A 110,475-nucleotide genomic window follows, 5' to 3' on the forward strand; every position below is an offset into this window, starting at 1 on the left:
ACGAGGCGCTCGGGCAGCGGATCGTCATGCGCTACCACCTGCCCGGCCTCTCGCGCGACGAGCTGCCGCAGTACCTCGCTCACCTGCTGCGGCTTGCCGGCTGCGAGTTGCCGCTCTTCGAGCCGGCGGCCATCGAGGCGATCTTCCAGGCGACCAACGGGCTGCCGCGGAAGGTGAACCTCCTCTGCCACCACGCGCTGATCGCGGCGACGTTCGCCAAGGAGCGGACCGTCACCATCGAGCACCTGCAGGGGGCGGTGGCGGAGGTGTCATGAACGGCGGGACGTGCGGGCTGTGGATGGGGCCGCGCGCGCTCGTCGCTGCGGTCGTCGGCAGCGACGGGCGCGTCCACACCGTGAAGGTGCCGCGCACCGACGACGCACGGGAGGGCCTTGTCGCCTGGCTCGTTGCCGGCGGTGTCGCCGACATGATCCTGCCGGATACGCTGCTCCGCGAGGACTCGATCGGTCGAGTCGCAATCGCGAGCGGCCTCACCGTCTGGACGGTTTCGCGCGCGCTCGTCGAGCCGCTGCGTCTCGCCGCGGGGATCTCCGCCGGGCGCTCTTCGGCAATTGCTGCGCTGCTGGCTCGGATGCAGCGGATTCCGAGCTATCGTGCGCAGCTCCGCCGGATGGTACCGCCCGATCCAGGCAGGCAACTCCGCCTGCTCTGATGATGCTCAGCCTGCCTCGGGGGCAGTCGCGCGGCCTATGCCGCCGGCGTGCCCCCGATTCCGTTCTCACTGCACGCCCCCAACATCGGGCGATTCACCGGAGCCTCGATTGTGAGAACTGCTCCATCCATGTCGGTGGGCTCGATCGAGAAATTGCCGATGGGAGAGCGCGGGAACCAACACCGCGGACGGGCCGCGATTGACACTTTGCGAGGCGCGCGCCCAAACTTTCGGCGGCCTCTAGGCTAGATGCCTTAGAGAATTGGGGAGGGGACATGACGTCATTTTTTTCACGCAGTACGACTGCAATGATTGCGCTTTGCGCTGCGTGTCATGGAGAAGGCACGACAGGAGACGAACAGCGAGACTGTACGCTGATTGCTTCCCACTCGGTTTCACTCGATGCGCCGACGGTCGCAGGTTTCTCTGCCAATGATGTACTGCTGTACGCCACTGCAGTAGCCGGAACCATCGAGTGGTCCGATGGAAGTTCAACGCGGCTCTCGATCGCACTTTCGCCTACGGGCCAGGCGAGTTGGCTTGAACGCGACTACGTTGGTCCGCGAGATTCAGAACTCGATGTCCTCTGCGCGGATGCACTACGAATCCCCGTTCGAGCAAGTCTTCGTACAGACGACGGAAATCTCAATGAGACCTTCGACACGCACCTCGTCGCGCGAAGCGATGATGGCGCAGTATGGTCTGCAACGGTTATGGCGCCGAGTTTCGGCGGAAATTTGCTTCGTTTTGTTCCTCCGCCCAGCCCCTCGTCGAAGTGGGAGTCCGTACAAATCTCGGGGTTTCATTCGCCTGCCCGGTCGAGCGGCGATATCAGCGGATCCTCATCCGCGGCAGACAGCTTGACCACCGCGCCTCTCGCGAAGTGGCAGATCGAGATCGATTAGTGGGTCCGGGGTCCGGGGGGAATTCAGGCCGCCGACGCCCCTAGTTCATTCTGCAAAAGAGATACATTCTCGCCATGCGAAAATACTGTATGCTGATCGCTGGGCTTCTCGTTGGACTGTCGACATCTGCTGCTGCGCAGACGCCTCCTCCTGAGGAGATGGAAGACGAGTACGGAAATTTCTGGGTGCGTATCGGCCCGTCTGAATTCGCTTCGGAGGAAAGCGCGGAAGATCCCGATGCCGATGCCGCGGGCGCGCCGGTCGACGAGAGAAGCGACGAAGAGCTGAGTGACGAAGAGCTTGCAAGCCTCCTGCGGCCATTCACAACAATTGAAGGCTGGGACTACGAGCTTCGAGAGCCGCCGTACGAGTGGGTGCAACGAATCCGTGCCGCCAACTACGAGGAGTGGACTGCTGAGGGGAGTCTCGGTGAGCTCGGCGGCAGCTACGAGGAGCCTGAGGAGGAAGGCGACAGTACGTTTGGCTCCGAGGGCTCGCCGACGTCAAGTGGCGTCGATTCGCTTGCTGCTTTTACGACGCTCGAGGGCGGCGGAGGCTCCACTTGCGGAATATTCAATGCTGACAATAGAACCGAGCGGCGTGACAATCTGAGTTATCCGCAGCGCACCGTCGTGGCTCTCTCGGGAAATGGACGTTGCACTGGCGTTTTGATCGGCCGCAATACGATCCTCACTGCGGCCCATTGTGTTTGGGACAAGAGTCGCGGCGTCTGGAAGAACGAGTTTTGGGCGCCGGCACCAGACGCTAAGACCGGGATCGAAAGCGGAGCCAATGGCTGGAATGACATGCGCTATCACAGCACTGACCCTCGTCCGCATATCCACGCAGGCGGCAGCAAGCCGCATCGAGGGCTCCCATGGGATCCCTCGACCGGCTCGCTGAGCGGCGCAGGGCTGGCGCAAAAGAAGTGCTGGAAGGTTACCGTGCCTCGCGGTTACAAGGATACCAGCCAAACGAAATGGGACTTCGCCGTCATCGATGTGCAATGCGGTCTCCGCCCGGGAGACGCACTCGGATGGATGTCTTGGGGCTTCAGTTCAAAGAGCTCGATTGAATCGAAGCACTACTGGGGCATTGGATTTCCTGCCAATATTGGTCATCACTGGCCGGTCGCGTGGGGGATGAAACACACCAACATGTGCCACGTTGGAGAACATCAAGTCCAGACGCACATGGACTTCTGTGCAGGCCAGAGCGGGACGCCCATCCATCACTGGACCAACGGAAAGCCGAAGGTTTTTGCAATTTGGACGCAATACGACAGCTGGAGCTTCAACTGCGGCACTCATAATCTCGGACGAAAGATCACGTCGACCGTGATCGAGTACGTCCGTGGAACGTCGCCAAGTGCAGTGCCTGGAACGTAAGCGCTGCCCTAGGCAGCCTGGCCGCCATTCTGTTGTTCCAGTGGCGATAGAACGCCTCCGCTAGGGCACCGCTTGCGCGGCGGAGGCGTTCATTATTCCCTCTGTCCCTCGGCGACCGATGTTGGGAACAACTCCTGCATCTCGAGATTGTGGGCCGAAGCCTGAATCCCCTCATTTGAGCCCCAGGACGTAGGCCATCGCCGGCTCCCCGCGGAGCAAATTGGCGTAGGCTTCAATGAGTCGAGCCAGGTCTTCGTCGCGATGTTCGAGATCGCTCCGTAGTAATACAAGCCCTGGCGGAGCGATGTATTGGTTCGCTTCTTCGCCGCATTGACCTTGAGCGTACGGTCCATTCCGATGCGTCACCGGTGGCCCCCAGCAGGCTGATGAGTGTGCTTGCGATAGCACTCAGCAGAAGCAGCCGATCGCGGCGCTCGGGATCACGTACATGGTTGAGCACGGCCCCATCCCGAAACGCAGGTCCTTGGTGTCGCGGAAGTTCTCCTGGATGGTGAACCGCTTGCCGTAGACTTTGACGATCGCACTCGCCGGGAGGTCGCTCCGGCTCGTCGCCTGGCACCAGGCGTCCTTCATCCCTTTCGCCTGCGTACAGACGACGGCTGCGACCGGCCGCTCATCGGTGGTGACGCCGGCTCCCTTCAGCGGTCGCGGGCGTCCGCTCTCCGACACCCAGTCGCCGGTGGGCCGCGCTTCCCCCTTGGCGTTCGTTAGGTCGATGCAGCTGCGGTAGCGGGTGGTACTCGAAGCCGAGCTGCTCGAGGAAGTCGTAGAGCTTGCTCTCGCCAAAGCCGCGATCGCGCCAGCACAGTCGCCTTGATGGCCACGTGAAGGGGATGTCGAGAGAATCGGAAGATCGCGGATGCGGAGAGCAGACGCTGCCTGATCACCGCTGGGAGGTCGAGGACCTGCGCGAGGCCGTGAACAAGATGCCGTCGTCCCCGTTCTCAACCGCGCTGGTGGAGCAGGGCGGGGGCGAAGCATCGCCCGCCGAAGCCCAGCCCAACGACACCGATTGCACCACGACCGAGCTTCCGCCGTTTGGTGCATCCTCGATGCAGCACGCTCGGACCAAAAAGAGAAAGGCCCGGACCCGCTCGAAAAACGAAGCGAATCCGGGCCTTTGCTTGGAGCGGGAAACGGGATTCGAACCCGCGACCCTCAGCTTGGGAATCCGTGAGCGCTGCTCCGGACAAGCCTGACCAACATTGAGTAGGGGGCCGCTTACAAGCTCGGAATTACTCGACAAAGTGCGTGGAGAGGTCGCCAAGGACGTCCGATCGCGTCCTTCGGCCCGACGCTCGTTTCGTGGCCGGTCCGTGCTCGGCCACGGCCCCGGACCGACCACAGTCGAGGAGTCCAGGAATGCAGGCGAAGATCAACCAGGTCCTCGTGGACCGGGCCCCCGTGCCGCCGCAGGGCAAGCAGCTCATGTACGCCGACCCCGAGCTACGGGGCTTCTACTTCATCCGCACGCCCACCAAGCGGTGCTTCTACGTCCAGTCGCAGGTGAACGGCCGCCAGGTCCGCGCGAAGATCGGCGAGGCCCCGGCGCTCGACGCCAAGGAGGCCCGCGCCCTCGCGGCCAAGACCCTCGTGTCCATGAGGTCCGGCACCAACCCCAACGTCGAGAGGCGGCAGGCCCGTGCCCGCGGCACCACGCTCCGCGAGGCGCTCGACCTCCACCTCAAGGCCCGCGCCCTGTCCGCCAGGACCGCCGAGGCCTACCGCTACTCCATCGAGCACTACCTGCCCGACTGGCTGGACCGCACGCTCGCCGAGCTCGGGCAGGACCGGCGCGGGGTGCGCGAGCGTCACGTCCGCCTGACCGCCGAGTGCGGCAGGACCACCGCCGACAACACGATGCGGGTGTTCCGCTCGGTCTACAACCGCGCCCTGCGGGAATACCCGGAGCTGCCGGCCAACCCTACCGCCAACGTCGACTTCCACGGCATGAGGCGGCGCAAGGTGGACGCCGACGGCGGCCTGCTCATCGAGTGGGGGCGGGCCGTCCTGGCCCTCGAGAACGACGTGCGCAGGGATCTCCACCTGTTCATGATCCTCACGGGCATGCGCAGGACCGCCGCCTGCGAGGCGAGGGTGGCCGACCTCCGGCAGGGAGCGCTCCACGTCCCGCGGCCGAAGGGCGGAGCCGCACGCGCCTTCGACCTTCCACTCTCGAGGGCACTGCAGGAACTCCTCGACCGCAGGGCCAAGGTCAGCAGGGCCCTCGGCAGCCCGTGGCTGTTCCCTGCGGACAGCGAGAGCGGCCACGTGGAGGAGGTGAAGGAGCGGGGGCTCAGGCGGCTGACCGGCCACGCCCTCCGGCACGCCTACGCGACCCTTGCCCTCGAGGCGGGCGTGCCGCTGGCCGAGCTCCGGTTCCTGCTGAACCACTCGGGCGGACCGGTGACGTTCGGATACCTGCACCCGAGCCTCGAGCACCTCCGTGGGCACCAGGAGACGGCCACGGCGCGCATCCTCGATGCCCTCGGACTCGACTGGCAGGAGGGCTCCTGGCCGCCGAGGGTCAAGGAGTAGGGATCAGGGCAGGTCCCACGGCTCCTCGACGACGAGGGTCTGGACGCGCGGCTCGAGGCGGGGCACATCCTCACGCTCACCCACGAGGATGTCGTACGTGAACTCGAGGGTGCTGCCTCGGACGACGACCGCCTTTGCGTAGACCGCGAACATCGTGGGGTCGTGCCCTATCCACATCGGGTTGCAGTGACGCCCCTGCTGGACACGCACGGGATAGCTCTTTGGCGAGCGCTTGAAGTCCAGTCGCCCTGCGAGCGAGGCCATCGTGTCGACGTACCTCTGGGTCAAGTAGTCCTCGATCCAGCTCGTTGAGCGGCGGGGCGGAATGATCGAGACGAGGCGCCGCTGCTTCTTGTGGTAGCTCTCCTCGTACAGCACCCAAGCCGGTCCATGCCGCTTCCTCATGGTCCCCCTCCTCTGCGCAGAGGCCAGGGGATCATACCCTGCAGGGACGGCATTCGCCCTCACGGCACCGAGGACACGCCGTGGCCGAGTTCAGGAACGGGCCTGGGCGCCTCCCGGTCGGCCCGTATCCCGTCCGGAGGCCTCGGCCCAGGTGCAGACCAGGGCCCCGGTCTCCGTGCGTGTCCTGGGCCGACCTGGGAGTCTGCCGGAACGTTGGTTCGAATTTTGAGCCGCCTGGCATAGAGTTCGAAAAGTTGCATCGCTATGGCGAACCCGCGCATGCCGAGCGGGACCTCGCACCTTCGTCCCGACGCACAGGGAGCGGCACCGCAGCCCGAACGAGATGACCCGCCGAGCGGCAGGGGTCTCGGGCAGCGGTGACCCCTGCCCAACGGGACGTGCCAGATGCAGATCAAGAACCCCCTCGGCCTGCGTGACGACGAGCTCCTCCTCACGACCGAGCAGGTCGCCGAGCTCCTTCAGCTCGCGGTCGGAACCCTCCACACCTACCGCTGCCGCGGGACCCGCGGGCCGCGCTTCCTCAAGGTGGGCGGCCGGGTGCGTTACCGCCTGTCGGACATCAAGGAGTACGTCGCCAGCGGTGGCGTCTCCCAGATCGGCGGTGGCCGGTGAGCCTGCCGCCGGAAAAGGAGAAGGCCCCGGCGTGTGTCCAGCACGCCGAGGCCCAGTCGACCGACTGTCCCCCGACCCAGGGAAACGACCGCAATCGTAGCGCGCCGGGCGCGACCCGCGAGCCATCGCTCCTGCGGACCAACCTGGAGCGCTACCTGGGAACGGGACTGCCGCTGATTCCCCTGGAGGTCAGGGGCAAGCTGCCGGTCGGGAGGGGCTGGCAGAGGGCCGAGACCCACCCCGCGCCGGAAGAGGTGATCGAGCGCGCCCTGGCGAGCGGCTCGAACGTCGGCGTGCTGCTGCCGCCCACCGTGGTCGTTGTGGACGTTGATCCGCGGAACGGCGGCGCCGTGGGCCTCTTCGACCTCGACATCGAGACGGGCCTCGACCTGTCGAAGGCGCCGCACGTCCTCACGGGCGGCGGAGGGGACCACTACTACTTCCGCAAGCCCGCGGACCTCGAGATCCTCGACTCGCTGAAGCGGTTCCCCGGCGTCGAGTTCAAGTCCATCGGCCGGCAGGTCGTGGCGGCGGGCTGCATCCACCCCTCGGGCGCCAACTACCGCTGGGCCGACGGCTCGCCCGGCCTCGACGCCATGCCCGAGCTGCCTGAGCGCCTGGCGGAGCTGATCCGCCGCCCCGCGAACGGCGGCTACAGGGAGGGCTCGGAGGCGGGCATCTGGACGCCCGAACAGCTCGCGGCAGCGCTGTCCCGCCTGCCCGCGGAGGACTACGGCAACGACCCCGGCGAGGAGAGCAGGCACGAGGCCTGGCTCAAGGTCCCGATGGGCTCGCACCACGCGACCGGCGGCCTCGGCCGCGAGGAGTTCCTGGACTGGTGCTGCTCCGACGCCAGGTACGCCGACCGCCGCGACAAAAACGGCTACCGCTGGGACAGCCTGCACCTCGACCGCCCCCGTGGGCGCCCGGCGACCTACAAGGCCGTCATGCAGGAGGTCCTGAAGTACGACCCGACGTTCGACTTCCGCGACGAGCCCGAGGACGACTTCGGCGAGGTGGAGAGCCAGGGCAAGCGCCCCGAGATGCCCGAGGCCGTCGCCCGCCTGAACGAGGACCACTTCACCGTCCTGCACGCGGGGAAGTACCTGGCGGCCCGCGAAGTCCGGAACGAGCTCGGCCACCTGGTGGTCGAGTGGTTCGCGCCCGATGCCCTCAGGCGGCACTACGACTTCCCGCAGGTGGAGCACAACGGGAAGATGAAGGGCCCCGGCGAGCTCTGGCTCGGCCACGCGAAGCGCCGGAGGTACGAGCGCGTGGTCTTCAACCCGAGCACCGTGACGCCCGCCCCGCCGGAGCATTACAACCTCTGGAAGGGCTGGGCCGTCGAGCCGAGGGCAGGAGGCGACTGGTCGCTCATGAGGCGGCTCCTGCGGGACGTGCTCTGCGCCGGCGACGAGGCCTCGTTCCGGTACGTGCTGCGGTGGTCGGCCTTCATGGTCCAGCGCCCCGAGGTGCCGGCGGAGGTCGCCGTCGTCTTCCGCGGCGGGAAGGGCATCGGCAAGGGAACCTTCTGCCGCCAGCTGGTCGAGTTCGCCGGGCAGCATGGCAGGCAGATCGCCAACCCCGAGCACCTGGTGGGCCGGTTCAATGCGCACCTGCGGGACTGCATCTGCCTGTTCGTCGACGAGGGCTTCTGGGCCGGCGACAAGAAGGTCGAGGGCGTGCTGAAGAACCTGGTCACCGAGCGGACGCTCACGTTCGAGCAGAAGGGCGAGCCGCTCGTCACGGGCCTGAACCTCCTGCACATCGTCATGGCCAGCAACGAGGAGTGGGTCGTGCCCGCCTCGGAGGACGAGCGGCGCTTCGCCGTGCTGGATGCCTCGGCCGAGGCCCACGCGGCCCTGCCGCCGGGCTTCTTCCGGGACCTCGACGCCCAGATGCTCGACGGCGGCAAGGAGGCCATGCTCCACGAGCTCCGCACGATGGACCTGGGCGACTGGCACCCCAGGCAGGGCGTGCCGCAGACGCGGGCGCTCGCCGAGCAGAAGCTCCAGAGCCTCTCGCGGGACCCGCTCAAGGCCTGGTGGTACGGCCTGCTCGACCGCGGCACGCTGCCCGGGCACAACGCCCTCGACGACTGGCGGGCCGGCCCGGTCTACGTGATCCCCGAGGGCAAGGACGCGCTGCTCGACGACCTGAACGCCTCGCACCGGCGGGCCGCGTACAGCAAGCGGGGCGTCGCGCAGTTCCTGGCGCTCGTGGGCGCCCGGACGGACCCCACGGCGAAGGACAGGCGGGGCAACCGCGCCTGGATCCTGCCCCGCCTCGACGAGGCGCGCTCCGCCTTCGCCGAGTGGGCGCGCTGCGAGGTGGAGTGGGACGACTGAGGGGAGTGGCCCTGGTCAGTTCGGTCGCTACCGGCCAGGGCTGCGACAGAGCGAAAGGCGTTGATTTTCTTGGCCTTTGTCGCAAGTTCGGTCGCTTGTCACTTGCCTGGTCGAGTCGCCGTACGAAAACCTAAAAACAAAATAGTAAATCGCCAAATGCCCTCCCCTCATCGGCGGAGGGCATTTTCATTTATCGTTTAGCTGCTACTCGGCTTGCTGACCTACTAAGTGACAGAAGTGACCAGGCGACAAAAGACCAAGAAAAACAAGCTCTTTTGGCCTGTCGCTTCCCGGTCGCTTCTGTCACTTCGGCCCATTCCGAACCTCACCCTGGCCGACCGAGTCGCCCCGTGGCCGAGTCGATGGGCCGGACCGCCTGTGTGCCCGACGGAGCCGAAACGCGCCCGACGTCGCGCCCTGTCCTCCTCGCGCGCGAGCCGTCCGGGCCTTCAGTAGCGCTCCCCGATTACGATCCTCGCGACCAGGAAGCACGGGGCGCAGAAGGGGAGCGGCTCGTCGGTCTCCCGCCCGTGCAGCCACTTCCATCCGAAGGGCAGCTCGTCCGGCCCGGAGGTGTAGATCGGCCCGATCCCGCAGGTGCCACAGGTCCATGCCTTCATCCCCGCGAGCGTATCGGCGGCGAACCGCGAGTCAACCGGGCAGGCCGTCTGATCCTCCATCAGAGGGCCGCATCCCCGTAACGCCATGGAAGCACTGGCGTTCTTCGTGCTGGTCCCGCGGCAACATCGGATCCGAAGCACGCCCGGGAAACCATCCGGGCACGGAGGAGCCGATGGGCAAGCCGCTGAAGTTCACCGCCAAGGCGCGCGAGGCGTTCCTGGCCGAGCTGGCCGAGAGCGCCAGCCCGCGTCTCGCCGCCGCCAGGGCAGGCATCGAGCGCCGTACCGCCTACAGGCACCGCGAGGACGACCCCGAGTTCGCCGCCGCCTGGGACAGGGCATTGGACCTGGGCCTGGACCAGCTCCTCGAGGAGGCGTTCCGGCGGTCGGTCCAGGGCGTCGAGGAGCCGGTCGTGCACCAGGGCCAGATCTCCCAGGACGTCGACGGCAACCCGGTCACGGTCCGGCGCTACTCGGACCGCCTGCTCGAGGTCCTACTGAAGTGGCGCTACCCGGAGAAGATGGCGGACCGCCTGAAGGCCGAGGTGGACGTCTCCGGCACGCTCGGCGAGGGCGTCGACGTGAACCGGCTCTCCCGGGAGGAGAGGACGGCGCTCAAGGAGCTCCTGCTCCGGGCCAAGGCCGGGGGCACGCCGTGAGCCGGCGGCAGCCGCAGGAGGCGTCGCACGGCCTCGGCCTGCTGGAGCGCATCGAGCTGGCAGAGGCCGCCGAGGAGTCCTGGGGAGGCGGCTTCCGCGCCCTGGCCGTGGGCTCCGGCCCGATGGCCCTGGTGACCCCGGAGGTCGCCGACGAGGAGACCTGGCACCGCCTCGCCGCGGACCAGCAGGATCGGTACGCCGGGAGCGGCGGCGCGGGCAGGACCGCGGGCGAGACCCTCGAGCAGTACGGCGAGGCCCTCTCGCGGGCCGCCGAGCCCGTCAGGCGGGTGCTGCGCGGCGAGGTGTTCCGTGGCTGACCTGGGCATCGGCGACCTCATCGTGCGGATGTACCGAGAGGACCCGACGACGTGCCTTGAGCAGTACGTCCAGGCCGTCCGCGAGAACATCCCGGGCGCGAAGGGATCGCTGCAGTCCGTCCGCATGATGCTCAACACCCTCCGCAACAAGGGCAGGCTGCCGCGGATCGAGCGTCCTGCCCGCGCCTCGCCCAGAGACAGGCGGCGCGGTGAGCGGGAAGCGCGCGCCCCGTGGCCGCTCGACGGCGGGCGCCGCCGCGAGGTCCAGCGCGGTCCCAAGGGCGTCGTCGTCGGCATCGCCGGCTGGGTCCGCTGCCTGGGCGAGTGCGAGGACTGGCACTTCTCGGAGCACGTCCGTCGGGTGCGCTTCTGCCCCGACTGCCGGCCGTTCACGCCCGAGGAGTAGGCCCACCGATGCGGGAACGGCGGGCCGGGGCGGCGTAACCACCTGGAACGGCTGCGCCTCTGGGCCGCGACCGCCGTGGCCGAGCACGCCCGGGATAGCGAGGCCTGTCCGCGCTGGCTCGCGCGGCCAGCGGTGCGGCGCACGATTCTGGTCAGACGGCGGGCTCCGGGTGGAGTCGCTACCAGGGCGCGGAGGGTTCCGCGTCGGTCTTCGTTCGGCCGGGCCTCCCGTCTACCCCACCCACGGGAAGGACGCCCGCCATGAAGATCAAGCTCGAACCCAGCCTCAAGATGCTCCAGCCCGCCGAGGTCCGCGAGCTGGCCATGAGCGCCCACGCGAACCTCGAGCGCTGCTCGAAGGTCCTGGAGCGCCTCCGCAAGGACGAGGAGGCCCAGCGCGCACGCATCGCGTCCTTCTGGAAGGAGCGCCGCTCGCGCTCGCAGGACGCCGTCCGCCTCGAGCGCGAGGAGCTCGCCGAGGCCCTCTGGAAGATCCGCGAGAACGCGAAGGCGGAGCTCGACGGCCTCGTCGCCCGCGCCGGGGAGCTGACGCGGCAGGCGGAGGCGCAGGCGCCGTTCTACGAGTCGCCCCTCCAGCTCCTCGACCGTGCGGCACTCGGCGAATCCCGGCGCTCCGAGTACATGCTCCAGCTCCGTGACGTCGGGCCCCTCGCCCTCGGCCGGTACGGCCAGGTGGCCGTGGGCACGGCGACCGTCGCCCTGGGCGCCGCCGTGGCGGCCTGCGTGGACCGCCTCCCGGCGGCGGACCGGCCCTTCACCTCCGGCGACCTGGCCCGCGCCCTCCTCGGCGAGGCCTGGGAGGAGATCGACGAGGCGATCCGGGTGACCCGCCACCGCGGCCAGGCGGTCATCAACGCCGTCCGGACGTTCCGCGTCATGAAGGGCGGCGCGCTCAGCCGCAACCTGGCGGACGCCCTCAACCGGCTCTCGGAGGACCCGAAGCTCGTCGAGCGGATCCTCGACGGCGGGGACGAGGAGCAGGCCAAGTGAACCAGCGGTCCTACCGCCAGGCAATGGACCTGGCCTCCGCGGTGATCTCGGAGGCCAGGACCCTCAACGTCGAGCTCGACCTCCGGTACGCCTACGCCAGCCTGCGGAGGAAGGCACTAGCCGAAGGGGTCTCCCGCCAGAGCCACTGCTACGGATGGGCAGAGCAGGCGCTGCGGCGTGCCGTCCTCTCGGGTTCGTGGCGCACCGCCTGAGGGAGCAAGAGACACGGGACACCAGACTCCCCATCGGCGGGCCGGACCGCGTCAACGCCCTGGAAGGACTGCCGTTCCTGGGCCTTGTCGATCCCCGGGACACGGCGTGGAAGTTAGAACTACGCGCCCCGCGTAGTTCGTGCAGCGCCCGGTGGTCGGAAGCGGCGGGCGGAACCCCAGGGGAAATACCGCGTGCCCCCGGGCTCCCGCGGTCTGCAAACCCCGACATGATGCTCCTCAGTTCGACACCAACCCCGCTAACCCCGCGTGAACTGAGCAGAAAGAGCGATGCCCAGCAAGAAGAAGAGCAAGAACTCCCGGCAGCAGGTCGAGCACGACGCAGCCGAATCCTTCCTGGCGGCAGCGGTCGTCGAGGAGGCGCCCGCCGTCGAGACGGAAGTGCTGACCGATGCCGCCGAGCCGGCGGAAGACTTGACGGAGGCGGCCATGGAGCAGCCCACGCCAGAGAAGAAGGTCAAAGCCAAGAGCGCGAAGGCGCAGAAGGAGCCCAAGCCCAAGGGAATCGGGGTCGGGGCGAGGGCCAAGGAACTCATCCTCGCGAGGCCCGAGCTCTCATTCCAGCAGATCGCCGACCTAGTGCGGGAGGAACTGCCGGCGGCGAAGATCACCGCCAACAGCGCCCGTTGGTACGCGATGGACATGCGCAAGAAGGGAATCGAGGTCCCCGACCGCGCAAGCCCGGCACTCGGCCCTAGGACTTCCTATCGCACCTGACGACGTGGTGCTGGCTTGAGTACCCAGCACACGTTTGCTACGGTGTCGAACGCTCGTACATCGTGATACGCATCTCCACTGCAGACCAGAAGGAGGGAGCTGTATGTTCGGGAAGACTCCCCACCACCCCCGCGTACTGGCTGGCGCCGCCTCGCTGTTCCTCATCGCTGGACCTTCGGTAGCTGTGGCCGAGGACATCGAGCTCGAGGAAGAAGAGGCGGCGTACATCTTCGGCTCGCCCGGCGAGTTGACGATCGACGCAGGGGACGGTTCCGCCCTCCTGCTCATCCCCGAAACGACGCTCGAATTCAATGATTGGAGTGAGTTCGGGCTATTCATGCAGACTCACTTCAATGCCAACGTGGAGGAGATTGCCGGAGTTGCGGTTCCCGACATCGAGCTCTCGGTCGGTATCATCGGTACTCCGTTTGCCTGGGATAGCGCCACCAACGCCGTCATCGAGGTGGACAGTCCTATCATCGAGTTTCTCGGCGGGCCGACGGGCGAGATCAAGATCGAGGGCGAGACGTACTGCATCAACACTGCGCGATGCTCCGGAGCAATCCCTCTCGGCGCACCTGCGTTGCAGCCCGCATCTGCGGCTCAGGCAGCGGTCGCGACCTCGGGCACTGCCGCTCCTCCTGCATCGGGACTCGCCCTGACCCCGACGTTCACCATCGCCGGCGAGTCGAATCACTACTCGGCTTACATCTTCTCGGCGACTGGGGTGTTCGGATACCTCCGCGATTTTTCCTCGACCACCACCCAGGTCGAGGGCGGATACAAGCGCTGGTTTCTCAGCGTGGAGCGCGGCGAACGCAGGTGCATCTCCTTCCTCGGGCGCATTCTCTATTGCGGGTATCTCCCGCGAATCGTCAGTGCCCGGCGTGGTCACAACGAGCTGAAGGCGACCGTGTCCACGATCAAGTCGAATCCGACGTGCGATCACAGGATCTCCAGCCGGACGGAATTCGATTCTGACGTGCCCAAGGTCACGGCGGCGTTCATTTCGATCGTCGATGATACCCGGAGAGATCCGAGCATCGACGCGGATGGCATTCGCGGCGCACACTATGGTTTCGATCCGGATACTGGCCTTTCGGACGATGCCCTTTCTGAATGGGGCAATGCCGACTGGTCGTTCCCGCTCTGCAACTGATCTCGCGAAGGCGGACTCCTTCTCCAGCCGAAGCGATAGCCCCCGGGGAGGGCCGGTTCCTGTCAGTTCCGGCCCTTCCGCTCATGGGCGGCGGCTGCGCTTTTGCTAGGAGCCGTCGATCGGAACCGGGCAATCCATGCTGTCTGTACGGTGGGGAATCGGATTCCTGACTCCCGCATGCCTTCTCGCGGCGTGCGGCGGCGAAGCTCCGGAGCGGGGGGGCGCCATCGCGGCGGCGGTCGACAGGCCGGCGCTTTACGGTGCTGTGAAATACCAGATCGCGGGCGGACCACGAGAATGGTCCGTCAGCGCCGATGCCGCTCCCTGCAGCGACATGACGGCCATCGTCAATGGTCTGCAACCCCGCCCCACCACCATTCAGGGCAGCAGCGAACGCGGCTTTCGCTGGGAACTGGATGTCGACATTCGCCGGGACGAGTGCTTCGCGGCCCGATTCGACACGCGTTCGCTCGTTAGCCAACTTCTTCTCGTGGTCCACCATCGGAGCTGGGATCTCCCGGCGGAGGTTTTCGTCGACGGAACCCACGTGGCCACGATCGACGCGCCTCTCCTCGACGATCCAGTTGAATTTCGGGAAGCATTCGATCGGCAGGCATTTCAAGGTGCGGTCGAGGTGCGCGAACACACGATTGAACTCTATCTCGCCGGCGCAGGTGCACTCATCGCGCGCCCGGAAGGCATCTATGAAATCGAGGTTCGGCACGCGGATGGAGGCACCGATGCGAAAATGGTTCGCTTCTGGCGCGGCGGTAGTGCGTACTTGCAATTCGAATGAGCACATGGGTGCTCACGCGCGCGGCGCGGTTGTGCTAGCGGTCACCTTGGCAGGCTTCGGTGCGCTTCTTTCTGCTTGCGGCGATGCCAACGGGGTGGATTCGGGCGGAACGACCCCGACCCCGACCCCGACCCCGACCCCGACCGCGTCCTCGGTCGGCGTAAGAGCAGATTACGCGGACATCTATGGACCGCTCACCATCGCGTTCGCGGAGTTGGAGGACGAAGCGACGATCGCGCCGTCCGACGTCCTCGGATGCGCCGAACCGTTGATCGGAGTCGACGCGGGATCGTTGACTTGGACGGCTGCCAGTGAGTCAGGATTCGACTGGTCGGGAACGCTCGAAGTCGCGCACGGCGCCTGCACCGAGCTGGATTTTCGTGCCGAGGAGTCGCCGGCTCTGCTCGTCGCGGTTTACGTGCAGGATAGCGAGAAGCTGCCCGCGGTGGTTTCCCGCGACGGTGAGGCGGTCGGAACTCTCAACCAAGCTTGGACGCCGCGCCCCGATCTCGAACTGGAGGACCTCTCCTGCCCGCGCGTGCGGGCCTACTTCCTGGACGCGGCGCGCGCCGGGAAGGCGATGGTGTTCGGGGTGAGCGAGAGCGCAAGCTGGGTCGACTTCCTTGTCGAGTACGCCGGCAGTGGCGGAACCGGCTTCGGCACATCGTGGCAACCCGAAACCTGCGTGATCTACTGAGCTACCGAAAAGACGAAGGGGCAGATCCTCACGGACCTGCCCCTTCGTCTTACCGTTGCTCGGTCCGTGTCCAAGATCGAGCTGCCTAGGCTCAGAGCGTCCGTCGGCGTAATACAAGGCCTTGTTTTTCAAGGCCTTTTCTGGAGCGGGAAACGGGATTCGAACCCGCGACCCTCAGCTTGGGAAGCTGATGCTCTACCAACTGAGCTATTCCCGCACAGCGATGGCGAAGATGCAGCGGCGCCCGAACGGTGTCAAGGCTGGCGTGCAGCTCTCCTCAACGAAAAGCTGCCCTCATACCGCCTCCCTCCCGCCGTCCCCCGCCTCGGCGAAACGCAGCCGATCCCCGACCCGCACCACCCCCGGCACGACCACCCGGGCATAGACGCCGAAACACGCCTCCCGCGCCGCGGCGAGCTTGCGCAGCAGCCCGGGCGCAGCCGGCAGCTCCGCCTGGGGAAACCCCACCATCACGCAGCGCTCGGTCCTTCCGGCGATCTCCACGACCACCTCCTCGCCCACCCGGATCCGCCTGCCGATCCACCCCTCCTCCACGAACCCCGCGCCCGCACTCCGCACCACCAGGTTGGGCCGGAAGCGCTGCTCGTCCCGGCCCTCGAGTCCGAGGGCCTCGAGGCCCGAGGTCGTCACCAGGTGGAGCGGACCCGCGTCGAGGTGCGAGACCGCCTCCTCCCTGGCCAGCGTCACCGGCAGCCCGAGCTCCCGGGAGAGCGCCTCGTGGATGCGGGGATCGTCACCGGCGACGAGGCGCCCGTCGGGGAAGCCGACGACGGGAACCTCGCCCTCGTAGCGGGCGCGGAAGCGGAAGAGCCCATCGATGCGCCGGAAGCGCCGCGTGTCCTTGCCGCTGCCGAATTTGCCCGCCTCGTCCCGCACCGCGTGGAGCCGGTCACCGACGGCGCCGCGGCCATCGATCGGCAGGCGCTCCACGCACTCGCCCTGCATGGACTTCACCGGATAGCGCCAGAGCCTCTCGAGCACGCCGATCATGTGAGGTTGCATACCCCGAACGATCGCTCCCCCGCCAGATGCGCAGCTCGCCGGACTACTCGCAGCCCACCGCCGGGTTCCACGGCGCGAAGAGGCCCGCCGGGTTCTCCACGAAGAGCCACACGTGCTGGTCGAAATGCCACGGCATCCCCGGCTCGTGCCCCGGCATCGGGCCGTCGAAGGGCTTGCCCTCGAAGAGCTCCGGCGCCTGCGCTGCCACCTCCGCCGGCGGCGGCTCGGTCTCCGGCCCCGTGTAGGGCTGGCCGTCGACGATCACCGGCTGGAAGTACTCGACCCCGCCGAGGACCAGCTCGCCGTCCTGCAGCACGTAGAGCAGCATCGACGGATCGTCCCACCGCGGCGCAGCCATCGACTTCTCGGGGTGGACGTAGTGCACGCCCATGCCGCCCTCGGGCGACTCGACGCACTCGCCCATCGCCACGAAGCCCGCAGCCTCCGCTGCAGCAGGCTCCCGGTACTTCGCCATCGCGTCCTTCAGCTCGGCCAGGCGCTGCTCGGTCTCGCTCGCGAGCGGCTCGCCCCCGCCGTCGTCCTCGCTCCCGCACGCAGCCAGCGCCAGCATCCCCACCAGAATCGCCTTCTTCATCTCGTTCCCCCGTCGCGGCAGAAGCGCCGCTCGTGGGGCGGGAACGTAGGGCGTACGGGCGCGCGCGTGTTGCTACGAACTTGCTACCGGATCCTCAAAATTCGCTAAGAGGCGGGCCCGAAGGACAGCCCGGCGGAGCCCACCGCGGCGACGCTGGCCACGAGGCCGTCGGCAGCAGCCACCACCGAGAGCGGCTCCAGCCGATCGAGCTGCCCCCGCAGCTGCACGCCGGGTGCGATCTCCCGCACCAGCTCCCTGGTGGCGATCGCCCGCGCGTCCTCGATCCTGTCGCCGAGCTTCCACCGCGCCTCGGCGCGCAGCGCCTCGAGGATGTCGGGGTGGAGGAGGTACTCCGCTGCCTGGGCCATCGCGTCCTGGGTGGCGAGGGTGTAGTCGAGGTGCTCCAGCGCCAGCGTGCCGGTCTCCGGATCCCACGTGGGCCGCGCCACCACGTCGACGGTGCCGCGGACCTTGCGGAAGAAGCCGCGCTTCGCCTCGACGTCGAGGCGGAGCCGCACCCCGTCGGCGCTGCCGAAGACCTCCACGTCGTGGATCACGGTCCGGTGGCCGCCAGCGTCGATGTGCTTGCCCACGACCTGCTCCCGCAGGTGCCGCGTCGCCTCGTCGTAGGGAAGCTGCGCCTGGACGAAAATCGAGAAGCCCTCGCCCTCCGCCACGCGCTGCAGGGCGGGCAGGGGGCGCTGCTCCACCTCCGGGCGCGTGCCACCGACGAGGCGCGGCTTCGCGGTCATGCCGAGCGAGAAGCGCACGTGCCGGCCCTTGCCCCGGGCCGGCGTGAGCCGCACCGCCTCTGGCGCGAGCACGAGCCACGTCCCGTCGTGCAGCTCGATCGGCCGCTGCACTTTCTCCCACGCTTCCTGGGCACGCTCGCGCACCTTCGCCCGTTTGGCGAGCTCGGCATCCAGCGCCTTCGTCACCTCGGGCAGCTTCTTCTCGAGGGTGCGGTCGAGCTGCTTGCGGATGTCCACGCGCAGGAAGGTGATCTTGCAGGGATCGACGAAGCGGTGGCTCGCCTCGGTCTTCGTCTGCAGGTTCCAGTTCGGGCTGATCGAGAGCGGCGTGGAGAGGGTGAGCTCGGCCCGGCGCATGCCGTCCTTGCCGTAGCCGCAGGAGGCGACCTTCTGGCACCAGCGGCCCACGCCGACGCAGGCCCTGGCCCGGTAGCGGAGCTCGGCGCCGACGTGGAGCTTGCCCTCCCGGAAGCCCACCTCGATCGGCCCGCGCTCGACCCGGTAGCGCAGCCCCTTGCTGCCGCTGCGCTCCCAGCTCTTCTCGTGGTCGATCTCCTTCGGCACTTCGCGCTCGAGGCGCTGGCGAAGGAGCTCGAGGTCGACGTCGATGGGCACGTCCACCAGCGAGACGGGAAGCGCCGGCGGCGCCGTGGTGGAGGGCGGGGGAGGGGACGGGGGCGGAGGGACGGACTGCGTGCAGCCCGCGGCGAAGAGCAGGGCGAGCGCCAGGGCTCCGATGTTCCAAACGCTCCGCCGCATCCACACTCCTCGCCGGCTTGAACTCCCCCGAACGGCCGCCAGCGCGGCGACCATTCCCCGAGAGCCCGCTTCTCAATCGGCCGGCGATGCGGCAGCCTGCTCGGCCATGCAGCCACTCCACGAAGAGTTCCGGGGCCCGGCGCTCCATCCAGCGCTTCGTTGGCGCGCTCCGCCGGCGGCCTTTCGCCTCGAGAACGGGCGCCTCGTCGTCGAGCCGGACGAGAAGACCGACTACTGGCAGCAGACCCACTACGGCTTCCGCGTGGACAACGGTCCCTTCCTCCACCTGCAGGCGCAGGGCGATCTCGTCCTCACCACCCGGGTCCGCTCCCTGCCGGTGCACCGCTACGACCAGGCGGGGCTCCTCGTCCGCTTCTCCCCGACCTGCTGGCTCAAGACCTCGGTGGAGTTCATCCCGGGCGGGCCCAACCGGCTCGGCGCGGTGGTGACCAACCACGGCTTCTCCGACTGGTCGACCCAGCCCTTCGGCGACGGCCCGAGCGATCTCTACCTCCGCATCCGCCGCGAATCCGGCGACTACCTGGTGGAGTGGCTCGCCGCAGCGACGGAGGAATCGCTCGATCCGGCAGCGCTGCGGGCGCAGCCCTGGACGCAGCTGCGGATGGCCCACCTCGCGGAGGACGAGGGTGATCCCTCCTTCACCTGCGGCCTCTACGCCTGCAGCCCGCAGGGGCGCGGCTACCGGGCGCTCTTCGACTTCCTCCTCGTCGAGCCGGGGCGGCTGTGAAGCGCCGCCTCGTCCTGCTCCTCGCCGCAACGCTCCTCGCCTGCGAGTCCTGCAAGGCGGAAGGAACCGAGCCCTTCGTGCGCGTCCGCGGCGAGGCTCCCGCGGCGCTCCAGCAGGACGGCGCCGTGTTGGTGAGCTTCTGGGGATCCTGGTGCCCGCCCTGCGTAGAGGAGACCGAGGGCCTCGCCGCCCTTGCCGCGGATCCGCCGGGGGACCTGCGCGTGATCGTGGTCGCGGTGAACGAGGAGGCGGACGCAGCCCGCCGGGCCTTTCCCGGCGTGCAGGTGATCCCCGATCCCCGAGGCACGCTCGCCGGGGAGAGCCGCGCCGACCAGCTCCCCGTGGCCCTGCTCGTCCACGGCGGGGAGACGATCGCCCGCTTCGACGGCAAGCGTGACTGGAACGGCGCCGCTGCACGCAGCACCCTCGAGCGGCTCCTCGGCATAGAGTGATCGGCAGCGTCGTTGTCCGCTCGGCTCCGCGTCCCAAAGCTTAAAGCGATGAGCAACCTGCCGATCGCCGACTACGCGCTCCTCTCCGATTGCCATTCCGCGGCCCTGGTGAGCCGCCACGGCTCCGTCGACTGGCTCTGCTTCCCGCGCTTCGACTCGCCGGCGTCGTTCGCACGGATCCTCGACGAGGACGGAGGACACTTCTCCATCCGCGCCCGGGGCGAGACAGCGGTCTCCCGCCGCTACCTCGACAAGACGCTCCTCCTCGAGACGACCTTCCGCACCACCTCCGGCAAGGCGGTGCTCGTCGACGGCCTCGTCGTCGGCCGCAACGAGCGCGGGCACGAGCTCGGCGCCGAGGCCCCCCATGCGCTCCTCCGCCACCTGCGCTGCACCGAGGGCACGGTGGAGGTGGAGCTCACCTACGCGCCCCGCCCCGAGTACGGCCTGATCGAGCCGCTGCTCGTGCCCATGGAAGGCGGCATCCGCGGCCGCGGTGGCGCCCACATGCTCTTCCTCACCTCACCGGTGCCGATCGAGATAACCGATCACAGTACCGGCAGCGCCCGCTTCACCCTGCGCACCGGCGAGTCGGTCTGCTTCGCCCTCGAGCACCGCACCGCCGATCAGCAGCCGGCCAGCGCCTGGAGCCAAAAGGCGATCGAACAGCGCCTCGACGACACCGCCGAGGCGTGGCGCACCTGGTCGGATCTCCACCAGGCCTACGAGGGTCCCTGGCGCGAGCTGGTGGAGCAGAGCGCGGTGGTGCTGCAGGGGCTCACCTACTTTCCGACCGGCGCGATCTGCGCCGCAGCCACCACCTCGCTGCCCGAAACCGAAGGCGGCAGCCGCAACTGGGACTACCGCTTCACCTGGGTGCGCGACGCCTCGCTCACGCTCCATGCGCTCTGGGTCGCCGCCTGCCCCGACGAGGCGCACAAATTCTTCGACTTCCTCGCAGGCGCGGCGCTCACGAAGGTGCGGCAGGGGGCCGATCTGCAGATCATGTTCGGGATCCGCGGCGAGCACGACCTCTCCGAACGCGAGCTGAAGCACCTGCGCGGATGGCGTGGCAGCAGGCCGGTGCGCATCGGCAATGGCGCCTGGACGCAGCGGCAGCTCGACGTCTACGGTGAGCTCCTCGCCGCCGTCGAGCAGCTCCGCGAGTCGCTCGGCGCACTCGACCCCTACACCCGCCGTTTTCTCGTCGCCGTGGCCGACAACGCCGCCGCCCGCTGGCGCGAGAACGACCAGGGGATCTGGGAAGTGCGCGGTCCGCCGCAGCACTACCTCCACTCCAAGCTGATGTGCTGGGTGGCCCTCGACCGCGCTCTCCGCATGGCGGACGAACTCGACGCACCGCACCGGATCGAGGCGTGGACGAGGGAGCGAGAAGCCATCCGGGCCGCCATTCTCGCGCGTGGTTGGAGCGAGAAGGCGCAGGCCTTCACGCGAACCTTCGACAGCGAAGACCTCGACGCCTCCAACCTGGTCATCCCGATCGTGGGCTTCCTGCCGCCGGACGACCCGCGGGTCCTCGCCACCATCGACGCCACCGTCCGCCGCCTCACCGACGAGCACGGCCTCGTCTACCGCTATCGCACCGCGGACGGTCTGCCGGGCGAGGAGGGCACCTTCCTCCTCTGCACCTTCTGGCTGGCGGAGGCGCAGGCCCTTGCAGGCAGGCTCGCCGAGGCGACGGCCACCTTCTCCCGGGCGGCCTCCTACGCCAACGACCTCGGGCTTCTCGCGGAGGAGGTCGCCCCTCGGAGCCGTGAGCTCCTCGGCAACTTCCCCCAGGCGTTCAGCCACGTGGGCCTGATCAACGCCGCCTGGGCGATCTTCCAGGGGCTCGAAGCCCAGCGTGCCCGGCGGCCTGGCGAGCGGCTCGAGCCGCCGGCTGGTCGAGCCGGAACGTAGACCGGGCCGCCAGGCGAGCAAGGCCAACGCCGTTGACCCGCTTTCGGGCGGCTGCTACGACTCCCCGGTGATGCGCACCTGGGCACGCCTCTTCGTCTTCGTGCTGATCGCCGGTGTCTCCCTGACGCCGGGCGTCGCCCGTGCCATTGCATCCGCCTCGCAACTCGTCCTCGGCGCCAGCGCCGAAGAAGACGATTGCTGCCCGGGCGCGGTCGAGGTCGCCGACGACGAGGGCTGTGACGAAGCGGGCTGTTCGCCGCTTTGCGCGCACGCATGCTGCCGCGTCCGGACCTTCTCCGGAACACAGGTCACGAGCACGGGCACCGTTCCCCCGGAGAGCTCGCTCGTCCCGGCATCGGTCGCCACCAGGCTGCGCGCCGGCAACACCCGCGAGATCGAGTACCCGCCCACTCGCAACTGACCGCCGTCGCGGGAGTCGTGTGTCCGCCGTGCGGCGGGGGCTCCTCTGCGACGGGTCATCCCTTTTCGATCCCAACTCTCGGCCGGCCGCGCAGGTCGGCATCGGAGTCGTCCATGCGTTCGATCCTTCTCTCCGCCTGCGTCGTCCTCAGCTCGCTCGTCGCCTGTTCGGAGGCTTCCGCCCCCGCAGCCGCCACCCCGGCTGCAGCGGCCTCCTGCGAGCACGGCGTGCAGCCGGACATCTGCGCCCGCTGCAACCCGAAGCTCGAGGCCGCGTTTCGCGCCCAGAACGACTGGTGCCCCGAGCACGCGCGCCCCGAGTCCCAGTGCGTGATCTGCAACCCCGAGCTCGCAGCGAAGGGCATCAAATGATGCGCAGCGCCTTGCTCGTCGCACTCGCGCCCCTGCTGTTCTCCGCCTGCTCCGGCGGGCCAGACAGCCCGGCATCGAACGTCGCCTCGGCCCCCGCTCCTGCGGGGCTCTGCGAACACGAGGTGCCCGCCGCGATCTGCACGCAGTGCAATCCGGAGATGGCGCCCGTCTTCAAGGCGAAGGGCGATTGGTGCGACGAGCACGGCGTCCCGGAGAGCCACTGCTTCCGCTGCAATCCGGCGCTCACCTTCAGCGAGGCGCCGAAGGATTGGTGCAAGGAGCACGGCCTCCCCGAGTCGAAGTGCACCAAATGCAATCCCTCCCTCGTCGCCGGCTACATCGAGGCCGGTGACTACTGCCGCGAGCACGGCTACCCGGAGTCCGCCTGCCCGATCTGCAAGGGCACCTCCATCTTCCCGCCCGACGGCATGCGCGTGCGCCTCGCCTCCGCCGACACGGCGGGCGAGGTCGGCATCGAGACGGTGGTCGCAGCGCGGCGGGCCTTCGGCCGCTCGCTCGAGGTGGTGGGCTCCCTCGAATTCGACCCCAACCGCAGCGCCGATCTCGCCGCCCTCGACACCTCGGTCGTCCGCTCCGTGCACGCCGACGTCGGCGACCGGGTCGAGGCGAACGCCCCCCTGGTCACCCTCGCCTCCGCCGGCGTCGGCGCCCGCCGCGCCGAGCTCCGCGCCGCCGAGGTTGCCGCCAGCACCGCCGAGAGCCGCCTCGCCCGGGAGCGCCGCCTCTTCGAGAACGGGCTCGCCGCCCGCGCCGAGGTGGAGGTAGCCGAACGCGAGGCCGCAGCAGCGCGGGCCAATTTGCGCACCGCCCGCGCCGGCCTCGACGCCGCAGGCGCCAGCGCGGGCAGCAGCGGCGGCACCTACGTGCTCCGCGCCCCCTTCGCCGGCACGCTGATCGAGCGCAACGCCACCGTGGGCCGCAGCGCCGAGGCAGGCGAAGTCCTGGTCCGCCTCGCCGACCCGAAGGCGATCCGTGCCCGCCTCGATCTCCCCGAGGCCCACGCCGCCAGCGTCCGCGTCGGCCAGCCGGTCACCCTCGAGCTCCCCGGCGGCGCCACCCGCAGCGCGCAGATCGACGCGGTGGGCGCAGCGGTCGATCCGCGCACCCGCACCGTTCCCGCCAGGGTCCACCTCGACGCTGCTGGAGGCGCCCTCAAGGGCGGCACCTTCCTCCGCGCCCGGATCGCCGTCGGCGAGGCGGCGCCAACCGTGGTGATCCCGCAGCGCGCGGTGCAGCAGGTCGAGGGCAAGGCGATCGTCTTCGTCGCGGAGGGGCAGGAGGGCAGCTACCGCCCGGTGGCGGTGGAGCTCGGCGCCGCCCTCGGCGACGAGGTCGCGGTCCGCGCCGGCCTGCAGGGCGGCGAGCGCGTGGTCACCACGGGCGCCTTCCTCCTCTCCACCGAGACGCGCAAGGACGCCATCGGGGCCGGCTGCTGCGAGGTGGAGTGATGCTCACCCGCATCATCGAGCTCTCGCTCCGCCACCGCGGCGTGGTCATCGGTGCGTGGCTCCTCGTCGCCATCGCCGGCCTCTTCTCCTTCGCCTCGCTGCCGAAGGACGCCTTCCCCGACACCACGCCGACGCAGGTGCAGGTCCACGTCGTCGCCGAGACGCTCTCGCCGGTGGAGGTGGAGCGCCAGGTGACCTTCGCCCTGGAGCAGGCCCTCACCAACCTGCCCGGCGTCACCGACGTCCGCTCCCTCTCGAAGTTCGGCTTCGCCCAGATCACCCTCCAATTCGAGGAGGGCGTCGACGTCTACTTCGCGCGGCAGCAGGTCTCCGAGCGCCTCGCCACGGTGGAGCTCCCCGCCGGGATCCCACGCCCCTCCCTCGGCCCCGTGGCCACCGGCCTCGGCGAAGTCTTCCATTACCTCGTCGAAGCGGACGGCAAGAGCCTCGAGGAGCTGCGCACGATCCACGACTGGGTCATCGCGCCGCAGCTGCGCACGGTGCCGGGCGTCGCCGAGGTGACCGCCTGGGGCGGCGCCGAGAAGCAGTGGCACGTGGTGGTCGATCCGCGCCGGCTCCAGCAGTTCGACCTCTCCTTCGGCGATCTCTACGAGGCGCTGGAGCGCAACAACACCAACGTCGGCGGCGGCGTGGTGGAGAAGGGCGGCGCCGCCAGGCTGGTGCTCGGCGTCGGTAGGCTCCCCGACGGCGAATCGCTCGCAGAGGTGACCATCGCCGCCCGTGGCGGCGTGCCGGTGCGCGTCGGCGACGTCGCCAGGGTGGAGGTGGGCCGGGAACTCCGCCGCGGCGCCGTCACCGCCGACGGCGAGGGGGAGGTGGTCCTCGGCCTCGCCTTCTCGCGCCTCGGCGAGAACGCCTACGACGTGACCGAGGCCCTCGCCGCGCGCCTCGCCGAGATCCGGAAGCAGCTGCCCGACGGCGTGACGGTGGAGGCGGTCTACGAGCGCACCGAGCTCGTGGACGAGGTGATCGCCACGGTGCGCCGCAATCTCCTCGAGGGCGCGCTCCTCGTGGTGGCGGTGCTCTTCGCCTTCCTCGGCAACTTCCGGGCGGGGCTGATCGTCGCCGCGGCGATCCCGCTCTCGCTCCTCTTCGCCGGCAACCTGATGGCGCAGTTCGGGATCGCAGCGACCCTGATGTCCCTGGGCGCCATCGACTTCGGGCTCCTCGTCGATTCGAGCGTGATCCTCGTGGAGAACGCCGAGCGCCGCCTTGCCCTCGACGGCGGCAGGCGCAGCGTGATCGAGGTGGTCCGCGATGCCACGGTCGAGGTGCGCAAGCCCTCGCTCTTCGGCGAGCTGATCATCCTCGTGGTCTACCTCCCGCTCCTCGCCCTCGAAGGTGTGGAGGGCAGGCTCTTCCGCCCCATGGCCCTCACGGTGATGGCGGCGATCGCCGGCTCGATCCTCCTCTCGATGACGCTGGTGCCGGCGCTCGCCTCCTTCGGCCTCGGCAAGTCCCGCCCCCGCCACGGCTCCCGCCTCCTCGGCTGGCTCCTGCGCGTCTACCGGCCCGTCGTCGACTTCGCCATCCGCTACCCGCGCCGGGTGGTCGGCGGCGCCGTCGCCCTGCTGCTGGGAGCGGCGCTGGTGGCGCCGAGCCTGGGCACCGAGTTCGTGCCGCGGCTCTCGGAGGGCTCGATCGTGATCAACACCATCCGCCTCGCCGAGATCTCCCTGGAGGAGTCGGTGCGCTACGGGCAGCGGATCGAGACGGTGCTGCTGCAGCGCTTTCCGGACGAGGTGGAGCGGGTCTGGACCCGCACCGGTACGGCGGAGGTGGCCACCGATCCGATGGGCGTGGAGCTCTCGGACGTCTTCGTGCAGCTCACGCCCCGCGACCGCTGGAAGCGGGCGGCGACGCAAGGCGAGCTGGTCGCCGAGATGGAGGCGGAGCTCGCGGATCTGCCCGGCATGAACATGGCCTTCCTCCAGCCGATCGAGCTGCGCACCAACGAGATGATCGCCGGCTCCCGCTCGGACCTCGCCATCGAGGTCTACGGCGACGACCTCGATCTCGTCGCGGCAAAGGCCCGGGAGATCGAGGCCCTGCTCCGCACGGTGGACGGCGCCGCCGACGTGTCGGTGGAGCAGCGCACCGGCCAGCCGGTGGTGGAGGTGGCGGTGGATCGGGCGGCGGCTGCGCGCTTCGGCATCCCCGCCGCCGAGATCCTCGACGTGGTCGCCGCGGTGGGCACCCGCAAGGCGGGCGAGATCATCGAGGGCGAGCGCCGCTTTCCGGTGGCGGTGCGGCTCGACGAGCCCTGGCGCTCCGCGCCCGAGCGCCTCGGCGAGGTGCTGGTGGCGGCGCCGGGTGGGGAGCGGGTGCCGCTCTCGCAGCTCACGCGGCTCCGGACCACCACCGGACCGAGCACGGTGCAGCGCTCCTTCGGCAAGCGCCGCGTGGTGGTGGACGTCAACCTCCGCGGCAGGGACCTGGGCTCCTTCGTCGCCGAGGTGCGGCGCCGCATCGACGGCGGGATCGATCTTCCCGCCGGCAGCTGGGTCCGCTTCGCCGGCCAGTTCGCGCATCTCGAGCGGGCGCGCAGCAGGCTCCTCACCGTGGTGCCGCTGGCCCTCGCCCTGATCGCCTCGCTCCTCTGGCTCACCTACCGGCGCTGGGTCGACTGCGTCCGCATCTTCAGCGGCGTCCCCTTCGCCTGGGTCGGCGGCATCGCCGCGCTCTGGGCCCGCGGCCTGCCGATCTCCATCGCCGCGGCGGTGGGCTTCGTCATCCTCTCGGGCGTCGCGGTCCTCGACGACATGGTCCTCGTCTCCCGGATGCGGCAGCTGCTCCGCGAGGGGCACGAGGCCCACGACGCGATCCGCGAGGCGGCGCTCTCGCGCCTGCGCCCGGTGTTGATCACCTCGGCGGTGGCGATCCTCGGCTTCCTCCCCATGGCCACGAGCCAGGGGATCGGCGCCGAGGTGCAGCGACCGTTGGCTACCGTGGTCATCGGCGGCATCCTCTCGGCCACGCTGCTCACCCTCGTGGTATTGCCTGCGCTCTCGGTGCTCTTCGCGCCGAAGGCCGCACCCGATCCCTCGGCCCTCGGAGGTGCTGCATGAAGGCGCTCCTGCTCCCCGCGCTCCTGCTCCTGCCCGGCGCTGCACAGGCTATCGAACTGCGCGAGGCGATCGAGACCGCGCTCCGCAACGATCCGGAGCTGCGCGCGCTCGACGAGGAAGCGGCTGCCGCAGGGCAGGCCCGGAACGCCGCGGAGCGGCTCCTCGCGCGAAACCCCGTGCTGATCCTCGAGGGGGGCGCCGCCGTGGGCGAGACCGACAGCGGCTTCGAATACGCGGTGGCGCTCGAGCAGCCCCTCGAGCTCGCGGGGCAGCAGGGGGCGCGGCGCGACGCAGCGATGGCTGCGGCGGACCGGGCCCGGCTGCTGCGCGAGGCCCGGCGCAACGTGCTCGCCGCGGAGGTTCGCAGCGCCTTTGCCCGGGTGCTCGCCGCCCGGGAGCGCAAGCGCGTCGCCGAGCAGTCGGCGGATCTCGCCGGGCTGGGAGCGGAGGCGGCGGAGCAGCGCTACGAGGCGGGAAAGGGCGCGCGGATCACCCGAAACGCCGCGCTGGTCGAGCGGGGACGGGCAGCGCGGGAGCTGGCGACGGCCGTGGTGGAGCTCGACCAGGCGCTCGCCGCCTTCCGCGCGCTCCTCGGGCCAACCGCCGAGGCGAACGTCCTCCCAGAAGGCGAGCTGGTTCGCGCCAGCTTCCCGGTAGAGGCGCAGCCCGAACGCCTGCTCGCCGCGGAACAGGGCAGCAGGCCGGATCTCGCTGCCGCCCACGTGGCGCGGCGCGAGGCCGAGGCGCAGAAGGAGCTTGCCGCCGCAGCAGCAGTCCCCGATCTCGTCGTGGGCGGCTTCTTCGAGCGGGAGCTCGATACCGATCGCTACTTCGCCACCGTCTCCATCCCGCTCCCGCTCTTCGACCGCAACGACGCGGCGCGGGCGGAGGCGCGAACCGAGCTCGCCAGGGCCCGCGCCGCGCTCACCACGACGGAGCGCACGGTCGACGCCGAGATGCGCGCTGCTGCAGCCAGGCTCGAGGCCGCTGGGGTCGCCGCTGCGGCCTGGGAGGCGCAGGTCCTCGAGGCGCTCGACGAGAACGTGGCGCTGGTGACGGAGGCGTTCCGCAACGGCGACGTCGACTACGTGGGCTACCTCATCGCGCGCCGGGAGGCGATCGAGGGGCGGCTGGCCTGGATCGACACGCTGGAGGAGCTGGCGCTGGCGCAGGCAGCCTACGACCGGGCGATCGGGCGGGCTGCGCCGCGGTAGCGCTTCACACTTCTTCACGAAGGGCAAAGGCCGCCGAAACGCCGGCATGGGATGACGCATCCCTGCTGTTCGTTTGACAAGCAAGCGGCCCGCCGCCATGGAGTGGGGCCGCAAGTCCCACAGGTCCACGGGCCGCCGCCCGACGACCGGGGCCTGCCGGAGACGTACCGATGAGATCGATCCGACTCGCCGCGCTCCTCCTCGCGTTGCCCGGCGCCGCGGTGGCGCAGGCGGGCGCGACCCGGCCTGCGGCTGAGGCTCGGCTCCGGCCCGCCGACGCGGCCCGCCTGCCCTTCTGGCAGATCTTCGGGGACGAGGCCCTGGCGGAGCTCGTCCGCGCCGCCCTCGCGAAGAACGGCGACGTGCGCGCGGGCTGGTACCGGGTGCGCCAGGCCGACGCCCTCGCCGACCAGAGCTTCGCGCGCCTCCTGCCCAGCGTGAACGGCGTGGTCTCCGCCAACGTGCAGCCGCTCGGCTCCGCCATCCCCGGCGCGGGCGCCGACGAGCTCGTCACCAGGGCGCAGGCCGGCCTCGAGGCCGACTGGCAGATCGACATCGTCGGCCGCAACACCACCGCCTGGCAGGCGAGCAAATACGACAGGGACGCGGCCCGCGGGAACCGCGACGCCCTCGCCCTCTCGGTGGCCACCCGGGTCGCCGACACCTACTTCGCCCTCATCGAGGCGGAGCAGCAGGTGGAGGTCCTCGACGCGCAGCTGGAGATCAACCGCAAGCTCCTCGAGCTGATGGAGCTGCGCTTCGAATCCGCCGCCGCCACCGCGCAGGAGGTGCTCCAGCAGCGCCAGCAGGTCGCCTCCAACGCGACCCTGCTGCCGCAGAGCCGGCAGCTCGCCCGCACCCTCGCCCTCCAGCTGGCGGTGCTCACCGGCAGCGAGCCGGGGACGCTGGCGGCGGTGCCCGCCGTGCTGCCCGAGCCGCCGCCGCTGCCGGCGGAAGGGGTCCCGGTGGAGCTGGTGGAGGCGCGGCCGGATCTGCGCGCGGCGCTTGCCCGGGTCGACGCCGCGGATCTCCGCTCGAGCGTGGCGGTGCGCGATCTCTTCCCCTCGCTCTTCGTGAACGGGCAGGCAGGCTGGCTCTCGACCCGCATCGCCGACGAGACGCAAACCGATGCGGTCTGGAGTGCGGCGGGCGTCCTGAGCGTTCCGCTCTTCGCCGGCGGCGCCAACCTGGCCAACATCCGGGCGAACCGCGCCGCCGAGGAAGCAGCGGCGGCGGAGTACCGGCAGCTGGCGCTGGTGGCGCTGCAGGAGGTCGAGTCGGCGTGGCTCCGGATCGGCGAACAGCGCGCGGTGGTCGAGGCGGCGACGACGCAGGTCGAGGTCGGTCGTCTCGCCTACGAAGAGGCGGAGGCCCGCTACCTCGCCGGCCTCGGCAATTACCTGGCGGTCCTCACCGCCAACAACGCCTGGCAGCAGGCGCAGCTCCAGCTGGTGCAGGCGCGGCGCAACCTGCTCGGCGTCTACGTCGAGCTCTACGCGTCGCTCGGTGGCGCCTGGACGATCGGGCTCGTGCCCGAGGAGTCGTGAGTGAAGAAGCCCCTTCGGATCCTCCTGCCGATCCTGGTCGTCGCCGTCGGCGTCGTCTTCGCGGTGGTGCTGATCAAGACGAAGCCCGCCGCCTCCCGCGAGCGGCCCGCGCCGATCGCGCCGCCGGTCGACGTGGTGGAGGCCCGGCCCTCGCCCCGGCCGATTCAAGTGGCGGCCCGCGGCAACGTCCAGGCGGCGCAGCGCGTGATCCTCGCGCCGGAGCTCTCCGGCCGCATCGTGCACGTCGCCCCGGCGCTGGTGCCTGGCGGCAGGGTGAAGAAGGGCGACGTCCTCGCCCGGATCGACCCCCGCGACTACCGCCTCGCCATCGCCCAGCAGCAGGACGCGTTGCGCAGGGCCGAGCTGGAGCTCGAGCTCGAGCAGGGCCGCGTCGACATCGCCGCCCGCGAGTGGGAGATGCTGGGCAAGACGAAGTCGCCGGAGCAGGCGGCCCTCGCCCTGCGCAAGCCCCACCTCGCCGCAGCGAAGCAGGCGGTGGAGGCGGCACGCTCGGCGCTGCAGCGGGCGCGCATCGCCCTGGAGCGCACCGAGATCCGCGCGCCCTTCAACGCGATGGTGGTGGAGGAGAGCGCGGAGGAGGGGCGGGTGGTCTCGCCCGGGACGCAGATCGCGACGCTGGTGGGCACCGACCGCTTCTGGGTGGAGGTCTCGGTTCCCCTCGAGCAGCTCTCGGTCCTCCAGATCCCCGGCTTCAATGGCGACGAGGGTTCACCCGCAACCGTCCGCCAGCAGCTCGGCGTCTCGGCCCCGGCGGAGCGCACGGGTGCGATTCTCCAGCTCCAGCCGGAGCTCGATCCCCAGACCCGGACCGCGAAGCTGCTGGTGGGCATCGACGATCCCCTGGGCGTGAAGGACGGGCAGCTGCCGCTGCTGGTCGGCTCCTTCGTCGAGGTCGCCTTCACCGGCAGGGTGGTGGAGCAGGCGATCGCCCTGCCGCGCACCTCGATCTCCGACGGCGACAAGGTCTGGGTGGTGAGCGACGAGAACAAGCTGGTGCGCCGCACGGTGCGGATCGCCTGGCGCGCCGAGAACGACGTGGTGGTGACCGGTGGCCTCGAGGCCGGCGAGCGCGTGGTGGTGAGCCCGCTCTCGCTGCCGATCGAGGGCATGCCGGTGACCACCAAGACCACCACCGTGGCGCGCTGAGGTAGTTTGAAATGATCGACACGCGCAGCGGCCCGATCGCCTGGATGGCGCGGAATCCCGTCGCCTCCAACCTCCTCATGGTCGCGCTCCTCGTCGGCGGCGTCTTCGCGCTTCTCTCCCTGAAGCAGGAGATCTTCCCCGAGTTCGAGCTCGACATGGTCACGATCCAGGTGCCCTACCCGGGCGCCAGCCCCGCCGAGGTGGAGCAGGGGATCGTGCTCGCGGTCGAGGAGGCGGTCCGCGGCCTCGACGGCGTGAAATACGTCCGCTCCACCTCCGCCGAGAGCATGGGGGCGGTGACGGTGGAGATGCTTCTCGGCGCCGATCCGGACAAGGTCACCGCCGACGTGAAGAGCGCGGTCGACCGGATCTCCTCCTTCCCCGAGGAGGCGGAGCGGCCCACCGTCTCGCTGGTGAGCCGGCGGCGCCCGGTGGTCGATCTCGTCATCGCCGGCGAGCAGAGCGAGGCCACCCTCCACGCCATCGGCGAGAAGGCCCGGGCGGAGCTCCTCGCCTCGCCCGCGATCACCCAGGTCGATCTCGTCGGCGTCCGCGCCCTCGAGGTGAGCATCGGCATCCGGCAGGAGACCCTCGAGGCCTACGGCCTCTCCCTCGAGGAGGTCGCGCGCCAGGTGGGCGCCGCCTCGGTCGAGGTGCCGAGCGGCGGGATCAAGACGGAGGCGGGCGAGGTGCTCCTGCGCGTCTCCGACCGCAAGCGCAGCGTCTCCGAGTTCGCCTCGATCGTGGTGCGCAGCACCGCCGGGGGCGCGGACGTCCGGCTCGGGGACATTGCCACCATCGTCGACGGCTACGCGGAGACCGACCAGGCGACCTACTACGACGGGAAGCGGGCGGTGCGGCTCACCGCCTACCGCGTCGGCGACGAGACGCCTGCCGGGGTCTCCGAGGCGGTGCACGCCTACGCGGACGAGCTCCGGGCCGAGCTGCCCGCGAACATCAGCGTCCAGATCTGGGACGACGATTCGGAGATGCTCACCCAGCGCATCGACCTGCTGATGAGGAACGCGCAATTCGGCCTCGTCCTCGTCTTCGTGGTGCTGGCGCTCTTCCTCCGCCTGCGCCTCGCCTTCTGGGTGGCGCTGGGGATCCCCATCTCCTTCCTCGGCGCGCTGCTCGTCCTCGGCGGCACCACGATCAGCATCAACATGATCACGCTCTTCGCCTTCATCGTGACGCTGGGCATGGTGGTCGACGACGCCATCGTCGTGGGCGAGAACGTCTTCGAGATGATGCAGGGCGGGATGGAGCCCCTCGAGGCCGCGATCCGCGGTGCGAAGGAGATGGCGGTCCCGGTGACGTTCTCCATCCTCACCACCGTCGCCGCGTTCTCGCCGCTCTTCTTCGTGCCCGGCGTGATGGGCAAGATCTTCGGCCTCATCCCCGCCGTCGTGGTGACGGTGCTCCTCGTCTCGCTCATCGAGTCCTTCTTCATCCTCCCCGCCCACCTCGGGCACATGGATCCGAACAAGCGCGGCCGGATCTCGGCGGCGGTGGAGCGGGTGCAGAACGCGGTGGCCCGCGGCCTGGCGTGGTTCACCGCCCATCCCTACCGGCGCACGCTCGATTGGGCGGTGCGGAACCGCTACCTCACCCTGGCCCTCGGGATCGCGCTCCTCGTGATCTCTCTCGGCATCGTCGCCGGCGGCCGCGTGCCCTTCACCTTCTTCCCGAGACTCGAGGGCGACGTGGTGGTGGCCTCGGCGCGCCTGCCCTACGGGGCGCCGATCGAGCGCACCCTGGTGGTGCGCGAGGCCCTGGAAAAAGCGGCGGAGGAGGCGGTGCAGGCCTCCGGCGGCGACGGGATCGTCCGCGGCCTTTTCACGCGGGTCGGCGAGGTGAGCGGCAACGAGACCGGTTCGCACCTGGTGCAGGTGGAGCTGGCGCTCGTCTCCAGCGAGGCGCGCGACGTCACGTCGCAGGAGGTGGCGAGCCGCTGGTCGAAGGCGATGCCGCCGATGGCGGGGATCGAGAGCCTGCAGATCTCCGCTGGCATGGGTCCTGGCGCGGGGGCGCCGGTGAACGTCCAGATCAGCCACGCGGACAACCGCGTCCTCGCGGCAGTGAGCGCCGAGCTCACCGAGACGCTGCGGAGTTATCCGACCCTCACCGACGTCCTCAACGGCTGGTCCTCGGGCAAGACCCAGCTCGACTTCCAGCTCCTCCCGGAGGCCCGGAGCCTCGGGCTGACCACCGCCGACGTGGCGCGGCAGCTGCGCTCGCATTTCTTCGGCGCCGAGGCGATCCGCGAGCAGCGCGATCGCAACGAACTCCGGGTGATGGTGCGGCTGCCGGAGGAGCAGCGCCGCAGCCTCCACGATCTCGAGCGGCTCCTCGTCTCCACGCCGAGCGGCGCCAAGGTGCCGCTCTCCCAGGTGGCCCGCTTCGACCGCGGCCGCTCGCCCACCTCGATCCAGCGCGAGAACGGCAGGCGCATCGTCAACGTCTCGGCGGAGCTCGCCCACGGCGCCGCATCTGCGCAGGACGTGCTCGCCTCGCTGCGGGCCGACGTCTTTCCGGGGCTGCAGCAGAAGTACCCGGGGCTGGAGCTCGACCTCGTGGGGCAGCAGCGCGAACAGGCCGAGTCCTTCGGCTCGCTGGGGCGCAACTTCCTCCTCGCGCTCCTCGGCATCTACGTGCTCCTCGCCATCCCCTTCCGCAGCTACGCGCAGCCGCTCGTGGTGATGAGCGCGATCCCTTTCGGCTTCGTTGGGGCGATCGGCGGCCACGTGCTCCTCGGCTACGGCCTCAGCCTGATGTCGATGATGGGCATGATCGCGCTGGCCGGCGTGGTGGTGAACGACTCGCTGGTCTTGATCGACGCAGCCAACGGCGCCCGGGCGAAGGGCATGGAAGCGGTGGATGCGATCCGCTGGGCGGGCGAGCGGCGCCTGCGCCCGGTGCTGCTCACCTCGCTCACCACCTTCGTCGGCCTCGCCCCGATGGTCCTCGAGACCTCGGTGCAGGCGCGCTTCCTCATTCCGATGGCGATCAGCCTCGCCTTCGGCGTGCTCTTCGCCACCGCCGTGATCCTCGTGCTGGTGCCGGGGCTCTACCTGATGATCGAGGACTTCCGCGCTTTGATCGGCCTCGCGCCGAAAGACGAGGCGAAGGTGGCAGCGGTGGGCGACGAAGAGGCGGCAGACGCGGCCTGAAAGCGGCTGCAGCGTGCCGCGCCAAAAGGAAAAGGGCCGGACGCCATCGCGGCATCCGGCCCTTTTTCATGTGCGACGGCTCGTCGCTTCAGCTCCGGCGGCGGCGTGCCAGGGCGAGACCGGTCAGGGCCAGGCCGAGTGCCGAGGGGAGCCCGGCGGCGCTGGCGCAGCCACCGCCGCTCTTCTTCTTCTTCGGGCCGGTCACCTCCGCCTCGCAGAGGTCGCCGGTTCCGTCGGCGTCGGCATCCGCCTGGTCGGCGTTCGCGTCGTCCGGGCAGTTGTCGTCCGCGTCGTAGACGCCGTCGCCGTCGGTGTCCTCGCAGGCGTCGCCGATGCCGTCGCCGTCGGCGTCCGCCTGGTCGGCATTTGCCACCAGCGGGCAATTGTCGTCGACCGTGACCACGCCGTCGCCGTCGTCGTCGTCGCAGACGTCGCCGCTGCCGTCCGCGTCGCTGTCGGTCTGATCCTCGTTGGCGACCTTCGGGCAGTTGTCCTCGGGATCGACGATGAGGTCGCCGTCGGTGTCGGTGTAGCTCTCCGACTTGAAGACGAGGCGGTCGACCGCGAGGGTCTCGCCCTCCGCAGCGTCGACGAGCTCCACCCGCAGCGAGCCGATGGTGCCGGTCCAGCCGGGGTTGCCGGAGAGATCGGCGCCGTAGCCCCGGGCGGTGCCGTCGGCCATCGGGGTGATCTCGACGGCGTTCGCCTCCTGGAGCGTGCCGTCGATGCTGCCGAAGACGAGGCGCACCTTCTTGCCGGCGGCCGAGGCGGGCAGGGCCACGCGGAGGAAGACGCTCGCGTATTCGTCCGCGGCGATCTGCACGTTGCCGTGGCGGAGGCCCGCGACGCCCGCCGCGTCGGCGCTCACCTGCAGCGTGCCGTCCACCGAGGCGGCGGCGTTCTCCCCGGTGGAGATCCAGCCCTCGTCGGAGATGGTGAACTCGAAGCGCGGGTAGTCGTCGCGGCCGGAGAGCGTGGTGATCGCGCGCATCCGGGTCTTGCTCGCCTCGTAGAAGTACTCGTTCCAGAAGCGGCGGATCCGGCCCATCTTCTCCAGGGCGAAGTCGGTGATCGCCGGGTCGGCATCGCCGGTGATCCGCGTGAAGACGAAGAGCTGCCGGGTGAAGCGCGGTGCGTCGGTGAAGGCGGGGGAGCGCTCCGCGCCCATCGCTGCGATCACCTTGTCGATGTCCACGTCGACGCGGTGCCCCTCGATCTTCTTCGGACCGGTCTCCGGCGGGGTGGCGGCTTCGCACCGCGAGCCGGTGCAGTTGGTGGGACGGATGAAGAAGGTGGGCTGCACCTCGTCCCGCGTCATCACGCCCATCGCGTAGAGGTCGTAGTCGGAGAACTTGGTGTAGGGCGTGTGGACGAGGCTGAAGGCGTGGATGCCCTCCTCCTTGCCCGCGACCTGGCCCTCGTCCACCCAGTGGTTGCCTTCGAGGGGAGAGCCGCCGCTGTTGGTCCAGTAGCTCCAATGCGAGCGATCGCGACCGAGCCACTCGACGCTGCCGCGGTCGAATTCGTTCATGTAGCGCAGGTTCGCGCCCCACTCGTGGCCGACCTCCTGCCCGATCACGCCGTGGAGCGAGCGGAAGGTGGTGGCGAAGGGCGCCTCGTCGGCGCAGCCGTCCTGGAACCAGCCGCCCCAGTCGCAGCTCCACCAGAGGTTCATCGAGACGATGCCGCGCAGCGCGCCGTCCGGGCTGGCGCCGAAGTAGCTGCGGAGGTCGTTGCCCCTGGTGCCGATCCCGTCGACCTCGCTGTAGACCGGCAGGTAGAAGCCGCCGCCGAAGTCCATGGTCGGGAACTGGTTGAAGAGCAGGAAGGTGTTGATGTCGTCGCCGAGGGTGCCGACCAGCTTCTCGCCGAGGACCGTCAGCGACCACGTGTAGTCGTAGAAGGCGGTCCCCTGGTAATCGGTCGCGTGGTAGACGGCGCAGGTCGGCAGCTCGGTGCCGCTGCCGTCGGGCTCGGTCTCGCAGCTCTCCAGCTCGAGGAGCGCGACCTCGTCGACGACGCGCAGGTCCGGCGGGATGTTGTCGAGGCGCAGCACCCGCGGGGCGATGTTGCCTTCCGCCTTCTCGAGGCCCGGCCGCAGTTCCTCGACGGTGAGCTTGCGCGGTTCGCGGATCGGGAATCCGCTGAGATCGGGGATGGTGGCGGCGGGGGCGGCGGCGGCAGGCAGGGCCAGCAGGCCGGACAGCAGCGCGGACGCGCGGACAACGCGCATGAGGGTGTTGCCTCCTTCGGCCGGTGGGGAACGCCGGCAACGGCGCGGCATGCTAGCCGGTGCCGCTGCCCGTCCGCAAACCGAGCGAGACGAAGGAGGGAGGGGAGGCCTCCCCCGGGACGGGGAGGCCTGCCAGATCAAGGACTTAGCGGGAGGCGGTTCGGATCTTCGAACCGCCCCGGCGCGATCAGCCCTTGAACTCGCGGAAGTGGTTCACGAGCGCCTCTTCGACCCGGGGCAGGTCCTCGGCGTCTTCGCGACCTTCGACTTCGAGCCAGATGCCACCGCAACCTTCACAGGCTTCGTAGCGCAGGCCCGACTTGTCGTTGCCCTCGACCACCGTCATCTCGACCTGGCACTCGGAGCAGGACTGGGCAACCTCTTCGAGGTTCATCTTGCCGCCAATGCGATCGAGGACGGGGAGGGTGGCACGGAGCAGAATGGGGTTCAGATCGGCAGGGTCGATCCAAACGCCGCCGCAGTCGGCACAGCGCTGCAGCGAGATGTCCTCTCCTTCGAGCAGGTTCATCTCGACGGTGCAGCGGGGGCAATCCATGGAAGTCGGTCTCCTAAGAGGATGGTGTTGGTAAGAAATGGATGGGATCAGCGCAAAACACACTAGCGCAGGGAAATGATTCCCCGCAACGGTTCAGAGGCCGCGTTTCCGCCCACCCCTGCCGGCGATGATCCGGGCGCCGACGAAGGCGAGCAGGCCGAGGACGAGGACGCCGACGAGGATGCCGCCGAGGGAGGGACCCTCCGGGCTCGCCTCGACCTGTGCCAACAGCGGAGCGATCACGCGCCCTCCCGGACCCGCTCGATGTCGGCGCCGAGCCCGCGGAGCTTCTCCTCGATGCGCTGGTAGCCACGGTCGAGATGGTAGACACGCTGCACCGTCGTGGCACCGTCCGCCTGCAGCCCCGCGAGGATGAGCGAGGCGGAGGCGCGCAGATCGGTCGCCATCACCGGCGCGCCGGAGAGCTGCGAAACGCCCTGCACCACCGCCACGTTGCCGTCGATGGCGATCTTCGCGCCCATGCGCGAGAGCTCGAGCACGTGCATGAAGCGGTTCTCGAAGACGCTCTCCGTGATCTTCGACGAGCCCTCGGCCAGCGACATCGCGACCATGAGCTGCGCCTGCATGTCGGTGGGGAAGCCGGGGAAGGGCTCCGTCTCGAAGTCCACCGCGCGGAGGCGCTCGGGGCCCCGGACCCGCACGCCGCCGGGCACCTCCTCGATGAGGGCGCCGGCCTGGCGCATCTTCTCGATCACCGCGCCGAGGTGCGAGGCCACGCAGCCCTCGAGGACCACGTCGCCCTTCGTGATCGCAGCGGCGACGAGGAAGGTCCCCGCCTCGATCCGGTCGGCGATGATCCGGTGCTCGGTGGCGCGGAGCGCCTCGACGCCCTCGATCTCGATCCGGTCGGTGCCCGCGCCCGTGATCTTCGCGCCCATGGCCACGAGCACGTCGGCGAGCTGCACCACCTCGGGCTCCCGGGCGGCGTTCTCGATGACCGTGGTGCCGTCTGCGAGCGCCGCTGCCATCAGCAGGTTCTCGGTGCCCGTGACCGTGACCACGTCGAAGACCACGCGGCCGCCCTGGAGCCTGCCGCCTGCCGGGGCCCTCGCCTGCACGTAGCCGTGCTCGAGGGAGATGGTCGCGCCCAGGGCCTCGAGCCCCTTGAGGTGCTGATCGATGGGCCGGGCGCCGATGGCGCAGCCGCCGGGGAGGGAGACGCGCGCCTTGCCGTAGCGGGCGACGAGGGGCCCGAGGACGAGCACGCTGGCGCGCATCGTCTTCACCAGCTCGTAGGGGGCGATCGGCTCCAGCTCCGCCGCGGGGGGAACGGTGACCCGCACCGAGTCGCTCTCGTCGCCGGCGCCGCGCTCGAAGGTGAGCCCCATCGAGCGGAGGAGCTTGCCCGTGGTGGCGATGTCGGCGAGCTCGGGGACGTTGCGGTAGGTCGAGACGCCCTCGGCGAGGAGGCTCGAGCAGAGGATGGGCAGGGCGGCGTTCTTGGCGCCCGAGATCTTCACCGTGCCCTGCAGCCGCTTCCCACCCCTGACGACGATCGAATCCAAACCTGCATCTCCTTCGCGTGCCCTCGAGGCGCACGCCGGACGATTCCGAAGCGCGGCAGGGTACGCCCATCGGCGGAGCGCTGCAAAGGCCATGCGAGCAGGCGTGCGGACGGGCGCGGTGGCGTGCCGGGGGCGGAGGCTGGCCGGGCGCGTCCGGGAGGCGACGGGGCGCGGCCGGCAGACCGCGCCCCCCATCCGGCACCACCTGCACCGCCTCCTCCCTCGGGCGGACCGCCCGGCCTCGGATCGCCGAGTACCCCACCCACCGCGGCCCTTGAACCGCCGCCCGAGAATGCTGGAAAACCCAGCATTTCACCGCATGCATGACCTGTCCGGGCTCTTCTGGCGGATCGCCCGCCGTGAGAATATCTGCGCATTCAAGTCGGTGCTCGGAGGGGGCATGGACGCGAAGCGGGGCAAGCAGCTCGGGCTGAAGCTGCGGGAGAAGAAGCGCTGGGGTGGCGAGCGCAAGGGGGCGGGGCGCAAGCGCACCGCGCCGATGCGGCGGGTCGATCACCGGACGCGGCCTCGGCTCGGGGAGCGGCACGCGGTGCACGCCACGTGGCGGGTGCTACCCCACGTCTGGAACCTGCGGACGCACCGGTCGTTCGCGCCGATGCTCGGGGCCTTCGCGGCTGCGTCGGGCCGCGTCGATGCGCGGATCACCCGGTTCTCGGTGCAAGGCAACCACATCCACCTGATCGTCGAGGCGGATGGAACGAAGGCGCTCGCGCGGGCGATGCAGGGGCTCGGGATCCGGCTCGCCAAGGCGCTCAACAGCCTGATGCTTTCGAAGGGAGCCGTGTTTGCCGACCGCTACCACGTGCGCCCGCTCGGCTCGCCGCGCGAGGCGTGGCAGGCGATCCGCTACGTGATGCGCAACCACTTCCTCCACGCGCAGCGGCAGGGGCGCACCGTGGCCGATCAGGCCGACGAGTACGCGGTTGGGCCCGAGCTGCTCGGCGTGGCGAGCGCGCTCTGGCGGCGGCTCGGCACCGACGGCCTGCCGATCGCGCAGCCGCGTGGTTGGCTGCTGCGGCAGGGGTGGATGCTCGGCGCGCCGGCAGGAGCGTTCGGCTAGCGGCGGGCGACGACGTAGCGGTCGCGGTGCGTGAAGTCCTGCTCGGCGTGGGCCTCGGCGAAGCCGGCGGCGCGGAAGAGCTCCGCTGCGATCGGCGGCTGCTCGATGGTGAGCTCGAGGGCCAGCGGTCCGCCGGGGACGAGGTGGCGGCCTGCGCCTTCGGCGATGCGGCGCACCAGGTCGAGGCCGTCGGGGCCGCCGTCGAGGGCGAGCATCGGCTCGCGCTGGACCTCGCGGGAGAGGGTGGGGATCTCCGCCGCGGGGATGTAGGGCGGGTTGCCGGCGATGCCGTCGTAGGGCGGTTCGCCCGCCACGGGGGCGAAGAGGTCGCCGACGAGGACGCGCACCCGATCGCCGACGCCGTGTTTCTCGACGTTGCTGCGGGCCACCTCGGCGGCGCCCGGGTCGAGCTCGACCAGGTCGACGCGGGCGTCGGTGCGTTCGAGAGCGATGGTGATGCCGACGCAGCCGGAGCCGGCGCAGAGGTCGAGCACCCGCACCTCGCCCTCCGGCGGCAGGTCGCGCAGGACGATCTCGACGAGCCCTTCGGTCTCGGGGCGCGGGATGAGCACGCGTGGGTCGACGAGGAATTCGCGGCCGTAGAATTCGCGCTTGCCCAGGATGTAGGCCAGCGGCTCGCCGTTGGCGCGGCGCTCGATGCGCTTGCGGTAGGAGGCGAGCTCGTCCTTCGTGAGCGGCTTGTCCGAGTCGATGATCAGCCGCACCCGGTCGACGCCGAGGGCGTCGGCGAGGAGCAGATCGGCGTCAGTTCGCGGCGCGTCGACGCCCTTCTGCTTGAGGTAGTCGGTGGTCCAGGCCGTGGCCTTGCGCACCGTCCAGTTGTCGGACACGTCGGAGCCTCCCTCGCCGAGGCGATATGCCCTCGCGGCACGGGCGAGGGCAAGGCGCTTGTGCCCGCGAGGACGCTCGGGGTGCGCGTCAGCCGTTGCTCACCTTGCCGCTCTCGCGCGCGCTCTCACGCTGGAGCTGCTCCGCCATGAAGTGGTTGCGGCAGGCGGTGATCAGGCTCTCGATGTCGCCGTCCATCACCGCGTCCAGGTTGTGGATGGTGAGACCGATGCGGTGGTCGGTGAGCCGGTCCTGGGGGAAGTTGTAGGTGCGGATCTTCTCGGAGCGATCGCCCGAGCCGACCATGCCGAGGCGCGAGGCGTCGCGCTCGGCGCGCTGCTTCTCGAGCTCCATCTCGTAGAGCCGCGCCCGCAGGATCTTGAGCGCCTTCGCGTAGTTCTTGATCTGCGACTTCTCGTCCTGGCAGACGACCATGATGCCGGTCGCATGATGCGTCAGCCGCACCGCCGAGTCGGTGGTGTTCACGCTCTGGCCGCCGGGGCCGCCTGCGCGCATCACGTCCTTGCGGTAGTCGTTCTCGGTGAGCTTGACGTCGACCTCGTCCGCCTCGGGCAGCACCGCCACCGTGGCGGTGGAGGTGTGGATGCGGCCCTGCGCCTCGGTGGCCGGAACGCGCTGCACGCGGTGCACGCCCGCCTCGTACTTCATCCACGAGTAGGCGCCGTCCTGCTGGATCTGGACCTGCGCCTCCTTGATGCCACCGCCGCCGGAGTCCGACTGGCTGAGCAGGTCGGTCTTCCAGCCCATGCGCTCGGCGAAGCGCAGGTACATGCGCAGCAGGTCCGCGGCGAAGAGCCCCGCCTCGTCGCCGCCCACGCCCTGGCGGATCTCGAGGATGACGTTCTTGTCGTCGGCGGGATCCTTGGGGAGCAGGAGGATCTTCAGCTGCTGCTCGAGCTCGTCGCGCCTCGCGCGCAGGCCGGGCAGCTCCTCCTTGGCCATGGCGCGGATCTCGGCGTCGTTCTCCTCGAGAAGCGCCTCGTTCCCCTCGATCTGCTCCACCACCGAGCGGAACTCCCGGTAGCAGTTGACGATCGCCTCGAGGCCCGCCCGCTCCTTCGCCAGCTTGCGGAATTTGTCCGCATTGGAGAGGACGTCCGGATCGGAAAGCTCGATGGTGAGGCGCTCGTACCGGCGCTCGAGTTCGTGCAGCTTGCTGTTCATCGTCGCCTTCCAACCCCCGGGGAAAGCAGGGCAATCCGCCCCGGCCGCCGGAATCGGCGCACTTTGGGGCAACGGACCGGGAGAATCAAGGCGCCGCTTGCTAGCACCGCTCGACGAATTTCAGCTTCACCGTGCACTCGCCGCGGCCGGGAAAGAACGCCGTGACCCGGTCGTCCTTCACGTCGAGGACCTCGCCCTCGCCCCAGGTCGGATGGCGCACCCGGCTGCCCTTCCCCAGCGGGGGCGGGCTGTCGCTGGTCTCCTTGCGCTTCACCTGCCGGAAGACGCGCAGCGGTCTGCGGACCACGCGCCCCTCCGCCGCAGCCGCCGCGGCAGCAGCCCGGGCAGCAGCGGCGCGGGCCGCGGCTTCCTCGCTGAGCCGCTTCTGCTCCTCGTCCTTGCGCGCGTCCTCCTCGGCCTTCCGGGTGCGGCGCATGCAGTTGTCGCAGTGGCCGCAGGTCGGCGGGGCGTCCTCGCCGAAATAGGCCCGCAGGATCCGCGTGCGGCAGAGGGTCGAGGTGGCGTAGCGCACCACCGCGTCGAGGCGCGCCCGGTCCTCGTGGCGCCGCTCCTCGTAGCGCTGGGCCATGCCGGCGAGCTCCGCTGCGTCCGGCGGCTCGTCGAGGGCCCGCACCCGCGTCCCCTCCTCCTCGACGGCGAGCCCCATCTCGCTGAGCAGCGAGATCACCACGCGGGCGGTGCGCGCCGGCACGTCGGCGGCGGTCGCCACCACCTCGAGGGGCTCGGCGGTCGCCTTCGCCACCTCCCAGAGCGCGCGGCAGACCTTCTCCAGATCCTCCTGCCGTGGGTAGCGGCCGCCCAGGAAGTAGGCCTGCACCCGCCGATCGCCGGCCTGGTAGAGCAGGGTGCAGCGCGAAGGCCTGCCGTCCCTGCCCGCGCGTCCGGCCTCCTGGAAATAGGCCTCGAGGGAGCCGGGCATCTGCGCGTGGAGGACGAAGCGGATGTCCGGCTTGTCCACGCCGAGGCCGAAGGCGTTCGTGGCGACGATCACCCGCGGCGACGGCCCCTGCATGAAGGAGCGCTGCACCGTCTCCCGCTCCCGGGATCGCATCTGCCCGTGGTAGCGGTCGACGTCGACCTGGCTCTCCTTGAGCAGCTTCGCGATCTCCTCCACCTGGTGGATGGTGGCGCAATAGACGATGCCCGCGCCCCGGGAGCGCTTGACGAACTCGACCAGCCGCTTGCGCCTGCCGTGCTCGGTGGTGGTGGGCACCACCTCGAAATGGAGGTTGGGGCGATCGAAGCCGGCGAGCAGCACCTGCGGATCGCGCATCCCCAGCTGCCGGACGATGTCGCCGATCACCTTGTCGGTGGCGGTGGCGGTGAGGGCGAGGACGGGCGGGTGCCCCAGCTCGTCGATCGCCGCCGAGAGGCCGAGGTAGGCGGGGCGGAAGTCGTGGCCCCACTGCGAGACGCAGTGGGCCTCGTCCACCACGAAGAGCTGCGGCTTCGCCTGCGCGAGGATGCGGCGGAAGTCGGGATCGGCGAGGCGCTCGGGCGTGACGTAGGCGAGCTTGTGCTCCCCCTCGCCGATGGTGCGCAGGGCGCAGCGCAGCTCCCGCTCGGTGAGCGTCGAGTTGACCATCGCCACGTCGACGCCCAGGGCGCGCAGCTTCTCCACCTGGTCCTGCATCAGCGCGATCAGCGGCGAGACCACCACCGTGGTGCCGGCGAGGGCCATCGCCGGAAGCTGGTAGGTGAGGCTCTTGCCGCCGCCGGTCGGCAGGATGGCGAGCACGTCGCGCCGCAGCAGCACCGCCTGCAGCACCTCGGCCTGTCCCGGCCGGAACCGCTTGATGCCGAAGCGCTCCCGCGCGATCTCGCGCAGCTGCTCCAGGGTAGGGTCGACCTCCGAGGGCTCCATCCATGGCAAATTAGCCACGTCTTCCGCAGGCGGGACCGCCTGGCGCCGAAGGGCGCCGTTGTGGCGTTCCGCAGCATTTCTGTAGGGTGCGCGTCATGCGCACGGTGAAGCTCACGGTCGAGTACGACGGCACGGATTTCGTTGGATGGCAGGTGCAGCCGAACGGCCGCTCCGTGCAGCAGGTGATCGAGCAGGCCCTCGAGACCATGCTCAAGGAGCGCACCCCGGTGGTCGGCGCCGGGCGGACCGACGCAGGGGTGCACGCCGCGGCGCAGGTCTGCTCCCTGCGCACCGAGCGCACCGTCCCCTTGAAGGCCTTTGTGATGGGGTTGAACAGCCTCCTTCCCCCGGACGTGGCGGTGCGGGCGGCGGAGGAGATGCCCGAAGGTTTCCACGCCAGGCACTCCGCCGGGGGAAAGCGCTACGTCTACCGGATCAGCAACCGGCCCACCCGCTCGCCGCTCCTGCGCCGCACGCATTGGGAGGTCTATCGGCCCCTCGACGTCGGGGCGATGCGGGAGGCCGCCAGGCACTTCCTCGGCGAGCACGACTTCGCCGCCTTCCGCGCCGCCGACTGCCCGGCGAAGACCACCCGCCGGGTGATGCGCCGCTTCGACGTCGAGGAGCGGGACGGCTCGATCGCGATCACGGTGGAGGCCACCGCCTTCCTCAAGCAGATGGTGCGCAACCTCGTCGGCACGCTGGTGGAGGTGGGGATGGGAAAGCGCGCGCCCGACTCGATCCGGCTGCTGCTCCTCGAGGGCGATCGCACGAAGGCCGGCCCCACCGCACCGCCGCAGGGGCTCACCATGGACGAGGTCTTCTACGGCGGGCGGTAGCGTTCCCGGCAGGCGTCGAAGAATTCTGCGGGCTGGGTGAATTCCCTGCGGGGTGGAGCCGTCAGGGGGGCACCCCGCTGCGGTGGTTGCGGCGGTGGAGTGCCGGGGCTACGACGTCGCCGGCCCAGGAGCCCAACGGGTTGGGCTCCGCCATGGGAGGGTCTCGCCAATGAATCGCACGCTCGCGTTTGTTGCTGCATCCGTCTGTGCAATTGCTGCTTCGCCCGCTCTCGCCCAGGAGATGGCGCCCACCGACGCCGTGGTGAGGCCGGACGCCGGTCGTGAAGGCCTCTACGCCAAGGTCGGACTTGGCGCGAACTACATGAGCTGGTCCATGGACGAGAAGGGGGCCGAAGCCTCTGCCAACGGCCTCGGTGCCAACCTGAACCTCGCTGCCGGCTATCTCGTGATCCCGAACCTCGCGCTCTTCGGCGAGTTCAACTACGAGATGGCGCTCTCGCCCGGCGGCGAGGCGCTGGGCCAGGAGATCGCGGACGAGGCGGAGCTCTCGATGAACTTCCTCTCGGTCGGTCCCGGCGCCGCCTACTTCCTCTCCGACGACATCTTCCTGCAGGGCAGCATCCTCTACGCGCAGGCCAACCTCGACTCGAAGGGCGGCGGCGAGAGTGATCCTGCCACGGGCTTCGGCCTGCGCGTCGGCGCCGGCAAGGAGTTCCGGATGAGCGACGACTTCCTGCTCGGCGCCGGCGCGAACTTCTTCTACGGCATGCTCAGCAACGAGGTCGAGGGCTCGAGCGAGGGCCTCTCGTCCAACGCGATGTCGTTCGGCGTCACGCTCTCGGCCTCGTACAACTAAAGGCCGCGGCGCACCGCGAGAAGGCCCCGGCGACCTTCCGGTCGACCGGGGCTTTTTCGTGCGAACACACGTGGAAACGGCTGCGTGCACTTCACCCCCGCGCAGCGATCGTGCTCCACTGCGCGCATGTCTCGACTTCTGCTCCCGGTGGCACCACAGGCGGAATGCGACGGGCCCGCGTGGACGCGAACCCTCGAGCGGCTCGAGCAGGGGCGGGTCCGCTTCAACGGCGTGGCGGCACGGGCCTGCCTCGCCGGCATGGACGGCTGCGGGCGGCCTGCACGCTGCGGCGACGTCGTCGCCGGTGCGGTGGAGGTCGGCGGCGCCTGCGGCATCCCCGGCGACTGCGTCGAGGGCGCCACCTGCACGATCGGCGAGAGCTGCCCGGGCACCTGTGTCGCCCTCCCTGCGCCTGGGGAGGCGTGTGTCGAAGGCCGCTGCGGCGAGGGCGCGTTCTGCTGGGACGAAACCTGCGTCGCCTTCGTTCCCCGGGGCGGGAGCTGCACGCCCTCCGAACACCGGGCGGGCACCCCAGGCTCGATCCCTGGCGAGCCCGGCACGGCGCCGGCGCACTGCGGGCCGGCCGACCGCTGCGTCGGCGGCAGTTGTGTTGCCAACCAGCGCCAGCGCCTGCCGACGGTGGCGGAGGGCGCTCGCTGCAGCGAGACCCGATGCGACGGCGATGACTGCGCCACCGAGACGATCGCCGCCTGCGCCGATCCGCTCTATTGCCATCCCGACGCCGGCACGTGCACGCGGCCCGGCGGCGAGGGCGACGCCTGCCCGGCGGGCACCAGCTACTTCTTCGCCGAGTTCGCCTGCGAGGAGGGACTCCGCTGCGTCGGCGAGAGCTGCACCGTCCCACAGCAGCTCGGCGAGCCCTGCGAAGGAGGCACCCTCGTCTGCGCCCTCGGCCTCGACTGCTTCGACGGCACTTGCGGCACCTTCCGCAGCGTCGGCGAGGCCTGCGACCCCGCCGTCACCGGCCAATGCCTCGCCAGCGCCTACGATCCGGTCGAGCTCTTCAGCTACCCGATCCAGGCCTTCTGCGACGAGGCCACCTCCACCTGCGTGGAGAGCGCCCTGCGGGGCGCCCCCTGCAGTGGCCTGTCCGATTGCAACGGCTTCTGCGAAGGGGGGATCTGCAGGGCCCTCGCCTGCGCGCCTTGAGCAGGCGCCCTACCTTCCCCGGGTGCGCAAGCTCGGCCTCCTCCTCGCCGCCGCAGCAGGGATCCTCGGCTTCGTCGCCCTCGCCGGGCCGGCGATGCTGATGGCCGTCGTGCCCCTCCTCTCGCTCCTCCCGCCAGGCGTGCTCCTCCAATTCGCCACGGGCTTCGCCACCACCGGCCCGCTCCAGACCGGCGCGGGCCTCGCCGGCCTCCTCCTCGGCAGGATCGTCGTCGCCCACCCGGCGCTGGCGATGGGCGCAGCGGCCCTCGCCACGGTGAGCGGCTTCGCCTGGGAGCTGGCAGAGGTCGGCGCGAGCACGGTGATCGCCACCGGCGTCGACTTCGTCCTCGGCAGGGTGATCGGCCTCGCCGCCGGGATCGTCGCCTCCGCCGGCGCCTGCCGCCTCGGCATCCGCTGGGCCAAAGGGCTGGCGCTGCCCACGGTCGGTCTGGCAAGCAGGAGAAGAGCCGAGGAGCGCTGAACTCCTCGCGGAGGCGGCACATGAATCTCGAGCTGCAGGGGAAGCGGGCGATCGTCACCGGTGGTTCGCGGGGCATCGGCCTCGCCATCGCGAAGGCCCTGGCCGCCGAGGGCTGCAGCGTGGGGCTCGTCGCCCGCACCGAATCGCAGCTCGAGCAGGCCGCCGCGGCGATCCGCAAGCTCGGCTCCCACGTCGCCTGGGCCGCTGCCGACGTCACCGACGCCGCCGCCCACGACCAGGCTCTCGCCCACCTCGTGCACGAGCTCGGCGGCGGCGTGGAGATCGCCGTGGCCAACGCCGGCGCCTCCGCCCCCGGCGCCGCCCTCGAGGCGAGCGACGAGATCTGGCGCGGGCAGTGGGAGCTCAATTTCCTCTCCGCCGCGCGGCTGCTGCGTGGCTGCGCGCCGCACATGGAGCGGGCGGGCTACGGCTCCTGCATCGTCGTCTCGTCGATCTCGGCGTTCGAGGCCTTCGGCCGTCCCGCCTACGTCGCCGCCAAAGCCTCGCTCCACGGCCTCGTCAAGACGGCGGCGATGGAGGGCGCGAAGAAGGGGATCCGCGTCAACGCGGTGGCACCGGGCTCGATCCTCTTCCCGGGCGGGTCGTGGGACCGCCGCCGCACCGCGGAGCCCGAGCACTTCCGACAAGTGGAGGAGTCGATCCCCTTCGGCCGCCTCGGCACCGCCGAGGAGGTGGCCAACGTGGCCGCCTTCGTCGCCTCGCCGAAGGCCTCCTGGGTCTCCGGAGCGGTTCTGGTTGTCGACGGATGCCAGACGGTCGGCTTCTGAAAAAGGCTGCCTTCCCGCGGGCGTGGGGTAGCATTTCCGGATGACTCGCTACCAGGACAGGATCGACGCCGGCAGGCAGCTCGGCCGCCTCCTCGCGCCGCGGATCGACGGCCCCGTGATCGTCTTCGGTGTGCCGCGCGCCGGGGTGCAGGTCGCGGCGCCCGTCGCCGAATACCTCCACGCGCCGCTGATGCCGGTGCTCGTGCGCAAGGTCGGCCTGCCGGAGCAGCCGGACGTCGTGGTCGGCGCCATCGACGCCGACGGCTCGATGGTCTTCGCCCGCACCGGCCGCGACAGCGGCCTCCTCCCAGGCGAGACCGAGAGCATGGGCGAGGACGTGGCGATGCGCCTGCTGCGCTGGCGGCAATATTTCGGCACGCCCGATCCCGCCACCGTCCTCCAGGGACACGTGGCCGTGGTCGTCGACGACGCGGTGATCTCCGGCCTGACCACCGAGTCGGCGGTGGGCTTCCTCCAGCGCCGCGGCGCCAGCCGGATCGTGGTGGCGGTTCCCGCCGGGCTGGATGCGTCGCTGCAGCGCCTCGAGAAGCTCGGCGCCGAGGTGGTCTGTCCCCTGCGCGTGAAGACCGCCGCCGAGATCACCGCTGCCTACGACCATCTCCCCGAGGTGAGTGCGGAGGAGGTCGCCCACCTCCTCGCGAGGGGCGGCCCCTCGCGGCCGCAGGGCGTCGACGCCGAGCCGCTGGCGGAGCGGAGCGTAAGGCTGGTGGACGGCGCCGCCGTCTCCCACAAGGCGATCCTGCGCCTGCCCACCGGCATGGGCCCCAATCCCGCGGTGGTCCTCGCCGGCAGCGGCACCGAGCCCGGCACCAGCACCGGCGAGGTCCTCGCGGTGCGCCTCGCCGAGGCGGGGATCGCCTCGATCCGCCTCCACCTCGCCGGCGGCGCCGCCGCCGCCGCGGTGCTCGAGCTCGCCCTCGACGTGCTCTCCGCCAGGCCCGAGGTCGACGCCTTCCGACTCGGCCTCCTCGTTGCCGAGGAGGCTGCCGGCGCGGGCGTGGAGGTGGGCGAGCACGACCGCCGGGTGGCGGCGCTGGCGCTCCTCGATCCGCCGGGAGGGGTGGAGCCACCCGACCGCTGCCTGGTGGTGCAGGGGGGCGCCTTCGACCCCCGCGCGATCGATCGGATCGCCCGCTGGTTCGGCGACAGGCTCCGGCCGGCTTGAGGCTCAAAAAAAGCGCCGCCGCTCGCCGCGGAAGAGGGGATCCGGCGCGGCGGCGGCGGCGGGGTCGGGCACCCGCGTGGAATGTCCGACCCAAAGGTTTGCGGTTTCCGGCAGCCCCCCGGCTGCGCTGCTGCGTTCCCCCCCACGTGGTGCCGGATCCAGCCTCACCACGCCCGCCGGGAGATTGAGCAAGAGCTGCACCAACGCCCCCGTGCGGCCCGCGGCCCCGCCATACCGGGGACCGCAGCCGGTGCGGTCGCCTACGACGGAGGAAATGGGAACCCGGCTGGACCTGCTGGCCTCCCGGGCGCCTCACCTTCGCAGGCAGCGGCAAAATGAAAAACCCGCCATCCCGGCGGATGGCGGGTCGAGGGCCGAAGGGCGGGAAGGACGCCGTTACGCCTCCGCCATCGGCTGGTGGTGCGTCGCGCCGGCGACCTTCGGGTAGAAGGCCAGCCCCTCGCCCCTGGCGTCGGCGACGATGGTGTCGCCGGGGTGGAACTCGCCGCGGAGCAGCTTCATCGCCAGCTCGTCGAGGAGCAGCCGCTGCATCGCGCGCTTGAGCGGGCGCGCGCCGTAGGCGGGGTCGTAGCCCTCGCGGGCGATGACGTCCTTCGCCGCCTCGGTGACCTCGAGGGAGAGGTTCTTGTCGGCGAGCAGCTTGTCGAAGCGCCGGAGCTGGATGTCGACGATCTTCCGGAGCTGCGCCCGGGTGAGCGGGTGGAAGAGCACGATCTCGTCGATGCGGTTGAGGAACTCGGGCCGGAACTGCGCCCGCAGCGTGTCCATCACCTCCATCCGCACTGCGTCCGGGATCTCCGGCTCGTCGGAGCCGTTGCCCTCGGTGGCGGCGATCAGCCCCTCCTGGATCGCCTGCGACCCCACGTTCGAGGTCATGATGATCACCGCGTTGCGGAAGTCGACGACGCGCCCCTGGCCGTCGGTGAGGCGGCCGTCGTCGAGGATCTGGAGCAGCGCGTTGAAGACGTCGGCGTGGGCCTTCTCGATCTCGTCGAAGAGCACCACCGAGTAGGGCTTGCGCCGCACCGCCTCGGTGAGCTGCCCGCCCTCCTCGTAGCCGACGTAGCCCGGGGGCGCGCCGAAGAGGCGGGCCACGGTGTGCTTCTCCATGTACTCGGACATGTCGAGGCGGACCATCGCCGTCTCGTCGTCGAAGAGGAACTCCGCCAGCGCCTTGGCCAGCTCCGTCTTGCCTACGCCGGTGGGGCCGAGGAAGAGGAAGGAGCCGATGGGCCGGTTGGGATCCTGCAGCCCCGAGCGGGCGCGGCGCACCGCGTTCGAGACCGCCTGGATCGCCTGCTTCTGATCGATGACGCGATCGCCGATCCGCTCCTCCATGTGGACGAGCTTCTGCATCTCGCCCTCGAGGAGCCGGGAGACCGGGATGCCGGTCCACTTGCCCACCACGTGGGCGATGTCCTCGGCGCCGACCTCCTCGGCGAGCATCTTCTTGTCCCGCTGCAGCTCGGCGAGCTTCTGCGACGCGGCGTCCGCCTCCTTCTGCAGGCCGGGGATCACGCCGTAGCGGAGCTCGGCGGCGCGGTTGAGGTCGTTGACGCGCATCGCCTCCTCTTCGTCGGAGCGCGCCTCCTCGAGCTTCTCCTTCACCGCCCGGATCTTGTCGAGCTGCGCCTTCTCGTTCTCCCAATGGCTCTTCAGCCCCGAGAAGTTCTCGTTGAGCTGCGCCAGCTCCTCCTCGATCTTGCCGAGCCGATCGCGGGAGATCGGATCGCTCTCCTTCTTCAGCCCCTCGCGCTCGATCTCGAGCTGGAGGATCTGCCGCCGCACGTCGTCGAGCTCGGTGGGCATCGAGTCCATCTCGATGCGCAGGCGCGAGCCCGCCTCGTCGATGAGATCGATCGCCTTGTCGGGCAGGAAGCGGTCGGTGATGTAGCGGTTCGAGAGCGTCGCGGCCGAGACGATCGCGGCGTCGGTGATGCGCACGCCGTGGTGGGTCTCGTAGCGCTCTTTCAGGCCGCGGAGGATCGAGATGGTGTCCTCGACGGAGGGCTCGTCCACCAGCACCGGCTGGAAGCGCCGCTCGAGCGCCGCGTCCTTCTCGATGTGCTTGCGGTATTCGTCGATGGTGGTGGCGCCGATGCAGCGGAGCTCGCCACGGGCCAGCGCCGGCTTGAGCATGTTGCCGGCGTCCATCGCCCCTTCCGCCTTGCCGGCGCCGACCAGGGTGTGGAGCTCGTCGATGAAGAGGATGACGTCGCCCTCGCTCTTGGCGACCTCCTGCAGCACCGCCTTGAGCCGCTCCTCGAACTCGCCGCGGAACTTCGCGCCGGCGACCAGCGCGCCGAGATCGAGGGAGACGAGCCGCTTGCGCTTCAGCCCCTCGGGCACGTCGCCGTCGACCATGCGCCGGGCGAGCCCCTCGACGATGGCGGTCTTGCCGACGCCGGGGTCGCCGATGAGCACCGGGTTGTTCTTGGTGCGCCGGGAGAGGACCTGGATGGCGCGGCGGATCTCCTCGTCGCGGCCGATCACCGGATCGAGCTTGCCCTTGCGGGCGAGGTCGGTGAGGTCCTTGCCGTATTTCTCGAGGGAGCGGAACTGCGCCTCGGGGTTCTCCGAGGTGACGCGGGCCCCGCCGCGCAGATCCTTGACGGTGGCGAGCACCCGGTCGCGGGTGACGCCGACGCTCCTGAGCACGTCGCCGGCGCCGCGCTTCTCGTCGGCGAAGGAGGCGAGGACGTGCTCGGTGGAGGTGTATTCGTCGCCCAGCTTCTTCGCGATGTCCTCGGCGCGATCGAGCGCCTTGGCGAGGCGCTGGGCGAGATAGGTCTCGCCGCCCTGCACGGACGGGATCTTCTTGAGCTCGTCCTCGAGCCGCGACCGCAGGAGATCGAGGTTGGCCCCGATCTTCTGCAGCACGGGGGGGACGATCCCCTCGGGCTGATCGACGAGCGCGAGCAGGACGTGCTCCACGTCCACCTGCTGGTGGTCGCGGCGCCGTGCGATCGACTGCGCGTCCTGCAGCGCTTCCTGGGCCTTGAGCGTGAACTTGTCGAGCTTCATGGCCCGCAACGTAAAACAGCCCCGGGCCTTGGCAAGGCGCGCATCCCGGCCCGACGTGCAGCGCGATCAGCGTACCGCCGGCTCCGCTGCACCCGGTGCGAGGGGCTGCCGTGCGAGCCACAGCCAGGCGGGGAGGGCGAAGAGGGCGGCGAAGGCGAGGGTGACGAACTGGCAGGCTATCGCCGTCACCAGCGCGTCCTGCATCGGGACGCCCACCCAGACGAAGCCCGCCACCCAGCTCGCCTCCTGGGTCCCGAAGGAGCCGAAGGCCGCCACCGGGATCGCTGCGCCTGCCTGCGCCACGGCGCCGCCCTGGGCGAGATCGAGGACCGGGATCGAGACCCCGAAGGCCTGCAGCAGCGCGTCGAAGAGGAGCATCTGCCCGACGAAGATGGCGAGCGAGGTCGCAGCCACCCAGGCCGTCTGGCCTTTCCCGAGGGATTCGCCGTCCGCCACCGCCCCGCGGAGCTTGGCCAGGATCCTGCCCACGGCAGGGAAGCGATCGAGACGCAGCCGGCGCGAGAGCCACGCGGCCCCGTCGAGGCCCAGGCGGAGCCAGAGGCGGAAGGTCGCGAGCCCCAGGGCGAGGGCGGCGAGGGCAGCGAGGCTCGGCAGGAGCGGGGGCGCGCCTTCGCCGCCCCGGCGCAGCAGCAGGCCGAGGACCACCGCTGCCACCACCACGGCGAGATCGACGAGCCGCACCAGGACCACCGAGACGATCGAGCGCGCTGCGTCCTCGCCTGCGTGGCGGCGGAGGATCCAGGGGAGGCTGAGCTCGCCGAGGCGCAAGGGGGTGACGCGGTTCAAGAAGACCTGGATCGCGGTGGCCGCCGTGGTGAGCGGCCAGCGGGCGTGGCGGTTGAGCACCGCGTAGCGCACGCCGCGGACGAGGAGGACCAGCAGGGACCAGAGCGCGCCGAGGAGGAGCCAGCCCGCATCCGCCTGCCGGAACCGCGCCGCTGCCGCCGCGAGATCGAGCTGCGAGAGGAGCAGCCCGAGGAGCGCGCAGGAAACGAGGGTGGCGAGGATGGCTCTGGTTGTCTTGCTGATCCGCACGCGGTACCGCCGGGGGAGGAAGTGCCCCATTCATCTCACGTCCGGCAGGGAGCCGCCACGCGAGAACCGGCAACCGCGCAGGCCGGGTGGATATGCTGGGGCGAGGGTTGCTCCATGCGTTGTCTCGTCACCGGCGCCGCCGGTTTCATCGGATCCCACCTCGCCGAGCGCCTGGTCGCCGAGGGGCACCACGTGGTGGGGCTCGATTGCTTCACCGACTTCTACGCGCGCCCGACCAAGGAGGCGAACCTCGCCGCCCTCCGCTCGGAGCCGCGTTTCGAGCTCCTCGAGCGGGACCTCGCCACCGCGTCCCTCGACCTGCGCGGCGTCGACGCCGTCTTCCACGAGGCGGCGCAGGGCGGGGTGCGGCCGAGCTGGGGCCGGAGCTTCGCCGCCTATACGCAGAACAACGTGCTCGCCACCCAGCGGCTCCTCGAGGCGGCGAAGGAGGCAGGCGTTCGCCGGGTGATCAACGCCTCCTCCTCCTCGGTCTACGGCGCCACCGACGTGCTCCCCATGCACGAGGAGGCGAGGCCCGTGCCCCGTTCGCCCTACGGGGTGACCAAGCTGGCAGCCGAGCACCTGGCCGAGCTCTACCGGGCGAACTTCGGCCTTTCCACCGTCTCGCTGCGCTACTTCACCGTCTACGGCCCGCGGCAGCGCCCGGACATGGCGTTCCACCGCTTCGTCGAGGCGATGCTGGCTGGTGAGCCGCTCCCGCTCTTCGGCAGCAGCGAGCAGAGCCGCGACTTCACCTACGTGGCGGACGTGGTGGAGGCGAACGTGCGGGCCCTCGCCTCCGAGGCTGTCGGTGTCTTCAACATCGGCGGGGGCTCGCGGGTCTCCCTCGGCGAGGCCGCGGCGCTCCTCGCCGGCCTCGTCGGGGTGCCGCTGCAGCTGGACCGGCAGGGGGCGCAGGCAGGCGACGTGGCCCACACCTGGGCGGATTGCGGCAGGGCCTCTTCGCTGTTGGGCTATCGGCCGCGAACGGGGCTTCGGGACGGGCTGGCGGCGCAGGTGCGCTGGCAGCGGCAGAGGTGGGGCGGGACCGCTGCGAGTGTTTGACAGGGCAAGAAGCGCACCGCTACTGTCCGCGGCCGGGAGACTGATGAAACCCTCGTACTCTTTCGTGATTCCCTTCCTCAACGAGGAAGCGACCCTCGTCGATCTCTTCGAGCGCATCGCCGCCGCCGTGCGGCCGCTGCTACCCGCCGGTGGCAGCTTCGAGGTGCTCTTCATCGACGACGGGAGTACCGACGGATCGGCGCTGGTGGCGGAGCGCCTCGCGAAGTCCCAACCCGAGGTGAGCTTCATCCAGCTCCGCGGCAACTTCGGCAAGAGCGCCGCCCTCGCAGCCGGCTTCGAGCGCGCGCAGGGCGAGATCGTCTTCACCCTCGACGCCGATCTCCAGGACGACCCCAAGGAGATCCCCCGCTTCCTCGAGAAGCTGGCGGAGGGCTACGACGTCGTCTCCGGCTTCAAGGAGAAGCGCCACGATCCATGGCACAAGGTGCTGCCCTCGCGGATCTTCAACGCCATGGTCCGCAAGCTCACCGGCGTGCCGCTGCGCGACGTGAACTGCGGCTTCAAGGCCTACCGCGTCGACGTGGTGAAGAGCCTGCGCCTCTACGGCGAGATGCACCGCTTCGTGCCGGTGCTGGCGCAGTGGCGCCGCTTCCGCGTCGCGGAGATCGTCGTCGAGCACCACCCGCGCCGCTTCGGCGTGAGCAAATTCGGCGCCGGCCGCTTCTACCGCGGCCTGATGGATCTCATCACCGTCTTCTTCCTGCTCAAATACGACCGCAAGCCGATGCACTTCTTCGGCCTGCCCGGCGCCCTCGCCGTGCTCGCGGGCTTCGCCGTCTGTGCGTGGCTCTCGATCCTGTGGCTGCAGGGCGATTCGATCGGCACCCGGCCGCTGCTCTCCCTCGGCGTGCTCCTCATCGTGGTCGGCGTGCAGATCCTCGCGACCGGGCTCATCGCCGAGCTGGTGGTCCACCTCGGCAGCCGCCAGCAGGATCCCTTCGAGATCCGGCGGGTGGTGGCAGGCGCCGATGCGGATGCGCTGCCGGCGGTGCGGGAGGGCGCAGCTTGAATCCCGGCGCGGCCCCCAGCACCAACCTCCAGAAATACGAGAGCGGCAGCAGGATCCTGCAGCTGCTGATCCGCCGCTTCCACGGCAGGATCGGCGATCTGCTCCAGGGACTCTCCTTCGAGACCGTGCTCGACGTGGGCTGCGGCGAGGGCTTTCTCTCCCGCGTGCTCCTCGACCGCTTCCCCGGGATCCAGCTCACCGGCATCGATCTCTCCGCCACCGCGGTGGAGCACGCGCGCCTGCGCTGCCCCGAGGGCCGCTTCGAGGCGGCGCCGATCGAGTCGCTGGCCACGATGGCGAAACAATTCGACCTGGTCGTCTGCAGCGAGGTCCTCGAGCACCTCGAGGCGCCGGAAGAGGCGGTGCGCCTCCTCGCAGCGCGCAGCAGCGGCCACGCCCTGATCACCGTTCCCTGGGAGCCGTGGTTCCAGGCGGCCAACTTCGCGCGGGGCAAATACCTGCGCAGCTGGGGCAACCACCCCGAGCACATCCAGCATTGGAGCCGCGCCGGTCTGGTGCGTCTCCTCGAGCCGGCCTTCGTGCCGCTCCACACGGAGAGCCGCTTTCCGTGGAGCCTGTGCCTGGCCCGCCCGCGCAACGAGAGGTAAGCAGCGATGGAGACGTCGATCCCGCCCGAGGTCACGGCGGAAACGGCAGTCGCACCCGAGCCCGAGGCTTCGCCCTCGGAGGAGCGGAGCGTTGCACCTGCGTTGCCCGCCTGGTGGCGGCGCATCGGCGCTGCAGGCGTGCTCGCCTTTGCCTTCGTCTTCTTCGGCCACACGGTCTCCGGCCACAGGCCGATCGGCGACTGGCTCTTCTGGACCTACCTGCAGGCCTGGTCGCTCTCGCTCTTCTGGAGCCTCGCGTGCCTGAGCACCGGCTTCCTGCTGGTGCAGCGCCTCCTCGGCAACAGGCTTCCCTACCTCGAGCGGATCGCCTTCGCCTTTCCGACCGGCGTCTTCGCCTTCTTCGTGGCGATGTTCGTCCTTGGCCTCCTCGGCTGGTACGGACCGGCGCTCTTCGCGATCCTCCCCATCGCCATGCTCGCCGCCGGCGCCTTGCCCCTGTGGCGGACCACGCGGCGCTGGTGGGGCCACGTCTCCTTCCTGCGGGCCCGGCAGCCACCCACCTCGCCCTGGGTCTACGCGGGCTGGGCGCTCGCGCTCCTCGTCCTCGCGATGCTCTATTTCGTGGTGCTCACCCCCTCGAACATCGCGTTCGATTCGCGGTGGAAGCACCTCGCCATCGCCGAGCACTACGCGGCGCAGGGCTTCGTCGGCCCCTTCCTCGAGGGCTGGTACCCGGGCACCGCGCCCCACCTGCCGAGCTTCCTCTTCGCCTGGATCTTCCTCGTCGACCTCGGGCTCTTCGGGCAGCTCACCGCGGTCTCGCACCTCGAGTTCGTCACCTTCCTCTGGGCGCTGGTGGGGATCCCGGCGCTGGTGCGGCGCCTGGTGCCCGGCGCCGATCCGCGGCTGGTCTGGGTGGCGCGCTTCCTCTTCCCTGGCGTGCTCCTCTACGACTCCAACCTGAGCACCGGCACCGATCACATCGCCGCGATCTTCGCGATCCCGATCTTCCTGATGACGCTGCGGGCGTGGCGCCGCCTCGACGTGCGCTCGATCCTCGTCCTCGCGGTGATGCTCTCCGGCGCGATCCTCACCAAATACTCGTCGGCCTTCGCGCTCTTCGCCTTCCCGATCGTGGCGGTGGCGATCCGCACCGTCGTCCTCGGCGTGAAGTCGGCGCGGGGTACCCTGCCCGCCGGCACGGGACGCTGGAACTTCCTCGTCGGGCCGCTGGTCTGCCTGGTGGCTGGCCTCGTCCTCACCGCGCCCCATTGGCTGAAAAACTGGGTCTTCTACGGCAGCCCGCTCTACCCGTCGCTCAGCGACCGCTTCACGATGCATCCGTGGTCGCCCGACGCGGCGCAGATCTTCCGCTACGGCTACCTCGGCCAGATCTGGCGCCCCGAGACCAACTGGGACGGTCTTCTCGACTCGCTGAAGGTGCTGCTCACCTTCTCGATCGATCCCCACGACTGGGGCGAGTTCCACGGCAAGGTGCCGGTCTTCGGCTCGCTCTTCACCGTGGCGCTGCTCTGCATGCCCTTCGTGCGCAGCTCGAAGCGGCTGTGGGTCCTCTTCGGCTGCGTGCACCTCGGGATCTTCACCTGGTTCTGGGTCCACCACCAGGACCGCCACCTGCAGACGCTGATGCCGCTGATGGCGGCTGCCACCGCGGCGGTCTTCGTGGTGCTCTGGCGGATGGGGCGCCTCGTGCGCCTGGGCCTCGTGGCGATGATCGCCGCGCAGATCGTCTGGGGACTCGACGTCTACTTCTGGCCCACCCACAACATGGCGCGCACGCCGGTGAAGAACGCCGTCGATCTCGTCGCCTCGGGCTGGTCGAAGGAGCCCAAGCAGCGGCTCAAGACCTTCCAGCTCCAGGCCGAGGTGCGCCGCTCGCTGCCGAAGGACGCCAAGCTCCTCCTCCACGACATCCACGTCCACACCGGCATCGGCGTGCCGTCGGTCTCCGATCACCAGGGCTGGCAGGCGGGGATCAGCTACGGCCATCTCCATTCGCCCGGCGCGATCTGGGACAAGCTCAAGGAGATGGGGATCACCCACGTCCTCTATCCCTCGAGCCGCTCCCGGGCCTGGGACAGCCTCGCCGGCGACGTGGCGATCTTCGACTTCTTCGATCGGCACCTCGAGGACCGGCAGAAGATGCACGGCCACACCCTGGCCAGGCTGCCGGCGGAGCGGCCGGAGGGCGACGGACCGCAGCTCGTCTTCGTGCAGAGCTGCGGCAAGCGGTGGAAGTCGGGGCAGTACCGCTTCGAGGATCTGCGGGTGCCGGCCTTCGGCCCGCGGCTGGCCTCGTGGCCGAAGCCGCTCGTCGCGGCGGATGAAGCAGCGGAGCGCCGCGCGCTCATCGCCAGCTCCGACTTCCTGCTGGTGCAGAAGGGCTGCGACGAGCCCACGCCGCAGGATCGGCCGGGCTTCCGGCAGGTGGCGACCCGCAAGCGCTACGAGCGGATCCCGCAGGCCTACGAGGCCCAGGGTGAGACGTGGAGCATCTGGCGGCGTACCCGTCCCGCTCCCGCTGCGGCAAAGCTCGGCGGGGCACGGGGTGGGAGCCTGGCGCCGGCACGGCGTGCTTTCGGCCCGGGGGCGATCGAGTTGCCGGTGCCGGGCAGGCCCGCGCCGGCGCTGCGGCTGGAGAAGCCGGCGCCAGGCGCGGCGAAGTAGCGCCGGGGGGCGGCTGCGCCTACGAGCGCGCCGCCTCGATGAAGCGCAGCCGCAGGTCGTAGATCAGCGCGCCGAGGAAGCGCTCTTCCTCCGCGGTGAGGTTCCCCTTCGTCTTCTGCTGGAGCAGCGCGAGCAGATCGATCGTCTCCTTCGCCAGCGCGAGCTCCTTGCGGACCTCTCCCGTCTCGGGATGCGGCGCATCGCCGAGGTGCATCAGCGCCGAGGAGCCGAGCGAGAAGACGAAGGTGGTGAAGTCGATGGGCCTGCCGGGCTGCGGGGCGCCCACCGGCTCGGCCTCGGGGTCGGGACCGCTCGGCCCGCCGCGGATTGCGTCGGCGGCGGTGCTGGCGGCGCCGGGGGGCGGCGTGCCTTCCGGCGCCGGCTCCTCGTGGAAGCGACGGCGATCGCTGACGACGAAGCCCTTGTCCTCTTCGCGCTCGGCCATGGCCTGCCCCTCCTGGTGCTGCTCGTCGTTCAGCGACCCTGGATCACGCCGGTCTCGAGCTCGGTCTTGATCGTCTCGGACTGATCGGCGACGTCGGGGAGAGACTCGAGGTGCTTGTCCCACGCTTCCTGGGTGAGCTCGCCCTTGCGGATGTGGCGCTCGGCGAGGCGGCGGTCGAGCTTGTTCAGGTCGATCTTGGTGGCCATCGGTGGCTCCTTTGCTGCGGGGCACGCGCCTGCGGGTTCTAAGGGCAGGGGCGCCGAAAGAAGGCACCATTAGGGCAGCACGTCACCCCTGTCAATGCCCAAGCTTTTGGAATCCTTGCGGGAACGGGGGTCTCCCGGTAGCTTCCCGCCCGTGCGTCTCCACGGTCTCTACGCCCTCGCCGATCCCGCCCTGCGTCCCGACCTGCCGCTGCCCGATCTCTGCGCCCGCCTCGCCAGCGGCGGCGCGGCGGTGGTGCAGATCCGGTGGAAGGGGGCGCCGGCCCGCGACCTCCTCGCCGCAGCCCGTGCGGCGCTTCCCCTCGTCCACGCCGCAGGCGCGGCGCTGGTCGTGAACGACCGCCCCGACGTGGCGCTCCTCGCCGGCGCGGACGGCGTGCACGTCGGCGCCGAGGACCTGCCCGTGGCGGAGGTGCGCAAGCTGGTCGGCGATCGCCTCGCGATCGGCGCCACGGTGCGGGATCTCGAAGGGGCCCGGGCCGCCGCGGCAGCAGGCGCGGACCACGTGGGATTCGGGCCGATCTACGCCACCGGCACCAAGGTGGTGGATGCGGCGCCCCGCGGGCTCGAGGTGCTGCGGGTGGTGGCAGCCGAGTCGCCGGTGCCGGTGGTGGCGATCGCGGGGATCGAGCTGGCGAACATCGCCGCCGTCGGCGCCTGCGGGCCCGCCGCAGCCGCCGTCTGCTCCGCAGCGATCCGCGCGCCCGACGTCGAGGCAGCGACGCGGGCGCTGGCAGAAGCCTTCGCCGCCGGCGCCCGCCTGGCGGGCAGGCCCTAGCTGCTGGCGCGGGGCGATTGCCGGCGGCAAGATGCGCCCCCATGCGCCCGGTGATCCTCGTCACGCCCGACTACGAAGAAGAGCGGTATTTCCTCAAGCGCGCCTACGCCGACGCGGTGGCTGCTGCAGGGGGGCTGCCAGTGGTGGTGCCCTACGCTGCGGACGTCGAGGCGCTGCTCGGGATCGCCGGTGGCGTGGTGGTCACCGGCGGCGCCTTCGACATCGCGCCCGAGAGCTACGGCGAGGCGCGCCGCGACGGCTGCGGCCCGCAGAAGGACGAGCGCACCCGCTTCGAGTGGGCGCTGCTCGAGGGGGCCCTCTCCCGCGGCCTGCCGCTCCTCGGGATCTGCGGCGGCATGCAGCTCCTCAACGTGGTGCGCGGTGGCTCCCTCTTCCAGGACATCGGCGCCGAGATCGCGGGCGCAGGCCCCCACGAGCAGAAGACGCCGCGCCACGAGCTCGCCCATCCGATCCGCACCGCCGCAGGCTCGCGTCTGGCGCGCCTCGTCGCCGCCGGCGGTCCCGCAGCGGTGAACACCACCCACCACCAGGCGGTGAAAGCCGTGGGGCAGGGGCTCGCCGCCACCGTGTGGGCGGAGGATGGCGTGATCGAGGCGATCGAGGATCCGGCGGCGCGTTATCTCGTCGGCGTGCAGTGGCACCCCGAGCTCCTCGGCGAGACCGCGCCCTGGAACCGCGCGCTCTTCGCCGAGCTGGTGGACGCGGCGCGATGACGCCCGCGGTGCTGGTCGTGGCGGGGCTCGATCCTTCCGGCGGCGCGGGGCTCCTCGCCGACGTGGAGGCGATCCGCGCAGCAGGCGCGCGGCCCCTGGCCTGCGCCAGCGCGATCACGGTGCAGACCATGAGCGCCGTGCGCAGCAGCCACCCGCTCCCGGTGGAGCAGGTGGTGGCGCAGGTGGAGGCCCTCGCCGAGGAGGAGGGGCCGATCGGCGCGGTGAAGCTCGGGATGCTCGGCAGCGCCGCGGTGGCCCGGGCCCTCGCGGCGCTCCGCGACCATCCAGGCCTGCGCGATGCCGCCTGGGTGATCGATCCGGTGATCCGCTCCTCCTCCGGCGCAGCCCTCGTCGACGGGGGCGCCGCTGCCTATGGGCCGCTCCTTGCCGCGGCGACGGTGCTCACGCCCAACCTCGCCGAGGTGGCGGCGCTCGCAGGGGTGGTGGAGCCGGAGGGCGTGGAGGCGATGGAGGCAGCCGGCAGGCGGCTCCTCGCCAGCGGTGCCGCCTCGGTGTTGGTGAAGGGTGGCCACCTCGAGGGGGCGCCGGTGGATCTTCTCGTCGAGCCCGGCGGGTCCCGCGCCTTCATCGGCGTGCGCCGCCCCGGCACGAAGCGCGGCACCGGCTGCAGGCTCGCCTCCCATCTGGCGGGGCGGCTCGCAGCAGGGGTGGGGCGAGAGGAGGCTGCCGCGGAGGCGAAGGGGTACGTCTTCGCCTACCTCGGCGCCACAGACGAGAGATTGCTACCGGGTGCCCATCCCCCTAGAATGGCCCCGAGATGAAAATTCTGGAGGTAGCGATGCGGTCGGCGGCTCTTGGCCTGCTCGGGCTCGCGATGGGTGGCGCCGGACTGGCCTGCCAGTCGTACAACATGGAAGGGGTCGACCCGCAGACGGTGGTCGCGGTGGAGACCTCGGGAACCTTTACCGCCGGCAAGGCGCCGGCGCTGCTCATCGTGCAGGACCGCTCCGGCTCGATGGAGATCTGCTTCGGCGGCAGCGGTGGCGGCGGCAACGGCCTGCGCTGCGACGGCGACGGTGACGGCCGGGTCGACACCGACGGCAGCTCCCGCATGCACGTCTCGCAGCGGGTGATGACCAACGCGGTGGGCACCCACGGCGGCGACGTCTACTTCGGCCTGATGCTCTACGGCGTGGAGGGCGATCCGGCCTGCGGCGATCCGCAGGTGGTCTCCGCGCCCGGTGGCAACACCACCGACACGGTGGTGAACGCCTACGAGGGCAACGGCGCGATCACCGATCCCGCCGGCGGCACGCCGACGACCAAGGCGCTCGAGGCCGCGCTGGAGCTGCTGGTGGATCCGACCACCGGCCAGCCGAAGATGGCCGAGCGCGACAACTACGTGGTGCTCGTCACCGACGGCCTGATGAACTGCAACATCGAGCACGCGATGCCCTGCATCTGCGCGCAGGAGTCGGGTTGCCCCGAGGCGGACGGCGGCGGCGTCGCCGGCATCGGCGAGGAGGGCAGCTTCATCGACGGCCGCTTCTGCCTCGACGACGACGAGTCGATCGACGCGGTGCTCGCCCTGCGGCAGGCCGGGGTGAAGACCTTCGTGATCGGCCTCGGCGAGTCCTTCACCGGGAGCCCCAGCGACCTCGGCGTGATCAGCTTGAACGCGCTGGCGGAGGCAGGCGGCGCTGCCCGCGAAGGTGGGAGCGAGAAGTTCTACTCCGCCGCCAACGAGCAGGATCTCGCCGCAGCGATCACCGACATCATCAACAAGATCGACGTCCCCTGCGAGTACGAGCTCGACGGGCCGGTCTGCGACGGGCGCCTCGTCAACATCACCCTCGAGATCGACGGCGAGCAGGTCCCCGCCGTCTGCGGCGAGGGCGAGAACACCTGGCAGTTCAAGGAGCGCGAGAACGGCTCCCTCGATCCCCAGCGGATCACCTTCTCGCAGGATCTCTGCCAGCGCTTCGGCAGCGCCGACCAGGTCAACATCTCGATCAAGGGGATCGAGAGCGGCTGCGAGTACGGAGACGACGGCAGGGTGATCGGCCCCGCCTGCGATCTTCGCACCCTCGACTGAGGCCGCCGGCCGGAGCGCACGCCGAACGAAGAGCCGCCCCCAGGGGCGGCTCTTTTCGTTCGGCGGGCGTCCATAGACGATGGCGCGACGGCCCGGAGCCGCCGCGCCACCCGGGACGAAGCTGCCGGCGGCGACGCTGCCGCCGCCAGGCGGGGCTCCGTTATTCGTTCAGCTCGCGCTCGACGGGCTGCTCGATGTTCTCGTTCCAGCTCTCCTCGGTCTGCTGGAGGGTCTCGTCGCCCTCTTCGCGGAGGGTGCTGTCCTCCTCCTCCTCGCCGAAGCCGGTGCGCTCTTCGCTACCGGGCTCCACCGGCTCGAGGCCGAGGTTCTCCTCCTGCTCCATGCCCATGCTCGGCTCTTCGCGCTCGGCCTCGTTCTCCTGGCAGGCCGCCAGCGAGAGGCCGGCCACAGCGACAACCATCGAAGTAAGAATCCGGAACTTCATCGTGCTCCCTCCTTCGGTGACCAGCGCCACCTGGAGAAAGCTTGAACACGGCTTCCGGTCGGGGGGAGGGGGGCGGGAGAAACGCCCGGATTCCGATGGGTTGTAGGACGATGGCCTGCTTGTCTGTTTGGTGTGTCGGCAGGCAAAAAAGCGCGTTCGCAGCAGCCGGCCATATCGCTTTCGGCCGGCGCGCGCGCGGGGTGTGGAGCGGGAGCGCCCGACGTCAGGCCGCAGGCGCCGGGGCGTCGTCGTCTTCCATCGCCGCGTTCTCGAAGCGGGTGAACTCCGACATGAAGATCATGTCGAAGGAACCGATGCCGCCGTTTCGCTGCTTGGCGATCACCAGCTCCACCGGGATCGGCCCGCCCGGACCGTTGGGCACCGCGTCGGGCTCGCGGTGGATGAACATCACGCAGTCGGCGTCCTGCTCGATCGAGCCGGACTCGCGGAGGTCCGAGAGCTGCGGCTTGCGCTTGTTCTTCTCCACGTCGCGGGAGAGCTGGGAGAGCGCGAGGATCGGAAGGCTGAGCTCCTTGGAGAGGCTCTTCAGACCACGGGAGATCTCGGCGATCTCGAGCTGGCGGCTCTCGGCGGAGCGGGAGCTCATCAGCTGGAGGTAGTCGATGACGATGAAGCCGAGGTTCGGATCCATCTGCTTGAGCCGCCGCGCCTTCGACCGCAGCTCCATGATGGTGAGCGAGCTCGAGTCGTCGACGTAGATCGGCGCCTCCCAGAGCGACGCCGCGTGCTGGACGATCAGCTCCATGTCGTATTGGGAGAGCTTGCCGCTCTTGAGCTTGCCCTGGCTGATCCGCGCCTCGGAGCAGAGCATACGGAAGGCGAGCTGGTTGGCGGGCATTTCGAGATTGAAGACCGCCACCGAGCGCCGCGGCTCTGCGCGCGACGCAGCGTGGATGGCGATGTTCATCGCCAGCGACGTCTTTCCCACGCCGGGGCGGGCGGCGAGGATGAAGAGCTCGCCCGGATGGAAGCCGGTGGTGCGCTTGTCGAGCTGGTAGATGCCGGTGGGCATGCCGGTCACCTGGCCCTGGCTCTCGCGCATCTTGTTGACGAGCTCGAGCGCGCCCTTGAGCACCACGTCGAGGCGCTGGGGCTCGCCCTTACGGCCCTTGTCGGTCACCGAGAAGATCAGCTTCTCCGCCGAGTCGCAGACCAGCGCGGTGTCGGAGCCCGCCTCGGTGGAGAGCTCGGCGATCTCCTCCGCCGCAGCAGCCAGCTTCCGGCGCAGCGCCTTGTCCGCGACGATGTCGACGTAGGAGGCGGTGTTCGCCGCGGAGAGCGACGACTCCTCGATCACCCGGATCCGCTCGAGGATCGCGGCGTCGAGATCCCCCGCCTCGGAGAGCTTCGCCTTCAGCGTGACGGTATCGATCGACGTCTTGTCGCCGATGCCGCACATCGCCCGGTAGATCTTCTGGTTGTGCGGGTCGTAGAAGTTCTCGGGCTCGAGCCGCGCCTCGATGTCCGAGACCTTCCTCGGATCGATGAGCAGCGCGCCCAGCAGCGCCCGCTCCGCCTCCAGATCGTGGAGGCTCGTGGTCTTCTTCGGCTCACCCGACCGCTTCTCGCCGCGCTTCTGCATAGGCGCGCAATCTACCCGATATCGCTGCGGGGCGGCACCCGTCGATGGAGGCAGGAACGACGCGAGCCGGCCCCGGAGAGCCGGCTCGCGCCGATGCGTCGATGCGGAGGAGGACTACTCCTCGGCGACGACGTGCACCTTGATGGTCTGGGTGACCTCGGGGTGCAGCCGGACCGGCACCTCGAAGGTGCCGATCGTGCGGATCGGCTCCTCGAGCTGGATCTGGCGGCGCTCGACGCCGAGGTTCATCGGCTCGAGCTGCTCGGCGATGTCGATCGCGGTGACCGAACCGAAGAGCTTCTCCTGCTCACCGACGCGGCGGCGGATCGTGATCTCCACCTGGCCGAGGCGCTTGGCCATCTCGGTGGCGCCGGCCTTACGCTTGGCCAGCGCAGCGAGAGCGACCTGCTTCTCGTGCTCGATCCGGCGGACGTTGCCCGAGGTGGCGAGCACGGCCTTGCCGTTGGGGATCAGGAAGTTGCGGCCGTAGCCGGGCCGGACCTCGACAACGTCGCCGACGCTGCCGAGGTTGGAGACCTCCTCACGCAGAATGACCTTCATGGGATTCTCCTATGACCTCAGGCCTGGACCACGGTGTAGGGCAGCAGGGCGAGCTGGCGGCCACGCTTGATGGCGCTGGCCACCTGGCGCTGGTGCGGCGCACAGTTGCCGCTGATGCGACGGGGGATGATCTTGCCACGCTCGGTGAGGAAGAGCTTGAGCGTGCCGGCGTCCTTGTAGTCGATCGTTGCGGTCTTGTCGGCGCAGAACCGGCAGACCTTGCGGCGACCGAAGCCCCGGCGACCACCGCCGAAACCACCGCCACCACCGCCACCACCACGACCGCCGCGGCCGCCGTCACGATCCCGGTCACCACCGCGATCGCGATCGCCGCCACCAAAACCCGGACGATCGCCGCCCGGAGCGTTCTCACGAATTGCCATTGTGATCTCCTTCTCGGATCACGGTGCCCTCGGCACCGGAGGACGTGGACCCGAGCCACGCCCGAAGGGTTAGTCGTTCTGCTCGTCCGTCTCGTCCGAGCTTTCCTCGTCGCGCTCGCCACCGCGCTCGCCGCGGTCCCCGCGATCACCGCGGTCGCCACGATCGCCGCGGTCACGGCCGTAGCCGCCCTCGCGACCGTAGCCACCCTCGCGACCGTAGCCACCCTCGCGGCCACCGAACTCACGGCCCTCCTCGCGGGGAGCCTCCTCGCGATCGCCCTCGAGGACGACGTCCTCCTCGGTCGGGCGGGTCTCGGGGAGAACGGCGTCGGAGAGCTTGATCGTCTGGAACTTGAGGACTTCCTCGAGGTTCCGGAGATTGCGCTCCAGCTCGGCGACGGCGCGACCCATGCCGAGGTAGTTCACGTGGACGAAGATCGCCCGGGCCTGCTTGTTGCCGACCAGGAACGCGGTCTTCTTCTTGCCCCACGTGGTGAACTTGATGACCCGACCGGCCTCACGCTCCACGATGCCGCGGACGCGCTCCTTGATCTTGTCGAGCTGCTCGGTGGTCAGGTCCTGCTTGAGCAGGTAGATGGTCTCGTACTCGCGGAGCGTGTTCGCGCCGGGAGCGACCTTGGCTGCTGCCTCTGCCATGTGCTTCCTCCTGGGCTTGCCACGGGCACTGTGCCCGTAGCGAGGAATGGCTCGTTGTGTCCCGCCAACCGGGGACCGCGGAAGCCGCCGCGGCCAAGCGTACCTCAGGTGCGCTTGTTGAACTCGTTCATGCATTTGATCGGGTCGTTCTTGAGAACGCAGCGGATCGCGTCCGCCGCCCGACCGAGGACGAAGGGCAATTCCTCGTTTTCCTTCTTGTCGAAGGAACCGAGCACGTGCCCGACGACCTCCTTCTTCCCACCAGGCCGCCCGATCCCCACCCGGATCCGGACGAAGTCCGGGGAGCCGAGGTGGCTGATCAGGCTCTTGATCCCGTTGTGCCCGCCGGCCCCGCCACCGACCTTGATCTGGACGCGACCGTACTCGAGGTCCAGCTCGTCCTGCACCACGACCACGTCGCGGGGCTCGATCTTGTAGAACCTCGCGGCGGGGCCGACGGCCTCGCCGGAGAGGTTCATGTAGGTCTGCGGCTTGATCAGCAGGGTGCGCACCCCGTCGATCTCGCCCTCACCCAGCTCGGCGCCGAACTTTTTCCGGTCGACCGAGGCGCGGGCGAGGCTGGCGATCTCGTCGAGGACGAGCCACCCGATGTTGTGCCGGGTGCGCTCGTATTCCTTGCCGGGATTGCCGAGACCAACGAGGAGCTTCACGGAGGATCAGCCTACTTCTTGCCCTTGGGCGCGGCGGCCTCGGCAGCGGCGGCCGGGGTCTCCTCGGCCTCGGGCACCGAGATGGTCGCCACGGTGAAGTTGGTGAGGAAGCGGAACTTCACGCCCTCGGGGGCCTTGAGGTCGGCCACGTGGAGCGCGGCGCCGGCCTTCATCGTGGTGACGTCCTGCACGATCTTCTCGGGGATCGCGTTGGGGAGGCACACCACGTCCAGCTCGCGGCGGAGCTGGGTGAGGATGCCGCCGGCGTGGACGCCCTCGGCGCGGCCCTCGAGCGAGAGCGGGACCGGAACGATCACGGTCTCGTCGAGCTTCACCTCGTAGAAGTCGGCGTGGAGAACCTCGCGGCTGACCGGATCCTGCTGGTAGTCCTTGAGGAGCGCCATCCGCTCGCCGCCCTTGTCGAGCTGGAGGGTGAGGATGGTGTTCATCCGGTGCGGGGTCTGGATCGCCTGGCGGAGCGCCTTGGGATCCACCGCGATGTTGAGCGGGGCCTCGGAGTGGGGGCCGTACACGACCGCGGGGATGAGCTTCTGGGCCCGAAGGCGGTGGGCCACGCCCTTGCCCGTCTTCTCGCGGACCTGGGCTGCGAGCGTCGTCTGATCCATCGACATTGGCTGCTTCCTTGGCGTTTCATGCGGCCGCTTGGGTAAGCCGCGGAGATTTTCGCTGGAACGGCCGAGCCACCCGGGAGTCATCCCGAGGCCGGACGAAAGCCGCGCGATCTAACACACGCGCGGCCGGCGCCGCAACTCCCGTCCGCTTCAGAGGAAAAGCGACGAGAGGGAGTCGGCGGAGTGGATGCGGCGGATCGCCTCGCCGAAGAGCTTGGCGACGGAGAGCGCCTTGATCTTCGGGCAGGCCTGCGCCGCCTCGCTCAAGGGGATGGTGTCGGCCACCACCACCTCGTCGATCACCGAGTCGGTGAGACGCTGGATCGCCGGGCCCGAGAAGACCGGGTGGACGGCGTAGGCGGAGACGCGGGTGGCGCCCTTCTCGACCAGCGCCGCTGCGGCGTTCGCCAGGGTGCCGGCGGTGTCGATCATGTCGTCGAGGAGGATGGCGTGCTTGCCGCTGACGTCACCGATGAGGTTCATCACCTCGGCGACGTTGGCCTTGGCGCGGCGCTTGTCGACGATGGCGAGGGTGCAGCCGAGGCGCTTGGAGTAGGCGCGGGCGCGCTCGACGCCGCCGGCGTCGGGCGAGACGATCACCACGTCGTCCGGGTTCTCGACCTTCTTCTTCATGTGCTCGACGAGCACCGGCGCCGCGTAGAGGTGATCGAAGGGGATGTTGAAGAAGCCCTGGATCTGGCCGGCGTGCATGTCCATGGAGAGGACGCGGTCGGCACCGGCCGAGGTGATCAGGTCGGCGACCAGCTTGGCGGTGATCGGGGTGCGCGGGGCCACCTTCCGATCCTGCCGGGCGTAGCCGTAGTAGGGGATCACCGCGGTGATGGAGCCGGCGGACGCGCGCTTGAGCGCGTCGATCATCACCAGCAGCTCCATCAGATGATCGTTGGTGGGCCTCGAAGTCGACTGCACCAGGAAGCAGTCGATGCCACGGGCGTTCTCCCCGATCTCGACGTTGATCTCGCCGTCGGAGAAGCGGGAAACCTCGGCCCGCGAGAGCGGGCGCTGCAGGTACGCGCAGATGTCCCGCGCGAGCTGCGGATTCGAGTTGCCCGAGAAGACCTTGAAATCGCGACTCATCTCGCAAGCTCCCCGCCGCCGAAAATGCAACGCTGGCGGCAATTCCCCCGACGTGGCCCTCGTCGGCGCCGCCTTATAGGCGACACTCCGGTGCCACGCAACCCGGCAGATCGGGAGGGAGAGCCCGTGACGAGATCACGAACTCCTGCTTGCGATTCGATCGATTGATCAGAGGTCGTGCGACCCGGCAGCCACGCGGAGGGGTTCGCCCTCGGAGCGGCCCAGCTCGCGCTCGTACTCCTCGAGGATCATCTGTTCCATCCGCTCGCGGGTCTCGCTGTTGAGCGGGTGGGCGATGTCCTTGAAGGAGCCGTCTTTTCGCCGTTTCGCCGGCATCGCGATGAAGAGACCCGTATTTCCGTGGATCACCTTGAGGTCGCGAACGACGAAGCAGTTGTCGAGCGTGATGGTGACGTAGGCCTTGAGCTTGTCTTCGTTGACCGGGAAGACCCGGACCTCGGTGATCTCCATCCCCTCATCCCCCGTGAGGCGGCAGGTACGCGCCAGCAGACCGCTCAAGTCTCCGCCAGGCCGGGCGCCGCCTGCAACGTCTCGGCAGTGAAAAGGGCTTCGCCCGGCAGCAACCGAATCGATTTCGAACAAATCTCCCGATCCGAGGGGCGGCCGAAGAGGCCGAAGACGCAGGAGCCGCTCCCGGACATGAGGGCAGCTGGAGCCCCTGCGGCGAGGAGTCGGGCCTTGATCCCGGCAATCGGGTGGAGGCTGGCCACCGGCGCCTCGAGGTCGTTGCGCAGCAGACGCACCAGCGCCGCCGCATCCGGGATCGAGGCGGGGATCGGCTTCTCCCGCCCCGCCGGGAGGCGGCCCTCCCCGCGCATCGAGGCGAGCGCCCGGTAGGCCTCCGCCGCGGAGACGCCGAAGGGCGGCTTGATCACCAGCAGGTAGAGGGGCGGGAGCTGCGGCGCCGGCGCGAGGAGCTCGCCCCTGCCACGGGCGATCGCGGGCTCGCAGCGGAGGAAGAAGGGGACGTCGCTGCCCACGTCGAGGGCAGCTGCCTGGATTCGCACGTCGGCGACGGGGAGCTGGTGGTGGCGGGCGAGGCAGCGCAGCACCGCCGCAGCGTCGGAGGAGCCGCCGCCGAGGCCCGCCGCCACCGGCACCTGCTTGTGGAGGGTGACCTGCACGGAGGTCTCGAGGCCGGTCCGGGCGGCGAAGGCCCGGGCCGCCTTCGCGCAGAGGTTGCCGTCCCCCTCGAGCTCGGGGTGTCCCGGGACCGCCACCGCGATCCCGTCGCCGCCGACGGCCACCTCGAGCCTGTCGGCGAGGGTGATGGGGGCGAAGAGCGAGGCGATCTCGTGGAAGCCGTCGCTGCGGCGGGCGAGGACGTCGAGGGTGAGGTTGACCTTGGCGGGAGCGATGACTTCGTAGCGGCGCACGGCGGCAGCGTTGCCGGTCGCGACCCCTTCCGCAAGTGATTTCCCGCGCTTGGGCGAGCGGCTTGACGACCGCGTCCCCGGCACGGATAACCCGCCGCCATCTCGACCACCGGGGAGGATCGAATGCACCACGTACCGCGCGACACCGGCTGGATCGAGGTGATCTGCGGCCCGATGTTCTCGGGGAAGACCGAGGAGCTGATCCGCCGCCTCAAGCGGGCGCAGATCGCCCGGCAGCGGGTGCAGGTCTTCAAGCCCGGGATCGACGACCGCTACGCAGCGGGCAGCATCGTCAGCCACAGCGCCCAGCAGCTCGCGTCCCAGTCGATCAGCCGGGCCGAGCAGGTCCTCGCGATGGTCCATCCCGAGACCGAGGTGGTGGGGATCGACGAGGTGCAGTTCCTCGAGGGCGACGTGGTCGGGGTCTGCGAGACCCTCGCCGACGCAGGCTGCCGGGTGGTGGTGGCGGGCCTCGACCAGGATTACACCGGCAAGCCCTTCGAGCCGATGCCGGTGCTGCTGGCGCTGGCCGAGTACATCACCAAGCAGCTGGCGATCTGCGTGCGCTGCGGAAACCCGGCGGGCCGCTCCCAGCGGCTGGTGGCCGAGGGCACCCGGGTGGTGGTCGGGGCCGCCGAGTCCTACGAGGCCCGCTGCCGCTCGTGCCACAGCCAGCCGGTGGAGCAGCTCAGCCTGCCCGGCACCCGCCGCGCCTGACTTTCAGCCCGGCGACTCCCACCCCCCGGACGGCTCCAATCCGCCGGGTGGGCCCCGGGGCGACCCCTCCTTAGCGTCTGCCGTTGCATTCCATTCCAACCGGGCCCACGGGGCCCGACGAGGAGGAGCGATGGCATCGCAGCGGCGGATGCGCCAGGCGGCGTTCGCAGGGGTGGGGGTCTTCCTCCTGGCGGGAGCGGCGGTCTTCGCCGCCTCGCCCAGCCACGGCCAGACCCCCCGGACCAAGACGCAGTCGGAGGTGCCGGTCCGGGGAAAGACCAGCTACGCGCCGGTGGCCCTCGAGGAATCCTTCCAGGAGATCTACGAGCGGGGCCGGAAGGCGAAGCCGAAGGAGATGAAGGAGCAGCAGGACCTGCTCCGGGCGCGCTACGACCTCTCCGACCGACCGGTCGCCGGGGTGACGATGTCCCGGGGCAAGCCGGTGCAGGGCGGGGTCCGGGTCAAGCTGCCGCAGGGCGTCACCTGGGATCAGCTCGCCTCGATGACCCCGGAGGAGATCAAGCGCCGCGGCGTCTTCCCGCAGGGCTTCCTCCCGCTGCCCCATGCCTTCCACGAGGAGGGCGGCATGGTCTTCCCGGCGCACCACATCGAGGAGGTGCTCGAGCAGGAGCAACGGAACCTCGAGCGCTTCGACGTCGAATTCGACATCCCCACCCACTTCCTCCCCGAATTCCCGCCGCCGATCTTCCTGACCACCCGGCCGGATCTCGGCGACGTCTCCCAGGGCAAGGTGGTCACCACCCAGAACTTCTTCGAGCTCTTCAACGGCGTGCTCAACCCCAAGCAGCTCGAGGGCGTGCGCCTGCTCGTCTCGCAGTTCCCGCAGCAGCAATTCAACCTGACCAACGACCGGCGCAGCGAGAAGCCGAGCCTGGGCGTCACCTGCTTCGACTGCCACACCAACGGCCACACCAACGCCGCCTTCCACCTCGTCGGCGACATCCGGCCCACGCCCTTCCGGCGCCGGATCGACACGCCTTCTCTGCGCGGCGTGAACCAGCAGCGGCTCTTCGGCTCGCAGCGCGCCCTGCGCACGGTGGAGGACTTCACCGAGTTCGAGCAGCGCGCCGCCTACTTCGACGGCGACATCGTCATCGCGCAGAAAAAGGGGGTGAACTTCCTCGAGCGCGGCAGCGAGGTCCACGCCATGGCGGAGTTCCAGGAGATCCTCGACTTCCCGCCGGCGCCGAAGCTCGACCCCTTCATGCGGCTCATCCCGGCGAAGGCCACCGACGCCGAGAAGCGGGGCGAGCAGATCTTCTACGGCAAGGGCCGCTGCGCCGAATGCCACCCGCCGCCGATCTTCAGCGACAATTTCATGCACGACCTGCAGACCGGCCGCTTCTTCGAGCCGAAGCTGATCAACGGCCGGATGGCGGTGATGGACGGGGCGATCAAGACCTTCCCCCTGCGCGGGATCAAGGACAGCCCGCCCTATCTCCACGACGGGCGGCTCCTCACCCTCGACGACACGGTGGAGTTCTTCAACGTCGTCCTCGCCCTGCAGCTCGCCGAGAACGAGAAGAAGGACCTCGTCGCCTTCCTCTACACGCTCTGAACGGCTCCCGGCGGCGGCAGGGGCACCTGCCGCCGCATGGGGGGAATCGGCGGCCCGGCTGCTTGCAGCACGGCTGCCTGCGGTGTGCTAAGACGCGCTCCATGCGCGACCACGCCTACGACGCGGTCTCCTTCCGGCTCTCCGAGATGGAGCACCGCTACGGCCCCAACGTCCACATCCTCGCCAACCCCTTCCTGCTCTCCCAGCTGGCGGTGCTCTCGGCGAAGACGACGCAGCAGCCGGCGATCAACCAGCTGGTGGCGCGCCTCTACGCGGACCTGGTCACCACGGTGATCAACGCGGAGTTTCCGCGGAAGCAGATGAAGGTGCCGACGCGGATGATCGACAAGAACCCCCGGGGCATGCTCCTCGGCGAGGGGATCGATCCGGAGACGCGGGCGGTCACGGTCAACATCGCCAGGGCCGGCACGCTGCCGAGCCAGGTCTGCTACGACCTGCTCAACCACCTGATCGAGCCGCGGCTGGTCCGGCAGGACCACATCGTGATGAGCCGCATGCTCGACGAGGCACAGACCGTGGTCGGCGCCGGCGTGGGCGGCGCGAAGATCGGCGGCGACGTCGACGACGCCATCGTCCTCTTCCCCGATCCGATGGGCGCCACCGGCGGGTCCCTGGCCACGGCGATCCAGCTCTACAAGGAGAAGGTGCCGGGCAAGGCGCGCCGCTTCGTCTGCCTCAACCTCATCGTCACGCCGCAATTCCTGAAGCGGATCACCGCCGAGCACCCGGACGTCGCGGTCTACGCGCTCCGGCTCGACCGCGGCATGTCGCCGCCCGACGTACTCGCGACCGTCCCGGGCACGCACTGGGACCTCGAGTCGGGCCTCGACGAGCACCAGTACATCGTCCCCGGCGCCGGCGGCCTGGGCGAGATCATGAACAACGCCTTCGTCTGACAGGGACACCGCCATGCAGTTTGCAGAGATGGTCGAAGTGATGCTCTCCCGCGAGGAGCTCGCCGCCAGGGTGCGGGAGCTGGGCGAGCAGATCACCCGCGATTTCGCCGGCAAGGAGCTGGTGATGGTGGGGGTGCTCAAGGGCTCCTTCGTCTTCTTCGCGGATCTGGTCCGCTCGGTCGACCTGCCCCTGCGCACCGACTTCCTCTCGGTCTCCTCCTACGGCGGCAGCAACACCGAGAGCACCGGGGTGGTGAAGTTCACCCAGGATCTCTCGCGCCCGATCGCCGGGCAGCACGTGATCCTGGTCGAGGACATCGTCGACACCGGCCTGACCATGAAATACCTGCTCGAGAACCTGCAGACCCGCCACCCGGCCTCCCTGTCCGTCTGCTCGCTGCTCGAGAAGCCGGAACGTGCGAAGGTGGAGATCGACATTTGCTACAAGGGCTTCACCATCCCCGACGCCTTCGTGGTGGGCTACGGCCTCGACTACGACGAGCGCTACCGGAATCTCCCCTTCCTCGGGGTCCTGAAGCAGCCGTGAGCGCCCAGTGAGGCGCTCCAACGCGAAGCACTTTGCAAGCGCCGAGGAGGCAAAGGTGAGCACGCAGACCGAGAACGCTCCAACGACGAATGCCCTCGGCCGGCTGTGGAAGCTCGTGCTGGCGCTGGTGATCCTCGCGTTGGCGGGGGCCACCGTCTACCTGCTCGCCGAGCGCAACAGCCGCTTCTATTACCTCTCCACCGAAGGCAACCGCCTCGTGGTGGAGCGGGGCGCGCGGCTCCCCTGGGGCAAACAGGCCTGGGCCCCTGCGGATCCGGCGCTGGCGGAGGTCTATGCGGCGATCGAGCTGCCCGCAGGGGTGGCGGCGATCGCCGAGCAGCGCTTCGACGAACGACAGGATCTCGATCGCGCGCTCTTCGAGCTCCTCGCCGGCTGGGCGGATGCGCGGGTGCGCACCGACGAGCCGGCGAAGATGCGCGAGGGGCTGGTCTACGTGGAGCGTGCCGGGAAGCTGCCGGGAATCGACTCCGACCAGCAGCGGCGGCTGCGGGCGCTCCGGGCGGAGCTCGCCTACTACGAGGGGCGCGACCGTCTCGAGAACGGCGGCAGGCTCCTCGACGAGGCGCTCCGCCAGTTCCAGCTGGCGACCGAGGCCTCGCCTGCACGGGCGCGGGAGGCGGTGGCGATCCTCGACGACCTGCAGCCTGCGGTGGAGCGGCTCACCCGGGCGCTGCAGACCGCACGCGGCCTGCGCGCGCCGGTGGCGCCGGAGGCTGCGGCGCCCGCCGTCGAAGCAGCGCCCCGTGCTGCAGGCGAGGTGCTGCCGATCGCCGTGCCGCTGGAGGGGACGCAGCAGGCGGCCGAGCAGCCGACGGCGCTGCCCGCAGGCCCCGAGAAGCAGGACGCGGTGGTGCAGGACGAAGCCGCGCCCTGACGCGCTGCGAGGGATGGCGATGCGTACCGAATCGACGGAGCTCCTGCCGCGCTACTCCTTCCTCGCCCCGCTGATCCGCGGCGCGCGGATCCTCGAGCTGGGCGCGCTGGAGCGCACCTTCGGCGCGTCGTCGGTGCTGCTCCACGATCGCGGCGCCGCTTCGGTGGTGGCCTTCGGCAACGCCGGTGCGGTGGAGCGCGCCCGCAAGGAGCACGAGGGACCGGGGCTCTCCTTCCGCACCGGCAGCGTCGCGCAGCAGCCCGGCTCGTCCTTCGATCTCGTCCTCGTCCACGACGAGAAATTCCTCGGCGCCGAGGGCGGGGTGGTGGCCCTGTCGCGGCTCCTGGTCCCCGGCGGTCATCTCGTGGTGGCGGTGCGGGCGCAGGGACCCTCGCTCCTGGCGAGCGCCGGGGCGAACCGCTACGCGCAGACCGTCGCGGCGCTCCGTCCCTGGTTCCGCTCGATCGAGGTGGCGACGCAGCAGGCGCTGCTGGGCTGGGTGATGACGCCCGCAGCAGGCGCTGCCGCGCGCCTCGCCATCGACGGTGCCTTCGGTGGCGGCGAGCAGCCCGCCTTCCATCTCTTCCTCTGCGGCGCAGCGGCTACGGGGCTCGCCGCGCAGATCCTCGTCCCGGTCCCGGCGGAGCCGGTGCTCGCGCAGTGGGGCGAGCGAGGCGTGGGTGTGGTGCTCCAGCGGGAGCGCAGCCGGATCGAGGAGCTGGTGGCGGAGCTGCGCCACGCGCGGGCGCGGATCGCCGAGCGGGAGAGCTGGATCGAGGGGCTGCGCCACGAGGTGGAGACGCTGCACGCTACCGTCGGGGACCTCGAGGCGGAGCGCAAGGCGACCGGCGTCAAGCAGGTCAAGTTGGAGCGCGAGGCCGCCGAGAACGGCGAGGCGCTGCGCCGGGTCCGCGAGCAGCTGGTGGCGCGGGCGCGGGAGCTCGACGGCGCGCGGCGCGCGGTCGACTCGCGCACCGAGGATCTGCGGCGGGTCGAGGAGGAGCTCGAGCAGGTCCGCGAGGCGGCGGCGGCGATCCAGCGGGAGCGGGCGGCGCTCGAGGCGGCGGCAGGCGCCCGCGAGGTGGAGCTGGCAGCGGCGCGGGAGCGGATCGCGGCGCTCGAGGCGGAGCTCGCCGCGCTGCAGACCCACCCGCTGGTCGCGGTGGAGCAGGAGCAGGCGCTCCTCGCTGCGGAGATCGCTGCGCTCCGCGGTGCGCCGCCCTCGCTCGATCGGCCCGCGCCCCAGGCCGCTGCCAGTGACGAGATCGGGCGCAGGCTGCGCAGCCTCGAGGAGGCGGCGGAGGCGGCGGAGCGCAGGGCACGGGAGGCGGAGGAGCGGATGCGCGCTGCGGAGCGGCGGGCGGAGCAGGCCGACGCTGCGCGGACCGAGAGCGTCGCCACCGCGCGGCGCTGGCAGCTCGAGGCGGAGAACGCGCGCCGCGAGGCCGCTGGCGTCGCCGCCGGCATGGCCGATCGCGAGAGCTTGCGGGCGGAACGCGACGAGGCGGTGGCGCGGGCTGCGGAGGAGGCGGGCCGCAGGGCCGCTGCCCGGGCGCAGCTCCAGCGCGAGGTCGAGCGGGCCGAGGCGGCGGAGCGCTCGGTGGCCCAGCTTCGGGGCCAGCTCGAGCGGGCCGAGCCCACCGGCAACGTCACCGGTCCCAACCGGCGGGGGAGCTGAAGGACTTCGGCATCCGCCGCTCCGCGAGCTCCATGCGCCGCTACCTTCTCCCCCTCCTCGCCCTCGCCGGCGTCGCCCTCTGGCTCCTCTGGCCGGAGGCGCGACCTGCACCTCGTGCGCCCGTTCGCCCCGCTGGCGCGGACGAGACGCCGGCGGTCCAGGTGCTTGCGGCGCAGAGCGAGGCGCAGCTCGAGGGGCGGGTGCTCGACCCTGCAGGGGCCGCGGTGGCAGGCGCCGAGGTACGGGCGCTCCTCGAGGAACGGGTGATCGGCAGCGCCACCACCGACGGCGCGGGGCGCTGGCGGATCGGCGGGCTGGGCGGCGGCGACTACCTCCTGCTCTGCAGCAGCGGCCACCTCGCCTCGGGCCCGCTCGGCCCCGTGCCCCTCGCGCCCGGCGAGACGCTGGGGGGCCTCGACCTGCACCTGGAAGCGGCGGCGACCCTTGCCGGCACCGTACGCGACGGCGCCACCGGCGCGACGATCGAGGGCGCGCGGCTCGAGGCGGCGGGGCTCGTCGCGACCAGCGATCGCGCCGGGCGCTTCCGGCTCGCAGGCCTGCCGGCGGGGCCGGTGATCCTCCGCGCCGGGGCGAAGGGCTACGAGCGCCGCACCCATCCCCTCGTCCTCGAGGGCAGGGCGGTCACCGGCCTCGAGCTCCACCTCCGCCGCGGCGCCACCGTGCGCGGCACCGTGCTCGACGGCGAGCGCAAGGTGGCCGGCGCGTTGGTCCGGGCGCTCCGCTACCGCCTCGAGTCCGGCGGCGACGAGGCGGTCCTCGCCACCAGCGGCCCCGACGGCAGCTTCCTCCTCGACGCACCTGCTGGCCTGGTGGAGATCGAGGCGGTCGCCGCCGACGGGCGGACCGGCAGGAGCGCCCCCCTCGACCTCGCGCCCGGCGCAAGCGCCGAGGGGATCGAAGTCCACCTCGACACGGCGGCGGAGCTGGCGGGACGGGTGGTCGATGCCGCCGGCAACGGCGCCCCCTTCGCCGAGGTGCGGGCCGCCTCCCTCGCTGGCGCGATCCTCGCCAGCGCCGCCGCCGATGCAGCAGGCCGCTTCGCCTTCGCCACGCTGCCCGCCGGCCTCCTCCGGGTGGTGGCGCAGCACGGGGGCGCCACCGGCCTCTCCGCGCCGGTGGCTGCAGGCGGCCCCGAGGTGATCGTGCGCCTGGGCGCCGGCAGCCTCGCCGGCAGCGTCGTCGATGCAGCGGGCAACGGCGTCCCGGGGGCGCAGCTCGTCGCCTGGGCGGAGGGCGCGCCGCGCGCCGCCGCGGCGGTGGTCGGCAGCGACGGGCAGGGCGCCTTCCGCTTCGAGGGACTCCCCGATGGCCCGCTCCGGGTCGAGGCGGTCCACGAGGGGCGGCGCGCCGAGGCCCGGAACCTCTTCCCCGGCGGCACGCCGCTGCGCCTCGTGCTCGGCAGCGGCCACCTCGTCGGCGTCGTCCACCTGGCGGGACGGCCCGCCACCGACTTCACGGTCGCCGCCTCGCCGGCGGAGCCGGGCAGGGCCGGCGGCACGGCGCAGCGCCTCGTCTCCCCCGACGGCAGCTTCCGGCTTCCGCTTCCGCCCGGGCGCTACGAGGTCCGGGCCGGGGTCGAAGGCGGCGGCACCGCCCGGGCGCTGGCCGAGGTGCCGGGGGCCGGCGATTCGGACGAGCTCCTCCTCGAGATCGCCGAGGGCGGCGTCGTGGAGGGGGTGGTGCGCGAGGAGGGGAGCGGCGCGCCGATCCCCGGCGTGCGCCTCTCCCTGGAGCGGACCCGCACCTTCGCCTTCGGCCAGGCCGGCGACGTCCCCGGCGCGCCGCAGGCGGTGAGCGGCGCCGACGGGGCCTTCCGCCTGGGCGGGCTCCCCACCGGGCGGCGGGTGCCGATCTTCGCCTGGAAGCCGGGCTATCGGCCCACCCGACCGGCGGTGGTGGAGCCGGCGGAGGGCAGGGCGGAGCGGCTCGAGATCGTTCTCACTCCCGGTGAGAACGAGGGTGAGCAGGCCTTCGGCGGCGTGGGGATCACCCTGGGCGCCTGGCGCGGCGCCCTGGTCGCAGCGGACGTGGTCGAGGGTGGCCCCGGCTGGGAAGCCGGGGTGCGCCGCGGCGACCGGATCCTCGCGGTGGACGGCGCTGCCGTCGACGCAAAGCAGGTCGGCGCCGTGGCCGAGCGGATCCGGGGGCCGGTGGGAACGCCGGTGCTCCTCGACCTCGTCCGCGGCGAGAGCTACTTCCGCGCCGCGCCCCTTCGTGCGGAGCTTCGTTTTTGATCTATGGTGCGCGCCGCTACGTGGCCGCGAGAAGACCGGCCCCGAGGAAATCCATGCAGCGACTGCCCTTCTTCAAATTCCACGGCCTCGGCAACGACTTCGTCGTCATCGACCGCCGCCGCGCCGGCGTCGACATCACCGCCGCGCAGGCCCAGGCGATCTGCGATCGCCATTTCGGCGTCGGCGCCGACGGCGTCCTCAGCCTGCTGCCCGCAGACGATGCCGACTTCCGCATGCACATCTACAACGCCGACGGCAGCGAAGCGGAGATGTGCGGCAACGGCATCCGCTGCGTGGCCAAGCATGCCTTCGATGCGGGGCTCGTCTCCGGCGACACGGTGCGGATCGCCACCGGCGCCGGCGTGCTCGCCTGCAGCGTGCAGCGCGGGGCCGACGGCAAGGTGGAGACGGTGACCGTCGACATGGGCGGCCCCGAGCTCGAGCGGGAGCGGATCCCCGTCGCCGGCAGCGGCAGGATGGTGCGCGAGGCCGTGCGGGCGGGGGATCGCACCTTCGAGATCACCGCGGTTTCGATGGGCAACCCGCACGCCGTGATCTTCGGCGAGGGGATCGCCACGGTGGAATTCGCCACCAGCTACGGTCCGCTCCTCGAGCGCAACGGCGAGCTCTTCCCGCGGCGCACCAACGTCGAGTTCGCGCAGCTGCGCGACGGCGGCATCGACGTGGTGGTCTGGGAGCGCGGCTGCGGGATCACCCTCGCCTGCGGCACCGGCGCCTGTGCCACGGCAGTGGCTGCGGTGGTGAACGGCCTGGCGAAGGAAGGCGAGGAGATCCCGGTGCGTCTGCCCGGCGGTCCCCTCGCGATCACGGTGGAGCCGGGGCTGGGACGGGTCTGGATGCGCGGCCCCGCCCAGCTCGTCTTCACCGGCGAGCTCTCGCTCTACTGATCGCGCTGCTTCTCGCCTGCCCCGCGCAGCTCGTGGTGCAGGGCTTCGAGGAGCGATTCGTGGCCCCGCCCGTCGGCGGCCTGGCGCTCGCTGCGCCGCTCCCGGCCTGCCCGGAGCGCGCGGTCGAGCAGGTCGTCGGCGAGCTGCTGATCCAGCCGGGAGAAGCCCTCCCGGTAGGCCTCGAGCTGCGCCTGCAGCGCGCGCACCTCCGCGAGCAGCCGCGGGATCTCGTCCCGGAGCAGGTCGTATTCGACGTCCGGATCCCCCAACCACCCGCCGGTGGCGAGCATCGCCTCGACCCGTGCCTCGATCTCCGCCAGCTCTCTCTCGGTCATCCCGAACCCCCTGGGCTTCGTGCAACGGGGCCCCTCCCTGGACGGAGCCCTTGCTCCCGCCATAGTCGCGACGCTCACCCCATGGGACAAGGGGCCCGGGGAGGGCGGAGCGTCAGGCGCCTCGCCTGCCTGCGTGGGGGAGCCCCTCCAACGCCGCACGGAGCGCGCCTGCGCTCGAGACCCGCGCCTTGGCGAAGATCTGCCGCCGCCGCTGCCGGTTCGTCTCGGGGGAGATCCCTTCGAGGGTCGCCGCCTCCTTGCTCGTGCGGCCGTGGCGCAGGTGCTCGAGCTCCCGCCGCTCCGCCGGCGTGAGGCCCCAGCTCGCAGCCAACCGCTCGACCCGCGCCTCCGCCAGCGAGGCGGCGAGGTCCCTGGGGCGCAAGACGCTGCAGCCATCGGGCAGCTGGACGATCTCCGTGCCGAAGGGCAGCGCACCGCCCGCCACCGCCCGCTCGAGATCCGCCGCCCGCGACGGCGCATCGGGGTGGACGAAGAGGCTGCCCAGCCTGGCGCCGTCGCCGATTCCGAGGCAGAGCCAGAGGCCCGGCGTCGCCCAGGCGAGGCGGCCGCCCTCGAAGAGCGCCCAGGGCGCCGCCGCATCCCCCAGCGCTGCGGCGAGGGCCACGTGCCCCGCTGAGCAGGGACGGGCCGCCGCCAGGAGCGGCGCGAGCCCATCCGGCAGCGGCGATCCGTCGATCACCGCGAAGAAGCCGGGGCCGCCTTCGACCCGCAGCCCCGCCTCCTCCCGCAGAAGCCGGCGCGCGACCTCCTCCCAGCGCAGGCCCGCTGCCCTGCTGCTCGCCGGCCCGAGGAAGGCGGCGGCGCCGTCGACCAGGAGCAGCGGCGCGTCGATCGCCTGCCGCAGCGCCGCCAGGGTGCGATCGAGCAGGCTCACGCCGCCTCTCCGCAGAGCCAGCGGATCATCGGATCGAAATTCTTCCCCGGTGGGAAATTGCTTCCGGGGGCCCAGGTGGTGAGGAGGTGGAGGTCGCCGCCGGGCAGGTCGATCACCAGCCGCTCGAAGGTCCGCTGCGTGGGCAGGCCGCGGAAGCTCCTGGGCCAGGGGGCGACCGACTCGTCCCAGCTCGCCTCGTCCACCGTGGCCAGCCGCCGGGCGCCGATCCCCCGGAGCACGCCGTTCACCCACTCGTGGCTGGCGAGAACCAGCGGCTCGCCTGCGGCGGTGCGGAAGAGGGCGCGGGCAGCAGCCTCACGGGCGGGGAGGAGGAGCTCGCGGCGGAGGTGCTCGCCGAGGGCCGCGCCAGGCTCCAGCGGGCCGCGCTCGGTGCTGTGCCAGGGCACCAGGTCGAGGCCCAGGATCGCGGGCGTCCGCCGGGAGAGCGGCGCGCCGCAGACCCGCGCGAACCACTCGGCGGTGCGCAGCCACCACTGCGTGGTCGCCTGCGCGAGCTGCCAGTGCCGGGCGAGGGCGGAGAAGGGCGTCCCCTCGCGGATCGACTGGACCAGCGGGCCACGGGGGTGGAGCTGCACCGCCAGCGCGCCACCCGGGTTGTGGTAGATGCCGACGCCCTGCAGCCCCTCTGCCAGTGGGTCGCCGGCGTAGGGCTCGGGCAGCGCCCGGTAGACCTCGTCCGCAGCGATCTGCCGATTGGCGGCGAGCCAGGGGTCCCGCACCGCAGCGAGGCCGAGGTCGCAGGCGGCGGGATCGATCCCCTCGTCCATGGCCCGTACCCACGCGGCGATCCGTTCGTCCCACGCTCCAATCCAGCGCCCCAGGCTCTCTTCGTTCGCAGACATCGGCCCGCGAGGGTAGCAGCGCCGGCCGCAAGGCGAGCAGGGAAAACCTATCCAAATGGAGAGGAGAGGCTCCCCTGTGCAGGGCGCCGCAGTACCACCGACGCAGCAGCGAGGTGGCCGATGGAGATCTGGGACGCACGCATTCGCCGGTGGATCGAGGAGCTGGATCGGGGCCTGCCGCCGGAGCGGGCCGAGATCGGTACACGACCGGTGCTCGACGCCTGGTACGACGGGGGCCTGCCCGCTTGTTCCCTCGATCGGCGGGCGCTGCCGGAGCCGTGGGTGGGCGATCCCCGGGCAGCCGATCTGGCTGCGGTGATCCTCGGGCTCAACCCCGGGGTCTCCCTGCCGGCGCAGCTGCACCCGGGGGGCGAGCTGGTGGAGCGGGTGCGGCGGCGTGGCTGGTCGGCGGTGGCGGCGAAGTGGGAGCTTCCCCGGGAGACGAAGGCCTGGTGGGCCGAGCGCGCCGCCTGGCCGGCGCGCCTCACCGGCCTGCCGCCGGTGGTCGAATCGATCGTCGGGATGGATCTCGTGCCCTGGCATTCGGTCCGCTTCGGCCGCCTGCTCCTCCACGATCGGCAGGTGGGGCCTGCTGCGGTGCAGTGGCTCCGGGAGGAGGTCTTCCGCAGGGCGGTGGCCATCGGCGCGCGCTCGCGGCTCTCCCGGCTCCACCCCTGCGAGCGGCGCAGGCCGGTGATCCTCGCGCTGGCGGACGGGGTGCGGGGCGCCCTCGAGCACGTGGGCTGGAGCCGCCTCGTCCGTCTCGACCGAACCAATGGCCCGAGCCGCTACCCCACCTGGCCCGTGGACGATCGGGGCGAGCGCGAGGATCGCACCTTCACGGTGCTGCTGCAGCCCGAGGCGCCGTGGACCGTCGCCCTCGTCAGCGACAGCGGCGACGACAGCCTCGCGCCGCCGGGGCCCGCCTTCGACGGGCTGGTGCTGCGGCTGCTCCGGGAGCACGGTTGTCCGTGCGCCGCGGCCCATCTGGTCACGAGGGCGGGCTGATGTGGCGGCGGCTGCCGATCGATCGCGCGGCGCGCTTCAGGCTTCGTCGCCGAGCGCTGCGCGCACCACGGGCATGCGGCGCAAGATCTCGAATTCGTCGGCGTCGAGCCAGGCGGTCCGGACCCCGCCAGCCATCGCGATCTCGACCCGAACCCTGCCCGACTCCCGCGCGAAATGGGGCGCCCGCCGCGCCGCGGCGATGTCGGTCGCCACCGAGCGCAGATGCCTCGCGATCCGGAGGGCCTGCTTGCCCTCCGGCGTGACGAAGGTGTGGAAGTGCCGGTTCCGCGAGAGGCGGGGGCCGTCGGCGGTGAGGCGTTCCACGAGTCGGTAGACGAACGAGTGCATCGCCCTTCCATCTTAAGCGGCAGGTGACCCGGTGGAAACGGCCGGGCCCGCCCTGCCGTTCCCGGGAACGCCTACCGCGGGAGCGGAAGCTCGGAGGCGAGGCGCTTGAGCCGGGTCTCGGCCCTGCCGCCGCCGCGGCCCACCGCGACGAGGTGGAGGTTCTGCCGGGAGAGCACCCTGGTGCAGACCCGCCGCACGTCCTCGATGGTCACCGCCTCCACCCGCGCGGCGCGGGCCTCGAAGGTCTCCGCCGGGCGCCAGAGCTCGGTGCCGCCGAACCAGCCGGCGAGCTCCGAGACCGAGTCGAGGGCGAATTCGAGCCCCATCCGGTGGCGCAGCTTCGCCCGCTCGAGCTCCTCGGCGGTGGGACCCTGATCGGCGAGACCCCCGAGGACCTCGGCGATGGCGGTGAGGACCTTCGGCACCTTGGCGTGGGCGCACGCCGCCTCGATCTCGAAGATGCCGACGTCGGCGAAGGTGTCCATGCCGGCGTGCAGGGCGTAGGCGAGGCCGCGCTTCTCCACCACCTGGAAGGGAAGGCGCGAGGAGAGGCCGTCGTCGAGGACGCGCCGCGCGATGATCAGCGCGGGGAAATCCTCGTGGTGCTCCGGGGGCCCGATGAAGTTGAGCCGCAGCTCGGTCTGCTGGGAATCCTCGTGCTCTACGAGGTGGACGGTGGGGCCCGGCGGCGGCGGGGCGGGGGCGATCTCCGAGGCCGCCTCGCCGCGGGGCAGCATGCCGAGGGTGCGGCCGGCCAGCTCGAGCACCTGCTCTCGCTTCACCGGCCCCGCCACCGCCACCACCATGTTGCCGGTGGTGTACATCCGGCGGTGGTGCTCCTCGAGATCCGCGAGCTGGATCCGCCTCACCGTCTTCGGCGTGCCGGCGATCTTGTGGGAGAGGCCGTTGCCCGCGAAGAGCACCGCCTTCGAGAGGTTGTCGAGATCGATGTCGCGGCCGGTGTCGTCGACCTCGTCGAGCATCTCCTCGAGGATGATCTGCCGCTCGGTCTCGATCTCCACCAGCAGCGGCCTGGTGAGCATGTCGCCCAGGACCTCGAAGGCCACCTCGAGCTTCGAGGGGTGGAGCGGCGTGTAGTAGTAGCCGTGATCGCGGGTGGTGACGCCGTTCAGGTTCCCGCCCACCGCCTCGACCCGGGCGTTCATGTCCACGGTGTCGCGGAACTTCTCCGAGCCACGGAAGAACATGTGCTCGAGGAAGTGGGAGACGCCCATGATCTCCGGGCGCTCGTGCCGCGAGCCGGACCGGACGTAGATGGCGAGCATCGCCGAGTGCAGGTGCGGCGTCTCCACGGTGACGACGCGGAGGCCGTTTTCGAGGACGTCGTTGTGGTGCTGGATCCGATCGGCGATCAAACGCTGGCTCCCGGGAAGTGGAGGGTGAAGGTCGTCCCCTGCTGCAACGCGCTCTCGCAGCGCAGGGTCCCTCCGTGCTGGGCGACGATCTGCTGGGTGAGGGAGAGGCCGAGGCCCGTGCCCCTCTCTTTGGTGGTGTAGAACGGGTCGAAGATACGGGCCACGTCTTCCGCACGCATCCCCATTCCGGTGTCGCTGACGCGGAGCTCGACCCCGCCGCCAGCGGGCTGCGCCGCGAAGCGCAGGGTCCCGCCGCCGGGCATCGCCTCGCGGGCGTTGCGCACGAGGTTGAGGAGCGCCTGCCGGATCTGGTTCTCGTCGAGGGAGGCCTCGAGATCCCCGGGCAGGTCGAGCTCGACCCCGATCCCCGCCGCCTCGAGCTCCGGCTTGACGAAGGCCACGAGGTCCCGGACCAGCTCGCCCACGTTCTCGGCGGCGCGCTGCGGCTTCGGCAGCCTGGCGAAATGGAGGTATTCCTCGGTGATCTCGGTGAGCCGGTCCACCTCGCGGGCGATCGCCGAGCAGAGCCGCCGCGCCTCCGCCTCGTCCTGCGAGCCGATCTCCTCGGCGAGGAGCTCGGTGTTGAGGCCGATCGAGGAGAGGGGGTTGCGGATCTCGTGGGTGATCTGCGCCGCCATCCTGCCCACGGTGGCGAGCTTCTCCGCCCGGACCAGCGCCTCCTGCTTCTCCTGCAGCTCCCGCTCGCGGGCCCGCAGCGAGGCGGCCATCTGGTTGAACTCGCGGGCGAGGACCCCCACCTCGTTGGCGACGGAGGTCGGGACCTCGGCGGAGTAGTCGCCGCGGCCGATGCGCACCGCCGCCTCGGTGAGGGGGCGGATCGGCGCGAGGAGTCGCTGGGAGAGGATGGTGGCGGCGATGCCGAGGACGATGGCGCCGATCGAGAAGCCGACGATCGCCCAGGAGGAGCTGCGCTCCTGCGCCTGCGCCTCCCGGACCCGCTCCTGGATCCGTCCCTCCAGGGCATGGCTCAGGAGTTTGAGCGAGCGGTCGATCCGCCGCTCGATCCGCTTCAGCTCCCGGCCGCGCTCCTCCAGCGCCGGATCGGCGGCGCCGTCCGCCTGCTCGAGCCCGGCGAAGAGCGCGTCGGCGTTGGCGTCGTAGCGGTCGTACTCGGCGCCGAGCTCGGTGAGCTGCTTCTCGATCTGGTCGAGGAAGAGCTGCTCCCCGTCCCCGGCGAGCCGCCGCGTCTCCGTCACCAGCAGCTGCCCCTGCCCGAGCTTCTCCCGGACGATGCGGGGGAAGTAGAGGCGGGCGAGCTTGATCAGGATCCGCTGGGTCCGCGGGTCCTTCTCCTCGAGGAGCCGGTCCGTATCCCGCTGCTTGTTCTTGTGGAAGGTCTCGAGCTGCGCCGCGACCTTGGTCAGGGGCAGGTAGCCCTCGGAGACCAGGCGGATCTCCTCGCCGATGGCGTGCATCCGCCAGACGGCGAAGGAGCTCACCGCGCCGAAGACGCAGAGGACGGCAGCGAAGCCGAGGAAGATGCGGGTGGCGATGGACAGGCGCACGGACGTGGAACAACCGGAAGGAGGAAATCTCGCCAGATAGCAGAGAGGAAGGCGCTGCGGCAAAAAGGAGGGAGGGAGTGTGCCTTTCGACCACGCTCCGTTTGACTTGGGCTTCGGCCGGGTTCTATGCTCCCGGCTTTCCAAGTACGCGAAAAAACCGGCCCTTCGGGCGGGTAAGGAGCGAAAAACGGTGAGCCCGAGCTGCAATCTCGCCAGGTTCGCCGCCACGGCAACCGCCGTAGTGGCGGTTCTGTGCGGCCCCATCGCCGCATCGGCGGAGAAGGTCAAGGTCCTCGTCGTCCCCTACGCCCCGCTCTACGACAGCATCCCGCGGGCGACGGGCGCGCAGATCGCCGAGACGATGGAGGACGGCCTGGCCAATACGGACGCCGTCGAGATCGTCCAGCTGGCGGGCGAGGGCGAGTCGAAGGCCGCCGCCGCCGCGACCGCCGAGCAGATCGCCGCCGTGGAGGCTGCCCGCGCCGACTGGGAGCGGGGCAACAAGCTCCTCGCCAAGCGCAAGGTGAAGCCCGCCCTCGACGCCTTCGAGGCTGCGATCAAGGGCATGGAGGCCAACGGCCCCGCGATGCTCGACGTGGCGCCCCTCGTCGACGCCCACCTGAAGAAGGCGGTCGCCCTCTTCCTGATGGGCCGCGAGGACCAGGCTGCCAAGGGGCCGATCCCGGCGGCGCTCCGTCTCTCCCCGGGCGTGCAGCTCGAGGCGGGCCGTGACTTCCAGCAGGTCTTCATCGACGCGGTCGAGAAGGTCCGCGGCGAGATGCAGCAGGCGGGCTACGGCCAGCTCCGCATCGACACCACGCCCCCCGGCGCGAAGATCTGGATCGACGAGCGCGAGGCCGAGTACTCGCCGGTGCTCGTCTCGGGCATCGTGCCCGGCACCCACTACGTGAAGATCAAGCCGCCCGGCGCCGATCCCTACGTGCAGGTGATCGAGATCGAGAAGGGCGAGCTCTTCCGCATCACCCCCGACGACGGCAAGCGCGCCGAGGGCCCGGTCGGCTCCCTCGTCACCCTGCTGGCGAAGAACGAGCTCACCGACGCGGCGAAGAAGCAGCTCGCCGCCCTGGTGAAGAAGCACGGCGCCCAGCAGGCGGTGCTCGGCGCCGCCTACGCCCAGGGCGCGAACATGGGCATCGTCACCTACCTCTACGGTGCCGGTGATTCGGGCTTCACCGAGCTGCAGCGGATCACCCTCGACCGCGACATGCTCGGCGCCACCATCGAGATCAACAAGGTCGCCACCGAGATCGTCGCCAAGCTCGGCCCGGCGCAGAGCCCGCTGAAGCTCCCCAAGGCGATCGCCTCCGACGCCAGGCCCGGCGAGGAGAAGATCAACGAGGTCGACTTCTCGGGTCTCTTCGCCGCAGGCGTCGCCGGTTCGACCAGGGCCGGCGAGGATGGCGAGGTACAGCCCGCCTCGACCAACAAGCAGCCGGTCTCGAAGGATCGCCGCCCGATCACCAAGCGTCCCGCCGGTGGTGGCCTCGCCCCGCAGGCCGCGGCCCCCGCTGCCGGCACCACGGCGACGCCCGCCAGGACCAGCCGCACCCCCGCCGGTGCGCCGGCACCGGTGGCGAAGCCGGTGACGACGACCACCGACACCGGCCTGGTCTTCAAGAACGACGCCGACTTCGCCCCGAAGCAGACCGCGCCGGAGAAGCCGAAGTATTCGTACTCGGCGGGCACGAGCATCGACGACGAGACCGCCTTCGAGAAGAAGGAAGAGGGCGGGCTCCTCTCGCAGTGGTGGTTCTGGGCCGGCGCCGGCGTTCTCGCCGCGGGCGCGGTGGGCATCGGTGTCGCTGCAGCAGGCAGCGGCGCGGACAGCGCCACCGGTTCGGTCCGCTGGTAATTGGTCGGTCCTCGAGCGACGGGATTTAACGAGATGCTTCTGAACAAGCGCTTTCTCGGCGTGGCCCTCGCCGCGCCGCTGGCCCTCTCCGCTTGTGGCGGGGATGGCGGTACCTTCGACCTCAACCTGCTCCACATGGATTGCACGGACGAAGTCGACTTCATTCCGCGCTCCTCCATGCTGACGATCCGGGTCACCGGCGACGGCATGAAGGCGGTCGAGGAGACGGTCTCCGCCAGTGCGCGCAGCGCGGAGATCCCGGAGGTTCCCTTCGGCTCCAACCGCGTGGTGACGGTGGAGGCCAAGGCCAACGGCAAGCTGGTGGCCTACGGCAAGTCGCAGCCCTTCGAGCTCACCGAGTCGGAGAAGGCCGAGGTCACCGTGATGGTGCAGGCGGTGAACCGGTTCGCCGGCGCCGCCGACGTCTCCAACGCCTGCGTCGAGATGACCAGCCAGCGCGCCGGCCACACCGCCGTGGCGATGGGCGACGGCAAGGTCCTCCTCGTCGGTGGCTTCAAGAAGCTCGAGGGCAGCGGCCTCGGCAGCGACTTCGTCGCCACTGCCGAGATCTACGACGCCTCGATCGGCACCTTCGTGCCGACGAAGGCGCCCTGCGACGGCAGCACCTGCTTCGACGTGGGCCACGGCCAGGGCGTCCGCCTCAAAGACGGCCGCATCCTCCTCGCCGGCGGTGAAGCGCTCCGCGGGGAGACCGTGGCGCCGGTGAAGACGGCGATGATCTACGAGCCGGGCGCCGACAAGTGGACCGCGCTGGAAATGGGCACCGCCCGCCGGGGCCACACCGTGCACGCCTTCAAGGGCGGCAAGGTCCTGGTGATCGGCGGCGTCGACGCCGAGGGCAACATCCTCGACTCCACCGAGATCTTCGACCCGGCGACCAACACCTTCGCCCCCGGGCCGGTGATGAACGGGGTGAACGAGACCCTGGGCGCTGGTCGCGCCTACCACGCCGCCGCCATGATCAACGACTCCACCGTGATGGTGGCAGGTGGTGTCCACGTGGGCGGCACCCTGGCCCGCAAGACCGTCTACTTCAAGGAGGCGACCACCGGCGGGTTCACCTACGTGCCGGGTGCGAATGCCGACGTCTTCGCGGTCAACCCGGTGCTCCAGGCTGGCGCGGGGATCGTCAAGGGCGGCATGGTGCTCGTGGGCGGCGCTACGGAGTACGACCCGGTCGGCAAGCGGATTCAAGGCGCCACCAACGCTGCACAGTGGATGTCGGCCTCGAAGCGGACCACGCCGGACGACGACGTGATCGAGACCAAGGCGACCCGTTCGGCTCCCTGCGTCGCTTCGATCGACGACAACCGGATCCTCGCGATCGGTGGCCTCAGCGGCCAGGGCGTCGCCCTCGACGCAGCCGAGGTCATCGCCTGGAACGACGAGAAGAAGATGATCGAGCGCAGCCCCGTCGGCGACTCCGAGCTCAACAGCAGGATGAGCGCGAACCGGGCCTTCGGCAGCTGCACCAACCTCGGCGACGGCCGCATCCTGGTCACCGGCGGCGTCGCCTCCGGTGCGAACGCGACCTCCACCGCAGAGATCTACACCATCCGCAAGCTCTAGCCTTCGAGCGGACCGGACCTACAACAGCCGCACGAAATGCGGTTTCGATGCGGCTCCGCCCTGCGCGGAGCCGCGTCGTTCCTACAGCCGCGGGCCTCGCAAGCCCGCCCAGGGTACGATGGACGCAATCGGATTCGTGATCGCGGCGATCCTCGGGGCCGCCGCCCTCTTCGCCTTCCTCTCCCGCAACAAGCTCGCCGAGGAGCTTTCGCAGGTCCGCCAGGGCCTCGAGAGCGCCAGGGCCGAGGCAGCCTCCGCCCGCAAGGAAGCGGAGCGCCGCGCCGAGGACAAGAAGGGCCGCGGCGAGGAACTGGCATCCGCCCGGACCAGGCTCAACGACGCCAAGCGCCGGCTCCACGAGAGCCAGGAGGCGGAGAAGCGCGCCAAGGAGCTCGCCCACGCCCGCGCCGAGGAGATGCAGCTGCTCGAGCGGCAGATCGCGATGATGCGCGAGGAGCAGGTCGGCATGACCGACGAGCTCCGCCGCATCCGCGAGGAGGCCGAGAAGCCCCGTGGCCGCCGCCGCGAGGAGGCGACCGAGGGGACGATGCCGGTGGCCGCGCCTGCGCCGGTGGTGGTGGCGCCCCCCGTGCCGGTGCCGGTGGACGAGCGGCTCGAGCAGATGGGCCGCGAGTTGGAGAGCCACAAGGAGCAGGCCCGCGACGCGGAGCGCCGCCGCGCCAACGCGGAGCGGCAGGCCAACGAGGCCCGCAAGCAGGCGGAGGAGGCCCGCGAGGAGGTGAAGCGGGCCCGCGGCCGCGCCGAGGCGAACAACCGCGTCTACCTCGTCACCAAGGGCGAGGCGGAGCTCTGGAAGGCGAAGTACGGCACGCTCGAGCAGCGCTGGAACGAGCTTTGGCGCGAGCTCGAGGGGATCGGCTGGAAGGGCCGGACCAGCAAGGACCTCAACGCCCCCCTCCAGGGTGGTGGTGCAGGGCGCAGGGGCGGTGTTCGTGGCGAGCGCGGCGGCCGTGGTGGCCGCGGCGCCGAGGCCGCAGCCCCCGGCGCGACCGAGGCGGCACCTGCCAGCGCCGCAGCGGAGATCGCCCCGGCGGTGGCTCCCGCCGCCGAGGTGACGCCTGCAGCAGAGCCGGCGCCGGTGGCGGTCGCCCCGGAGGCGGCCCCCGCACCGGAGGCCGTGCCCGCAGCGCCTGCGGAGAGCGAGCAGCGGCAGCAGCTGCCGGCTGCCGGCGAGCCCAACGAGGGCGCAGCCGAGCCGGTGGCGGCAGCTTCCGACAAGCAGGACTGATCCGCGCTCTTTGCCTCGCGAGAACGGCCGCTTCCCTGCCGGGGAGGCGGCCGTTTTCCGTTGGTGCTGCTGGCCAGGCGACGTGCCGGCTCCCCAGGGGGCGAGGGCCGCCCATGCAGGAGCCCCCGGCGATTGCCACCTTCGATTTCGTGATCGACCGAATCCGCCAGCGGCTCCGCCACGTCTCCCCGCGCAGTTGGCGCAACCTCCTTGCGCTCCTCGCCCCCTTCGCCCTCGGGCTCTCCGTCGTCCTCCTCTACGATGCGGGCGACGAGATCACCGCCGAGCGGATCCAGCGGGAGGTCCTCGCCCTGGGCGGCATCGGCCTCGTCGCCTTCCTGGCTGCAGCAGCGGTGCGGCCCCTCTTCGTGGTGATCTCCGGTTCCCTCTTCGCGGTGGCTGCCGGCATGGTCTGGGGGCCGTATTGGGGAACGGCGCTGGCGCTCTTCGGCGCGCTCCTCTCCACGGCGATCGTCTTCGGCCTCGCCAGGGTCTTCGGCAGCGGTGCCGTCCGCGACCTGGCCGGCGACAAATTCGACAAGCTCGCAGGCGCGGCGCAGGTGCGCGGCTTCGCCTTCGTCTTCGTCGCCACCCTGGGCTTCGTCTTTCCCACCGATCTCGTGATCGCCGTCGCGGCGAGCACCGGCGTGCGCAGCCGCACCGTGCTCGCAGCCACGGCGGCGGGAACCTTCCCCGGCACCGTCGCGATGGTGGTCCTCGGTGCCAACGTGGCCGAGCCCTCCGCCGCGCCGTGGTGGATCGGCGGCGGGGCGGTGGTGGGTCTCACCGTGTTGGCCCTCGTGCTCGCGAAGATCTGGTTCCCGCGGCTCTCGGCCCCCAGGCCGAGCGAGGCCCGGGGCTACTCGCGCGCGTAGCGCTGCGGCCGCCGGCGGCGTAGATTGCGCGCCACCATGGAAGTCGATCCGCGCAAGCGCATTGCGCTCTTCCTCCACAGCGGGGACTACGACCGGCTGCACCAGGCCTGCTCGATCGCGGCTGCAGCCACCGCCTCGGGCCGCGACGTGCAGCTCTTCTTCTTCTGGTGGGCCCTCGACCAGCTCCTCCGCGGCGGCCTGGACGAGCCCGCCTTCCGCGAGGGGCTGGCTCCCCCCGAGACCCTCGAGGCGGCGGAGGATGCCTTCGAGAGCGGCTATCCCACCGCAGGGGCGCTGCTCGGAGTGGCCCGGGAAACGGGGAAGTGCACCGTCTACGCCTGCTCCGCCTCCGCCGGGTTGCTCGGCCGCAGGCCCGACGAGATCGCCGACAAGGTCGATCAGGTGGTGGGGTGGACGGCGATCCTCTCCCTCACCGCAGGTGTCACCGATCGCTTCTATCTGTAGCGCGCCTGCCCGAAGCTGAATCGCGACCGGCTTCTTGCGTCCGTTCCTCTGCGTGATAGGACTCCGCGGATTGGTCGAAACCGGCCCGTCCAGGCGGTTTTCTGGAGGAAAAACAGCATGCGCAAGAGCCTCGCGATTCTCGTCCTCGCCCTCGCGGCTTTCGGTTGCTCCAAGAAGGAGGAGAAGCCGGAAGGCGCGAAGGAGGCCCCTGCAGCCGGCGCCCCCGCAGCAGGCCAGCAGCAGCAGCAGCAGGGCCAGGCAGCGGAGGAGAAGCAGGAGCCCTCCGAGAAGGAGATGCGGATCGAGCGCGTCACCAAGGCGCTGGGCGACGCGGGCCTCGGGCCGAAGGGCGACGAGACGCTCCCCACCCGGCTCGGCAACCGGCCGGAGTGCAGCCCCACCGAGCGCCGCCGCTACAACCTCGAGGGCGAGGAGATGTACGTCATCGTCGGGACCTACGCCGACGAGGCTGCGGCCACCGCCTGCATGGACGCCTACCAGAAGTTCCTCGGCGGCATGTGGGAGCAGTTCAAGGCCGACTTCTACCGGGACGGCCGCTTCGTCATCGAGCTCAACCCGAAGATGCCCGCGGAGCAGAAGGAGAAGGCCCGCAAGGCGGTCGCCGGCTCCCTCGGCTGATCGCCTGGGCCCATCGCCCGCCGGACTGCGATCGTGGTCCGGCGGGTTGATACACGGTATGGGGATGTCGCCTCACCCTTCTCCACTGGGGGTGAGGAGGGCTTTCTGTTAGAGTGCATCCAAACGAAAAAGCCACGGGGGCGGGGCTTTTTCGCGTCGATTCTCCTTTGCCTCTGGGGGCGTGGCGGTGGGCCACTATCGAATCATCCGCAGGCTCGCGACAGGCGGCATGGCCGAGGTCTACCTCGGCAAGCTCGTCGGCGCCGGCGGCTTCGAAAAGCCCGTGGCGATCAAGCGGATGCTGCCCTCGCTGGCGGCAGACCCCGCGAGCGCCGCAGCGTTCCTCGCGGAAGCCCGCCTCTGCGTCCACCTCGTCCATCCGAACGTGGTGCAGGTCCTCGATCTCGGCACCACCGCCGGCGCTCCCTACCTGGTGATGGAGCTGGTCGACGGCGAGGACCTCCGCAAGATCCTCAACGTCGCCTCGCAGGCCGGTGCGCCCCTGCAGCCGCCCGAGGTGATCCACGTGGTCGCCTGCGTGGCGGAGGCGCTCGCCTACGCCGACGAGACCGCGGGCCCCAACGGCCAGCCGCTCCACGTGGTCCACCGCGACGTCAACCCGTCCAACGTGATGATCTCCATGGCCGGCGAGGTGAAGCTCGCCGACTTCGGCGTTGCGAAGGCCGCGGACGGCAGGCAGTCGACCCAGGGCAACCTGCTCAAGGGCAAGCTCGGCTACCTCGCGCCGGAGCTGCTCAGCGGCGCGCCGGCGCAGCACGCCAGCGACATCTTCCTCACCGGCGTCCTGCTCTTCGAGCTCCTCGCCGGCAGGCCGCTCTTCGCCACCGGCAGCAACGCGGGCCGCACGCTCGCGATGATCGCCGCCCACGACGAGAACCAGCTCGACCTTCCCGCAGGCGCGCCGGAGGAGCTCCTTCCGATCCTGCGCCGGGCCCTCGCCCGCGATCCGGCGATGCGCTACCGGCACGCGAGCCACTTCGCCAGCGACCTCCGCACCATCCTCGAGGATCGGCGCTGGCGCGTGGGCCGCGAGCAGCTCGCCGCCCGCATGGCGAGCCTCTTTCCCGGCAGGGCGAAGCTCGACCAGGATCTCTCCGGCGGTGTGCCGCTGCAGGACGACCGCAGCACCCAGCAGCCACCGCCGCCTCCGCCGCAGCAGCGGCCCCGAGCAGAGGACTTCGGCGTTGCCCCGCGCAGCCAGCGGCGGCGCCTCGGCGAGATGCTGGTCGAGGCGGGGCTGATCACCGGGGTGCAGCTCCAGACCCTGCTCGCCAGGCAGCGGCAGGAGGGTGGCAAGCTCGGCGAGTGGGCGGTGAGCCTCGAATACGCGCCGGCCCGTGCGGTGCTGCAGGTCCTCGCCAAGCAGCTGGGCGTGCCCTTCATCACCGACGAGAAGCTGCTCGAGGCGCGGCCCTCCGCGGAGATGATCGCCAACTTCCCCCAGGAGATCGCCCTGCGCCTGCTGGCGCTGCCGGTCTCGGAGCGGGACGGCACCGCCTTCGTGGCGATGACCGATCCGGCGAACCTCGAGAAGCTGGACATGATCCGCTTCCGGCTCGGCATGAAGGTCCGGCCGATCGTCTGCACCGAATTCGGCCTGCGCCGCGCCATCGCCCGGGTCTTCGGCGGCAGGGGCGACGAGCTCAAGTGGCGGCAGCTCGACGCCAGCGATCCGCTCTCGCTCCTCTCGACCCGGGTGATCGACTTCGAGGCGATCCAGCGCCGGACCGACGCCGAGACGATGATCGCGCGGGTGCCGACGATGCCGCCGGCCGCCCCCGCAGCCGGCACGACGACGCTGCCGGGGATGATCACGCCGGCGCCCGGCGCCGTGCCTGCCGGCACCCCCGTGACCCCCGGTGGCGCGGTGATGCCGCAGGGCGCCGTCACCGCACCGCCGGGCTACCTGCTCGCCTACGTGCCCACCGGCATCGGCCCCGACGGCCAGCCGATCTACGTGGCGGTGCCGGTGCCGCAGCCGGTGCCCGGCGCGGCGACGCCGCAGGCGGTCGTGCCGGGGATGATGCCGGTGGCGCCTGCAGCGCAGCCGGCAGCGCAGCCGGCAGCGCCTGCGCCGCGCAACGATCTGCGCGCCAACGCGAGCCGCGAGATCGACTTCGGCGACGAGGACTTCGGCGAGGAGCTGGAGCTCGACGACTCGAAGCGCTGAACTCAGCGCACCTGCTGCATCAGCTCGAGGAAGGCGGGGGCCTGGACGAAGCCGGTCACCCGCGGCTTCTCGAGGACCTTGCCGTCGGAGCCGATGAAGACGATCGTCGGCAGCCCCTGCACGGCGTAGCGCTCGTAGAGCTCCAGGATCGCAGCGTCCTCTACGGTTCCGTCGATCTTCAGTGAGACGAAGCGCTCGGCCTCCGCCGCGACCTTCGCGTCGGTGTAGGTGTACTTGTCGAGCTCTTTGCAGGCGGCGCACCAGTCCGCGTAGAAGTCGATCATCACCGGTTTGCCCTCCGCCTGCGCCCGGGCCAGCGCCGCGTCGTGATCGCTCACCCAGGCGACGAGCTCGCCTGCATGGGCAGGCGCCGCGAGCCGGAGGAAGAGGCCGAGCACGGCGAGCCCGATCCCCGCCGCCTTCAGGCCCCGCTCCGCTGCGCCGCCGTGCCAGGAGCGGTGCACCGCGCCGAGGAGCACGCCGGCGGCGACGCCGGCAGGGGCGAGGACGAGGGCCCAGCTGCCCGCGGCGACGCTGCCCAGCGCCGGCCACGCCGTCTTCAGGTAGAGGAGCGCCATCGCCACCAGGGCGATGCCGAAGACGCTCTTCACCCCGTCCATCCAGGGGCCGCTCCTGGGCAGGGAGAGCGAGAAGGCGCCGATGAGGAAGAAGGGCAGGCCCACGCCCAGCGCGTAGACGAAGAGGAGGAGCACCCCGAAGAGCGGCTCACCGGCGGACGCCACGAAGGTGAGGAGCGAGGCGAGCACGGGCCCGGTGCACGGCGCCGCCACCAGGCCTGCGACCAGGCCCATGGCCAGCGCCCCGCCGGCGCCAGCGCCGCCCACCTGGTTGAGCCGCCGGGCGAGCGACTGGGGCAGGGCGATCTCGAAGGCGCCGAACATCGAGCTCGCCATGACCAGGAAGAAGAGGGCGAGGCCCGCCAGGACCCAGCGGTTGGCGAGGACCGTGCCAAAGGCCTGCCCCGAGGAGGCGGCGGCGAAGCCCAGGGCCGAGAACATCAGCGCCATGCCGAGGACGTAGGTGGTGGTGAGGCCGAGGGACTTCCAGCGGCTCTTCGCCTCCCTGGCGCCGATCACCCCCATGGTGATGGGGATGAGCGGGTAGACGCAGGGGGTCAGGCTGGTGAGGACGCCCCCCATCCAAGCCATGCCGAGGGCACCAACGCCTGCCCCTGCAGCGAGGTCCAGCTCGCCCCCCGTGCCGGAGACGAGTCCCTGCCCGAGCAGATCGGGCAGGAAGTAGACCGCCGCCGCCGCCGCAACGGCGCCGAGCAGAAGAATCGAGGTAGGCCGCATGTTGGCTCTTCATCTTGACAAGGTGACGTTACGGAACGTATCTAACTGCCAATTCGGCGCACCGGGGTAAGCCCGGGGAGCCAACGGGCATTCCCTTGACGATGCGGGCGCATCGTCTTTATAAGGCCGCAAAATCGACAAGGTCGCTCCACTTTCGGAATGCCGGTCGATATCCATGTCGCAAGACACGGAGACGAGCCGAAACGGTTCCAGCGAGCACCAGACGGGGCAGGTATGAAGAAGCCGATCTACATGGACTACCACGCCACGACGCCGCTCGACCCGCGCGTGCTCGAGGCGATGATGCCCTACCTGACCGAGCACTTCGGCAACGCCGCGTCCCGCTCCCACCCCTTCGGCTGGGCAGCCGAGGCCGCGGTGGAGAAGGCTCGGGACCAGGTGGCGGCGCTGATCGGCGGCACCGGCAAGGAGATCGTCTGGACCTCCGGCGCCACCGAGTCGATCAACCTGGCGATCAAGGGCATCGCCGACTTCTACAAGGACAAGGGCAACCACATCGTCACGTGCAAGACCGAGCACAAGGCGGTGCTGGATACCTGCAAGCGGCTCGAGCGCCAGGGCTACGAGGTGACCTACCTCGACCCGGACGCCACCGGCCGCGTCTCCGCCGAGCAGGTCGCGGAGGCGATCACCGACAAGACGATCCTCGTGGCGCTGATGCTCGCCAACAACGAGATCGGCACCATCCATCCGATCGAGGAGATCGGCCGGGTCACCCGGGCGAAGGGCGTCTTCTTCCACGTCGACGCGGTGCAGGGCGCAGGCCGGATCCCCTTCGACGTGAACGAGTGCAACGTCGACCTCTGCTCGATCTCGGGCCACAAGGTCTACGGCCCCAAGGGCGTGGGCGCCCTCTGGGTGCGCCGCCGTCCCCGCGTCCGCCTCACCGCGATCATCGACGGCGGCGGCCACGAGCGCGGCATGCGCTCCGGCACCTTGAACGTGCCGGGCATCGTCGGCTTCGGCGCCGCTGCCGAGATCGCGATGGCCGAGCGCGACACCGAGGCGGCGAAGATGCGCCAGCTCCGCGACAAGCTGGAGCAGTCGATCACCTCGCGCCTCGACATGGTCTACCTCAACGGCCACCGCGAGCACCGGCTCCCCAACAACCTCAACCTCTCCTTCGCCTACGTGGAGGGCGAGGGCCTGATGATGGCGCTGCGCGACGTGGCGGTCTCCTCCGGCTCTGCCTGCACCTCCGCCTCCCTCGAGCCCTCGCACGTGCTGCGCGCGTGCGGCGTCGAGGAGGAGCTGGCGCACACCTCGATCCGCTTCGGCCTCGGCCGCTTCACCACCGAGGAGGAGGTCGACTACGTTGCCGAGCTCGTGGTGGCGAAGGTGAGCAAGCTTCGCGAGATGTCGCCGCTCTACGAGATGGCGAAGGAAGGCATCGACCTCAAGTCCATCGCCTGGACGGCGCACTAGTTCAAGGAAGGGTGACACATGGCCTACAGCGACAAGGTCATCGACCACTACGAAAACCCCCGCAACGTCGGGACCCTCGACAAGGAAGATCCGAACGTCGGCACCGGCCTCGTCGGTGCACCCGCCTGCGGCGACGTGATGCGCCTGCAGCTCCGGATCAGCGACGCCGGCGTGATCGAGGACGCAAAGTTCAAGACCTTCGGTTGCGGCTCCGCGATCGCCTCCTCCTCGCTCGTCACCGAGTGGGTGAAGGGCAAGAGCGTCGACGAGGCGATGACGATCAAGAACTCGGACATCGCCGAGGAGCTCTCGCTCCCGCCCGTGAAGATCCACTGCTCGGTCCTCGCCGAGGACGCGATCAAGGCGGCGATCACCGACTACAAGAACAAGAAGAAGGCCTGAAGATGGAAAACCAGGACACCGGCAAGCTCGTAGGGCTCGGCGCGAAGAGCACCGAGTCGCGGCCCGAGGGCCAGGCGACCACGCCGGCTCCTGGGTTGACCGGCCTCGGCAGCAAGGGCGCTGCCGGTGGGCTCACGGGCCTCGGCGCCAGGAGCGCCGGCGGCCTCGGCGCCTCGGGCGCGGGCAGCAGCCTCACCGGCCTCGGTTCGTCGGGCGCAGCTGGTGGCCTCACCGGCCTCGGTGGTGCGGCCAAGCCCGCGGCGCCGGCTGCTGCCCCTGCGGCGGCGCCGCGCAAGGCGGGCATCCGGATCGCCGAGAGCGCCGCGGAGCGGATCCGCAAGATCCTGACCGACCGCGGCACCCCCGACGCCGGCCTCCGCATCCGCATCCGTGGCGGCGGCTGCACCGGCCTGCAGTACGACATGGAGTTCGCCGACGAGGCGAAGGAGAAGGACCGCGTCTTCTCCGAGCACGGCGTGAAGATCTTCGTCGATCCGAAGAGCTACATCTTCCTGATCGGCACCGAGCTCACCTACCAGCAGGGCCTGCTCGAGTCGGGCTTCAAGCTCGAGAACCCGAACGTGAAGAAGGCCTGCGGCTGCGGCGAGTCCTTCACGATCTGATCGTGCCGCCGGGCGGTGTCGCCCACGGCAGACGTTCGCAAGGGAGCCGGCGCACCGGGTGCTTGATCGCACCGGGTCACGCCGGCTTCGCTGTAAGCAGCGGTCGCGTCCGGCGTCTCCCGGGAGGCGCTGCGCCGCATGAGGGAAACGGTGGCGGATCATTTCGAGACCCTCGGCCTGGCGCCGGGCTTCCGTATCGACGAGAAGGCGCTCGAGGAGCGCTTCCGCGAGCTGTCGCGGCTGCTCCACCCCGACCGCCACGCTGCAGGCGGCCCCACGGCGCGGCGCCTCGCCCTCGAGAAGACCATTGCCCTGAACGACGCCTGGCGTGTGCTCAAGGATCCGTCGCGGCGCGCCGCCTACCTGCTCCAGCTGCGCGGCATCGACCTCGGTGAGGGCGGCGCCCAGGGCGCGGGGAAGTACCTGCCGCCGGGCTTCCTCCTCGAGGTGATGGAGCAGCGGGAGGCCTTCGACGAGGCCCGCGCCGCGAAGAAGATCGCCGAGGTGGAGGCCCTCGCCGCGAAGGTGCGGCGGGATCGGGCAGCGGCCCTCGAGGCCCTCGGGAACGCATTCGACCGAAACGACGACGAGGAAGCAGCGCGGCAGCTCTCGGTGCTGCGCTACTACGACCGCTTCCTCGGTGAGGTGAGGGCCTGGGAGGACGAGGCCTTCGAGGAGAACCATGGCTGAGTCCGGCCTTCTGCAGATCCGCGATCCCCTTCGGCCCTACGGGAAGCCGGTTGGGATCGATCTCGGCACCACCCACTCGCTCGTCGCCTTCGTCGACGGGGCGGGGCAGCCCCGCGCGGTGCCCGTCTCGCCGGACGGCGAGGTGCTCTGTCCGTCGGTGGTGCACTACCTCGAGGACGGCTCCACCATGGTGGGCCGGGAGGCCCGCGAGAAGGCGGCCACCCATCCCCACGAGACCATCGCCTCGGTGAAGCGCTTCATGGGCAAGGGCCCGGACGACGCGGAAACGAAGCGCCTCGGCCACTACCGCTTCGCGGGGGCGCCCGGCGACGCCATCGTGCGCTTCGACGTGGGCGCGAAGGTCGTCTCGCCGGTGGAGGTCTCCGCGGAGATCCTCAAGCACCTGCGCCGCAAGGCGGAGGCAGCCCTCGACGAGAAGGTGGGCGGCGCGGTGATCACCGTCCCCGCCTATTTCGACGATGCGCAGCGGCAGGCCACCAAGGACGCAGGCCGGCTCGCGGGCCTCGAGGTGCTGCGGCTCCTCAACGAGCCCACCGCTGCGGCGGTGGCCTACGGCCTCGACCGCAGGGCGCAGGGCACCTTCGCCGTCTACGACCTCGGCGGCGGCACCTTCGACGTCTCCATCCTGCGGCTGGTGGAGGGCGTCTTCGAGGTGAAGAGCACCGCCGGCGACTCGGCCCTGGGCGGCGACGATTTCGATCGCGCGCTGGCAGGCGTGCTCCTCGAGCAGATCTCCTCGGCGCTCGGCCGCGATCTGCGCGCCGATCCGCACGCGGTGCAGGCGGCGCTCTACGCCGCCCGCGCGGCGAAGCACGAGCTCTCCGCGAAGGAGCGCACCGTGGCGCTGCTGCAGCTTCCCGAGCGCACCGTCGAGGTGGAGGTGACGCGGGCGCAGTTCGAGGCGCTGATCGCGGGGCTCGTGCAGCGCACCGCGGTGGCCTGCCGCCGCGCCCTGCGCGACGCGGAGCTCGAGCCCACGAACATCGACGGCGTGGTGCTGGTGGGCGGCTCCACGAGGCTCCCCCTGGTGCGCCGCTTCGTCTCCGAGATCTTCGGCGGGAAGCAGCCGCTCGCCGACATCGATCCCGACCAGGTGGTGGCGCTGGGCGCAGCGATCCAGGCGGAGAACCTCGCCGGCAAGCCCCGCGAGGACATGCTCCTCCTCGACGTGATCCCGCTCTCGCTGGGCGTGGAGACGATGGGGGGCGTCGTGGAGAAGATCATCCACCGCAACTCGACCATCCCCACCTCCGCGGCGCAGATCTTCACCACCTACGCCGACGGCCAGAACGCCATGGACATCCACGTGCTCCAGGGCGAGCGCGAGCTGGTGCAGGATTGCCGCTCGCTGGCGCGCTTCCGGCTCTCGGGGATCCCGCCGATGCCGGCGAACCTGGGGCGCGTGCAGGTCACCTTCGCCGTCGACGCCGACGGCATCTTGAGCGTCAGCGCCAAGGAGCTCACGACCGGGGTCGAGCAGTCGATCACGGTGAAGCCCTCCCACGGCCTCACCGACGAGCAGGTCGAGGACATGCTCATCGCCTCCCTCGAGAACGCCGAGGAGGACGTGGCGGTGCGCCTCGCCACCGAAGCGAAGGTCGAGGCGCAGCGCGTGCTCAACGATCTGCACAAGGCGATGGCGGGTGACGCCGCGCTGCTGCAGCCGGGCGAGCGCGAGAAGATCGCCGAGGCGGAGGGCAAGCTCGCCGCAGCGGTGCAGACCAACGATCACGACAGGATCAACCTGGCGATCAGCGACCTCGACCACGCGTCGGCGGAGTTCGCCAGGCGCCGGATGGAGCGAGCGATCCAGGGTGCGCTGCAGGGCCACTCGGTCGAGGAGTTCGGGGAGTAGGCCATGCCGAAAGTCACGTTCGTCAATTGGGATGTCTCGGTGGAGGTGCAGCCGGGCACCACCATCCTCGAGGCAGCGGAGAAGGTGGAGGAGCGCGGGGTCAAGGTGGGCCACTCCTGCGGCGGCGTCTGCGCCTGCTCCACCTGCCACGTCTACGTGCGCGAGGGGCTGCCCACGGTGGAGGAGCCGAGCGAGCGCGAGGAGGACATCCTCGACAAGGCCTTCGACGTGCGGCCACAGTCGCGCCTCGGCTGCCAGGTCGAGGTGGGCAACAAGGACCTCGTGGTCGAGGTGAGCCAGGAGTCGGTGAAGGCCTGGTACGACGAGAATCCCGCGGCGCGCCACGAGGCAGAGGCCCGTGGTGAGGACCTGCGCAAGTAGGAGCCTGAAGATGCAGTGGACCGACGTGCGCGACATCGCCATCGAGCTCGCCGAGCGGCATCCGGACGTGAAGCCGCTCACGGTGCGCTTCACCGATCTGCACCGCTGGATCACCGAGCTGCCGGGCTTCGACGACGATCCGCAGAAGAGCAACGAGAAGCTGCTCGAGGCGATCCAGATGGCCTGGCTCGACGAGGTCGAGGACTAGCCGCTTGGCAGGCTGGGACCACGCGGAGCTCGACGAGCTCGAAGCGATCCGGGACGAGGACGACGCCTGGCCCGCGGCGTTCGGGCCGCGGCTCGTCCTCGTCTGCCGCTGCCATTGCGTCGAGGAGCGCGAGATCGAGGCCCTCGCGGCGCAAGGGTGCGACGTGGCGGAGATCGCCCGGCGCACCGGCGCCACCACCGGCTGCGGGAGCTGCCTGCTGCAGGTGGAGGAAATCGTCCGCTGCACGAGGCGGGTTGGATAGAGGGTGCCCGGCGAAAGGGCATCTTCCTGCTTGACGAGACCGGGCGGTCGCACGTACAAGACCGCCCCACATGCCGCCTACGCCCAGGTGGTGGAATTGGTAGACACGCTAGATTCAGGGTCTAGTGGGGGCAACTCCGTGGAGGTTCGAGTCCTCTCCTGGGCACCATAGCAAGGCATCAGAAGGGCCGGTTCACAGCGATGTGGATCGGCCCTTCGACTTTTCCGGCATGCCTTCACGCAGCCGGCAGCAGGAGCCGGAAACGGGCGCCGCCGCCAGGCGCCTCGAGCGCCTCGAGGCTGCCGCCGTGCTCCTCGGCGATGCGGCGGGCGATGGCGAGCCCGAGGCCCGTGCCCGCGTCCTTGGTGGTGAACCAGGGCTCGAAGATCCGCTCGCGATCCGAAGCCGGCAGCCCGGGGCCCCGGTCGTCCACGTCGAAGGCGACGCCGCCCTCCTGCAGGTGGGCGTGGAGCCGCACGAGGCCCCTGCCGCCCATCGCCTGCTCGCCGTTCTGCACCAGGTTGAGCAGCACCTGGAGGATCTGGTCGCGGTCCGCGCGCACCTGCGGCAAGGCCTCGTCGACCGTGGCGCGGAGCTCGATCCCAGCAGGCGCCGTGGCGTAGAGGGCGAGGAGCGGCGCCACCAGCTGCCGCGGCTCGATCACCTCGAGCTGCGGCGGCGGCAGCCGCGCGAATCGAGAGAATTCGTCGACGATCTTCTTGAGCCGGCCCACCTCCTCGAGCACCGCGCCCGAGGACTCCTCGAAGATCTCGTCGAGGAGCGGACTCCTCGCCCGGTGTGCGTCCCGCAGGGTCTCCACCGACATCGCGATCGGCGTGAGCGGGTTCTTGATTTCGTGGGCGAGGCGCCGGGCCACCTCCTGCCACGCTGCGATCCGCTCGGCCACCGCGGCGCGCTCGCGCTCCCGGAGGAGGTCCGCGGTCATCCGGTTGAACGCCTCCACCAGCGCCCCCACCTCGCCGCCTGCGCGCACGTCGACGCGGTGGGAGAGGTCGCCGCGGGCCACGGTGGCGGCGCCCGCTGCGAGGGCTTCCACCGGGCGCACGATGCGCCTGGCGAGGAAGGCGCCGAGGAGCGTGGCCAGCGCCACCGAGGCGAGGAGGAAGAGGGCGAGCACGCCGACGATCCGCGCCTGCGCCACCGCCAGCGAGTGGGCGCCTGCGTGGACCTGCAGCTGCACGCCGGTGTCGCCGGGCAGGGCGAGGGGGCGGGCCTTCGCGCTCGGCGCCGGGAGGAGCCCGAGGAGCGCTGCGCCGGGGAGGTCGTTGTCCGGCGCCGGGGACCTGGTGAGGACGTCGCCCCTGCCGTCGAGCAGCTCGACCGTGCTGCCGGCGGTGGCGCCGAGGCGGCGGACGAAGACCGGCCCCAGCAGCGTGCCGGCGACGACGTGGAGCCGGATGTTGCCCCAGGTGAAGGGGCGCGCCGCCACCAGCGCCAGCGAGCTGCGGATCCTGCCGCCGTCGCGGATCTCGACGAAGCGGGCCACCGGCGTGGAGGGCTGGATGCGCGAGAGGGCGAGGGAGGCGAGGTCGGGATCGCCGACACGGGCGGGCAGGTGGCCCGAGGAGAGGATCCGCCCCTCGTCGTCGAGGAGGGCGAGGACCTCGAGGCCGCCTGCCTCCATCATCTCGCCGGCGACGGAGACGAGCGCGGCGGGATCGCCGCCGTCGATGGGCTCGATCGCCACGGTGCGGAGGAGCTCGCTGCCTGCCACCGCGTCTAGGGCGCGCACCACCGCTGCCCCGGTGGCCTTCTGCTCGGTCTCCACCACCCGCACCGCTGCGGCGAGGCGGCGATCGAGCTCGACCTCGAACGCGCCGGTCACCTCGCGGAGGACGAGGGGCGCCACCGCCAGCAGCGGCAGCGTCGCCACCAGCGCGAAGGCGAGGGCGAGACGGGTGGCGAGCGTCAAGGAGCGTCCTCCGGTTCCGGCAGGAGCCAGCTCTCCGCGAGGTCGGGGCCGCCGCGCTGGATGCGCGTGCCGCTTGCGGGGAGCACGCGCTCGGTGCCGGCGTAGAGCGGGAGGATCCCCCGCACGCCGGCGAGGGCCGAGGCGGTGGCGCGGGCCGCTTCGTCCTTGCCACTGCCGGCTTTGCCCACCTGCGCGAGGAGCCGGCGCGCGTCGCCGCCGCGGCCTGCGGCGTGGAGCAGCGAGGCAGCGGCGAGGCCGGGATCGGCGGGAAGGGGGAGCTGCACCAGCGCCAGCTGGAAGGTGCCGGCCGCAGCTCGCTCGCGCACCTCGCCGAGGGGATCGAGCTGCACCCGCACCCCGCGATCGTGGAGCCGGAGCTGGATCCGCTCCGCCACCTGCCGGTGGCCCTCCACCGCCGGATCGTAGAGCAGGGCCACCGGGCCGGGCGGCGTCTTCGTCCCTTGCGCAGCGGCGGGCGCCGGCGCGTGGTGGGGCGAAGGCAGCAGCCGGTCGAAGGGCGCCGCAGCCCCGGGGACGAACCAGCGCACGAGATCGGTGCGATCGACGGCGCCGGCGACGTCCATGCCGAGCGAGGGGTGGACGAAGATCCAGGTGGCGAGCGGCGCGCCTTCGCCGCGCACCGGGCCGAGCTCCGCCCTGCCGGCGCCGACCAGGCGGCCTGCTGCGCGGCGATCGGGCTGCGGCTGCAGGTGCACGGCGTCGATGAAGGGACGGCCGTCCACGTGGCCGGCGAAGGCCTCGAGGCGGTGCGGCGCTGCCAGGCGGAAGGGCCCCGCGCCGAGCGGCGCGTCGGTGGTGAAGTTGGCCGGGACCACCGAGGCCGCCACCTCCGCCAGCGCCTCCGGCCAGCGGGGGTAGGGGAAGGCGAGGTGCACCTCGACCTCGTGCTCCGAGCGCGGGGTGATCCGCTCCACCGCCAGCACCAGCGCCGCCCACGGCCCGCCGTCGAGGCGGCGCAGCGAGGCGGCGAGATCGGTGGCGCGGATCGGCCTGCCGTCGTGGAAGCGCAGGCCCTCGCGCAGCAGCAGGTGGAAGCGCCTGCCGCCGTCGTTGCTCCGCGGCACCTCGGCGAGGAGCACCGGGGCGAGGGCGCCGTCCGCCGTGCGGCGCAGCAGGGGCTGGTGGAGGAGCGATGCGACGAAGAGCTCCGCCACCGTGTCGGCCCCTGCCGGATCGGGATCGATCCGCTGCTGGGGCAGCGCTGCCGTTACGGTGCCGCCGTAGCGGGGGCGCACGCCGGCCCCTGCGGCGGTGGCGAGGAGGAGGAGCGTCGCTGCAAGGGGGAGGCGGCGGATCATCGCGTCACCCGCCGCAGGAGGTGAAGCGTGCCGTCGGCGGCGCCGAAGACCACCACCTCGCCCGCGCCGAGATCGCCCGCGGCGGCGGTGAGGAGCGGCACGTCGCGCGGCGCCGCTTCCACGGGGCGTCCGCCGCCAGGTGGGATCACCCGCACCACGTCCGGACCGGCGGCGGTGCGGGCGCTCGCCACCAGCTCCGGCGTTCCGTCGCCGTCGAGATCGGCGAGGGCGGCTGCGTCGCCGATGCCGCGTATCGGCGCGTGCGGCGTGAGCTCGGCGTCGAGGGGGACGAAGGTGCCGTCCACGTCGATCACGCCGAAGGGCGTCGCCCCGGCGTGCGGTGCGGCGAGCGCGGCGACGAAGGGGTTCTCGAGCGTGCCGGCCAGCGGCGCTGCGGGGGAAGCGGGGCGCGCACGCAGGAGCATCGGGCCGAAGAGGTTGCCGCCCGGCGCCTGCAGCGCGGCGAGTACGCCGGCCTCCCCTGCGGCGAGGGGGATCACGTCGGCAGGTGCCGCTTCCTCGTGGATCAACCTGCCGCGCTCGAGGCGCAGAACCGCGGCGCTTCCGCGCAGCGGCAGCGCGTAGCGGACGCGGTCGCCGGCGACCACGACGCCGGCGCGGGGATCACGCGAGGCGACGCCCGTGCCCTCCAGTACGAGCCGCGTCACCTCCGCACCGGCGGCGTCGAAGAGCACGAGCTCGTCCCGGGTGATCGCCGCCACGTGGGGCACGCCGCCGAGGTGGCCCACCGCCAGCGCCAGCGGCGCTGTCGGAAGCGTGGCGAAGCGGGCCCACTCCACCTCGAGGGGGCCGGTGGCGAGCCTTCCGGCGAGGAGGCGCGCCGCTGCGTCCGCAGGTGCCTCGGCGAGCAGCGCGCCACCAGCCGAGAGCGCGGCGCCGGTGAAGAAATTGGAGCGAACCGGCCGCACCTCGCCTGCTGCCACCAGCGCGCCACCGGCGATCTCGAGCCGGAGTGTGACGAGGGCGTCGGCGCCCGCTGCCAGCGCTTCTACTGCGGAGCGGGCGGCCAGCGGCGGGGCGAAGCCCGCCTTCCGCAGCGCAGCGGCGAGGGCGAGCTCCGCAGCGGAGCCGAGCCGCCGCACCCGCGCGTCCACCCCGAGGGCGAGTCGGGTGGTGGCTGGCGGGAAAAGCGCCGCCACCCGGGTGGCGACCGACGTGGCGACCGCGTCGAGCGCAGCGACGTCCCGCACCTCGCTGGCCGCACCACCGGCGGCTGCGGCGCCGACGGGGGCGCCGAGGAGCAGGCAGAGCAGCGCAGGCGCGAGCCGCGTCAAGGGACGAGGCCTTCCGATCCCCCGAGGAAGAGCTCCATCGGCACGTCGCCCGGCGCCATGCCCGGCGCCACCGCCTGCTCGGTGGGGGCGGTGCCGGCGACGAAGGCGGTGGTCACCGCCGCCTCGTCGGTGGCGCCCTCCGCTGCGAGGAGCCCGGTGGCGCGATCGATGAGCACCTGCTCCACGCCCTCGGGAACGGGGAAGTCGCGGGGCGGCAGGCCCTGGTGCGCCGCCTTCATCAGGTCGATCCAGGCGGGCAGGGCGGTGCGCCCGCCGGTCTCGCCGCGGCCCAGCGGCCGGTGATCGTCGTAGCCCACCCACGAGACCGCAGCGAGATCCGCGGTGAAGCCGGCGAACCAGGCGTCGCGGCCGTCGCTGGTGGTGCCGGTCTTGCCGGCGGTGGGCCTGCCCAGCACCGCGGCCGCCTTGCCGGTGCCCTCGGTGACCACCGCCTGGAGCAGCTCGCCGAGCACGTAGGCGAGGGCGGGGGAGATCGCCGGGCGCAGCTGCGGCCGCGCCTCCTCGAGCACCTCGCCGTTGCGATCGACCACCTTCTCCACCAGCACCGGCTCGCCGGCGAGCCCGCCGGAGGCGATGGTGGCGTAGGCGTTGGCCAGCTCCATCGGCGTCACCTCACCGGTACCGAGGGCGAGGGTGAGGTTCTCCGGCAGCGAGCCGGCGATCCCCGACCGCCGCGCGAACTCGACCACCGGATCGACGCCCAGCTCGGAGATGAGCCGGACCGCCACCGTATTCTTCGACTTCGCCAAGGCGCTGCGCAGGGTCATCGTGCCGTCGAAGGCATCGCGATCGTAGTTGCGGGGCTTCCATTCCTTCCCGGTCCACGGATCGCGGAAGGTCTCCGGCGCGTCGACCACCAGGCTCGCGGCGGTCCACCTGCCGCTCTCCAGCGCAGCGCCGAAGACGAAGGGCTTGAAGGCGGAGCCCGGCTGCCGCTTCGCCTGCATCGCGCGATCGAAGGAGCTGCGGCCGAAATCGAAGCCGCCAGCGAGGGCGCGGACCCGCCGCGTCTTCGGATCGATCGCCACCAGCGCGCCGTCCGCCTCGGGCTCCTGGGCGAGCTGCAGGCCGATCTTCGTCCCCTCGACCTTCGTGATCTCGGTGAGGACGACGTCGCCCTTCTTCAGCGCGTCGACCGGCTTCTTGCCGGTCCAGCGCAGGCCCGACGCGGGAAGTTCCACGGTGCGCTTGCCGAACCAGAGCGTCGCGCCGGCGGCGGTGACCTTCTCCACCGCGCCGGCAACGAGCACACCCGCCTTCGGGACCACCGCGCTCGCGTCGCGCACGTCGACGAGCATGTCGGCGGAGACCCGCTCGGCGCGCTTCGCCGCGCGGGTGCGGCGCTCCTCGTCCAGCTGCACCTTCGCCCCACGCCAGCCCTGCCGCCTGTCGTAGGCGACGAGCCCGGTGCGCAGCGCCGCATCCGCGGCGCGCTGCACCTCGACGTCCATGCCCACGTGTACCTGCAGCCCGCCGGTGAGCACCGCCTCGTTGCCGTAGCGATCGACCAGGTAGCGGCGGACTTCCTCGACGTAGTAGGGCCCCGGCGCGTCGGGCGGACGGGCGGCGACGCGGATCGGCCGGTCGATCTCGGCGTCGAACTCCTTCTGGCTGATCCAGCCGTTCTCGAGCATGCGCCCGAGGACGTAGCGCTGCCGCTGCTTCGCGCGCTCGGGGTGGCTGATCGGCGAGAGCCGCGCCGGCGACTGGGGCAGCCCCGCGAGCATCGCCGCCTCGCCGAGGGTGACGTCCTTCACGCCCTTGCCGAAGTACCAGCGCGCCGCCTCCTCCACGCCGTAGCGGCCGTGGCCGAAGTAGATCTGGTTCAGGTAGAGGTAGAGGATCTCGTCCTTGGTGAGGTTCTCCTCGATCCGCCTGGCGAGGATCACCTCCTTGAGTTTGCGCTCGTAGGTGCGCTCGGGCGTGAGCAGGAAGGTCTTCACCACCTGCTGCGTGATCGTGGAGGCCCCCTGCTTCGTCTGGCCGGAGAGCAGGTTCTTCACGAAGGCCCGGGCGATGCCTGCGTAGTCGAGCCCCTCGTGCTGGTAGAATTCGGCGTCCTCCGCAGCGAGGATCGCGCGCTTGAGCACCTCGGGGATCTCGGCAGGCGGCACCACCGTCCGCCTCTCGTCCTGGAAGGTGGCGACCAGGCGCCCGTCGGACGCGAAGACGCGGGTCGCCTCCTTGGGCTCGTAGTCCACGAGCTTGTCGAAGCGCGGCAGGTCGCGGGACATCCAGAGGAGGACGCCGCCGGCGAAGACGCCGCCGGTGAGGGCCAGCACCAGGCAGAGGAGCAGGAGCTTGCCGAGGAGGCTGCCGCGCTTCTTCTTCGTGGTGCGTGCGCGGCTGCCGGTTCGCTGTGCGGTGCGGTTGCGAGACATCGATAGGGCCCATCCTACGCCGGAAGGCATTGTTCCCACCAACAGCGGCGGGGCGCCGCTCCCTCCCCGGGCGCCCGCCGGGGCGGCGTAGAGAAGCACCACGCCGCCCGCGGCGCAACGCCGCTACTCCTCGAGCGGCGCCTCCCGCTCCAACACGAAGTACTGCGCGTCGGCGATGGCGCTGAGCCGCTGGAAGTTCACCTGCGCCTTCACGTAGCGGGGCGCGAGGGTGACGGCCATCCGGTACTCGGCGAGGGCCTCGGTGGTGTAGCCGAGCTTTTCGTAGGCGATGCCGAGGTTGTTGTGCATGTAGGCCACGTCGGGGCGGAGCAGGGTGGCGGCGGTCAGCGCCTCCATCGCCTCCTTCCACTGGCCCACGCGCAGGTGCGAGAGTCCCTTGCCGTTGAAGGCGTGGGCGTGGCCGGGATCGAGCTCCACCGCGCTCTCGAAGGCGGCGATCGCCGCGCCGAATTGCTCCGCCCGGAAGAAGAGGCGGCCCTTGAGGTGGTAGGCCTCGGCGCTCTCCGCATCGCGCAGCAGCGCGCGGTTCGCCAGGGCGAGGGCCTCCTCGTCGTCCGCTGCGTCGAGGGCGAGGCGGGCGCCGCGGAGGAGCGGGGTCGCGTCGTCGGGCGCGAGGGCGGCCCAGAGCGAGGCGGCCTGCCTGCCGAGGGTGCGCTCGCCTGCGGCTGCGGCGTGGTGGGCGATCGCCGCAGCGGCGTCGGAGGAGGTGGGGTCGTGGTCGAGCGCCTTGCGGAAGGCAGCGAGCGCCGGCTTCTTCTCCCCCGCAGCGGCGAGCGTGCGCCCCTCCGCCAGGTGCGCTTCCGCGTCGAGCGTGCAGGCCTCGTGGGCGAGGCCGAGGGCGATCGCCTCCGGCGCAGGCGCAGGTGAAGGGGCTGTCGGCGGCGGAACCACCTGCGGCCGCAGCGGCGCGTCGACGACCACCGGCTGCGGTGTGGGCTGCTGTGCGCCGGTGGGGGCGGGCTGGCTCTCGCTGCAGCCGACGAGCGCCGCTGCGAGGAGCGAGGCGGTGAGGCGAGCGGTACGGTTCATCGCGATCCTCCCGCGGCCACTTCGTGTGGGCCGCTGCAGGGGGGGATTGCGACCGCCGTGCCAGCACCGGGAAATGCCCTGCTTGCAGCGTTTCGGCGGGCCGGCGGGCGATCGCCGTGGCCCCTCGGACGCGCCGTGCGGCAGGAGGGCCACGTGTGGCCCTCCGTTACGCCTCGCCGCCACCCCGCTTCACGCCGAGAGCCTTGAGCTTCTTGTAGAGATGGCCGCGGTCCATGCCGAGCGCCCGCGACGCTTCCGTCGGGCTGTCGCCGTGCACGGCGAGAGCGCCGAGCAGGATCTCCCGCTCCGCCTCCTCCACCAGCTCGTTGAAGCTCGCGCCCTCGCGGTAGCCGCCGCTCTTCGCCTTCCGCGCGCCGGGTAGCGCCATCGCCACGTCCGCCGCGCCGAGCACCGGCCCGTCGGAGAGGATCACGAGCCGCTCCACCAGGTTGCGGAGCTCGCGCACGTTCCCCGGGTAGTCGTGGAGCTGCAGCGCCGCCATCGCCTCGGGCGACGCCTCCATCTGCCGCCGGCCGTTGCGCTCGCACGCCTCGCGCACGAAGGACGCCACGAGCGCCGGGATGTCCT

105 protein-coding genes, 2 tRNA genes and 1 pseudogene (1 of these 108 only partly in view) are annotated in these 110,475 nt (G+C 70.8%); 67 read left to right on the top strand and 41 right to left on the bottom strand.

Going from position 1 to position 110,475, the window contains the following annotated elements; genetic code table 11:
- From ACESMR_RS00005 to ACESMR_RS00015, 3 genes and pseudogenes are all read left to right on the top strand, one after another.
- Positions 1-275, top strand: a pseudogene (locus tag ACESMR_RS00005) (hypothetical protein); the annotation flags it as partial.
- A complete protein-coding gene (locus ACESMR_RS00010; protein ID WP_373043970.1) occupies positions 272-673 on the top strand; it encodes a hypothetical protein in 402 nt (133 codons plus the stop codon). The pseudogene ACESMR_RS00005 and the gene ACESMR_RS00010, both read left to right, overlap by 4 nt.
- A gap of 979 nt (positions 674-1,652) precedes the next feature.
- On the top strand, positions 1,653-2,966 hold the full coding sequence (locus ACESMR_RS00015; protein WP_373043972.1) for a trypsin-like serine peptidase: 1,314 nt from the start codon (positions 1,653-1,655) through the stop codon (positions 2,964-2,966).
- A 408-nt stretch (positions 2,967-3,374) separates the two neighbouring features.
- Here the strand turns inward: ACESMR_RS00015 and ACESMR_RS00020 are convergent, their stop codons facing one another.
- Positions 3,375-3,560, bottom strand: a complete 186-nt coding sequence (locus ACESMR_RS00020; protein ID WP_373043974.1) for a hypothetical protein — start codon at positions 3,558-3,560, stop codon at positions 3,375-3,377.
- A gap of 251 nt (positions 3,561-3,811) precedes the next feature.
- Here ACESMR_RS00020 and ACESMR_RS00025 point away from each other — a divergent pair, with 251 nt between their 5' ends.
- On the top strand, positions 3,812-4,186 hold the full coding sequence (locus tag ACESMR_RS00025) for a hypothetical protein (RefSeq protein ID WP_373043976.1): 375 nt from the start codon (positions 3,812-3,814) through the stop codon (positions 4,184-4,186).
- A 163-nt stretch (positions 4,187-4,349) separates the two neighbouring features.
- Positions 4,350-5,525 (top strand): tyrosine-type recombinase/integrase, encoded by a 1,176-nt coding sequence (locus ACESMR_RS00030; RefSeq protein ID WP_373043977.1) that lies wholly within the window; start codon positions 4,350-4,352, stop codon positions 5,523-5,525.
- Between the two features lie 3 nt (positions 5,526-5,528).
- On the opposite strand, the gene ACESMR_RS00035 is transcribed toward ACESMR_RS00030, so the two are convergent.
- Positions 5,529-5,930 (bottom strand): hypothetical protein, encoded by a 402-nt coding sequence (locus tag ACESMR_RS00035; protein ID WP_373043979.1) that lies wholly within the window; start codon positions 5,928-5,930, stop codon positions 5,529-5,531.
- Positions 5,931-6,335: 405 nt separating this feature from the next.
- On the opposite strand from ACESMR_RS00035, the gene ACESMR_RS00040 reads away from it, so the two are divergent.
- Together ACESMR_RS00040 and ACESMR_RS00045 are read left to right on the top strand one after the other, a co-directional pair.
- Entirely contained in the window at positions 6,336-6,563 is a 228-nt protein-coding gene (locus ACESMR_RS00040) for a helix-turn-helix transcriptional regulator (RefSeq protein WP_373043981.1), read from the top strand.
- Complete coding sequence (locus tag ACESMR_RS00045; RefSeq protein ID WP_373043983.1) at positions 6,560-8,911, top strand: bifunctional DNA primase/polymerase; 2,352 nt, start codon at positions 6,560-6,562, stop codon at positions 8,909-8,911. The genes ACESMR_RS00040 and ACESMR_RS00045 overlap by 4 nt, the downstream gene beginning before the upstream one ends.
- 449 nt (positions 8,912-9,360) lie before the next feature.
- Here ACESMR_RS00045 and ACESMR_RS00050 read toward each other — a convergent pair whose 3' ends face one another.
- The gene (locus tag ACESMR_RS00050; protein WP_373043985.1) at positions 9,361-9,591 is read right to left on the bottom strand and encodes a hypothetical protein; all 231 of its coding nucleotides are present in this window, start codon (positions 9,589-9,591) and stop codon (positions 9,361-9,363) included.
- A 113-nt stretch (positions 9,592-9,704) separates the two neighbouring features.
- On the opposite strand from ACESMR_RS00050, the gene ACESMR_RS00055 reads away from it, so the two are divergent.
- The 9 genes from ACESMR_RS00055 (at position 9,705) to ACESMR_RS00095 (ending at position 15,522) form a co-directional block, all read left to right on the top strand.
- Positions 9,705-10,190 carry a hypothetical protein gene (locus ACESMR_RS00055; RefSeq protein WP_373043987.1) on the top strand — a complete coding sequence of 162 codons (486 nt, stop codon included), beginning with the start codon at positions 9,705-9,707 and terminating at the stop codon, positions 10,188-10,190.
- Positions 10,187-10,507 (top strand): hypothetical protein, encoded by a 321-nt coding sequence (locus ACESMR_RS00060; RefSeq protein ID WP_373043989.1) that lies wholly within the window; start codon positions 10,187-10,189, stop codon positions 10,505-10,507. Before ACESMR_RS00055 ends, ACESMR_RS00060 begins: the two co-directional genes overlap by 4 nt.
- Positions 10,500-10,913, top strand: a complete 414-nt coding sequence (locus ACESMR_RS00065) for a hypothetical protein (RefSeq protein ID WP_373043990.1) — start codon at positions 10,500-10,502, stop codon at positions 10,911-10,913. The genes ACESMR_RS00060 and ACESMR_RS00065 overlap by 8 nt, the downstream gene beginning before the upstream one ends.
- A gap of 260 nt (positions 10,914-11,173) precedes the next feature.
- A complete protein-coding gene (locus tag ACESMR_RS00070) occupies positions 11,174-11,923 on the top strand; it encodes a hypothetical protein (RefSeq protein WP_373043992.1) in 750 nt (249 codons plus the stop codon).
- The gene (locus ACESMR_RS00075; RefSeq protein ID WP_373043994.1) at positions 11,920-12,135 is read left to right on the top strand and encodes a hypothetical protein; all 216 of its coding nucleotides are present in this window, start codon (positions 11,920-11,922) and stop codon (positions 12,133-12,135) included. Before ACESMR_RS00070 ends, ACESMR_RS00075 begins: the two co-directional genes overlap by 4 nt.
- Positions 12,136-12,423: 288 nt before the next feature.
- The gene (locus ACESMR_RS00080) at positions 12,424-12,870 is read left to right on the top strand and encodes a hypothetical protein (RefSeq protein ID WP_373043996.1); all 447 of its coding nucleotides are present in this window, start codon (positions 12,424-12,426) and stop codon (positions 12,868-12,870) included.
- A gap of 103 nt (positions 12,871-12,973) precedes the next feature.
- A complete protein-coding gene (locus ACESMR_RS00085; protein ID WP_373043998.1) occupies positions 12,974-14,029 on the top strand; it encodes a hypothetical protein in 1,056 nt (351 codons plus the stop codon).
- Positions 14,030-14,363: 334 nt separating this feature from the next.
- On the top strand, positions 14,364-14,825 hold the full coding sequence (locus ACESMR_RS00090; protein ID WP_373044000.1) for a hypothetical protein: 462 nt from the start codon (positions 14,364-14,366) through the stop codon (positions 14,823-14,825).
- Positions 14,770-15,522, top strand: a complete 753-nt coding sequence (locus tag ACESMR_RS00095) for a hypothetical protein (RefSeq protein WP_373044002.1) — start codon at positions 14,770-14,772, stop codon at positions 15,520-15,522. The genes ACESMR_RS00090 and ACESMR_RS00095 overlap by 56 nt, the downstream gene beginning before the upstream one ends.
- A 141-nt stretch (positions 15,523-15,663) precedes the next feature.
- Here ACESMR_RS00095 and ACESMR_RS00100 read toward each other — a convergent pair.
- The 4 genes from ACESMR_RS00100 to ACESMR_RS00115 all read right to left on the bottom strand — a co-directional run bounded on the left by ACESMR_RS00100 (position 15,664) and on the right by ACESMR_RS00115 (position 18,651).
- Positions 15,664-15,739, bottom strand: a tRNA-Gly gene (locus ACESMR_RS00100).
- Between the two features lie 77 nt (positions 15,740-15,816).
- Complete coding sequence (locus tag ACESMR_RS00105; protein WP_373044003.1) at positions 15,817-16,533, bottom strand: MOSC domain-containing protein; 717 nt, start codon at positions 16,531-16,533, stop codon at positions 15,817-15,819.
- A 55-nt stretch (positions 16,534-16,588) separates the two neighbouring features.
- Positions 16,589-17,140, bottom strand: a complete 552-nt coding sequence (locus tag ACESMR_RS00110; RefSeq protein WP_373044005.1) for a hypothetical protein — start codon at positions 17,138-17,140, stop codon at positions 16,589-16,591.
- Positions 17,141-17,244: 104 nt separating this feature from the next.
- Positions 17,245-18,651: a DUF4403 family protein gene (locus tag ACESMR_RS00115; RefSeq protein ID WP_373044007.1), complete on the bottom strand. Its 1,407-nt coding sequence runs from the start codon at positions 18,649-18,651 to the stop codon at positions 17,245-17,247.
- Positions 18,652-18,757: 106 nt separating this feature from the next.
- On the opposite strand from ACESMR_RS00115, the gene ACESMR_RS00120 reads away from it, so the two are divergent.
- From ACESMR_RS00120 to ACESMR_RS00170, 11 genes are all read left to right on the top strand, one after another.
- Positions 18,758-19,399 carry a DUF1349 domain-containing protein gene (locus tag ACESMR_RS00120; protein WP_373044009.1) on the top strand — a complete coding sequence of 214 codons (642 nt, stop codon included), beginning with the start codon at positions 18,758-18,760 and terminating at the stop codon, positions 19,397-19,399.
- Entirely contained in the window at positions 19,396-19,851 is a 456-nt protein-coding gene (locus ACESMR_RS00125) for a TlpA family protein disulfide reductase (protein WP_373044011.1), read from the top strand. Before ACESMR_RS00120 ends, ACESMR_RS00125 begins: the two co-directional genes overlap by 4 nt.
- Positions 19,852-19,899: 48 nt before the next feature.
- Positions 19,900-21,771 (top strand): glycoside hydrolase family 15 protein, encoded by a 1,872-nt coding sequence (locus ACESMR_RS00130; RefSeq protein WP_373044012.1) that lies wholly within the window; start codon positions 19,900-19,902, stop codon positions 21,769-21,771.
- Positions 21,716-22,192 (top strand): hypothetical protein, encoded by a 477-nt coding sequence (locus tag ACESMR_RS00135; RefSeq protein WP_373044013.1) that lies wholly within the window; start codon positions 21,716-21,718, stop codon positions 22,190-22,192. Before ACESMR_RS00130 ends, ACESMR_RS00135 begins: the two co-directional genes overlap by 56 nt.
- 113 nt (positions 22,193-22,305) lie before the next feature.
- Positions 22,306-22,563 carry a hypothetical protein gene (locus tag ACESMR_RS00140; RefSeq protein ID WP_373044015.1) on the top strand — a complete coding sequence of 86 codons (258 nt, stop codon included), beginning with the start codon at positions 22,306-22,308 and terminating at the stop codon, positions 22,561-22,563.
- Positions 22,563-24,032, top strand: a complete 1,470-nt coding sequence (locus ACESMR_RS00145) for an efflux RND transporter periplasmic adaptor subunit (RefSeq protein ID WP_373044017.1) — start codon at positions 22,563-22,565, stop codon at positions 24,030-24,032. The genes ACESMR_RS00140 and ACESMR_RS00145 overlap by 1 nt, the downstream gene beginning before the upstream one ends.
- Positions 24,032-27,121: an efflux RND transporter permease subunit gene (locus tag ACESMR_RS00150; RefSeq protein ID WP_373044018.1), complete on the top strand. Its 3,090-nt coding sequence runs from the start codon at positions 24,032-24,034 to the stop codon at positions 27,119-27,121. The genes ACESMR_RS00145 and ACESMR_RS00150 overlap by 1 nt, the downstream gene beginning before the upstream one ends.
- Complete coding sequence (locus ACESMR_RS00155) at positions 27,118-28,335, top strand: TolC family protein (RefSeq protein WP_373044020.1); 1,218 nt, start codon at positions 27,118-27,120, stop codon at positions 28,333-28,335. Before ACESMR_RS00150 ends, ACESMR_RS00155 begins: the two co-directional genes overlap by 4 nt.
- 170 nt (positions 28,336-28,505) lie before the next feature.
- On the top strand, positions 28,506-29,882 hold the full coding sequence (locus tag ACESMR_RS00160; RefSeq protein ID WP_373044021.1) for an efflux transporter outer membrane subunit: 1,377 nt from the start codon (positions 28,506-28,508) through the stop codon (positions 29,880-29,882).
- Positions 29,883-31,049, top strand: a complete 1,167-nt coding sequence (locus ACESMR_RS00165) for an efflux RND transporter periplasmic adaptor subunit (RefSeq protein ID WP_373044023.1) — start codon at positions 29,883-29,885, stop codon at positions 31,047-31,049.
- A gap of 11 nt (positions 31,050-31,060) precedes the next feature.
- Entirely contained in the window at positions 31,061-34,222 is a 3,162-nt protein-coding gene (locus ACESMR_RS00170; protein ID WP_373044024.1) for an efflux RND transporter permease subunit, read from the top strand.
- An 88-nt stretch (positions 34,223-34,310) separates the two neighbouring features.
- Here the strand turns inward: ACESMR_RS00170 and ACESMR_RS00175 are convergent, their stop codons facing one another.
- The 4 genes from ACESMR_RS00175 to murA all read right to left on the bottom strand — a co-directional run bounded on the left by ACESMR_RS00175 (position 34,311) and on the right by murA (position 38,537).
- Positions 34,311-36,455, bottom strand: a complete 2,145-nt coding sequence (locus ACESMR_RS00175; RefSeq protein ID WP_373044026.1) for a thrombospondin type 3 repeat-containing protein — start codon at positions 36,453-36,455, stop codon at positions 34,311-34,313.
- Between the two features lie 187 nt (positions 36,456-36,642).
- Entirely contained in the window at positions 36,643-37,011 is a 369-nt protein-coding gene (locus ACESMR_RS00180; protein WP_373044027.1) for a zf-TFIIB domain-containing protein, read from the bottom strand.
- A 93-nt stretch (positions 37,012-37,104) separates the two neighbouring features.
- A complete protein-coding gene (locus ACESMR_RS00185; RefSeq protein WP_373044029.1) occupies positions 37,105-37,254 on the bottom strand; it encodes a hypothetical protein in 150 nt (49 codons plus the stop codon).
- Positions 37,251-38,537, bottom strand: coding sequence for a UDP-N-acetylglucosamine 1-carboxyvinyltransferase (murA, locus tag ACESMR_RS00190; RefSeq protein ID WP_373044030.1), 1,287 nt, complete (start codon positions 38,535-38,537; stop codon positions 37,251-37,253). Before murA ends, ACESMR_RS00185 begins: the two co-directional genes overlap by 4 nt.
- Before the next feature lie 274 nt (positions 38,538-38,811).
- Between murA and ACESMR_RS00195 the strand changes: the two genes are divergently transcribed.
- On the top strand, positions 38,812-39,618 hold the full coding sequence (locus tag ACESMR_RS00195) for a transposase (protein WP_373044032.1): 807 nt from the start codon (positions 38,812-38,814) through the stop codon (positions 39,616-39,618).
- On the opposite strand, the gene prmC is transcribed toward ACESMR_RS00195, so the two are convergent.
- From prmC to ACESMR_RS00210, 3 genes are all read right to left on the bottom strand, one after another.
- Positions 39,615-40,469: a peptide chain release factor N(5)-glutamine methyltransferase gene (prmC, locus tag ACESMR_RS00200; protein ID WP_373044033.1), complete on the bottom strand. Its 855-nt coding sequence runs from the start codon at positions 40,467-40,469 to the stop codon at positions 39,615-39,617. The genes ACESMR_RS00195 and prmC overlap by 4 nt on opposite strands.
- Positions 40,470-40,557: 88 nt before the next feature.
- On the bottom strand, positions 40,558-41,652 hold the full coding sequence (gene prfA / locus ACESMR_RS00205; protein ID WP_373044035.1) for a peptide chain release factor 1: 1,095 nt from the start codon (positions 41,650-41,652) through the stop codon (positions 40,558-40,560).
- A 100-nt stretch (positions 41,653-41,752) separates the two neighbouring features.
- On the bottom strand, positions 41,753-43,537 hold the full coding sequence (locus ACESMR_RS00210; protein WP_373044037.1) for a RecQ family ATP-dependent DNA helicase: 1,785 nt from the start codon (positions 43,535-43,537) through the stop codon (positions 41,753-41,755).
- Between the two features lie 95 nt (positions 43,538-43,632).
- Here ACESMR_RS00210 and truA point away from each other — a divergent pair, with 95 nt between their 5' ends.
- From truA to ACESMR_RS00240, 6 genes are all read left to right on the top strand, one after another.
- Positions 43,633-44,376 (top strand): tRNA pseudouridine(38-40) synthase TruA, encoded by a 744-nt coding sequence (gene truA, locus ACESMR_RS00215; RefSeq protein WP_373044038.1) that lies wholly within the window; start codon positions 43,633-43,635, stop codon positions 44,374-44,376.
- Between the two features lie 169 nt (positions 44,377-44,545).
- Positions 44,546-45,193 carry an outer membrane beta-barrel protein gene (locus ACESMR_RS00220; RefSeq protein WP_373044040.1) on the top strand — a complete coding sequence of 216 codons (648 nt, stop codon included), beginning with the start codon at positions 44,546-44,548 and terminating at the stop codon, positions 45,191-45,193.
- Positions 45,194-45,319: 126 nt separating this feature from the next.
- Entirely contained in the window at positions 45,320-46,363 is a 1,044-nt protein-coding gene (locus tag ACESMR_RS00225) for a hypothetical protein (RefSeq protein ID WP_373044041.1), read from the top strand.
- Positions 46,364-46,385: 22 nt separating this feature from the next.
- Positions 46,386-46,844, top strand: coding sequence for a hypothetical protein (locus ACESMR_RS00230; protein ID WP_373044043.1), 459 nt, complete (start codon positions 46,386-46,388; stop codon positions 46,842-46,844).
- A 20-nt stretch (positions 46,845-46,864) separates the two neighbouring features.
- Complete coding sequence (locus tag ACESMR_RS00235) at positions 46,865-47,632, top strand: SDR family NAD(P)-dependent oxidoreductase (protein ID WP_373044044.1); 768 nt, start codon at positions 46,865-46,867, stop codon at positions 47,630-47,632.
- A gap of 40 nt (positions 47,633-47,672) precedes the next feature.
- Complete coding sequence (locus ACESMR_RS00240) at positions 47,673-48,818, top strand: phosphoribosyltransferase family protein (protein WP_373044046.1); 1,146 nt, start codon at positions 47,673-47,675, stop codon at positions 48,816-48,818.
- A gap of 396 nt (positions 48,819-49,214) precedes the next feature.
- Here the strand turns inward: ACESMR_RS00240 and clpB are convergent, their stop codons facing one another.
- Both clpB and ACESMR_RS00250 read right to left on the bottom strand, forming a co-directional pair.
- Positions 49,215-51,863, bottom strand: coding sequence for an ATP-dependent chaperone ClpB (gene clpB / locus ACESMR_RS00245; protein WP_373044047.1), 2,649 nt, complete (start codon positions 51,861-51,863; stop codon positions 49,215-49,217).
- A 66-nt stretch (positions 51,864-51,929) separates the two neighbouring features.
- Entirely contained in the window at positions 51,930-52,949 is a 1,020-nt protein-coding gene (locus tag ACESMR_RS00250) for a lysylphosphatidylglycerol synthase domain-containing protein (protein WP_373044048.1), read from the bottom strand.
- A gap of 84 nt (positions 52,950-53,033) precedes the next feature.
- Here ACESMR_RS00250 and ACESMR_RS00255 point away from each other — a divergent pair, with 84 nt between their 5' ends.
- From ACESMR_RS00255 to ACESMR_RS00270, 4 genes are read left to right on the top strand one after another with little or no spacing between them, the layout of a single operon-like run.
- Positions 53,034-53,984: an NAD-dependent epimerase/dehydratase family protein gene (locus tag ACESMR_RS00255; protein WP_373044049.1), complete on the top strand. Its 951-nt coding sequence runs from the start codon at positions 53,034-53,036 to the stop codon at positions 53,982-53,984.
- A 43-nt stretch (positions 53,985-54,027) separates the two neighbouring features.
- Complete coding sequence (locus ACESMR_RS00260; protein WP_373044051.1) at positions 54,028-55,014, top strand: glycosyltransferase family 2 protein; 987 nt, start codon at positions 54,028-54,030, stop codon at positions 55,012-55,014.
- Complete coding sequence (locus ACESMR_RS00265) at positions 55,011-55,622, top strand: class I SAM-dependent methyltransferase (protein ID WP_373044052.1); 612 nt, start codon at positions 55,011-55,013, stop codon at positions 55,620-55,622. Before ACESMR_RS00260 ends, ACESMR_RS00265 begins: the two co-directional genes overlap by 4 nt.
- Positions 55,623-55,628: 6 nt before the next feature.
- Positions 55,629-58,271, top strand: a complete 2,643-nt coding sequence (locus tag ACESMR_RS00270) for a hypothetical protein (RefSeq protein ID WP_373044054.1) — start codon at positions 55,629-55,631, stop codon at positions 58,269-58,271.
- 19 nt (positions 58,272-58,290) lie between these two features.
- Here ACESMR_RS00270 and ACESMR_RS00275 read toward each other — a convergent pair whose 3' ends face one another.
- Positions 58,291-58,716 carry a DUF1844 domain-containing protein gene (locus tag ACESMR_RS00275; RefSeq protein ID WP_373044055.1) on the bottom strand — a complete coding sequence of 142 codons (426 nt, stop codon included), beginning with the start codon at positions 58,714-58,716 and terminating at the stop codon, positions 58,291-58,293.
- 29 nt (positions 58,717-58,745) lie between these two features.
- On the bottom strand, positions 58,746-58,922 hold the full coding sequence (locus ACESMR_RS00280; protein ID WP_373044057.1) for a hypothetical protein: 177 nt from the start codon (positions 58,920-58,922) through the stop codon (positions 58,746-58,748).
- A gap of 151 nt (positions 58,923-59,073) precedes the next feature.
- Here ACESMR_RS00280 and thiE point away from each other — a divergent pair, with 151 nt between their 5' ends.
- Genes thiE through ACESMR_RS00300 form a run of 4 tightly spaced genes read left to right on the top strand, consistent with a single transcriptional unit; the run spans position 59,074 to position 62,508 of the window.
- Positions 59,074-59,718, top strand: coding sequence for a thiamine phosphate synthase (gene thiE / locus ACESMR_RS00285; RefSeq protein WP_373044058.1), 645 nt, complete (start codon positions 59,074-59,076; stop codon positions 59,716-59,718).
- A gap of 41 nt (positions 59,719-59,759) precedes the next feature.
- Positions 59,760-60,452 carry a gamma-glutamyl-gamma-aminobutyrate hydrolase family protein gene (locus ACESMR_RS00290; RefSeq protein ID WP_373044059.1) on the top strand — a complete coding sequence of 231 codons (693 nt, stop codon included), beginning with the start codon at positions 59,760-59,762 and terminating at the stop codon, positions 60,450-60,452.
- Complete coding sequence (locus ACESMR_RS00295) at positions 60,449-61,234, top strand: hydroxymethylpyrimidine/phosphomethylpyrimidine kinase (protein WP_373044061.1); 786 nt, start codon at positions 60,449-60,451, stop codon at positions 61,232-61,234. The genes ACESMR_RS00290 and ACESMR_RS00295 overlap by 4 nt, the downstream gene beginning before the upstream one ends.
- Complete coding sequence (locus ACESMR_RS00300; protein WP_373044062.1) at positions 61,231-62,508, top strand: vWA domain-containing protein; 1,278 nt, start codon at positions 61,231-61,233, stop codon at positions 62,506-62,508. The genes ACESMR_RS00295 and ACESMR_RS00300 overlap by 4 nt, the downstream gene beginning before the upstream one ends.
- Positions 62,509-62,668: 160 nt before the next feature.
- Here the strand turns inward: ACESMR_RS00300 and ACESMR_RS00305 are convergent, their stop codons facing one another.
- From ACESMR_RS00305 to ACESMR_RS00350, 10 genes are all read right to left on the bottom strand, one after another.
- Positions 62,669-62,953: a hypothetical protein gene (locus ACESMR_RS00305; protein ID WP_373044064.1), complete on the bottom strand. Its 285-nt coding sequence runs from the start codon at positions 62,951-62,953 to the stop codon at positions 62,669-62,671.
- A gap of 223 nt (positions 62,954-63,176) precedes the next feature.
- Positions 63,177-64,556 carry a replicative DNA helicase gene (dnaB, locus tag ACESMR_RS00310; protein WP_373044065.1) on the bottom strand — a complete coding sequence of 460 codons (1,380 nt, stop codon included), beginning with the start codon at positions 64,554-64,556 and terminating at the stop codon, positions 63,177-63,179.
- A 114-nt stretch (positions 64,557-64,670) separates the two neighbouring features.
- Positions 64,671-65,117 (bottom strand): 50S ribosomal protein L9, encoded by a 447-nt coding sequence (gene rplI / locus ACESMR_RS00315; RefSeq protein ID WP_373044067.1) that lies wholly within the window; start codon positions 65,115-65,117, stop codon positions 64,671-64,673.
- A gap of 17 nt (positions 65,118-65,134) precedes the next feature.
- Positions 65,135-65,500, bottom strand: a complete 366-nt coding sequence (gene rpsR / locus ACESMR_RS00320; RefSeq protein ID WP_373044068.1) for a 30S ribosomal protein S18 — start codon at positions 65,498-65,500, stop codon at positions 65,135-65,137.
- 69 nt (positions 65,501-65,569) lie between these two features.
- A complete protein-coding gene (gene rpsF / locus ACESMR_RS00325; protein WP_373044070.1) occupies positions 65,570-66,157 on the bottom strand; it encodes a 30S ribosomal protein S6 in 588 nt (195 codons plus the stop codon).
- Positions 66,158-66,261: 104 nt separating this feature from the next.
- Complete coding sequence (gene pth, locus ACESMR_RS00330) at positions 66,262-66,828, bottom strand: aminoacyl-tRNA hydrolase (RefSeq protein WP_373044071.1); 567 nt, start codon at positions 66,826-66,828, stop codon at positions 66,262-66,264.
- Positions 66,829-66,839: 11 nt separating this feature from the next.
- Positions 66,840-67,454, bottom strand: coding sequence for a 50S ribosomal protein L25 (locus tag ACESMR_RS00335; RefSeq protein WP_373044072.1), 615 nt, complete (start codon positions 67,452-67,454; stop codon positions 66,840-66,842).
- A 156-nt stretch (positions 67,455-67,610) separates the two neighbouring features.
- A complete protein-coding gene (locus ACESMR_RS00340) occupies positions 67,611-68,558 on the bottom strand; it encodes a ribose-phosphate pyrophosphokinase (RefSeq protein WP_373044074.1) in 948 nt (315 codons plus the stop codon).
- Positions 68,559-68,726: 168 nt separating this feature from the next.
- A complete protein-coding gene (gene spoVG, locus ACESMR_RS00345; protein ID WP_373044075.1) occupies positions 68,727-69,029 on the bottom strand; it encodes a septation regulator SpoVG in 303 nt (100 codons plus the stop codon).
- A gap of 44 nt (positions 69,030-69,073) precedes the next feature.
- Complete coding sequence (locus tag ACESMR_RS00350) at positions 69,074-69,955, bottom strand: 4-(cytidine 5'-diphospho)-2-C-methyl-D-erythritol kinase (protein ID WP_373044076.1); 882 nt, start codon at positions 69,953-69,955, stop codon at positions 69,074-69,076.
- A gap of 123 nt (positions 69,956-70,078) precedes the next feature.
- On the opposite strand from ACESMR_RS00350, the gene ACESMR_RS00355 reads away from it, so the two are divergent.
- The 8 genes from ACESMR_RS00355 to dapF all read left to right on the top strand — a co-directional run bounded on the left by ACESMR_RS00355 (position 70,079) and on the right by dapF (position 79,451).
- Positions 70,079-70,672 (top strand): thymidine kinase, encoded by a 594-nt coding sequence (locus ACESMR_RS00355; RefSeq protein WP_373044078.1) that lies wholly within the window; start codon positions 70,079-70,081, stop codon positions 70,670-70,672.
- Positions 70,673-70,802: 130 nt separating this feature from the next.
- Positions 70,803-72,251 (top strand): cytochrome B6, encoded by a 1,449-nt coding sequence (locus ACESMR_RS00360; protein ID WP_373044079.1) that lies wholly within the window; start codon positions 70,803-70,805, stop codon positions 72,249-72,251.
- Positions 72,252-72,352: 101 nt separating this feature from the next.
- Complete coding sequence (locus ACESMR_RS00365) at positions 72,353-73,168, top strand: uracil phosphoribosyltransferase (RefSeq protein WP_373044081.1); 816 nt, start codon at positions 72,353-72,355, stop codon at positions 73,166-73,168.
- Positions 73,169-73,181: 13 nt separating this feature from the next.
- A complete protein-coding gene (gene hpt / locus ACESMR_RS00370) occupies positions 73,182-73,715 on the top strand; it encodes a hypoxanthine phosphoribosyltransferase (protein WP_373044082.1) in 534 nt (177 codons plus the stop codon).
- Positions 73,716-73,770: 55 nt separating this feature from the next.
- Entirely contained in the window at positions 73,771-74,610 is an 840-nt protein-coding gene (locus ACESMR_RS00375; protein WP_373044084.1) for a hypothetical protein, read from the top strand.
- 19 nt (positions 74,611-74,629) lie between these two features.
- Positions 74,630-76,288, top strand: a complete 1,659-nt coding sequence (locus tag ACESMR_RS00380; protein ID WP_373044085.1) for a hypothetical protein — start codon at positions 74,630-74,632, stop codon at positions 76,286-76,288.
- A 32-nt stretch (positions 76,289-76,320) separates the two neighbouring features.
- Positions 76,321-78,543: a carboxypeptidase regulatory-like domain-containing protein gene (locus tag ACESMR_RS00385; RefSeq protein ID WP_373044086.1), complete on the top strand. Its 2,223-nt coding sequence runs from the start codon at positions 76,321-76,323 to the stop codon at positions 78,541-78,543.
- A gap of 53 nt (positions 78,544-78,596) precedes the next feature.
- Entirely contained in the window at positions 78,597-79,451 is an 855-nt protein-coding gene (gene dapF / locus ACESMR_RS00390) for a diaminopimelate epimerase (RefSeq protein ID WP_373044088.1), read from the top strand.
- Here dapF and ACESMR_RS00395 read toward each other — a convergent pair.
- From ACESMR_RS00395 to ACESMR_RS00405, 3 genes are all read right to left on the bottom strand, one after another.
- Entirely contained in the window at positions 79,445-79,786 is a 342-nt protein-coding gene (locus ACESMR_RS00395) for a hypothetical protein (RefSeq protein ID WP_373044089.1), read from the bottom strand. The two genes, dapF and ACESMR_RS00395, sit on opposite strands and share 7 nt — an antisense overlap.
- 112 nt (positions 79,787-79,898) lie before the next feature.
- Positions 79,899-80,681, bottom strand: a complete 783-nt coding sequence (locus ACESMR_RS00400) for a helix-turn-helix transcriptional regulator (RefSeq protein ID WP_373044091.1) — start codon at positions 80,679-80,681, stop codon at positions 79,899-79,901.
- Complete coding sequence (locus ACESMR_RS00405) at positions 80,678-81,544, bottom strand: hypothetical protein (protein WP_373044092.1); 867 nt, start codon at positions 81,542-81,544, stop codon at positions 80,678-80,680. Before ACESMR_RS00405 ends, ACESMR_RS00400 begins: the two co-directional genes overlap by 4 nt.
- 120 nt (positions 81,545-81,664) lie before the next feature.
- Here ACESMR_RS00405 and ACESMR_RS00410 point away from each other — a divergent pair, with 120 nt between their 5' ends.
- Positions 81,665-82,552, top strand: a complete 888-nt coding sequence (locus ACESMR_RS00410; protein ID WP_373044094.1) for a hypothetical protein — start codon at positions 81,665-81,667, stop codon at positions 82,550-82,552.
- A gap of 36 nt (positions 82,553-82,588) precedes the next feature.
- Here the strand turns inward: ACESMR_RS00410 and ACESMR_RS00415 are convergent, their stop codons facing one another.
- From ACESMR_RS00415 to ACESMR_RS00425, 3 genes are all read right to left on the bottom strand, one after another.
- The gene (locus ACESMR_RS00415; RefSeq protein WP_373044095.1) at positions 82,589-82,900 is read right to left on the bottom strand and encodes a hypothetical protein; all 312 of its coding nucleotides are present in this window, start codon (positions 82,898-82,900) and stop codon (positions 82,589-82,591) included.
- A 71-nt stretch (positions 82,901-82,971) separates the two neighbouring features.
- On the bottom strand, positions 82,972-84,276 hold the full coding sequence (locus ACESMR_RS00420; protein WP_373044097.1) for a M16 family metallopeptidase: 1,305 nt from the start codon (positions 84,274-84,276) through the stop codon (positions 82,972-82,974).
- Positions 84,273-85,802, bottom strand: coding sequence for a sensor histidine kinase (locus ACESMR_RS00425; protein WP_373044098.1), 1,530 nt, complete (start codon positions 85,800-85,802; stop codon positions 84,273-84,275). Before ACESMR_RS00425 ends, ACESMR_RS00420 begins: the two co-directional genes overlap by 4 nt.
- Positions 85,803-85,992: 190 nt before the next feature.
- Here ACESMR_RS00425 and ACESMR_RS00430 point away from each other — a divergent pair, with 190 nt between their 5' ends.
- The 7 genes from ACESMR_RS00430 to ACESMR_RS00460 all read left to right on the top strand — a co-directional run bounded on the left by ACESMR_RS00430 (position 85,993) and on the right by ACESMR_RS00460 (position 94,684).
- Complete coding sequence (locus tag ACESMR_RS00430) at positions 85,993-87,675, top strand: PEGA domain-containing protein (RefSeq protein ID WP_373044100.1); 1,683 nt, start codon at positions 85,993-85,995, stop codon at positions 87,673-87,675.
- A 33-nt stretch (positions 87,676-87,708) separates the two neighbouring features.
- A complete protein-coding gene (locus ACESMR_RS00435) occupies positions 87,709-89,265 on the top strand; it encodes a Kelch repeat-containing protein (RefSeq protein WP_373044101.1) in 1,557 nt (518 codons plus the stop codon).
- A gap of 118 nt (positions 89,266-89,383) precedes the next feature.
- Positions 89,384-90,514 carry a hypothetical protein gene (locus tag ACESMR_RS00440; RefSeq protein WP_373044103.1) on the top strand — a complete coding sequence of 377 codons (1,131 nt, stop codon included), beginning with the start codon at positions 89,384-89,386 and terminating at the stop codon, positions 90,512-90,514.
- A 113-nt stretch (positions 90,515-90,627) separates the two neighbouring features.
- Positions 90,628-91,389 (top strand): TVP38/TMEM64 family protein, encoded by a 762-nt coding sequence (locus ACESMR_RS00445; RefSeq protein WP_373044104.1) that lies wholly within the window; start codon positions 90,628-90,630, stop codon positions 91,387-91,389.
- Positions 91,390-91,425: 36 nt separating this feature from the next.
- The gene (locus ACESMR_RS00450) at positions 91,426-91,854 is read left to right on the top strand and encodes a hypothetical protein (protein ID WP_373044105.1); all 429 of its coding nucleotides are present in this window, start codon (positions 91,426-91,428) and stop codon (positions 91,852-91,854) included.
- Positions 91,855-91,971: 117 nt separating this feature from the next.
- The gene (locus tag ACESMR_RS00455; RefSeq protein ID WP_373044107.1) at positions 91,972-92,493 is read left to right on the top strand and encodes a hypothetical protein; all 522 of its coding nucleotides are present in this window, start codon (positions 91,972-91,974) and stop codon (positions 92,491-92,493) included.
- A gap of 187 nt (positions 92,494-92,680) precedes the next feature.
- On the top strand, positions 92,681-94,684 hold the full coding sequence (locus ACESMR_RS00460; RefSeq protein WP_373044108.1) for a protein kinase domain-containing protein: 2,004 nt from the start codon (positions 92,681-92,683) through the stop codon (positions 94,682-94,684).
- Positions 94,685-94,686: 2 nt separating this feature from the next.
- Here the strand turns inward: ACESMR_RS00460 and ACESMR_RS00465 are convergent, their stop codons facing one another.
- Positions 94,687-96,000 carry a protein-disulfide reductase DsbD family protein gene (locus ACESMR_RS00465; protein ID WP_373044110.1) on the bottom strand — a complete coding sequence of 438 codons (1,314 nt, stop codon included), beginning with the start codon at positions 95,998-96,000 and terminating at the stop codon, positions 94,687-94,689.
- A 234-nt stretch (positions 96,001-96,234) separates the two neighbouring features.
- On the opposite strand from ACESMR_RS00465, the gene ACESMR_RS00470 reads away from it, so the two are divergent.
- The 9 genes from ACESMR_RS00470 (at position 96,235) to ACESMR_RS00510 (ending at position 102,056) form a co-directional block, all read left to right on the top strand.
- Positions 96,235-97,446 (top strand): IscS subfamily cysteine desulfurase, encoded by a 1,212-nt coding sequence (locus tag ACESMR_RS00470; RefSeq protein ID WP_373044111.1) that lies wholly within the window; start codon positions 96,235-96,237, stop codon positions 97,444-97,446.
- Positions 97,447-97,464: 18 nt separating this feature from the next.
- A complete protein-coding gene (gene iscU / locus ACESMR_RS00475) occupies positions 97,465-97,848 on the top strand; it encodes a Fe-S cluster assembly scaffold IscU (protein WP_373044113.1) in 384 nt (127 codons plus the stop codon).
- Positions 97,849-97,850: 2 nt separating this feature from the next.
- Entirely contained in the window at positions 97,851-98,471 is a 621-nt protein-coding gene (locus tag ACESMR_RS00480; RefSeq protein ID WP_373044114.1) for a HesB/IscA family protein, read from the top strand.
- Positions 98,472-98,609: 138 nt separating this feature from the next.
- Positions 98,610-99,161: a Fe-S protein assembly co-chaperone HscB gene (gene hscB, locus ACESMR_RS00485; RefSeq protein ID WP_373044116.1), complete on the top strand. Its 552-nt coding sequence runs from the start codon at positions 98,610-98,612 to the stop codon at positions 99,159-99,161.
- Entirely contained in the window at positions 99,154-101,037 is a 1,884-nt protein-coding gene (gene hscA / locus ACESMR_RS00490; RefSeq protein WP_373044117.1) for a Fe-S protein assembly chaperone HscA, read from the top strand. Before hscB ends, hscA begins: the two co-directional genes overlap by 8 nt.
- 3 nt (positions 101,038-101,040) lie before the next feature.
- Positions 101,041-101,418, top strand: a complete 378-nt coding sequence (locus ACESMR_RS00495; protein WP_373044119.1) for a 2Fe-2S iron-sulfur cluster-binding protein — start codon at positions 101,041-101,043, stop codon at positions 101,416-101,418.
- A 4-nt stretch (positions 101,419-101,422) separates the two neighbouring features.
- Entirely contained in the window at positions 101,423-101,626 is a 204-nt protein-coding gene (iscX, locus tag ACESMR_RS00500; protein WP_373045201.1) for a Fe-S cluster assembly protein IscX, read from the top strand.
- Positions 101,627-101,630: 4 nt separating this feature from the next.
- A complete protein-coding gene (locus ACESMR_RS00505) occupies positions 101,631-101,888 on the top strand; it encodes a bacterioferritin-associated ferredoxin (protein ID WP_373044120.1) in 258 nt (85 codons plus the stop codon).
- A gap of 81 nt (positions 101,889-101,969) precedes the next feature.
- Positions 101,970-102,056, top strand: a tRNA-Leu gene (locus ACESMR_RS00510).
- Between the two features lie 67 nt (positions 102,057-102,123).
- Here ACESMR_RS00510 and ACESMR_RS00515 read toward each other — a convergent pair.
- From ACESMR_RS00515 to ACESMR_RS00540, 6 genes are all read right to left on the bottom strand, one after another.
- Positions 102,124-103,821: a sensor histidine kinase gene (locus tag ACESMR_RS00515; RefSeq protein ID WP_373044121.1), complete on the bottom strand. Its 1,698-nt coding sequence runs from the start codon at positions 103,819-103,821 to the stop codon at positions 102,124-102,126.
- Complete coding sequence (locus ACESMR_RS00520) at positions 103,818-105,140, bottom strand: ABC transporter substrate-binding protein (protein ID WP_373044123.1); 1,323 nt, start codon at positions 105,138-105,140, stop codon at positions 103,818-103,820. Before ACESMR_RS00520 ends, ACESMR_RS00515 begins: the two co-directional genes overlap by 4 nt.
- Positions 105,137-106,435, bottom strand: coding sequence for a hypothetical protein (locus ACESMR_RS00525; protein ID WP_373044124.1), 1,299 nt, complete (start codon positions 106,433-106,435; stop codon positions 105,137-105,139). The genes ACESMR_RS00520 and ACESMR_RS00525 overlap by 4 nt, the downstream gene beginning before the upstream one ends.
- Positions 106,432-108,837, bottom strand: a complete 2,406-nt coding sequence (locus tag ACESMR_RS00530; protein ID WP_373044126.1) for a penicillin-binding protein 1A — start codon at positions 108,835-108,837, stop codon at positions 106,432-106,434. The genes ACESMR_RS00525 and ACESMR_RS00530 overlap by 4 nt, the downstream gene beginning before the upstream one ends.
- A gap of 123 nt (positions 108,838-108,960) precedes the next feature.
- Positions 108,961-109,887 carry a tetratricopeptide repeat protein gene (locus tag ACESMR_RS00535; RefSeq protein WP_373044128.1) on the bottom strand — a complete coding sequence of 309 codons (927 nt, stop codon included), beginning with the start codon at positions 109,885-109,887 and terminating at the stop codon, positions 108,961-108,963.
- A 166-nt stretch (positions 109,888-110,053) separates the two neighbouring features.
- Positions 110,054-110,475, bottom strand: partial view of a sigma-54-dependent transcriptional regulator gene (locus tag ACESMR_RS00540; protein WP_373044129.1) — the end only. Its footprint extends 943 nt past the window's final position; only the last 422 of its 1,365 coding nucleotides appear in the window; its start codon lies beyond the right edge, outside the window; it ends in the stop codon at positions 110,054-110,056.

Source organism: Vulgatibacter sp., from assembly GCF_041687135.1.
In the GTDB taxonomy this organism is placed as follows: Bacteria; Myxococcota; Myxococcia; order Myxococcales; family Vulgatibacteraceae; genus JAWLCN01.

Excerpts from the sequence above, each read along its gene's own strand:
- ACESMR_RS00010 (WP_373043970.1), top strand. The coding sequence starts at position 272 with ATGAACGGCGGGACGTGCGGGCTGTGGATGGGGCCGCGCGCGCTCGTC.
- ACESMR_RS00015 (WP_373043972.1), top strand. The coding sequence starts at position 1,653 with ATGCGAAAATACTGTATGCTGATCGCTGGGCTTCTCGTTGGACTGTCG.
- ACESMR_RS00020 (WP_373043974.1), bottom strand. The coding sequence starts at position 3,560 with ATGAAGGACGCCTGGTGCCAGGCGACGAGCCGGAGCGACCTCCCGGCG.
- ACESMR_RS00030 (WP_373043977.1), top strand. The coding sequence starts at position 4,350 with ATGCAGGCGAAGATCAACCAGGTCCTCGTGGACCGGGCCCCCGTGCCG.
- ACESMR_RS00035 (WP_373043979.1), bottom strand. The coding sequence starts at position 5,930 with ATGAGGAAGCGGCATGGACCGGCTTGGGTGCTGTACGAGGAGAGCTAC.
- ACESMR_RS00040 (WP_373043981.1), top strand. The coding sequence starts at position 6,336 with ATGCAGATCAAGAACCCCCTCGGCCTGCGTGACGACGAGCTCCTCCTC.
- ACESMR_RS00050 (WP_373043985.1), bottom strand. The coding sequence starts at position 9,591 with ATGGAGGATCAGACGGCCTGCCCGGTTGACTCGCGGTTCGCCGCCGAT.
- ACESMR_RS00055 (WP_373043987.1), top strand. The coding sequence starts at position 9,705 with ATGGGCAAGCCGCTGAAGTTCACCGCCAAGGCGCGCGAGGCGTTCCTG.
- ACESMR_RS00070 (WP_373043992.1), top strand. The coding sequence starts at position 11,174 with ATGAAGATCAAGCTCGAACCCAGCCTCAAGATGCTCCAGCCCGCCGAG.
- ACESMR_RS00080 (WP_373043996.1), top strand. The coding sequence starts at position 12,424 with ATGCCCAGCAAGAAGAAGAGCAAGAACTCCCGGCAGCAGGTCGAGCAC.
- ACESMR_RS00085 (WP_373043998.1), top strand. The coding sequence starts at position 12,974 with ATGTTCGGGAAGACTCCCCACCACCCCCGCGTACTGGCTGGCGCCGCC.
- ACESMR_RS00090 (WP_373044000.1), top strand. The coding sequence starts at position 14,364 with ATGACGGCCATCGTCAATGGTCTGCAACCCCGCCCCACCACCATTCAG.
- ACESMR_RS00095 (WP_373044002.1), top strand. The coding sequence starts at position 14,770 with ATGCGAAAATGGTTCGCTTCTGGCGCGGCGGTAGTGCGTACTTGCAAT.
- ACESMR_RS00105 (WP_373044003.1), bottom strand. The coding sequence starts at position 16,533 with ATGATCGGCGTGCTCGAGAGGCTCTGGCGCTATCCGGTGAAGTCCATG.
- ACESMR_RS00110 (WP_373044005.1), bottom strand. The coding sequence starts at position 17,140 with ATGAAGAAGGCGATTCTGGTGGGGATGCTGGCGCTGGCTGCGTGCGGG.
- ACESMR_RS00115 (WP_373044007.1), bottom strand. The coding sequence starts at position 18,651 with ATGCGGCGGAGCGTTTGGAACATCGGAGCCCTGGCGCTCGCCCTGCTC.
- ACESMR_RS00120 (WP_373044009.1), top strand. The coding sequence starts at position 18,758 with ATGCAGCCACTCCACGAAGAGTTCCGGGGCCCGGCGCTCCATCCAGCG.
- ACESMR_RS00130 (WP_373044012.1), top strand. The coding sequence starts at position 19,900 with ATGAGCAACCTGCCGATCGCCGACTACGCGCTCCTCTCCGATTGCCAT.
- ACESMR_RS00140 (WP_373044015.1), top strand. The coding sequence starts at position 22,306 with ATGCGTTCGATCCTTCTCTCCGCCTGCGTCGTCCTCAGCTCGCTCGTC.
- ACESMR_RS00145 (WP_373044017.1), top strand. The coding sequence starts at position 22,563 with ATGCGCAGCGCCTTGCTCGTCGCACTCGCGCCCCTGCTGTTCTCCGCC.
- ACESMR_RS00150 (WP_373044018.1), top strand. The coding sequence starts at position 24,032 with ATGCTCACCCGCATCATCGAGCTCTCGCTCCGCCACCGCGGCGTGGTC.
- ACESMR_RS00155 (WP_373044020.1), top strand. The coding sequence starts at position 27,118 with ATGAAGGCGCTCCTGCTCCCCGCGCTCCTGCTCCTGCCCGGCGCTGCA.
- ACESMR_RS00160 (WP_373044021.1), top strand. The coding sequence starts at position 28,506 with ATGAGATCGATCCGACTCGCCGCGCTCCTCCTCGCGTTGCCCGGCGCC.
- ACESMR_RS00170 (WP_373044024.1), top strand. The coding sequence starts at position 31,061 with ATGATCGACACGCGCAGCGGCCCGATCGCCTGGATGGCGCGGAATCCC.
- ACESMR_RS00175 (WP_373044026.1), bottom strand. The coding sequence starts at position 36,455 with ATGCGCGTTGTCCGCGCGTCCGCGCTGCTGTCCGGCCTGCTGGCCCTG.
- ACESMR_RS00180 (WP_373044027.1), bottom strand. The coding sequence starts at position 37,011 with ATGGATTGCCCCCGCTGCACCGTCGAGATGAACCTGCTCGAAGGAGAG.
- prfA (WP_373044035.1), bottom strand. The coding sequence starts at position 41,652 with ATGAACAGCAAGCTGCACGAACTCGAGCGCCGGTACGAGCGCCTCACC.
- ACESMR_RS00210 (WP_373044037.1), bottom strand. The coding sequence starts at position 43,537 with ATGGAGCCCTCGGAGGTCGACCCTACCCTGGAGCAGCTGCGCGAGATC.
- truA (WP_373044038.1), top strand. The coding sequence starts at position 43,633 with ATGCGCACGGTGAAGCTCACGGTCGAGTACGACGGCACGGATTTCGTT.
- ACESMR_RS00220 (WP_373044040.1), top strand. The coding sequence starts at position 44,546 with ATGAATCGCACGCTCGCGTTTGTTGCTGCATCCGTCTGTGCAATTGCT.
- ACESMR_RS00225 (WP_373044041.1), top strand. The coding sequence starts at position 45,320 with ATGTCTCGACTTCTGCTCCCGGTGGCACCACAGGCGGAATGCGACGGG.
- ACESMR_RS00235 (WP_373044044.1), top strand. The coding sequence starts at position 46,865 with ATGAATCTCGAGCTGCAGGGGAAGCGGGCGATCGTCACCGGTGGTTCG.
- ACESMR_RS00240 (WP_373044046.1), top strand. The coding sequence starts at position 47,673 with ATGACTCGCTACCAGGACAGGATCGACGCCGGCAGGCAGCTCGGCCGC.
- clpB (WP_373044047.1), bottom strand. The coding sequence starts at position 51,863 with ATGAAGCTCGACAAGTTCACGCTCAAGGCCCAGGAAGCGCTGCAGGAC.
- ACESMR_RS00250 (WP_373044048.1), bottom strand. The coding sequence starts at position 52,949 with ATGGGGCACTTCCTCCCCCGGCGGTACCGCGTGCGGATCAGCAAGACA.
- ACESMR_RS00255 (WP_373044049.1), top strand. The coding sequence starts at position 53,034 with ATGCGTTGTCTCGTCACCGGCGCCGCCGGTTTCATCGGATCCCACCTC.
- ACESMR_RS00260 (WP_373044051.1), top strand. The coding sequence starts at position 54,028 with ATGAAACCCTCGTACTCTTTCGTGATTCCCTTCCTCAACGAGGAAGCG.
- ACESMR_RS00270 (WP_373044054.1), top strand. The coding sequence starts at position 55,629 with ATGGAGACGTCGATCCCGCCCGAGGTCACGGCGGAAACGGCAGTCGCA.
- ACESMR_RS00275 (WP_373044055.1), bottom strand. The coding sequence starts at position 58,716 with ATGGCCGAGCGCGAAGAGGACAAGGGCTTCGTCGTCAGCGATCGCCGT.
- ACESMR_RS00280 (WP_373044057.1), bottom strand. The coding sequence starts at position 58,922 with ATGGCCACCAAGATCGACCTGAACAAGCTCGACCGCCGCCTCGCCGAG.
- ACESMR_RS00290 (WP_373044059.1), top strand. The coding sequence starts at position 59,760 with ATGCGCCCGGTGATCCTCGTCACGCCCGACTACGAAGAAGAGCGGTAT.
- ACESMR_RS00295 (WP_373044061.1), top strand. The coding sequence starts at position 60,449 with ATGACGCCCGCGGTGCTGGTCGTGGCGGGGCTCGATCCTTCCGGCGGC.
- ACESMR_RS00300 (WP_373044062.1), top strand. The coding sequence starts at position 61,231 with ATGAAAATTCTGGAGGTAGCGATGCGGTCGGCGGCTCTTGGCCTGCTC.
- ACESMR_RS00305 (WP_373044064.1), bottom strand. The coding sequence starts at position 62,953 with ATGAAGTTCCGGATTCTTACTTCGATGGTTGTCGCTGTGGCCGGCCTC.
- dnaB (WP_373044065.1), bottom strand. The coding sequence starts at position 64,556 with ATGCAGAAGCGCGGCGAGAAGCGGTCGGGTGAGCCGAAGAAGACCACG.
- rplI (WP_373044067.1), bottom strand. The coding sequence starts at position 65,117 with ATGAAGGTCATTCTGCGTGAGGAGGTCTCCAACCTCGGCAGCGTCGGC.
- rpsR (WP_373044068.1), bottom strand. The coding sequence starts at position 65,500 with ATGGCAATTCGTGAGAACGCTCCGGGCGGCGATCGTCCGGGTTTTGGT.
- rpsF (WP_373044070.1), bottom strand. The coding sequence starts at position 66,157 with ATGGCAGAGGCAGCAGCCAAGGTCGCTCCCGGCGCGAACACGCTCCGC.
- ACESMR_RS00335 (WP_373044072.1), bottom strand. The coding sequence starts at position 67,454 with ATGGATCAGACGACGCTCGCAGCCCAGGTCCGCGAGAAGACGGGCAAG.
- ACESMR_RS00340 (WP_373044074.1), bottom strand. The coding sequence starts at position 68,558 with ATGAGTCGCGATTTCAAGGTCTTCTCGGGCAACTCGAATCCGCAGCTC.
- spoVG (WP_373044075.1), bottom strand. The coding sequence starts at position 69,029 with ATGGAGATCACCGAGGTCCGGGTCTTCCCGGTCAACGAAGACAAGCTC.
- ACESMR_RS00355 (WP_373044078.1), top strand. The coding sequence starts at position 70,079 with ATGCACCACGTACCGCGCGACACCGGCTGGATCGAGGTGATCTGCGGC.
- ACESMR_RS00360 (WP_373044079.1), top strand. The coding sequence starts at position 70,803 with ATGGCATCGCAGCGGCGGATGCGCCAGGCGGCGTTCGCAGGGGTGGGG.
- ACESMR_RS00365 (WP_373044081.1), top strand. The coding sequence starts at position 72,353 with ATGCGCGACCACGCCTACGACGCGGTCTCCTTCCGGCTCTCCGAGATG.
- hpt (WP_373044082.1), top strand. The coding sequence starts at position 73,182 with ATGCAGTTTGCAGAGATGGTCGAAGTGATGCTCTCCCGCGAGGAGCTC.
- ACESMR_RS00380 (WP_373044085.1), top strand. The coding sequence starts at position 74,630 with ATGCGTACCGAATCGACGGAGCTCCTGCCGCGCTACTCCTTCCTCGCC.
- ACESMR_RS00385 (WP_373044086.1), top strand. The coding sequence starts at position 76,321 with ATGCGCCGCTACCTTCTCCCCCTCCTCGCCCTCGCCGGCGTCGCCCTC.
- dapF (WP_373044088.1), top strand. The coding sequence starts at position 78,597 with ATGCAGCGACTGCCCTTCTTCAAATTCCACGGCCTCGGCAACGACTTC.
- ACESMR_RS00395 (WP_373044089.1), bottom strand. The coding sequence starts at position 79,786 with ATGACCGAGAGAGAGCTGGCGGAGATCGAGGCACGGGTCGAGGCGATG.
- ACESMR_RS00405 (WP_373044092.1), bottom strand. The coding sequence starts at position 81,544 with ATGTCTGCGAACGAAGAGAGCCTGGGGCGCTGGATTGGAGCGTGGGAC.
- ACESMR_RS00410 (WP_373044094.1), top strand. The coding sequence starts at position 81,665 with ATGGAGATCTGGGACGCACGCATTCGCCGGTGGATCGAGGAGCTGGAT.
- ACESMR_RS00415 (WP_373044095.1), bottom strand. The coding sequence starts at position 82,900 with ATGCACTCGTTCGTCTACCGACTCGTGGAACGCCTCACCGCCGACGGC.
- ACESMR_RS00435 (WP_373044101.1), top strand. The coding sequence starts at position 87,709 with ATGCTTCTGAACAAGCGCTTTCTCGGCGTGGCCCTCGCCGCGCCGCTG.
- ACESMR_RS00440 (WP_373044103.1), top strand. The coding sequence starts at position 89,384 with ATGGACGCAATCGGATTCGTGATCGCGGCGATCCTCGGGGCCGCCGCC.
- ACESMR_RS00445 (WP_373044104.1), top strand. The coding sequence starts at position 90,628 with ATGCAGGAGCCCCCGGCGATTGCCACCTTCGATTTCGTGATCGACCGA.
- ACESMR_RS00450 (WP_373044105.1), top strand. The coding sequence starts at position 91,426 with ATGGAAGTCGATCCGCGCAAGCGCATTGCGCTCTTCCTCCACAGCGGG.
- ACESMR_RS00455 (WP_373044107.1), top strand. The coding sequence starts at position 91,972 with ATGCGCAAGAGCCTCGCGATTCTCGTCCTCGCCCTCGCGGCTTTCGGT.
- ACESMR_RS00465 (WP_373044110.1), bottom strand. The coding sequence starts at position 96,000 with ATGCGGCCTACCTCGATTCTTCTGCTCGGCGCCGTTGCGGCGGCGGCG.
- ACESMR_RS00470 (WP_373044111.1), top strand. The coding sequence starts at position 96,235 with ATGAAGAAGCCGATCTACATGGACTACCACGCCACGACGCCGCTCGAC.
- iscU (WP_373044113.1), top strand. The coding sequence starts at position 97,465 with ATGGCCTACAGCGACAAGGTCATCGACCACTACGAAAACCCCCGCAAC.
- ACESMR_RS00480 (WP_373044114.1), top strand. The coding sequence starts at position 97,851 with ATGGAAAACCAGGACACCGGCAAGCTCGTAGGGCTCGGCGCGAAGAGC.
- hscB (WP_373044116.1), top strand. The coding sequence starts at position 98,610 with ATGAGGGAAACGGTGGCGGATCATTTCGAGACCCTCGGCCTGGCGCCG.
- hscA (WP_373044117.1), top strand. The coding sequence starts at position 99,154 with ATGGCTGAGTCCGGCCTTCTGCAGATCCGCGATCCCCTTCGGCCCTAC.
- ACESMR_RS00495 (WP_373044119.1), top strand. The coding sequence starts at position 101,041 with ATGCCGAAAGTCACGTTCGTCAATTGGGATGTCTCGGTGGAGGTGCAG.
- ACESMR_RS00520 (WP_373044123.1), bottom strand. The coding sequence starts at position 105,140 with ATGATCCGCCGCCTCCCCCTTGCAGCGACGCTCCTCCTCCTCGCCACC.
- ACESMR_RS00530 (WP_373044126.1), bottom strand. The coding sequence starts at position 108,837 with ATGTCTCGCAACCGCACCGCACAGCGAACCGGCAGCCGCGCACGCACC.
- ACESMR_RS00535 (WP_373044128.1), bottom strand. The coding sequence starts at position 109,887 with ATGAACCGTACCGCTCGCCTCACCGCCTCGCTCCTCGCAGCGGCGCTC.